The 115343-nt window shown below is 58.6% G+C and carries 109 protein-coding genes (1 of these 109 running past the window's edge); 48 read left to right on the top strand and 61 right to left on the bottom strand.

The window, feature by feature from the left end; translation table 11 throughout:
- Positions 1–855 carry the 3' portion of a tetratricopeptide repeat protein gene (locus tag NLU14_RS15405; RefSeq protein WP_275708082.1) on the top strand. The gene continues 243 nt to the left of window position 1, outside the view, so 855 of the gene's 1098 nt are visible here — the last part of the coding sequence; the start codon falls outside the window, past its left edge; it ends in the stop codon at positions 853–855.
- On the top strand, positions 852–1973 hold the full coding sequence (locus tag NLU14_RS15400) for a HupE/UreJ family protein (protein ID WP_275708080.1): 1122 nt from the start codon (positions 852–854) through the stop codon (positions 1971–1973). The genes NLU14_RS15405 and NLU14_RS15400 overlap by 4 nt, the downstream gene beginning before the upstream one ends.
- Positions 1974–2021: 48 nt before the next feature.
- On the opposite strand, the gene NLU14_RS15395 is transcribed toward NLU14_RS15400, so the two are convergent.
- Together NLU14_RS15395 and NLU14_RS15390 are read right to left on the bottom strand one after the other, a co-directional pair.
- Entirely contained in the window at positions 2022–2663 is a 642-nt protein-coding gene (locus NLU14_RS15395) for a hypothetical protein (RefSeq protein WP_275708077.1), read from the bottom strand.
- A 136-nt stretch (positions 2664–2799) separates the two neighbouring features.
- On the bottom strand, positions 2800–4287 hold the full coding sequence (locus NLU14_RS15390; RefSeq protein ID WP_275708074.1) for an amidase: 1488 nt from the start codon (positions 4285–4287) through the stop codon (positions 2800–2802).
- Between the two features lie 52 nt (positions 4288–4339).
- Here NLU14_RS15390 and NLU14_RS15385 point away from each other — a divergent pair, with 52 nt between their 5' ends.
- Both NLU14_RS15385 and NLU14_RS15380 read left to right on the top strand, forming a co-directional pair.
- Entirely contained in the window at positions 4340–5458 is a 1119-nt protein-coding gene (locus tag NLU14_RS15385) for a hypothetical protein (RefSeq protein WP_338040805.1), read from the top strand.
- A gap of 15 nt (positions 5459–5473) precedes the next feature.
- A complete protein-coding gene (locus tag NLU14_RS15380; protein WP_275708072.1) occupies positions 5474–6238 on the top strand; it encodes a sulfite exporter TauE/SafE family protein in 765 nt (254 codons plus the stop codon).
- A gap of 9 nt (positions 6239–6247) precedes the next feature.
- Here NLU14_RS15380 and NLU14_RS15375 read toward each other — a convergent pair whose 3' ends face one another.
- Positions 6248–8596, bottom strand: coding sequence for a sensor domain-containing diguanylate cyclase (locus NLU14_RS15375; RefSeq protein WP_338040804.1), 2349 nt, complete (start codon positions 8594–8596; stop codon positions 6248–6250).
- A 217-nt stretch (positions 8597–8813) separates the two neighbouring features.
- Between NLU14_RS15375 and NLU14_RS15370 the strand changes: the two genes are divergently transcribed.
- From NLU14_RS15370 to NLU14_RS15345, 6 genes are all read left to right on the top strand, one after another.
- Entirely contained in the window at positions 8814–9614 is an 801-nt protein-coding gene (locus tag NLU14_RS15370) for a MotA/TolQ/ExbB proton channel family protein (RefSeq protein WP_275708069.1), read from the top strand.
- The gene (locus NLU14_RS15365) at positions 9601–10002 is read left to right on the top strand and encodes an ExbD/TolR family protein (protein ID WP_275708067.1); all 402 of its coding nucleotides are present in this window, start codon (positions 9601–9603) and stop codon (positions 10000–10002) included. Before NLU14_RS15370 ends, NLU14_RS15365 begins: the two co-directional genes overlap by 14 nt.
- Positions 9999–10409, top strand: a complete 411-nt coding sequence (locus tag NLU14_RS15360) for an ExbD/TolR family protein (RefSeq protein ID WP_275708065.1) — start codon at positions 9999–10001, stop codon at positions 10407–10409. The genes NLU14_RS15365 and NLU14_RS15360 overlap by 4 nt, the downstream gene beginning before the upstream one ends.
- Positions 10409–11185, top strand: a complete 777-nt coding sequence (locus tag NLU14_RS15355; RefSeq protein WP_275708062.1) for an energy transducer TonB — start codon at positions 10409–10411, stop codon at positions 11183–11185. The genes NLU14_RS15360 and NLU14_RS15355 overlap by 1 nt, the downstream gene beginning before the upstream one ends.
- Before the next feature lie 197 nt (positions 11186–11382).
- Positions 11383–11901, top strand: coding sequence for an Hcp family type VI secretion system effector (locus NLU14_RS15350; protein ID WP_250086986.1), 519 nt, complete (start codon positions 11383–11385; stop codon positions 11899–11901).
- An 898-nt stretch (positions 11902–12799) separates the two neighbouring features.
- Positions 12800–13501, top strand: a complete 702-nt coding sequence (locus tag NLU14_RS15345) for a hypothetical protein (RefSeq protein ID WP_275708060.1) — start codon at positions 12800–12802, stop codon at positions 13499–13501.
- On the opposite strand, the gene NLU14_RS15340 is transcribed toward NLU14_RS15345, so the two are convergent.
- On the bottom strand, positions 13481–16150 hold the full coding sequence (locus NLU14_RS15340; RefSeq protein WP_275708058.1) for a nitrate reductase: 2670 nt from the start codon (positions 16148–16150) through the stop codon (positions 13481–13483). The genes NLU14_RS15345 and NLU14_RS15340 overlap by 21 nt on opposite strands.
- A 345-nt stretch (positions 16151–16495) precedes the next feature.
- Here NLU14_RS15340 and NLU14_RS15335 point away from each other — a divergent pair, with 345 nt between their 5' ends.
- The 8 genes from NLU14_RS15335 (at position 16496) to nirD (ending at position 26602) form a co-directional block, all read left to right on the top strand.
- Positions 16496–17122: an ANTAR domain-containing response regulator gene (locus NLU14_RS15335; protein ID WP_275708056.1), complete on the top strand. Its 627-nt coding sequence runs from the start codon at positions 16496–16498 to the stop codon at positions 17120–17122.
- Between the two features lie 30 nt (positions 17123–17152).
- Entirely contained in the window at positions 17153–18397 is a 1245-nt protein-coding gene (locus NLU14_RS15330) for a CmpA/NrtA family ABC transporter substrate-binding protein (RefSeq protein WP_275708054.1), read from the top strand.
- 216 nt (positions 18398–18613) lie between these two features.
- Positions 18614–19969 carry a CmpA/NrtA family ABC transporter substrate-binding protein gene (locus NLU14_RS15325; RefSeq protein WP_275708052.1) on the top strand — a complete coding sequence of 452 codons (1356 nt, stop codon included), beginning with the start codon at positions 18614–18616 and terminating at the stop codon, positions 19967–19969.
- 24 nt (positions 19970–19993) lie between these two features.
- Entirely contained in the window at positions 19994–20989 is a 996-nt protein-coding gene (locus tag NLU14_RS15320; RefSeq protein WP_275708050.1) for an ABC transporter permease, read from the top strand.
- Positions 20990–21178: 189 nt separating this feature from the next.
- Positions 21179–22048, top strand: a complete 870-nt coding sequence (locus NLU14_RS15315; RefSeq protein ID WP_275708225.1) for an ABC transporter ATP-binding protein — start codon at positions 21179–21181, stop codon at positions 22046–22048.
- A gap of 292 nt (positions 22049–22340) precedes the next feature.
- Entirely contained in the window at positions 22341–23570 is a 1230-nt protein-coding gene (locus NLU14_RS15310) for an NAD(P)/FAD-dependent oxidoreductase (protein ID WP_275708048.1), read from the top strand.
- Positions 23571–23599: 29 nt separating this feature from the next.
- Positions 23600–26113, top strand: coding sequence for a nitrite reductase large subunit NirB (nirB, locus tag NLU14_RS15305; RefSeq protein ID WP_275708046.1), 2514 nt, complete (start codon positions 23600–23602; stop codon positions 26111–26113).
- A gap of 120 nt (positions 26114–26233) precedes the next feature.
- Positions 26234–26602 (top strand): nitrite reductase small subunit NirD, encoded by a 369-nt coding sequence (gene nirD, locus NLU14_RS15300; RefSeq protein WP_275708043.1) that lies wholly within the window; start codon positions 26234–26236, stop codon positions 26600–26602.
- A 242-nt stretch (positions 26603–26844) separates the two neighbouring features.
- Here the strand turns inward: nirD and NLU14_RS15295 are convergent, their stop codons facing one another.
- The 8 genes from NLU14_RS15295 to NLU14_RS15260 form a co-directional block, all read right to left on the bottom strand.
- Entirely contained in the window at positions 26845–27252 is a 408-nt protein-coding gene (locus NLU14_RS15295) for an NINE protein (RefSeq protein ID WP_275708041.1), read from the bottom strand.
- A gap of 48 nt (positions 27253–27300) precedes the next feature.
- The gene (locus tag NLU14_RS15290; RefSeq protein ID WP_275708039.1) at positions 27301–28446 is read right to left on the bottom strand and encodes an iron-containing alcohol dehydrogenase; all 1146 of its coding nucleotides are present in this window, start codon (positions 28444–28446) and stop codon (positions 27301–27303) included.
- A 45-nt stretch (positions 28447–28491) separates the two neighbouring features.
- Positions 28492–29877: an aldehyde dehydrogenase family protein gene (locus tag NLU14_RS15285; protein ID WP_275708037.1), complete on the bottom strand. Its 1386-nt coding sequence runs from the start codon at positions 29875–29877 to the stop codon at positions 28492–28494.
- A gap of 9 nt (positions 29878–29886) precedes the next feature.
- Positions 29887–31254 carry a glutamine synthetase family protein gene (locus NLU14_RS15280; protein WP_275708035.1) on the bottom strand — a complete coding sequence of 456 codons (1368 nt, stop codon included), beginning with the start codon at positions 31252–31254 and terminating at the stop codon, positions 29887–29889.
- Positions 31255–31362: 108 nt separating this feature from the next.
- Complete coding sequence (locus NLU14_RS15275; protein ID WP_275708032.1) at positions 31363–32409, bottom strand: TRAP transporter substrate-binding protein; 1047 nt, start codon at positions 32407–32409, stop codon at positions 31363–31365.
- A gap of 90 nt (positions 32410–32499) precedes the next feature.
- Positions 32500–33822, bottom strand: coding sequence for a TRAP transporter large permease (locus tag NLU14_RS15270; RefSeq protein WP_275708029.1), 1323 nt, complete (start codon positions 33820–33822; stop codon positions 32500–32502).
- Positions 33822–34328 carry a TRAP transporter small permease subunit gene (locus tag NLU14_RS15265; RefSeq protein ID WP_275708027.1) on the bottom strand — a complete coding sequence of 169 codons (507 nt, stop codon included), beginning with the start codon at positions 34326–34328 and terminating at the stop codon, positions 33822–33824. The genes NLU14_RS15270 and NLU14_RS15265 overlap by 1 nt, the downstream gene beginning before the upstream one ends.
- Positions 34329–34513: 185 nt before the next feature.
- Complete coding sequence (locus NLU14_RS15260) at positions 34514–35620, bottom strand: helix-turn-helix transcriptional regulator (RefSeq protein WP_275708025.1); 1107 nt, start codon at positions 35618–35620, stop codon at positions 34514–34516.
- Positions 35621–35863: 243 nt separating this feature from the next.
- Here NLU14_RS15260 and NLU14_RS15255 point away from each other — a divergent pair, with 243 nt between their 5' ends.
- A complete protein-coding gene (locus NLU14_RS15255) occupies positions 35864–36754 on the top strand; it encodes a metal-dependent hydrolase (RefSeq protein WP_275708023.1) in 891 nt (296 codons plus the stop codon).
- A 185-nt stretch (positions 36755–36939) separates the two neighbouring features.
- Here NLU14_RS15255 and NLU14_RS15250 read toward each other — a convergent pair whose 3' ends face one another.
- Both NLU14_RS15250 and NLU14_RS15245 read right to left on the bottom strand, forming a co-directional pair.
- A complete protein-coding gene (locus NLU14_RS15250; RefSeq protein ID WP_275708020.1) occupies positions 36940–38040 on the bottom strand; it encodes a GGDEF domain-containing protein in 1101 nt (366 codons plus the stop codon).
- 136 nt (positions 38041–38176) lie between these two features.
- Positions 38177–38992 carry an SDR family NAD(P)-dependent oxidoreductase gene (locus NLU14_RS15245; RefSeq protein WP_275708017.1) on the bottom strand — a complete coding sequence of 272 codons (816 nt, stop codon included), beginning with the start codon at positions 38990–38992 and terminating at the stop codon, positions 38177–38179.
- Positions 38993–39240: 248 nt separating this feature from the next.
- Between NLU14_RS15245 and NLU14_RS15240 the strand changes: the two genes are divergently transcribed.
- Positions 39241–39699: an NfeD family protein gene (locus NLU14_RS15240; RefSeq protein WP_275708015.1), complete on the top strand. Its 459-nt coding sequence runs from the start codon at positions 39241–39243 to the stop codon at positions 39697–39699.
- Between the two features lie 2 nt (positions 39700–39701).
- Positions 39702–40736, top strand: coding sequence for an SPFH domain-containing protein (locus NLU14_RS15235; RefSeq protein WP_275708013.1), 1035 nt, complete (start codon positions 39702–39704; stop codon positions 40734–40736).
- Positions 40737–40771: 35 nt separating this feature from the next.
- Here NLU14_RS15235 and yfbR read toward each other — a convergent pair whose 3' ends face one another.
- Positions 40772–41365: a 5'-deoxynucleotidase gene (yfbR, locus tag NLU14_RS15230; protein ID WP_275708011.1), complete on the bottom strand. Its 594-nt coding sequence runs from the start codon at positions 41363–41365 to the stop codon at positions 40772–40774.
- A 242-nt stretch (positions 41366–41607) separates the two neighbouring features.
- On the opposite strand from yfbR, the gene NLU14_RS15225 reads away from it, so the two are divergent.
- Entirely contained in the window at positions 41608–42297 is a 690-nt protein-coding gene (locus NLU14_RS15225) for an amino acid ABC transporter substrate-binding protein (protein WP_275708008.1), read from the top strand.
- A 12-nt stretch (positions 42298–42309) separates the two neighbouring features.
- Here the strand turns inward: NLU14_RS15225 and NLU14_RS15220 are convergent, their stop codons facing one another.
- A complete protein-coding gene (locus tag NLU14_RS15220) occupies positions 42310–45225 on the bottom strand; it encodes a DUF748 domain-containing protein (RefSeq protein ID WP_275708006.1) in 2916 nt (971 codons plus the stop codon).
- 207 nt (positions 45226–45432) lie between these two features.
- On the opposite strand from NLU14_RS15220, the gene pdxH reads away from it, so the two are divergent.
- The 3 genes from pdxH (at position 45433) to NLU14_RS15205 (ending at position 47311) form a co-directional block, all read left to right on the top strand.
- Positions 45433–46068, top strand: a complete 636-nt coding sequence (pdxH, locus tag NLU14_RS15215; protein WP_275708002.1) for a pyridoxamine 5'-phosphate oxidase — start codon at positions 45433–45435, stop codon at positions 46066–46068.
- A 38-nt stretch (positions 46069–46106) separates the two neighbouring features.
- Complete coding sequence (locus NLU14_RS15210; RefSeq protein ID WP_275708000.1) at positions 46107–46694, top strand: DNA-3-methyladenine glycosylase I; 588 nt, start codon at positions 46107–46109, stop codon at positions 46692–46694.
- Positions 46695–46858: 164 nt separating this feature from the next.
- Entirely contained in the window at positions 46859–47311 is a 453-nt protein-coding gene (locus NLU14_RS15205) for a DUF3429 domain-containing protein (protein WP_275707998.1), read from the top strand.
- Between the two features lie 63 nt (positions 47312–47374).
- Here NLU14_RS15205 and NLU14_RS15200 read toward each other — a convergent pair whose 3' ends face one another.
- From NLU14_RS15200 to NLU14_RS15170, 7 genes are all read right to left on the bottom strand, one after another.
- Complete coding sequence (locus NLU14_RS15200) at positions 47375–48817, bottom strand: aspartate kinase (RefSeq protein ID WP_275707996.1); 1443 nt, start codon at positions 48815–48817, stop codon at positions 47375–47377.
- Between the two features lie 51 nt (positions 48818–48868).
- The gene (gene ectB / locus NLU14_RS15195; RefSeq protein WP_275707994.1) at positions 48869–50137 is read right to left on the bottom strand and encodes a diaminobutyrate--2-oxoglutarate transaminase; all 1269 of its coding nucleotides are present in this window, start codon (positions 50135–50137) and stop codon (positions 48869–48871) included.
- Between the two features lie 131 nt (positions 50138–50268).
- Positions 50269–50784, bottom strand: coding sequence for a diaminobutyrate acetyltransferase (ectA, locus tag NLU14_RS15190; protein ID WP_275707993.1), 516 nt, complete (start codon positions 50782–50784; stop codon positions 50269–50271).
- Positions 50785–50934: 150 nt separating this feature from the next.
- The gene (locus NLU14_RS15185) at positions 50935–51870 is read right to left on the bottom strand and encodes a metallophosphoesterase family protein (RefSeq protein ID WP_275707990.1); all 936 of its coding nucleotides are present in this window, start codon (positions 51868–51870) and stop codon (positions 50935–50937) included.
- Positions 51871–51879: 9 nt separating this feature from the next.
- A complete protein-coding gene (locus tag NLU14_RS15180; RefSeq protein ID WP_275707987.1) occupies positions 51880–53283 on the bottom strand; it encodes a sodium:solute symporter family transporter in 1404 nt (467 codons plus the stop codon).
- Between the two features lie 423 nt (positions 53284–53706).
- Complete coding sequence (locus NLU14_RS15175) at positions 53707–54669, bottom strand: radical SAM protein (RefSeq protein ID WP_275707984.1); 963 nt, start codon at positions 54667–54669, stop codon at positions 53707–53709.
- Between the two features lie 85 nt (positions 54670–54754).
- Positions 54755–56944: an FAD-dependent oxidoreductase gene (locus NLU14_RS15170; protein ID WP_275707981.1), complete on the bottom strand. Its 2190-nt coding sequence runs from the start codon at positions 56942–56944 to the stop codon at positions 54755–54757.
- 220 nt (positions 56945–57164) lie between these two features.
- Between NLU14_RS15170 and NLU14_RS15165 the strand changes: the two genes are divergently transcribed.
- Together NLU14_RS15165 and NLU14_RS15160 are read left to right on the top strand one after the other, a co-directional pair.
- The gene (locus tag NLU14_RS15165; RefSeq protein ID WP_275707978.1) at positions 57165–57785 is read left to right on the top strand and encodes an RNA polymerase sigma factor; all 621 of its coding nucleotides are present in this window, start codon (positions 57165–57167) and stop codon (positions 57783–57785) included.
- The gene (locus tag NLU14_RS15160) at positions 57779–58021 is read left to right on the top strand and encodes a zf-HC2 domain-containing protein (protein ID WP_275707976.1); all 243 of its coding nucleotides are present in this window, start codon (positions 57779–57781) and stop codon (positions 58019–58021) included. Before NLU14_RS15165 ends, NLU14_RS15160 begins: the two co-directional genes overlap by 7 nt.
- 26 nt (positions 58022–58047) lie before the next feature.
- Here the strand turns inward: NLU14_RS15160 and NLU14_RS15155 are convergent, their stop codons facing one another.
- The 3 genes from NLU14_RS15155 to nrtS all read right to left on the bottom strand — a co-directional run bounded on the left by NLU14_RS15155 (position 58048) and on the right by nrtS (position 59748).
- Positions 58048–58992, bottom strand: coding sequence for a DUF3179 domain-containing protein (locus NLU14_RS15155; RefSeq protein ID WP_275707974.1), 945 nt, complete (start codon positions 58990–58992; stop codon positions 58048–58050).
- The gene (locus tag NLU14_RS15150; protein ID WP_275707972.1) at positions 58992–59354 is read right to left on the bottom strand and encodes a glutaredoxin domain-containing protein; all 363 of its coding nucleotides are present in this window, start codon (positions 59352–59354) and stop codon (positions 58992–58994) included. The genes NLU14_RS15155 and NLU14_RS15150 overlap by 1 nt, the downstream gene beginning before the upstream one ends.
- Positions 59355–59424: 70 nt before the next feature.
- On the bottom strand, positions 59425–59748 hold the full coding sequence (gene nrtS, locus NLU14_RS15145; protein WP_275707970.1) for a nitrate/nitrite transporter NrtS: 324 nt from the start codon (positions 59746–59748) through the stop codon (positions 59425–59427).
- 143 nt (positions 59749–59891) lie between these two features.
- On the opposite strand from nrtS, the gene NLU14_RS15140 reads away from it, so the two are divergent.
- Positions 59892–60644: a YiiX/YebB-like N1pC/P60 family cysteine hydrolase gene (locus tag NLU14_RS15140; protein WP_275707968.1), complete on the top strand. Its 753-nt coding sequence runs from the start codon at positions 59892–59894 to the stop codon at positions 60642–60644.
- A 9-nt stretch (positions 60645–60653) separates the two neighbouring features.
- Here the strand turns inward: NLU14_RS15140 and NLU14_RS15135 are convergent, their stop codons facing one another.
- The 5 genes from NLU14_RS15135 to NLU14_RS15115 form a co-directional block, all read right to left on the bottom strand.
- Positions 60654–62798 (bottom strand): putative bifunctional diguanylate cyclase/phosphodiesterase, encoded by a 2145-nt coding sequence (locus tag NLU14_RS15135; protein WP_275707966.1) that lies wholly within the window; start codon positions 62796–62798, stop codon positions 60654–60656.
- Positions 62799–62921: 123 nt separating this feature from the next.
- A complete protein-coding gene (locus NLU14_RS15130; protein ID WP_275707963.1) occupies positions 62922–63605 on the bottom strand; it encodes a cytochrome c peroxidase in 684 nt (227 codons plus the stop codon).
- Positions 63606–63706: 101 nt separating this feature from the next.
- Positions 63707–64270 (bottom strand): DinB family protein, encoded by a 564-nt coding sequence (locus NLU14_RS15125; RefSeq protein WP_275707961.1) that lies wholly within the window; start codon positions 64268–64270, stop codon positions 63707–63709.
- Positions 64271–64358: 88 nt separating this feature from the next.
- A complete protein-coding gene (locus tag NLU14_RS15120; RefSeq protein WP_275707958.1) occupies positions 64359–64658 on the bottom strand; it encodes a hypothetical protein in 300 nt (99 codons plus the stop codon).
- An 80-nt stretch (positions 64659–64738) separates the two neighbouring features.
- Entirely contained in the window at positions 64739–67144 is a 2406-nt protein-coding gene (locus NLU14_RS15115; RefSeq protein ID WP_275707955.1) for an amylase, read from the bottom strand.
- Between the two features lie 197 nt (positions 67145–67341).
- Here NLU14_RS15115 and NLU14_RS15110 point away from each other — a divergent pair, with 197 nt between their 5' ends.
- A complete protein-coding gene (locus NLU14_RS15110; RefSeq protein ID WP_275707953.1) occupies positions 67342–68010 on the top strand; it encodes a TVP38/TMEM64 family protein in 669 nt (222 codons plus the stop codon).
- 177 nt (positions 68011–68187) lie between these two features.
- On the opposite strand, the gene NLU14_RS15105 is transcribed toward NLU14_RS15110, so the two are convergent.
- Both NLU14_RS15105 and NLU14_RS15100 read right to left on the bottom strand, forming a co-directional pair.
- Positions 68188–68484, bottom strand: coding sequence for a hypothetical protein (locus NLU14_RS15105; protein ID WP_275707951.1), 297 nt, complete (start codon positions 68482–68484; stop codon positions 68188–68190).
- A gap of 101 nt (positions 68485–68585) precedes the next feature.
- Positions 68586–69500, bottom strand: a complete 915-nt coding sequence (locus NLU14_RS15100) for a YeeE/YedE thiosulfate transporter family protein (protein WP_275707950.1) — start codon at positions 69498–69500, stop codon at positions 68586–68588.
- A gap of 155 nt (positions 69501–69655) precedes the next feature.
- Between NLU14_RS15100 and NLU14_RS15095 the strand changes: the two genes are divergently transcribed.
- The 5 genes from NLU14_RS15095 to NLU14_RS15075 all read left to right on the top strand — a co-directional run bounded on the left by NLU14_RS15095 (position 69656) and on the right by NLU14_RS15075 (position 75629).
- Positions 69656–71764, top strand: coding sequence for a TonB-dependent receptor family protein (locus tag NLU14_RS15095; RefSeq protein WP_275707948.1), 2109 nt, complete (start codon positions 69656–69658; stop codon positions 71762–71764).
- A 119-nt stretch (positions 71765–71883) separates the two neighbouring features.
- Positions 71884–72696 (top strand): ABC transporter substrate-binding protein, encoded by an 813-nt coding sequence (locus NLU14_RS15090; protein WP_275707946.1) that lies wholly within the window; start codon positions 71884–71886, stop codon positions 72694–72696.
- Positions 72693–73697, top strand: coding sequence for a FecCD family ABC transporter permease (locus NLU14_RS15085; protein ID WP_275707943.1), 1005 nt, complete (start codon positions 72693–72695; stop codon positions 73695–73697). Before NLU14_RS15090 ends, NLU14_RS15085 begins: the two co-directional genes overlap by 4 nt.
- A gap of 1 nt (position 73698) precedes the next feature.
- Positions 73699–74775 carry a FecCD family ABC transporter permease gene (locus NLU14_RS15080; RefSeq protein ID WP_275707940.1) on the top strand — a complete coding sequence of 359 codons (1077 nt, stop codon included), beginning with the start codon at positions 73699–73701 and terminating at the stop codon, positions 74773–74775.
- A 14-nt stretch (positions 74776–74789) separates the two neighbouring features.
- The gene (locus tag NLU14_RS15075; RefSeq protein WP_275707938.1) at positions 74790–75629 is read left to right on the top strand and encodes an ABC transporter ATP-binding protein; all 840 of its coding nucleotides are present in this window, start codon (positions 74790–74792) and stop codon (positions 75627–75629) included.
- On the opposite strand, the gene NLU14_RS15070 is transcribed toward NLU14_RS15075, so the two are convergent.
- From NLU14_RS15070 to merT, 6 genes are all read right to left on the bottom strand, one after another.
- Positions 75626–76597, bottom strand: coding sequence for an NHL repeat-containing protein (locus tag NLU14_RS15070; RefSeq protein WP_275707936.1), 972 nt, complete (start codon positions 76595–76597; stop codon positions 75626–75628). The genes NLU14_RS15075 and NLU14_RS15070 overlap by 4 nt on opposite strands.
- Before the next feature lie 14 nt (positions 76598–76611).
- Positions 76612–77523 carry a transporter gene (locus tag NLU14_RS15065; protein ID WP_275707935.1) on the bottom strand — a complete coding sequence of 304 codons (912 nt, stop codon included), beginning with the start codon at positions 77521–77523 and terminating at the stop codon, positions 76612–76614.
- The gene (locus NLU14_RS15060) at positions 77513–77830 is read right to left on the bottom strand and encodes a heavy-metal-associated domain-containing protein (protein WP_275707932.1); all 318 of its coding nucleotides are present in this window, start codon (positions 77828–77830) and stop codon (positions 77513–77515) included. The genes NLU14_RS15065 and NLU14_RS15060 overlap by 11 nt, the downstream gene beginning before the upstream one ends.
- A gap of 31 nt (positions 77831–77861) precedes the next feature.
- The gene (merA, locus tag NLU14_RS15055; RefSeq protein ID WP_275707930.1) at positions 77862–79265 is read right to left on the bottom strand and encodes a mercury(II) reductase; all 1404 of its coding nucleotides are present in this window, start codon (positions 79263–79265) and stop codon (positions 77862–77864) included.
- Complete coding sequence (merF, locus tag NLU14_RS15050) at positions 79262–79525, bottom strand: mercury resistance system transport protein MerF (protein ID WP_476738650.1); 264 nt, start codon at positions 79523–79525, stop codon at positions 79262–79264. The genes merA and merF overlap by 4 nt, the downstream gene beginning before the upstream one ends.
- 72 nt (positions 79526–79597) lie before the next feature.
- Positions 79598–79948, bottom strand: a complete 351-nt coding sequence (gene merT / locus NLU14_RS15045; RefSeq protein ID WP_275707928.1) for a mercuric ion transporter MerT — start codon at positions 79946–79948, stop codon at positions 79598–79600.
- A 71-nt stretch (positions 79949–80019) separates the two neighbouring features.
- Here merT and merR point away from each other — a divergent pair, with 71 nt between their 5' ends.
- Positions 80020–80493: an Hg(II)-responsive transcriptional regulator gene (merR, locus tag NLU14_RS15040; protein WP_275707926.1), complete on the top strand. Its 474-nt coding sequence runs from the start codon at positions 80020–80022 to the stop codon at positions 80491–80493.
- On the opposite strand, the gene NLU14_RS15035 is transcribed toward merR, so the two are convergent.
- Positions 80471–81493 (bottom strand): lipid A deacylase LpxR family protein, encoded by a 1023-nt coding sequence (locus tag NLU14_RS15035; RefSeq protein ID WP_275707924.1) that lies wholly within the window; start codon positions 81491–81493, stop codon positions 80471–80473. The two genes, merR and NLU14_RS15035, sit on opposite strands and share 23 nt — an antisense overlap.
- Positions 81494–81537: 44 nt before the next feature.
- Positions 81538–81837 (bottom strand): class I SAM-dependent methyltransferase, encoded by a 300-nt coding sequence (locus NLU14_RS15030; protein ID WP_275707921.1) that lies wholly within the window; start codon positions 81835–81837, stop codon positions 81538–81540.
- Positions 81838–82302: 465 nt separating this feature from the next.
- On the opposite strand from NLU14_RS15030, the gene NLU14_RS15025 reads away from it, so the two are divergent.
- The 4 genes from NLU14_RS15025 to NLU14_RS15010 are packed head-to-tail and all read left to right on the top strand — an operon-like array spanning position 82303 to position 85766.
- On the top strand, positions 82303–83058 hold the full coding sequence (locus NLU14_RS15025) for an amino acid ABC transporter substrate-binding protein (protein ID WP_275707919.1): 756 nt from the start codon (positions 82303–82305) through the stop codon (positions 83056–83058).
- 26 nt (positions 83059–83084) lie between these two features.
- Positions 83085–83759 (top strand): amino acid ABC transporter permease, encoded by a 675-nt coding sequence (locus tag NLU14_RS15020; protein ID WP_275707916.1) that lies wholly within the window; start codon positions 83085–83087, stop codon positions 83757–83759.
- A complete protein-coding gene (locus NLU14_RS15015; RefSeq protein WP_275707914.1) occupies positions 83756–84502 on the top strand; it encodes an amino acid ABC transporter ATP-binding protein in 747 nt (248 codons plus the stop codon). The genes NLU14_RS15020 and NLU14_RS15015 overlap by 4 nt, the downstream gene beginning before the upstream one ends.
- A 31-nt stretch (positions 84503–84533) precedes the next feature.
- Positions 84534–85766, top strand: coding sequence for an ADP-ribosylglycohydrolase family protein (locus NLU14_RS15010; protein ID WP_275707912.1), 1233 nt, complete (start codon positions 84534–84536; stop codon positions 85764–85766).
- Here the strand turns inward: NLU14_RS15010 and NLU14_RS15005 are convergent.
- On the bottom strand, positions 85763–86473 hold the full coding sequence (locus NLU14_RS15005) for a PEP-CTERM sorting domain-containing protein (RefSeq protein WP_275707911.1): 711 nt from the start codon (positions 86471–86473) through the stop codon (positions 85763–85765). The genes NLU14_RS15010 and NLU14_RS15005 overlap by 4 nt on opposite strands.
- A gap of 360 nt (positions 86474–86833) precedes the next feature.
- Here NLU14_RS15005 and NLU14_RS15000 point away from each other — a divergent pair, with 360 nt between their 5' ends.
- Positions 86834–87823, top strand: a complete 990-nt coding sequence (locus tag NLU14_RS15000) for a hypothetical protein (RefSeq protein WP_275707909.1) — start codon at positions 86834–86836, stop codon at positions 87821–87823.
- Between the two features lie 84 nt (positions 87824–87907).
- A complete protein-coding gene (locus tag NLU14_RS14995) occupies positions 87908–88285 on the top strand; it encodes a cupredoxin domain-containing protein (protein ID WP_275707907.1) in 378 nt (125 codons plus the stop codon).
- 33 nt (positions 88286–88318) lie between these two features.
- Here NLU14_RS14995 and NLU14_RS14990 read toward each other — a convergent pair whose 3' ends face one another.
- The 5 genes from NLU14_RS14990 to NLU14_RS14970 all read right to left on the bottom strand — a co-directional run bounded on the left by NLU14_RS14990 (position 88319) and on the right by NLU14_RS14970 (position 92410).
- Complete coding sequence (locus tag NLU14_RS14990) at positions 88319–89017, bottom strand: SDR family NAD(P)-dependent oxidoreductase (RefSeq protein ID WP_275707905.1); 699 nt, start codon at positions 89015–89017, stop codon at positions 88319–88321.
- Positions 89018–89070: 53 nt separating this feature from the next.
- Positions 89071–89265, bottom strand: coding sequence for a hypothetical protein (locus NLU14_RS14985; protein WP_275707903.1), 195 nt, complete (start codon positions 89263–89265; stop codon positions 89071–89073).
- Between the two features lie 14 nt (positions 89266–89279).
- Positions 89280–90494 (bottom strand): YeeE/YedE family protein, encoded by a 1215-nt coding sequence (locus tag NLU14_RS14980; protein WP_275707901.1) that lies wholly within the window; start codon positions 90492–90494, stop codon positions 89280–89282.
- A gap of 25 nt (positions 90495–90519) precedes the next feature.
- Positions 90520–91476, bottom strand: a complete 957-nt coding sequence (locus NLU14_RS14975) for a sulfurtransferase (RefSeq protein WP_275707897.1) — start codon at positions 91474–91476, stop codon at positions 90520–90522.
- An 88-nt stretch (positions 91477–91564) separates the two neighbouring features.
- Complete coding sequence (locus NLU14_RS14970) at positions 91565–92410, bottom strand: DUF547 domain-containing protein (protein ID WP_275707894.1); 846 nt, start codon at positions 92408–92410, stop codon at positions 91565–91567.
- 156 nt (positions 92411–92566) lie between these two features.
- Between NLU14_RS14970 and NLU14_RS14965 the strand changes: the two genes are divergently transcribed.
- Positions 92567–94654 (top strand): TonB-dependent receptor, encoded by a 2088-nt coding sequence (locus NLU14_RS14965; RefSeq protein ID WP_275707892.1) that lies wholly within the window; start codon positions 92567–92569, stop codon positions 94652–94654.
- Between the two features lie 140 nt (positions 94655–94794).
- On the opposite strand, the gene NLU14_RS14960 is transcribed toward NLU14_RS14965, so the two are convergent.
- Positions 94795–95349, bottom strand: a complete 555-nt coding sequence (locus tag NLU14_RS14960; protein WP_275707890.1) for a carboxymuconolactone decarboxylase family protein — start codon at positions 95347–95349, stop codon at positions 94795–94797.
- A gap of 114 nt (positions 95350–95463) precedes the next feature.
- Between NLU14_RS14960 and NLU14_RS14955 the strand changes: the two genes are divergently transcribed.
- Entirely contained in the window at positions 95464–96105 is a 642-nt protein-coding gene (locus NLU14_RS14955) for a TetR/AcrR family transcriptional regulator (RefSeq protein WP_275707888.1), read from the top strand.
- Here the strand turns inward: NLU14_RS14955 and NLU14_RS14950 are convergent.
- From NLU14_RS14950 to NLU14_RS14940, 3 genes are all read right to left on the bottom strand, one after another.
- Positions 96092–96541, bottom strand: a complete 450-nt coding sequence (locus NLU14_RS14950; RefSeq protein ID WP_275707886.1) for a DUF302 domain-containing protein — start codon at positions 96539–96541, stop codon at positions 96092–96094. The genes NLU14_RS14955 and NLU14_RS14950 overlap by 14 nt on opposite strands.
- Before the next feature lie 122 nt (positions 96542–96663).
- Positions 96664–97590 carry a sucrase ferredoxin gene (locus NLU14_RS14945; RefSeq protein ID WP_275707884.1) on the bottom strand — a complete coding sequence of 309 codons (927 nt, stop codon included), beginning with the start codon at positions 97588–97590 and terminating at the stop codon, positions 96664–96666.
- Positions 97587–98450, bottom strand: a complete 864-nt coding sequence (locus NLU14_RS14940; protein WP_275707882.1) for an ABC transporter ATP-binding protein — start codon at positions 98448–98450, stop codon at positions 97587–97589. The genes NLU14_RS14945 and NLU14_RS14940 overlap by 4 nt, the downstream gene beginning before the upstream one ends.
- 97 nt (positions 98451–98547) lie before the next feature.
- Between NLU14_RS14940 and NLU14_RS14935 the strand changes: the two genes are divergently transcribed.
- From NLU14_RS14935 to NLU14_RS14925, 3 genes are read left to right on the top strand one after another with little or no spacing between them, the layout of a single operon-like run.
- Complete coding sequence (locus NLU14_RS14935) at positions 98548–99495, top strand: ABC transporter substrate-binding protein (RefSeq protein WP_275707880.1); 948 nt, start codon at positions 98548–98550, stop codon at positions 99493–99495.
- Entirely contained in the window at positions 99489–100493 is a 1005-nt protein-coding gene (locus NLU14_RS14930) for a FecCD family ABC transporter permease (RefSeq protein WP_275707878.1), read from the top strand. The genes NLU14_RS14935 and NLU14_RS14930 overlap by 7 nt, the downstream gene beginning before the upstream one ends.
- Complete coding sequence (locus NLU14_RS14925; protein ID WP_275707876.1) at positions 100490–101536, top strand: FecCD family ABC transporter permease; 1047 nt, start codon at positions 100490–100492, stop codon at positions 101534–101536. Before NLU14_RS14930 ends, NLU14_RS14925 begins: the two co-directional genes overlap by 4 nt.
- A 49-nt stretch (positions 101537–101585) precedes the next feature.
- On the opposite strand, the gene NLU14_RS14920 is transcribed toward NLU14_RS14925, so the two are convergent.
- From NLU14_RS14920 to NLU14_RS14895, 6 genes are all read right to left on the bottom strand, one after another.
- The gene (locus NLU14_RS14920) at positions 101586–103715 is read right to left on the bottom strand and encodes a TonB-dependent receptor (protein WP_275707874.1); all 2130 of its coding nucleotides are present in this window, start codon (positions 103713–103715) and stop codon (positions 101586–101588) included.
- A gap of 119 nt (positions 103716–103834) precedes the next feature.
- Positions 103835–104056 carry a formate dehydrogenase subunit delta gene (locus tag NLU14_RS14915; protein ID WP_275707872.1) on the bottom strand — a complete coding sequence of 74 codons (222 nt, stop codon included), beginning with the start codon at positions 104054–104056 and terminating at the stop codon, positions 103835–103837.
- Positions 104049–104936 carry a formate dehydrogenase accessory sulfurtransferase FdhD gene (gene fdhD / locus NLU14_RS14910; protein WP_275707870.1) on the bottom strand — a complete coding sequence of 296 codons (888 nt, stop codon included), beginning with the start codon at positions 104934–104936 and terminating at the stop codon, positions 104049–104051. The genes NLU14_RS14915 and fdhD overlap by 8 nt, the downstream gene beginning before the upstream one ends.
- Positions 104917–107832, bottom strand: coding sequence for a formate dehydrogenase subunit alpha (gene fdhF, locus NLU14_RS14905; RefSeq protein ID WP_275707868.1), 2916 nt, complete (start codon positions 107830–107832; stop codon positions 104917–104919). Before fdhF ends, fdhD begins: the two co-directional genes overlap by 20 nt.
- Positions 107833–107856: 24 nt before the next feature.
- Positions 107857–109395, bottom strand: coding sequence for a formate dehydrogenase beta subunit (locus tag NLU14_RS14900; protein WP_275707865.1), 1539 nt, complete (start codon positions 109393–109395; stop codon positions 107857–107859).
- A gap of 17 nt (positions 109396–109412) precedes the next feature.
- Positions 109413–109949 carry a formate dehydrogenase subunit gamma gene (locus NLU14_RS14895; RefSeq protein ID WP_275707863.1) on the bottom strand — a complete coding sequence of 179 codons (537 nt, stop codon included), beginning with the start codon at positions 109947–109949 and terminating at the stop codon, positions 109413–109415.
- Between the two features lie 91 nt (positions 109950–110040).
- Here NLU14_RS14895 and NLU14_RS14890 point away from each other — a divergent pair, with 91 nt between their 5' ends.
- Positions 110041–111117 carry a substrate-binding domain-containing protein gene (locus NLU14_RS14890; RefSeq protein ID WP_275707861.1) on the top strand — a complete coding sequence of 359 codons (1077 nt, stop codon included), beginning with the start codon at positions 110041–110043 and terminating at the stop codon, positions 111115–111117.
- Between the two features lie 100 nt (positions 111118–111217).
- Here NLU14_RS14890 and NLU14_RS14885 read toward each other — a convergent pair whose 3' ends face one another.
- The gene (locus tag NLU14_RS14885) at positions 111218–111847 is read right to left on the bottom strand and encodes a YbhB/YbcL family Raf kinase inhibitor-like protein (protein ID WP_275707859.1); all 630 of its coding nucleotides are present in this window, start codon (positions 111845–111847) and stop codon (positions 111218–111220) included.
- Between the two features lie 165 nt (positions 111848–112012).
- On the opposite strand from NLU14_RS14885, the gene NLU14_RS14880 reads away from it, so the two are divergent.
- The gene (locus NLU14_RS14880; protein ID WP_275707857.1) at positions 112013–112540 is read left to right on the top strand and encodes an ankyrin repeat domain-containing protein; all 528 of its coding nucleotides are present in this window, start codon (positions 112013–112015) and stop codon (positions 112538–112540) included.
- Between the two features lie 133 nt (positions 112541–112673).
- On the opposite strand, the gene NLU14_RS14875 is transcribed toward NLU14_RS14880, so the two are convergent.
- The 3 genes from NLU14_RS14875 to NLU14_RS14865 form a co-directional block, all read right to left on the bottom strand.
- On the bottom strand, positions 112674–114113 hold the full coding sequence (locus NLU14_RS14875) for a DUF4124 domain-containing protein (RefSeq protein ID WP_476738651.1): 1440 nt from the start codon (positions 114111–114113) through the stop codon (positions 112674–112676).
- Positions 114114–114369: 256 nt separating this feature from the next.
- Complete coding sequence (locus NLU14_RS14870) at positions 114370–114867, bottom strand: hypothetical protein (protein WP_275707853.1); 498 nt, start codon at positions 114865–114867, stop codon at positions 114370–114372.
- Positions 114851–115180: a hypothetical protein gene (locus NLU14_RS14865; protein WP_275707851.1), complete on the bottom strand. Its 330-nt coding sequence runs from the start codon at positions 115178–115180 to the stop codon at positions 114851–114853. The genes NLU14_RS14870 and NLU14_RS14865 overlap by 17 nt, the downstream gene beginning before the upstream one ends.
- Positions 115181–115343: the final 163 nt, after the last annotated feature.

Below are 115343 nucleotides of genomic sequence, written 5' to 3'. Positions count from 1 at the left end.
CGACTGCTCACACTCAGGGCAACGCTGGACCAGAGCCTCCACCGGTTTGACAGTGCCCGCAAGGACCTCGAAACCGTGATTGCCCGCTCCATCAGCGCACTCCAGAAAAATCAGGCGTTGTTGCTACTGGCCAATCTGGAAACCGTTCAGGGCCATTACGAAGACGCACGAAAGCGCTGCAGCCAGTTGCAACAATCCTATCCCGGACTGATTGCCGACAGTTGCGCGGCCCAGGTTGACGCCCGCACTGGTCGCCCCGCGGCAGCCTATCAGGCCCTTCAGAAAAAATCAGAGAGCACCAGCACCAATACCACCAGTCAGCTTTGGGCAGAAGGAACCCTGGGGGATATCGCCGCGCAGATGGGCAACCCCGCCGCAGCCGATCACTGGCAGACGATACTCCGCATCAGTCCCGACGATCTCTATACCCGCGCCCAGTTAGCGGACTGGTATCTCAGCCGGAACCAGGCCGACCGTACACTGGCATTAACCGAAGGCTACGAGCAGGTGGATTCGCTGGCTGTGCTGCGCGCCATCGCCATGGCTCGCTCAGGGCATCCGGAGGCAGAAGCGCTGGCGGAAAGACTCAGGGAACGGTTCGCGGAAGCACGTTGGCGCGGCAACCTGCTGCACCAGCGAGACATGGCGCGCTTCCAGCTTGATATAGAAGGCGACGCCGATACGGCACTGACCTTTGCCGCTGATAACTGGCGCAGCCAGCGCGAGCCACTCGATACCCGGCTTCTTCTGCGGGCTGCCCGTGCAGCGGGTGATGAGCAGCCAGCCCAAAAAGTGAGAACCTGGCTGGACAAACACGGGCAATCAGATGCCCGTTATCCGGAGGCTGGCTCATGAAGCGCTTCAAACAACGGGTTAGCCTGACCGTATCGCTTATTATGCTGGCACTCGTCTCCGGCACAGCACTGGCCCACAAAGCCAGCGACAGCTTTATCTACCTGAATCAGGACCGAGGCGAAATACGCATAGACGTGGCGCTCAGAGACCTTGCAGTGGCTTTTCCGCTGGATCGAAACGGGGATCACCAACTCAGCGGCGACGAATTCCGGGCAAGCAGAGGTCAGATTACACGATGGCTGGAGCAGGGCATTACCCTCTCCAATTCCCTCGGTGATTGCCGCCTGACAGGCCAGCAGTGGGGTCTTTCCAGCCATAGCGACGGACCGTATGCGGCCGGGCGGTACAGCATCAGCTGTCCAGAGAACACTGCGCCCACGAGCCTCCATTACAACCTGTTGTTCTCACAAGACCCTCTGCATCGTGGTCTGATCAGCCTGGAGACTGATGGCGCCAGCACTCTGGGCGTGGTAGGGCCCGACAGCCGACGTTTTTCACTCTCTGTCGAAGACTCCCCCGGAGGTCTGCAGCTGTTCGGAACCTTCCTGTACGAAGGCGTCGTCCATCTACTCATCGGCCTTGACCACATCCTGTTCCTGCTGGTGCTGATGCTACCGGCAACGATGAGAAACACGAAAGGAGAGCCCCCGGCCGGGCTGAAACAGCGCCTGTGGGAGCTGACCGGCATTGTCACCGCGTTCACGGTCGCTCACTCAGTAACGCTGGCGCTGGCGGCCCTCGGCGTGGTGCGTCTGCCCATTGCTTGGGTGGAGACCATCATTGCCCTGTCCATAGCGATCGCAGCCGTGAACGTGGCCTGGTCGATACTGGGCAGGAAAACCTGGAAGCTGGCCTTCGGATTCGGGCTGGTGCACGGGTTCGGTTTTGCCAGCGTGCTGGGGGACCTCACCAGCGGCGTTTCGCAGACTGTCCTTGCCCTCGCCGGTTTCAATATTGGTGTGGAGCTCGGGCAACTGGGGCTACTGCTTATTGCCTTCCCGCTGCTCTACCTCTGCGGTAGAACACACCTTTACGGCAGGGCGGTCGTTCCGATCGTGCTGGTCGCGGTGGGTGCGATCAGCCTGTACTGGGTTGCCGAGAGGGCGATGGCCATCTGAGCCGGGCCCCGGTGCCTTTCGACTCCGGGGCTATCAAGGGCAGATTAATCAGTGCAGGGCACGGAGTTGGCGTGGATACAGGGCTGCGCTGACCTCCGGTTCATCCAGCAGATCCGCAAGCTCCATGTCCACCTCGGTTTCCTCGCCTTCATCGGGCAGCGGCTCAAACAGGGTGTTCAGCCAGGAGGTTACTGACGGTGCTTCGTCACGACCGTATTCCGTGGACAGGGCCTTGATGCGGCGGAATCCGATGATCCGTTGGTGCTTGGGATCGCGAATCTGCTCAAAGCCGCGCCAGTAAATCCGGTCGCGAGTATGCAACTGGACAAACAGAGTGTCGATGGGCTCTGCCGGGTCCTCACCGCGCAGGGGGTCATCGTCGCTGTCATCAGCCGCATCAGCCGCGCGTACTTCCTCTGCCACGGCATCGGCCTTCGCCGGTTTTTTATTGCGGATGGTGGTCCACGCCGGGTAAAGCACAGCCACCGCATCGGCTTCCACATGCTCACGGGCAGCGCGGAGGATCAGTCCCCAGCGGGCCTTGTCGGCATCGGTTTCAAGAGAGTTAATGGGCAAGTCGTAGCTTTGTTCACTGGACAGAACGATAGCCATCATCGGGGCATCAAGCTCCCCCATGGCCTCAGCCTGTGCTACAGACACCAGTTCGTCGATTGCCATCGGTTGGTTCATAATACGCTCGCCTCCTCGATGCCATCAGGGTCTTTCAGAGAGAATGGGTTCTCCCTGACTCACAGCATAGCCTGTTCCTGCCATAAAGATAAACGTGGATGCCGTGTTCGCGGATCACAATACGTCATTTATTGTTTCAGAGCGTAGCCTCCAGCAGCTCATAGCGGCCAAACCATGGGTTGGCTTCTTCCAGTTGGGCTGCCAGTTGCAACAGGGTGCCCTCATCGCCATGAGGAGCGCCGAACTGAACACCAACCGGCAAACCTGTCGCTGTCCAATACAGCGGCACCGACATGGCAGGCGTGCCGGTCAGGTTGGCCAGTTGGGTGAATGGCGTGCGGGCCAGGCTCTCCAGCGCCATCTGGTCCACTTGCCCGCTGCGGTGCACCATTTTTCCCGCCTTCAGCATCAACATCAGTCTGGCCGCTACCTGCAGATGGGCCGGCGTGTCCAGCTCGCCAATTCTTGCCGGCAACTGGCCGGCGGTCGGGCACAGGTACATATCATAACCCTGGAAGAACGCACCCAGGGCACGGGTAAAATCGTTCCACTGCTGGCGGCGTCGCACGTAATCCGGTAGCGGCATGGACTGCCCCAGCATGCCGATCAACCGGGTATCCAGCTCAAAATCGTCGTCGCGGGCGCCGAACTGGGTTTTAGCCCGGCCCATAAGGGTGGATACTTCGCCGAAATACAGGCCCAGGTAACAGCGGGCTAGTGCCATGCCGTCAAACTCCGGGCGGGCGTACTCCACCTGGTGTCCAAGGTTCTCCAGCGTGCGCGCCGTGTCCTCGACGGCATCCACGCATTCCCGAGCCACGTCGGTTTCATAGGGCGATGACGTGAAGACGCCAATCTTGAGCCGCCGGGGGGCCTGCTGCATCAGCTCGGCGTATGGAGCGACTGGCGGCGCGATAATGAACGGATCTCCCACTGCCGGGCCGGCCAGCACATCCAGCATGGCCGCGCTGTCACGAACAGTACGGGTGACCACGTGATCGGTCGAGGCCCCGGTCCATGCCTCTCCGGTAAACGGCCCGGAGGATATCCGGCCGCGGGAAGGCTTCAGGCCGAACAGACCGTTGTAGCCAGCCGGAATACGAATAGATCCGCCACCGTCGTTGGCGCCGGCCATGGGCACAATCCCCGCTGCCACGGCAGCACCAGAACCGCCACTGGACCCGCCCGGCGTCAGCTCTGTGTTCCAGGGGTTACGGGATGGCCCCCAAAGTTTTGACTCGGTGACGGCCTTGAGCCCGAACTCCGGCGTCGCCGTTCGGCCAAGGAACACCAGGCCACCAGCCCGTGCCCGACGGACAAATTCCGAATCACGGGGCGCAATGTTGTGTTTCAGGCCCCGACTGCCATAGGTACAGGGCTGGCCTTGCTGTTCCTGGGCCAGATCTTTAAGCAGCATGGGAACGCCGGAGAAGGTACTATCCGGTGTATAGGCCTGACCCAATGCATCGGAAAACTGGGGGTGACAGATGGCGTTGAGCTTGGCATTCACGCTCGCTGCTCGTTCAATGGCCGCCTCGCAGACTTCGCTGGCTGAGACTTCTCCACGGCGGATCAGGTCGGCAAGCGCCACCGCGTCGTACCGGAGGTATTCGGATTGCTTCATGATGGATTCCGTTTGTTATTCTGTTGTCAGGAGATTCAGGGAACTGGTGTTTATGAACAAGAGCCTCAGACGTTGCTCACTTGCTGTCGTTATAATAGTCACACCTATTATCGCATCTATTTCCAAGGCCAGTGAACAGACGCCCGAGCCTGCCGATAAATGGACCAGCGTTGTCCGCAGCTCCCCATACTGGACCAGCCAGGGGGTCTACCGGAACATTACCACCATCCGGCGCTGGGTGTTGAAGGAGACCGGGTACTGCGCAGAGGCTGACCGGCATATCCTCTTCGATATGCGCGGCCAGTTCCTTGGCTATATTGACGATGGCGACAACCGCGAGGCCACCCAGAACCGCCTGAACAACACAAGGCGCTCCCTCGCGGACAGTGGCCGCGCCGACACCTGGGCACCGGGCGGGCCGGAGACAACCGGCTACCCATTCGCCTTGTCCTGCCGCCAACCCCATGTGAACCTGGACGAAGCCGTTGCCCGCTACCTGGGCACATTGCCTTCCGAGTTGATCTGGGGCGCCTGGGACGACCTGTCTTTTGCCACGCAGGACGCCCCAAAGCCGCTGCATGATGCGTTGATGTACGTTTATAACCTTCGGGAACAGCAACAACGGCTCGACCTGCCGACAACGCTGCCAAAATACCTGGGTGGGCAGGTGCTGATCGAGAGCAGCGGTCAGCAACGGGCACACTCGGTTGCCAACGCCAAGGGCATACTTCAGTTATCACCCCCCGCCCTCAATGACTGCCGCATCAAACCCGCCAACCACTGGCACCGGCTTGCCCAGATTGATTGCGCCCTCAGACTGATGAATCAGAACGCCCGTAATCTTAGGTCGCCGTTCGAAGCACGCTTCGGTCACCTGCCCGACGAAAAACGCGACCAGCTTTTCACATTGCTGTTGGTCCAGGCCTACCATGGCGGCGCCAGCCGGGTGCAGGCATTGCTGGAAGGGGAAACCCTCTCAAAGCCTGCCGCTTACTTTGCCCGGGAGCATGACAAATTCAGCGCCGGTGATATCGCCTTTGGCATGGTATTCCACAACCTCGGGCGGGATCGCTTCGGGCTGGCATCCCTGTATTATGTGGCGGACGTTCAACTGGCCACGGAGGCATTGTGCGAAACCGCACGCCTCGATAACACTCGTTTCTGCCGGTAATTCCCGGAGCAAGTATTGGAACTCACCCTGATCCCCGAAGGTCTGAGCACGGCAACAGCGGCTTTTCTGCTGCTGAGCTCTGTCGTAACGTCAATGATTACAGCCAGCCTGGGCGCCGGAGGAGGCGTTCTGCTGTTGGTGCTGATGGCGTTCTGGATACCACCAACAGCGATCATACCCGTCCACGGCATGATCCAGCTCGGCTCCAACGCCGGGCGGGCAACCCTGACCTGGCGCCATACCGACTGGAAAGCGATTGCGGCTTTTGCTCCGGGGGTGCTGGTAGGGGCAGGGCTGGGTGCCTGGTTGCTGGTCGACCTGCCCCCCCACCTCTGGCAACTGACCATTGGCCTTTTCGTGCTTTATCTTTGCTGGGGGCCGGCCCTACCGCGAGGCGTCTTCGGCAGCGTGGGGATATTCCTCGCCTCCGGGCTGACCAGCTTCATCACCCTGTTTGTGGGGGCAACAGGGCCCCTGGTGGCTTCCTTTATCAAACAAATGCACACCGACCGCTTCACCACCGTCGCCACATTCGCCACGGCCATGACTCTCCAGCATGCACCCAAGGCACTGGTGTTCGGATTGGCCGGCTTTGTTTTCCGGGACTGGCTGCCATTCATTCTGGCCATGATCGGGTTCGGCTTTGCCGGCACCTGGTTGGGACTTCATGTGCTCAAATCCCTGAGCAACCAACATTTCAGCCGCATTTTCAACCTGCTGCTGACCCTTCTTGCCTTGCGACTTCTATGGCAGGCCGGAGGTTCCGCGGGCTGGTGGTGATCAGTTCGGTCAATGCCGCGGAGGCAGAGGGACCGTAACCACCTGATTGCGCCCCTGAGCCTTGGCAGCATAGGTGCCCTCGTCGGCACGAGCAACAACCTCACGGGGCCCGGAGTCGGCGTCACACATTTCCGTAAGGCCGATACTGGCAGTCACCCCAAATGACTTACCGTCCTGCTCAAGGCGCAGGGACTCGATCCCGGTTCGGATTGTCTCGGCAAGTTGCGCTGCTCGCTCCATGCCACAGGCGGGCAGAATGATTCCGAATTCATCGCCCCCAAGCCGCGCCACAGTGTCCGACTGGCGCACTGATGTTCTGAGCAGGTCCGACAGCCTTCCAAGCAAGTCATCCCCCAACAAGTGCCCGCCTTCATCGTTGACCGGTTTGAAGTAGTCCAGGTCAATCAGCATCAGGATGCTGGCAACCGTGGCTTTATTGGCCTCGGTCAGGCACTTGACCAGTGACGAATTGAAGGCCCGGCGGTTGAGCAAGCCGGTCAGACTGTCATGGGTTGCTTCCCAGGACAGCCGCTCCTCTTCACGACGGCGCTCACTGTCATCCCGGATCACAAACACCAACCGGTGATTGTGACGGCCCCGGCGCAGGTGCAGCATGGTCAGGTCCACATCAAAGGTTCGCCCGGCACTGTTTCTGAGCGTGGCATACAGGCTGTCCACGTCGGCACTGCGCAGGAACTCATCAGCTTCCCAACGGCGGTTTTCATTCTCGATGGAGACCAATTGGAAGAAATTCTGCTGTTCGCAACCACCAGCCTGACCCAGGAAACCACAGGCGGCATCATTGGCATAACGAATAATGCCATCGACATCCACCATCAGTACGCCTTCCTGCAACACACCCAGAATGCTGTCCGCCCGCTGCTGTTCTTCAGCCAGTTCGGCTTCGATTTCCAGTTCATGGGTGATGTCCCTAACAACGGTGATGGTGCCCAGTGATCGCTCTTCCGTCTCGATGACCGCCGTCATCACATCCGCCCACACCAATTGCCGGTCGCTACGGCTTTTCAGGCGGAAGCGGCCCCGGAACACGGTTTTACTGCGAAGCGCCTCCTTCCTGGCCTCCACCGTGCCGGCCCGGTCTTCCTCGTAGACACCCTCAATAAGGGGGGCATGCTGAAGGTCACTGGAGTCAACACCAATAATCCGCTCAAAGGCCGGGTTTACAAATTCAATCCTGCCCAGCACATCAGTCTGGATAATTCCGATCGGGGCACTCTGGGTAAGCGAGCGGAAAAACGCCTCTCGTTCAGCCAGCGATGCCAGCACTTCATCCCGCTCTTCCATTACGGTATTGAAGGTTTCTGCCACCTGGCGGATTTCCGTTCCACCGGCAATATCCACCGGTTCAGTGCGAATCCCCAAATGGCGCTCACTGATCTGGAAGCCGAGCTTTCTTAAGGGCGCCATCAGTCGCCGGAACACCAACAGTGCCAGCGGCGCCATTACCAGAATCACAATCAGCAACACCTGAACAAAGCTGTCCGTCAGCCGGCTTATCGGCGCATAGGCTTCCCTTGCCGGCCACACAGCGGTGACAAACCAGGGAACCTGGGACATCTGACGCACAGACATAATCGCGTTTGTGTCTTCCTTAATTGTCGTATGTACCGTCCCCTCGAACCCCGCCATGGCACTCTTGAGCCCCTGATTTTCAAGCCTCACGGGCACCATTGATTCCCCGGTGCGGCCATGGGCAAGTGTAATGCCGCTACGGGTGGCAATACTCACGTACCCTGTCTTGCCGATACGCACGTTGCTCATATCTTCCATGAAGTTATCCCCGGCAAGAAAAACCGTGCCTCCCAGCACGCCTATAAACCGTTGGTTATGATCAAAAATTGGTGCCGTCATCATGATGGCGGGGCGGTCCCGATAATTGGAGACATAGGGTTCACTGATGACCGACGTGAGCTGGCTTGATGTCTGACGAAAATAGTCACGGCCACTGATATCCAGTCCTGTCTGACGATAGCTTTCCGGATATTCAGCAATAACCTTGCCGCTGGCGTCGAACAGGTAAACACCATCGAACATGTGCTGAAGGGCAATCTCGCGCTTGACGAGGAGACGGGCACGGTCGCGGAACACCTGCTCATCCATGGTAAACCCTTCCGCAACATGCGTCAGAGTATCCCGACGCTGCTGCAGACGGACATCCAGGTCGCCGGCAACCAGTTCCGCGATGGTTTCCACCTGCTCCCTTGTCTGTGCTTCCAGTTCAGAGCGACTGACCACGGAACTGACCACTGCCACGATAATAGCCGCCAGCACAATGGCAAGGACCACAAAAGCAACAGCACGATTCACCAGGCTGGCAAGCCAGCGTTTTATCAACACGGCGGCATGGCTCCTGATTCGAGGCTGCTGCTGAATGGGGCCAGGTTCAATTTCCCCAGGATTAAATGCCTGTTACTCACTGGACAAGGTATCTGCAATTGAAAACTTTCATAGACATAAGCTTAACAGAGACTTAGCTCTTTACAGGTTACAGGACTTGCAATTTCAATGATAATCGTTATTATTTAGACCTGTTTTCCCAACCGAGGTTTTCCCGATGTCCGAGTCCCTGCTCGCCGACACCACCGGAATCAGTGCCGGCCCGGTCAGTCAGCTGCTGGAAATGGGCGGCCCCGTCATGATTGTCTTGCTGGCAATCGCCCTGGCAGGTGTTGTTACCTTTATCTACCTCATGTTATTTGGCACTTTTTTTGCCCCCAGGTTTACCGCAAAACTTAAAAACGCCATTAAAGAATGGCAACAAAAGCCCGGCAGCAGTACACCTGAACAGCTGCAAAAACGTGCTGGCCGTTATGCAAAGCTGAACCCGCTGCACCACTTGATCGTCAACACCATGAACGCTCGCCTGGACGATACCGATTCCCAGCAAATAAGGGAATCCGTGGCCAGGGACGCCCATGACGCCCTGGAACCTTTCGAGGCACCACTGAAAATCATTGAGGTCATTGCCGCACTGGCACCGCTACTGGGTCTACTGGGCACTGTCCTGGGCATGATGGAAGCCTTTGGCGCCATGGCGGCCACCGAAGGCCGCGCCAATGCCTCCCAATTGAGTGGCGGTATCTACGAAGCGCTTACCACCACGGCAGCCGGCCTTGTGATCGCCATTCCCTTTGCCGCCCTGGCGGCATGGATCGAGTTCCGCCTGCGTCGCATCCAGAAAACCATTAACAGCGCACTGGTTACTGTCATCTCGGTACCGGTCACATCGCAGGAAAGCCCCGCAGCGGTCGAAACGCGCGACGAATCCGTATCCGATACCGGCGCCAGATCCCGACGCATGGCGGACTATTCCGAAGACGGGCACCAGGGTCGTCTGGCCAATGCAACTGGTTGAACCGCGCCCGGGGCGCCCTGTCCCGATCCGTATAACACCTCTCATTGATGTGGTCTTCATCCTGCTGGTGTTCTTCATGCTCACCAGCAGGCTGCTGCCGGTCAGTTTTATGGAACTGAGTAACAGCACGGGCGATACCAGTTCCGTGACCGGTGAACCCATTCCGGAAGTGGTTATCCAGCGTGACGGGCAGGCCCTATGGCAGGGAGAAGCCTACGCGATTGAGGCCCTGGTCGACAGACTCAGGGCCGGGGGCGTGGGCGAAATCAACCTGGCAACGGAATCCGCCACGCAACTGACCGATTTCACCCAGGCCTACAGCCAGCTATCCGACAGTGGCATCACCACTCACTGGAAGCGCTCTCCAGCGGCTGCGGAGCAACCATGACGGACCTGGTTCCACCGCCGGTTACCTCGGGCAAGTCCCTGATGGAACGGCTGGAGGATGCCCTCCTGCCGCTCATCAACCTGGTCTTCCTGCTGCTGATGTTCTTCATCGTGGCCGGACAGTTATCAGACACGCCCTTACCGGACCTTCCCGGGAGCGGGCAACAGATCGGAAATGAGCAGCCCCACGCCGACCTCACCGTCACCGCGGATGGAGAGTGGAAGGTGGATGGCCGCCCTGTGGCGACACAAGGCCTGCCAGACGTGCTGCCTGCCCCCGACGATGAATCCCCGCTGAAAATTGCCGCGGAGCGGGACATTGCCATGTCTGACCTGGAGTCACTTCTTCGTGTGTTGGAAGAAAACGGCTACCGGGAAGTGATCCTGCTGACGGAGCCCGCCAGTTGATGGGAGCCAGTAAGACCGTCCGCAGCCTGCTTCTGATCGTTTCCATTATTATCACTGCTATCGTGGTGGTCATTGCTGCGCCCGAGCGAATCCCGGAACTGAAACCACTGGGGGACTCAGCCGTCAATTCCGCCCCCGCCATCAGGATTTCGCTGGCTGGCACACCGGAACCCCAACCACCCGAACCCCAAGTACAGGAACAACCCCCGGAGCCCACACCTGAGCCAGAGCCAGAGCCAGAGCCAGAGCCAGAGCCAGAGCCAGAGCCAGAGCCAGAGCCAGAGCCAGAAATCGTGCCGGAACCCGAGCCCGAACCGCAACCTGAGCCCGAACCAAAGCCTGAACCGGAACCTGAAGTGACAGAGCCGGAACAGGTCGCTCAGGTCGAAGCACCCCAGACCGACGACGTCTCCGAGGAGGTCACGGAAAACACCGCCGAGGAAGAGAGCCTCAACCAGCAGGTGGAGCTCAGTGCCGGCGAGTCCTCCGACGTCGACCGCTACCTCACGGAGCTGAGCAGGCATCTGAGCCGTTTTTATGAATATCCGCGCCGTGCCCGCCGCCTGGGGCAGGAAGGGGCACCAGTGGTGGTGTTCGAATTCAGCCGTGACGGCACCCTGGTCCAGCACTCACTGCGCACATCTTCAGACCATGCGCTGTTGGACGATGCCGCACTGGATATGCTCAAGGATGCCGAACCTTTGCCGGAAGTGCCGGAATCCATGAAAGGCAAAACCTTCACCTATGCGCTGCCGGTTCGCTTCAGCTTGCGCTGAGCAATTTTTTGCCTGCCCAGCAAGATCTCGCCTCACAGCCAGCAACCGATTGCCCGCCCAGCCTTCCAGCACTGACCGAAAATTCGCTACTCGTTGTTATTAAAGAGGTTTTAGTTTCTGGCACGACGTTTGTTACCTGATAAGTGTCCAGGGAAAACCCGAGGACATTTACTCATTCACACGTCATGGAGCAGACTATGCCAACTCCTTGTTATATCAGCATCGAAGGCCAGACTCAGGGCAACATCACCGCCGGCGCATTCACTTCCGATTCCGTAGGCAACATCTACGTTGAAGGCCACGAAGACGAAGTGCTGGTCCAGGAATTCAGCCACGTTGTCACCGTTCCGACGGATCCCCAGTCCGGTCAGCCTTCCGGTCAGCGCGTTCACAAGCCTTTCAAGTTCACCTCTGCGCTGAACAAAGCAACCCCGCTTATGTACAACGCCCTGGCTTCCGGTGAAATGCTGCCGAAGGTTGAGCTGAAGTGGTACCGCACCTCTGTTGAGGGCAAGCAGGAGCACTTCTTCTCCACCATCCTGGAAGATGCCACCATCATCGACATCAACTGCAACATGCCGCACTGCCAGGACGCCGCCAGCGCTGACTTCACCCAGCTGGTAACTGCGTCCCTGTCCTACCGTAAAGTGACCTGGGAACACGCTGTTGCCGGTACTTCCGGTGCGGACGACTGGCGTTCGCCGATCGAGGGGTAATCACCTAACAAGGGCCCCTGCGGGGGCCCTTTATTTTCAAGGATGAAAATATGAATAGTCAACTATCAGCCGAAGACATTGATAAAATCAGAGCCATCATGAAGGCGTTCTTCGGCCAACGCACAGGATCACGAAATGGGCTTTACGCCTGATTCGCGAGGCAGGGAAACCTTTTCTGCAGAACGAAGTGAGGGTAAGCTGGCTGTGTCGGAATGTGCGTTCTGGCCAATTCAGATCCTCTATCGAAACGACTTTGAGATGAGACTCCCACCATGCCAAGGATAGGTCTAGCTTTAGCATTTGTACTTTTGCTCACGGGCTGCGCATCCCATTCTTCACTGATCATCCAACCATATAGCGAATTGTCTATAGAAGTGCCAAATGAGATGTTCTCCTCTGTTAGGGTAAGGAGTGGTGAACTTCTTTTTCTGAGAAACAATCGGATCATAGGTTTCGTCAAATCAGATGAGATTCCTAGTACCGTAAGCTCGGGTTCAGCAATCGACACATCAATGACTCTCTTTGAAAGCGCCGATCAGGGCTCTAGCAAACCAGTTTGGATAGAGAAAATTCCTGAAGCACAGGTATTTGGAGTAGTTCAGGGAGATTTTCGGACCGTATTTATCGTACCCGACAACCAAGCTCAGTCTCTCATTACCTTCCAGGGGCCAACTGAAAGCTCAGCGTCGATACGCATTAATGGCGCAAAGATTTCAAATTAGTCGACCTGACATATTCTATGCGTAGTCCATCAGCTTGCCGGCTCGAATTACCAGCTCGCCGTTTCTTGGTTTCAAATACATAGCATCTGAGCCATAGCAAACTGGCAAATCGAAAGGTACCCTTGGCGTGTTCAAATCGATTCACGGCAGAAGACTCACATCCAGGCTCGCCCAGAATGACCATTTCCACAAATAATGCCATTCAGCTTGGCAATCTGATGTGTGCCGTAACCGAAGAGGTTCTCTGGTCACCTGCCAAACAGTGGGTTCGCGATCAACTGCCTGCCACAACCCTGCTATGCCGGGTTGGCTCTGGCCAGGCCACCTATCACCGATTTGACCCGCGCCTGAAACAGCACCAGATTACCTACGGCAAACGCATGATCATGGCCAAGCACCAGCCCGATGCGGTGGCCGGCTGGCTTTCCGGGCGGGAAATCCGCCAGCGACTGTATTTCGGCGGCACGGTCACCACCCTGAACCTGCTGGCTCATACCTGCTGTCACGAGTTTGCACACCTGCTGCAGCACGTATCCGGTCAGCGCTATCGTGGCTCCGTTCACAATCGACACTTTTACCGAATACTGGACGAACTCCACACGAGCGGTGGCGCTGACGCCGCCAGGCATCACCTCGCCACTCAGGCCAAAGGTGCAGGGCTTGCGGTCCCCGATGAGCCTATTCCGGCGCCGGACACCCGCGAGCTCATCGCCAACTGGGCGATAGGGGATGCCGTGGGATTTGGCGCCGGTAAACGGCAGCTGGAAGGCAGGATCATTCGGGTGAACCGGAAAACCTGTACCGTGGAAGGCACCGGGCCTTGTCGCGGCTTACGGTACCGGGTACCCCTGGTGCTGCTACGCGCTCTCGCGGGCTGATACCTCGATTAACTCGCGCAGTTCCGGAATACAGGAACCACAGTTGGTTCCGCACTTGAGTCGGCCGCCAAGGGCCTCGACGGATTCCGCCCCTTCGGCGATTGCATCGGCTATCTGGTTTTCACCCACCTGGAAGCAGCTGCAAATAATGGCGCCCGGATCTGCCACATCCACGTCTCGTGCGGCCAGCAGGGCGCGACGGCTGGATTTAGAGAGCTGTGCTTCGGCAAAGCAGCTATCCAGCCAACCGGCCTCCGGTATCAACGCTGGTTCACGGTCTACCATCAGCACCGCTTCCAATTGTCCATTCACCACCCGGGCAGCCCGAAACCGGCCCTGGGACGCATCCGCCATCATCAGGTGTGCGGGACCACCCAGCCAGTCTGTCATTACCAGAGGCCAGTCAATGGGTTGCAGGCCGGCCAGCCACCAGCTGTCACAGTGATTCAGCGGCACATGGCACCAGTAATCCGATTGCCAGCGCCTGGGCCGGTCACGGCGAACCAGTAGCCGCCCCTGCCAACTGACACGGAAGGGTGTTATCGCTGCGCGACCGTGCTTTGCTTCCGGCTGGCCGGAGACCGGATCGGTCACCGATTCGGTCAGCAGCGTAGCCACGCCATCGGAGGCAAACCGGCGGTTCCAGTGGATGGGAATAAACACCTCACCTCGCCGCTGTTCGGGGCTCTTGCGCACACGGCCCACAAAATGGCCGCCATTGAGGCTCAGCTTCGCCAGGTGGCCCTCTGCCAGGCCCGCCGCCGTCATATCGTCGGGGTGCATCTCCACAAACGGCTCTGAGCGATGGGTCAGTAGTCGTGGCGTGTTGGCCGTTCGGGTCATGGTGTGCCACTGGTCCCGTATGCGGCCGGTATTGACCACCATGGGGTAGTCCTCACTGGCTTTCTGTGCCGGCAGGACAGTGTTTATGGCAACGAACCGGGCACGATGGTTATCGGTGACAAATCCACCGTCCGCAAAGAGCCTTTTAGAATCGCTTGTGTCAGGCCCGGTGGACTTCAGAACCGGCCACTGCACCGGTACGAGGGTGTCATAGCCGCTGTCGGACAACCCGGCCAGCCCGGACAGATTAAAGGCCCGTTCTCCATTGTTTTCATGGGCCGACAGGGCCGCATGTTCACGAAATATGTCCGCAGGCTGGGCGTAGTCAAACGCCTCTGCAAAACCCAGCTTTTTCGCCACCGAACTCATGATCCACCAGTCCGGCTTTACCTCGGCCGGCAAGGGCAGGAAGCAACGTTGCCTGGAAATACACCGTTCCGAGTTGGTGACCGTGCCGTCCTTTTCACCCCAGCCCGCGGCGGGAAGCAGGATATCCGCATGGGCAGTAGTGTCGGTATGGGCCACGCAATCGGACACAATCACCGTCGGGCAACGCGCCAGTGCCTGCCGCACCCGGTCCGAATCCGGCAGGCTGACCGCCGGGTTGGTGCCCATAATCCAGATGACCTTGATATCACCCCGGTAAACGGCTTCAAACATGTCCACCGCCTTAAGGCCGGGGCCGGCGGCCACCGCGCCGGTTCCCCAGAAGCCTGCCACCCGTGATCTGGCGCCGGGGCTGTCATAATCCATGTGGGCGGCCAGTGTATTGGCCAGGCCACCGACTTCCCGCCCCCCCATGGCATTGGGCTGGCCGGTCAGGGAAAAGGGCCCGGCACCAGGTTTGCCAACGCGGCCGGTGGCCAGGTGGCAATTGATGATGGCGTTGCCCTTGTCGGTGCCGGCCACGGACTGGTTAATCCCCTGGGAGAAGCCGGTGACGGTCCTCGGCGTGTCGGTAAACCAGCGATAGAAGGTTTCCACATCTTCGGCGGGGAGATCACACTGCCGGGCCACCGACGCGACACTCGGGGCAGCCGCCCGCGCACTTTTCAGGGCTTCTTCAAAACCCTGGCAATGTGCCTGAATGTAGGTCTCATCCAGCCCGCCCTTATCCGCCAGCCAGGTCAGCAAGCCGTTGAACAACACCGTATCGGTGCCCGGGCAGAGGGCCAGGTGCAGGTCCGCCAGTTCGCTGGTGGCGGTTCGGCGTGGGTCTATCACCACCACACGGCGCCCCTCGCGGGCGGCTGCTTTCATGCACTGATAGAGCACCGGATGTGCCCAGGCGGCGTTGCTGCCTGCCAGCACCAACAGGTCCGCCAGTTCAAGATCTTCATAACAGCCCGGCACCACATCGGCGCCAAAAGCCCGCTTATGGGCAGCCACCGCCGACGACATGCAGAGCCGGGAGTTGGTATCCACATTGGGTGTGCGTATAAAGCCCTTGGCGAGCTTGTTGGCCACGTAATAGTCTTCCGTCAGCAACTGGCCTGACAGGTAGAAAGCCACTGACTGCGGCCCATGGGTTTTAACACTGTCCCATATGGTTCCGGCCACCTCATCCAGCGCCTCCGCCCAGTCACTGCGGCGCCCCCGGACCATTGGAAACAACAACCGCCCGTCCTGACCGGTGGTTTCATGGAGGCTGGTGCCCTTGACACACAGTCGCCCCTTGTTCGCAGGGTGGGCCACATCCCCGGCAACCGGTTTATCGGTGTCAGGATAAGCCAATACGCCACAACCAACGCCACAGTAGGGGCAGGTGGTTTGGACCGGGTCCTGGCCAACTTTCAATGAATCCACGGTATCTCCTGAGTGTTACACGCACAAAAAAGCCCGCCGTGCTCCTGCAAATCCAGGGCCACTCCCCGTAAAGACCAGCCCGAGGCTGTTTAGAGGGAGGCCGAGCGAGGCCTGATTACCCGCCATCCGGATTCATAACAGTGCAAAAGCCAGGAAAACGCCCAACAAGGGCGCACATTCAATGGGTGTAAAACACCGTGGCCAGGGCGAAGAAACTGGCTACCTTGCTGACCGCAGGGCAATTCCCGGCACCCTGGCAGAGTTATTGCTGCACTAGCCGCTATACAGGTTCGCTGACAGATGTAAGTGAAAGGCGTCCAACGCCTTTAAATTGAGGAAATCATCATGAATTCGCCAGATCCCCTTCGCATCCTTCTGATCGACAAGGACCCCGAACGGGCAAGCCAGGTCTGCCAGGCACTCAGGCACGAAGGCCATGAAGTGATCCGTCAACGCCCGGATGCCACTGGCTTGACCGCTGCGGTCGCCCGTGACCAGCCTGACATGGTGATCATAGATATGGACTCACCGGACCGGGACACCCTGGAAAACATGAGCACCCTCAATACCCATGCACCGCGGCCCATCGTCTTTTTCGCCGACGAGCCCGGCGATCGCGCCACTATCCATGCCGCTGTGAAGGCCGGCGTCAGCGCTTACGTTGTCGATGGCATTCAGCCGGAGCGGGTCCGCTCGATTATTGATTCGGCGGTGGCGCAGTTCGAATCCTTTCAGGCGTTGCGCACCGAGCTGGAGGAAACCCGGTCGGCGCTGGAGGACCGCAAGACCATCGAGAAAGCCAAGGGCCTGATCATGCGGCATGAAAGCTGTGACGAGGAAACCGCCTATCGCATGCTGCGTAGTTCAGCCATGGAACACAGTGAACGTCTGGCAGTGATGGCGGAGCGGGTTATTACGCTGGTTGAACGCCGCGGTCAAGGCTCAGGCGGCTCCATTCAAAAGGCGTCGTGATATCTGTACCCACGATCCAACGGAGCATCCATGGTTAATCCAACCCCACTTCACAAACACCCTGGATTTCATGTCCGGCTTGGCTTTGTACCACTGCTGGACAGTGCGCCGCTGATCGTTGCACGTGAGCTGGGATTGTTTGATGCTGAAGGGCTGGATGTGGAGCTGGTACGTGAAGGCTCCTGGGCTTCGCTGCGGGACAAGGTCAGCTTCGGCCTGCTGGACGGTGGCCAGATGCTGGCGCCGATGCCACTGAGTATGTCCCTTGCGCGCGACCGGCCCAAGGTGCCTATTGTCGTGGGCATGGTGCTGAGTCGAAATGGCAATGGCATTACCCTCAGCAACCGGTTGCATCACGAACTGGTACGTTCATCGACGGATCTGGACAACCCGATCGCCACCGCCCGCGAGTTGATACGGGTAGCCAAGGACCGGGGAGAGCCAATCCGACTGGCGTCCGTTGCGCCCTGGTCCAGCCACGATCTTCAGCTTCGGGACTGGCTGGCATCCGCCGGGCCGGATGCGGAGCAGCATGTACAGATCATCCCGGTATCACCGATACAGATGGTGGACGCTTTCCGCTCCGATGCGATCGAGGGCTGTTGTGTTGGCGAGCCCTGGAACAGTCTGTTGGAGTATGAAAAGCTGGGGCGCATTCTTCATTCCGGCCACCAGATCTGGCAGAACGCGCCGGAAAAAGTACTTGGCATGCGCGCCGACTGGACCGAGCAGCATGATGTCATGCACAGGCACGTGTTGCGGGCCTTGCTCGCCGCGTGTCAGTGGCTGGACAACCCTCACAACCATGGTCTGTTGAGAAATATCCTTGCGAGGCCGGAATACCTGGGCGAACAGATCAATGTGCTGGACAACCATCCATACAGCCTCTTCCACCCCCTCCTGCATCAGCATTTCTTCCGCCATTCTGCCAGCTTCCCCTGGCTTTCACAGGCCCACTGGCTGGCCACGAGGTTAACGTTGCGTGGGCAACTTGGCCCGGTTACCGGCCCTATGCTTCGACGGGTTGTGCGGCCGGACCTGTTCCGGGGCGCAGCGGCGTCAATGGGCATTGATTCGCCGGTGATCGACAGCAAAACCGAGGGCAGGCACCAGCTTCCCTTCACCCTTTGTGGCCGTTACGGCCCCGTCGATGTTGCCAGTGACCGCTTGCTGGGAGAACACCTGCACGACTGGCTGGCCGATAACCGCGATGACAGCATACCGCCCAATAATGAAGCGGCACGCACTAAAACAGCCACTAAAAACGGGGCATAGGGACGCCGAACTTCCGAAGTTCTCTCGACATTCCTTTAATTTCAAATAGTTATAAATATGGCACGTAGACTGCTTTAGTTAATAGAGACGATCTTGCATTCACTGTTCCGTCAAACGGCAGTGATGAAAACTTAAAGAACATCAGGCATTGACGCCTGCGTCCCGGAAACGGGGGGCAGGCATTTTTTTGTCTGGGACAAACTCCGGGAGAGCACCATGCAACTGAAAACACTGGCGGCCACGCTTCTCATACTGGCAGGGACTGGCACGGCACAGGCCGAGATCGGCCCGGCCGAAAAGCCGGACCTGCGGCTGGGTTTCATCAAGCTGACGGACATGGCGCCACTGGCGATTGCCTGGGAGCAGGGCTTTTTTATGGACGAAGGTCTGTTTGTGGAGCTTGAAGCCCAGGCTAACTGGAAAGTACTGCTGGACGGTGTGGTCACCGGCACCCTGGACGGTGCACACATGCTGGCAGGCCAGCCACTGGGGGCCACCATCGGCTATGGCACCCAGGCAGACATCATCACTGCGTTCAGTATGGACCTGAACGGTAATGGCATTACCGTTTCCAACGATGTCTGGGAAGAAATGACCCCGCATATCGACAAGAACGAAGAAGGTAAGCCCGCACACCCCATCAGTGCCGCAGCTTTAAAACCCGTTATTGAACAGTACCGTGACGAGGGCGAACGCTTTCGCATGGGCATGGTGTTCCCGGTATCCACCCACAACTACGAACTTCGCTACTGGCTGGCGGCCGGCGGCCTGAACCCCGGCCTCTACGCCCCACAGCGGGGAGATACCAGTGGCACTATTAATGCCGATGTTCACCTGTCGGTGACTCCCCCACCGCAAATGCCTTCCACCATGGAAGCCGGCACAATCCAGGGCTACTGCGTAGGCGAACCCTGGAACCAGCAGGCTGTTTTCAAAGGTATCGGTGTGCCGGTAATCACTGATTATGAAATATGGCCCAACAACCCGGAGAAAGTCTTTGGTGTTACCGAGGAATGGGCGGAAGAAAACCCGAACACCCACCTGCGCCTGCTACGCGCCCTGATTCGTGCGGCCCACTGGCTGGATGAGAACGACAACGCCAATCGCGAGGAGGCAGTGAAGATCCTTTCCCGCTCAAGCTACGTGGGCGCTGATGAAGAGGTGATCGCCAACTCCATGACCGGCACCTTCGAATACGAGAAAGGCGATGTGCGGGACGTACCGGACTTCAACGTGTTCTTCCGCTACTACGCCACCTACCCGTATCCCTCCGATGCCATCTGGTATCTGAGCCAGATGCGCCGCTGGGGCCAGATCCCGGAGCCGAAATCCGACGACTGGTACATGGAAACCGCAGCCAAGGTCTACCGCGCCGACATCTACAAGGAGGCCGCCCGGTCGCTGATTGAAGATGGCACCCTTAGTGCAGAGGATTTCCCGGACCTGGACGCGGAAAACTTCACCCGCCCGCACCAAGGTGAGCTGATCGACGGCGTGGTATTCACTCCAAGGGAGCCGAACGCCTACATCGACAGTTTCGAGATTGGCCTGAAAGGCTCGCAAACCCCGTAAGCATTGAGTGTCAGGAGACATCACATGACAACGCTCAGCCACACCGACTCGTTATCACAAGGCCAACGATGGCTCCGTGCACTGACTGACAAGCTGTCCGGGGTCAATCTGGCCGAAACCGGCCGCCAGCTGCTGCTACCGGCTATTGGTATCATCCTTTTCCTGGGCTTCTGGCATATCGCCGCGCCCCAGGTACAAACCTCCCTGGGCGCCTTCCCGGGCCCGGCCCAGGTGCTGGAACAGACCGGCCGGCTCTGGCAGGAACACGACAACCAGCGGGACCGTGCGGCACAGTTTGTGACCATGCAGGAAGAGCGCAACGAACGCATCCTGGCCGAGAACCCGGACGCGGAAGTAAAGATCCGCGACTACCCCGGTGCGCCCACGTTTATTGACCAGATCTTCACCAGCCTGGGCACGGTGCTGGCGGGTTTTGTACTGGCCACCATTATTGCCGTGCCGTTGGGTATCATCATCGGCCTGAACCGGCATTTCTCGGCGGCGGTCAATCCGCTGATCCAGATCTTCAAGCCGGTATCCCCACTGGCCTGGCTGCCACTGGTCACCATGGTGGTCTCCGCAACTTACGTCAGTGATGACCCGATGTTCGAGAAGTCGTTCCTGACTTCGATGATCACCGTCACCTTGTGCAGCCTCTGGCCGACGCTGATTAATACCAGTGTGGGGGTTTCCGCAGTCAATCCCGATCTGCTGAACGTTTCAAAAGTTTTGCGTTTATCCTTCTGGACCCATGTTCGGAAGGTGGTACTGCCATCTTCGGTACCCATGATTTTCACCGGTCTTAGGGTGTCCCTTGGTATTGCCTGGATGGTCCTCATCGCCGCCGAAATGCTGGCTCAGAGCCCGGGACTCGGCAAATTCGTCTGGGACGAATTCCAGAACGGCGGCAGCGAATCCCTGAGTCGAATCATGGTTGCCGTACTGGCCATCGGCTTTATCGGCTTTCTGCTGGACCGAATCATGCTGCTGATCCAGAAAAAAGTGGCGTGGAACGAATAGCTTTTGACCTTGGAGCATGCCGCCCGGGATGACGATGGCCTCCCGGGACACGCGGTGAATACGTCCATGTACGCTCGACAAAAACATCCATGTTTTTGACGGTCCCGGGAGGCCATCGTCACCCCGGGCTCCGCAAGTTTTGAGGAGTTCGCTATGAGTAAGTCGCATCTTGAATTGACTAATGTACAAATGGCCTTTGATACCAAGGAAGGGCCGTTTATTGCTCTGGAAAATATTGACCTGAAAATCCGTAAAGGCGAATTCGTTTCACTGATTGGCCATTCGGGCTGCGGAAAATCCACTGTGCTCAATATCGTAGCCGGTCTATTGCAGGCCACCCGTGGTGGCTGTGTGTTGGACGGGCACGAAGTAAACACTCCGGGGCCAGAACGAGCTGTGGTGTTCCAGAATCATTCGTTGATGCCCTGGCTGACCGTGTACGAGAACGTGGAACTGGCCGTACAGCAGGTGTTCCGCAAATCCATGAGCAAAGCGGAACGCAAGGAGTGGATTCTTCACAATCTCAAGCTGGTCAACATGGACCATGCGCTCGACAAGCGCCCCGGCGAGATATCTGGCGGTATGGCGCAGCGCGTCGGCATTGCCCGGGCACTGGCGATGAAGCCCAGCGTGCTGTTGATGGACGAGCCGTTCGGGGCGCTGGATGCGTTGACGCGGGCTCATCTCCAGGATTCGCTGATGAAAATTCAGCAGGACCTGAACAGCACGGTGATCATGATCACCCACGATGTGGACGAGGCGGTGTTGCTGTCGGACCGGATTGTGATGATGACCAACGGCCCCGCCGCCACCATTGGCGAGGAGCTGTACATTGAGCTGCCACGGCCCCGCAACCGGGTCACCCTGGCCGATCACCCCGAGTACGTACGTTACCGCCAGGCGGTGTTGTCTTTCCTTTACGAGAAGCAACGTTTCCCCGGCAAGGGCGAGGATGAGCAAGAGGAGCCAACCGCCGAGGCTGAAGCGCCAGCGCAGGGTGACAATTTGCCGGATGTGGGTAACGAAAGCGAGGAAAGCCCGGTTCGCCGCATCGCCTGAGATCAAACGGAGAAGCTCGTGCCAATCAGAAGCACTCATCCGGTGCATGTCGCCCTGTCAGAGCGCACGGTTTTCGGGCCGGCCTCAAAGCGACATCGCTCAACTTACTGTAAATAAAGGATTAACGGTGTTGGCACGGCGTTCGCTACTATAGAGACAGGGAAGAACGTCCCGGCCACGGATCGGCCGGACCATCAGATCATTGTTGTTGGCATTGGCGCCGGACCATCGAGCCCCTTCGGGGATCAGATGCTCCGGCTTTTTTTGTTTGGGCAGTAAGGGGATAGCGATCATGAGCGCAGGGGAAGAACAGACTCTCGTTATCTGCGGGCACGGTATGGTAGCCCAGCGTTTGCTCGAAAATCTCGTCGCGCAGCCGCAGAACCCGTTCGAGTGGATTGTGGTGTTTAACGGTGAAGCAACGCCGGCCTACAACCGTATCCAGCTTTCGGCGGTTCTGGCGGGAGATGCCAGCGAAGACAGCCTGCAACTGCAGCAACCCGACTGGTACCGGCAGCACAATATTGAGGTGCACCAGGGGGATCCGGTCATTGCCATCGACCGCGCGGAGAAAACTGTCAGCACCGAGAGCGGGTTGGTTCAACCCTATTCCCGCCTGGTTATCGCAACCGGTTCCCGCTCCGCCAGTCTCGGCCTGGACGGTGAACACCTGGACGGCGTGATGGGTTTCCGCGACCTGCAGGACACCCGCAGGCTCATCAACATCAGCCAGCGCCATCGCCGGGCAGTTGTAATTGGCGGTGGCTTCCTGGGCCTGGAGGCGGCCGAGGGGCTTCGTAGCCGTGGTATGGCTGTGACCGTTCTGCACCGCAGCAACCACCTGCTCAACCGGCAACTGGACCGCGCCAGTGGCGCGCTCCTGGAAGACGCCCTGACTGAACGCGGGCTATCGGTTCGCACCAATACTTCTCCCGTTGCCCTGCTCGGCCGCAACCTGGTGCGCGCGGTGCAACTGGATGACGAAACCCTGATCAGCACCGACCTGGTGGTGATTGCCGCGGGCATTACTCCCAATACGGAACTGGCCCGGGCGGCTGGCCTGGATTGCGAAAGGGCCATCCGGGTGAACCCGCAACTGCAGACCAGCGACCCACACATCTACGCGCTCGGCGAATGCTGTCAGGTTGAGAGCCAAACCTTCGGGCTGGTGGAGCCGGGTTATCAACAGGCGGAGGTGCTGGCACAGGTGTTATGCGACGACGACAGCCCGGCTGTCTTCGAGCCGTCCATGATCCCGACACGCCTGAAAATCAGCGGCATTCCCATTTTTTCCTGCGGCCAGACCGAAGCGGATGCTGATACCGAGTCCGTGGTCTGGCAGGACTACGACACCAACCGCTACTGCCGGCTGCTGATCCGCGACCAGAAACTCACGGGCGCCGTGCTGTTCGGCGAAACCAGCGACGGCCCCTGGTACAGCGAACGCATTCAACAGGCCGATGACATCAGCCCTTATCGGGCCCATCTGGCCTTTGGCAAGCACTACTGCGAAGCCGCGTAAAGCGGCCGGGAACAGAGAGAGGAATTACCATGAGCAAGAAAACCCTGATCGTTATTGGCAATGGCATGGTCGGTCACCATTTCCTGGAACAGCTGGTGGCGACCCCCGCTGCGGCGGACTTCGACATCAAGGTATTTGGCGAAGAGAAGCTGCTGGCGTATGACCGGGTTCACCTGTCCGATTATTTCGGCGGCTCCACCCACGCCGACCTGGCGATGGGAACGGCCGACTGGTACGCGGAGAACCACATCGACCTGCGCCTGGGCGAGCAGGTAACCGGCATCGACCGTGACAAACGGACCATCACCACGCTCATGGGCGACTACAGCTATGACGAACTGGTACTGGCCACCGGCTCCTACCCGTTCGTGCCGCCCATCAAGGGCAACGAACATCCCCACTGTCTCGTTTACCGTACCCTGGAGGACCTGGACAGCATCCGCGCCAGTGCCGACGGCGTCAAAACCGGCGTGGTGGTCGGTGGCGGCCTGCTGGGCCTGGAAGCAGCCAACGCCCTCAAGAGCCTGGGCCTTGAGGCCCACGTGGTGGAATTCGCGCCTCGGCTGATGCCGGTACAACTCGACAGTGATGGCGGCGCCCTACTCAAACGCAAGATCGAGGAACTGGGCGTGCAGGTGCACACCGAAAAGGCCACCACCGAGATCGTTGAAGGTGAGGACGCCCGCCTGCGGATGAACTTCAGCGACGACACCCACCTGGAAACCGACCTGATCGTGTTCTCCGCCGGCATCCGTCCCCAGGACGCCCTGGCGCGCTCCAGTGACCTGGCCATGGGTGAGCGCGGTGGTATTGTCATCAACGACCAGTGCACCACTTCGGACCCACACATCCATGCCATTGGCGAGTGTGCCCTGTGGAGCGAGAAGATTTTCGGACTGGTGGCGCCTGGGTACACCATGGCCCGCACCCTGGCGTCCGTTTTGAACGGTGACACCGAAGCGGCCTTCACCGGTGCCGATATGAGCACCAAACTCAAACTGCTGGGTGTGGACGTGGGCTCCATCGGCGATGCCCATGCCACCACACCGGGCGCCCGCAACATCCGTTTCAACGACGAACAGGCCGGCCACTACCGACGCATGGTGATCAGCGAAGACGGCAAGAAACTGCTAGGCGCCATCCTGGTGGGCGACAACAGCCACTACGACACCCTGCTGCAATACGCGCTGAACGGCATTGAGCTGCCTGAGAACCCGGAAACCCTGATCCTGCCGGAAAGCCAGGGCGGCGCCCCGACCCTGGGCCCGGATGCCCTGCCGGAAACCGCTTCCATCTGCTCCTGCCACAACGTGTCCAAGGGCGATATCTGCGGCGTGATCGACGCGGGCTGTACCGACCTTGCCGGCGTGAAAGCCGAAACCAAGGCCAGCACCGGTTGCGGTGGCTGCGCTGCCCTGCTGAAGAACGTGGTGGACAGAGAGCTGGAAAAACGCGGCGTGGAAGTCAGCAAGGACCTCTGCGAGCACTTCCCGTACAGCCGCCAGGACCTGTTCAACATCGTCAAGGTCAACGGCATCCGCACCTTCCGCACGCTGATCCGCGAGCACGGCAAGGGCCATGGCTGCGACATCTGCAAGCCCGCGGTGGCTTCGATCCTGGCGACCTGCTGGAACGAACACATCCTGGCCACCGACCATGTGCCGCTGCAGGACACCAACGACACCTTCATGGCCAACATGCAGAAGAACGGCACCTATTCCATCGTGCCGCGCATTCCGGGTGGTGAAATCACCCCGGACAAACTGATCGTGCTGGGTGAAGTGGCCAAGGAATACAACCTCTACACCAAGATCACCGGCGGCCAGCGGGTGGACCTGTTCGGCGCCACATTGAGCGAGCTGCCGGAAATCTGGGAGAAACTCATCGCCGCCGGCTTCGAAACCGGCCACGCCTACGGCAAGTCCCTGCGCACGGTGAAATCCTGTGTGGGCAGCACCTGGTGCCGCTACGGCGTCCAGGACAGCGTGGGCATGGCGATCACCCTGGAGAACCGCTACAAGGGCCTGCGCGCGCCTCACAAGGTAAAAATGGCCGTGTCCGGCTGTACCCGTGAATGCGCGGAAGCCCAGAGCAAGGACTTCGGTGTGATCGCCACGGAGAACGGCTGGAACCTGTACGTCTGCGGCAACGGCGGAATGCGCCCGCGCCATGGCGACCTGTTCGCCACTGACCTGTCCGATGAGGAGCTGATCCGCACCATTGACCGGGTGGTGATGTTCTACGTACGCACGGCAGATCGTCTGCAGCGTACCAGCGTTTGGATGGAGAACCTGGAAGGTGGTCTGGACTATCTGAAGCAGGTTGTTCTGGAGGACAGCCTGGGCATTGGTGAGGAACTGGAGCAGCACATGGCGGATCTGGTGGATACCTATCAGTGTGAGTGGAAGACGGCCGTTGAGGATCCTGAGAAGCGGAAGCGGTTCCGGGAGTTTGTTAATGCGCCGTCCAAGAAGGATCCGGTTCAGGAGTGGACTACTGAGCGGTATCAGCGGCGGCCTTTGCTTGAGGGGGAGCCTGCTTAAGACTGGTGGCTCGGGGGTGGAGCGCGGGGGTCGGGTCACGAGTTTTCGCTGTTTACGGCCCCACTGGGTGATGAATTAACGCCTTGGGTGAGATGAACTGGAATCAAATTGGAGAACGTTATGAGAGCACGCACTTCCTGGGAGGTTGTTTGTACCGTTGAGGACCTTGTGCCGGAGTCCGGGGTTGCAGTCTGGACTGAAGATGGGCCGGTGGCGGTGTTTTATTTGCCTCATCGTTTGCCGGCATTGTTTGCCATCAGCCATACCGATCCGTTTACCGGCAAGAACGTGCTGGCGCGGGGTATTACCGGTGATTTGAAAGGGCAGCCGATCGTTGCTTCACCGCTGTACAAGCAGCACTTCAACCTGCAGACCGGCCAGTGCCTTGAAGATGAGGAGGTGACCGTGAAAACCTACCCGGTCCTGCTGGATGGCAACAACGTCCGAGTAGAAATCCCGGCAGTCAACAAGGAATCAGCCGCCGCGTAACCGGAGAGTTACCCCCGGTAGGCCTTTGCCAAGGTCAAAAAAGCCGATTTGGGGGGTAGGGGTATTTTTTCTGCCAGGAAAAAGGTGTCTGAGCGAAGCGAGTTCTTTTTCCCAAAGAAAAAATACCCCTACCCCCTGAAGCGGCGACTCCCCCAAAACCAAAAAAGCAGGCCCGTTCAACCATCACCCCAATGTTCCGCCAAGCCCGAAATACTGCAACACTGGCAGCCAGACTTTGAGGCTTAGCTGAACTTCATTTCCTGGTTGCGTTCCGAGATCTGGCTGTTCAGCGTCCAGAAATCATAGAGTACGCCCACCAGGAACAGGCCACCGGTGAGCAAGTAGATAACCCCGGTAATCCACTTGCCCATGTACATCCGGTGAATTCCGAACACTCCCAGGAACGTCAGCAGTATCCAACTGATGTTGTAACTGACTTCACCCTCCCGGAATCGCTGATCCGCCTCCCGGTCCATGGCCGGTATCAGAAACAGGTCAATAATCCAGCCGATAAACAGTAATCCGAGGGTGAAGAACCATATGGTGCCGGTGATCGGCTTGCCGTAGTAGAACCGGTGCGAGCCCAGGAATCCGAAGATCCAGAGCAGGTAGCCGATGAGTTTGCTGTGGGTGTCCTGATTGGTTGCCATTTGCGTTCCTTTTGGCGTGAGTTTTAGCCAGAACTGACAATAGATCAATCAGATGCACGCTTCAAACAAAGCTCGCGTGTTCTCCGTTGTCATCCGCACCGGGTTGCCACCAGCGCTGGGGTCTTCAAGCGCCATTCTGGTCATTTCCTCAATGCGATCCGTCCCCACACCCATGTCCCTCAAGCGTTCGGGCACGCCAAGCGATTCCCGCAACGTCATGATGAACCGGGTGAATCCGTCAAAGCCATTGGCAATGCCCAGGTAGCGGGTAATATCGTCGACCCGGCTTTCGATCGCTGGCCGGTTCATGGTAATGACCGAAGGCAATACCACGGCGTTGGTCATGCCATGGTGGGTGTTGTAGATCGCGCCGACCGAATGGGAAACCGCATGGGTCGCCCCCAGGCCTTTCTGGAAAGCCACAGCTCCCATGGCGGCGGCGACCAGCATCTGCCCGCGAGCCTCGATATCACCTGCGTCCGCATACACCCGGGGAAGGTTTTCCTTTACCAACCGCATGCCCTCCAGCGCAATGCCCTGGCTCATGGGGTGGAAGTTGGGCGAACAGAAGGCTTCAAAACAGTGGATAAACGCATCCATGCCCGTTCCCGCCGTAATGAACGGCGGCATACCGACTGTCAGTTCCGGATCGGAGATAACAATCGACGGCAGTATTCGGGGGTGAAAGATGATCTTTTTGACGTGGGTCTGGCTGTTGACGATGACGCTGGCTCGCCCCACCTCCGACCCCGTGCCGGCAGTCGTCGGCACAGCGATGATGGGCGCAATCACGTCGGCATTCGCGCGTTTCCACCAGTCACCGATATCCTCGAAATCCCACACCGGCCGGGTCTGACCGGCCATGAAGGCCAGCAGTTTCCCAAGGTCCAGCCCGGAGCCTCCGCCGAAGGCGATCACACCGTCGTGGTTACCATCAAGGTAGACCTTTCTGCCCGCTTCCATATTGATTTCCGTGGGGTTGGGATCAACGTCTGAAAACATGGCTCGTCCAAGGCCGGCCTGCTCCATCAAATCGAGTGTGTTCCGGGTAATGGGAAGGCTTGCCAACCCTCTGTCGGTCACCAGTAACGGTCGGGTTATACCTGCCTCCTTACAGCATTCGCCGAGTTCGGCAATACGGCCGGCGCCAAAACGAATATCCGTGGGATAGGACCAGTTTGCGGAAAGTGTCATTGTCAGCCCCTCGTCATAAAATCGGGTGGTCTGTTGATCCGGTGTTCAGATCGCCGGTTTTTTCAGGTAGTACGATTTGGGACGCGTCAGGTTGTGGTAGCCGATGATCGAAAGCCCCCCACCGCGACCGGTGTTCTTGCAGCCGGTCCAGCAAAGCGCCGGGTCCAGGTAATCACAACGGTTCATGAACACCGTACCGGTTTCGATCTGATCGGCCACCCGCGTGGCCCGCTCAATGTCTTTGGTCCACAGAGACGCAGTCAGGCCGAATTCGCTGTCGTTCATCAATGCGACCGCTTCGGCGTCATCGTTGACTTTCATGATGCCGACCACCGGGCCAAAGGATTCCTCCCGCATGACCCGCATGGAATGGTCTACATCAATAAGGATCTGCGGCATCAGATAGGCCCCGCCCTGTTCAGGAAACAGCTCGGGGTCAATCAGTGCCCGGGCGCCGCCGGCGACGGCTTCTGCCGTCTGCTCCCGGACATGGTCGGCAAAACGGACATGCGCCATCGGGCCGAGCGTTGTGTCCCTGTCCAGTGGATTACCAAGCCGGTAGGCGCTGACGATGGCAACGGCTTTCTCAACAAACGCATCAAACAGGTTCTCTGCGACGTAAATGCGCTCAATGCCGCAGCAACACTGGCCGGCATTGAACATGGCGCCGTCGATCAGTGTCTCCACTGCGGTTTCCAGATCCGCATCGTCCATCACATAACCGGGGTCCTTACCACCAAGTTCCAACCCTACGCCGGTAAAGGTGCCGGCAGCGGCGCGTTCGATGGCCTGCCCCCCGTTCACCGAACCGGTGAAATTCACAAAACCGAAGGCTTTTTCCGCGATCAGCGCGGACGTGGTCTCGTGGGACAGGAACACGTTCTGGAAGATCTCTTCAGGGACGCCAGCGGCGTGGAACGCCTCAGCCATGTGCTCACCGACCAGGGGCGTTTGTGACGCGTGCTTGAGAAACACGGCGTTACCGGCAATCAGGGCTGGAACGACCGTGTTAACCGCCGTCATGTACGGATAGTTCCAGGGCGCGACAACCAGCACGGTGCCATGGGGTTCGCGCCGGATATAGCGATGAAACGACGAGCTGTTTTCAATCTCGATGGACGCAAGCCCTTCTTCCGCAAGATCCGCCATCATCCCGGCCCGCTCGTCCACGCCCCCGAACTCGCCGCCGTAGCGCACGGGCCGCCCCATCTGCCAGGCCAGTTTTTCGACGATGTCGTCATTCATGTCACCCAGGCGGGCAATGCCGTCGCGGACCCGTTGAACCCGGTCTGACAGTGGCAGGGCGGCCCAGGCCGGCTGTGCGTTTTTTGCCCTGGCGACGGCCTCACGCGCGGCTTCCAGGGAAAGCGTTGTCCGCTCCACATACACGGAACCATCGATGGGCGATATGCATTGAATGGTAGTGCTCATAGCTGTGTCCTACGCCTGCTCAAATCCACGTTTGACTTCGTAATCGGTGACAACACGATCAAAATCTTCCTGCTCCCACTCCGCACAGCGCACGTAGTGATCAATAACGTCGTTGCCCATGGCTTCCCGCAGCATGGTCGAGCCGCGTAAGGACTCAGTGGCTGCTCTCAATGTGGATGGAATGCTGCGCGCAGACTCGGCGCCATACGCATTGCCGGAGAATTCCGGTTCCAGCTCGAGCTTGCCTTCGATGCCAGCGATGGTGGCAGCAATCTGCGATGCCAGCGCCAGATACGGATTGAGGTCCGAACCGCCAATGCGGCACTCTACCCGCACGGCGTCGGTGTTCGGTGCAACAACGCGATAGCCAGCGGTGCGGTTGTCGATGGACCAGACGGTGCTGGTCGGAGCAAAGGTGCCGGCGGCAAATCGTTTGTACGAGTTAACATAAGGGGCGAGGAAGAAGGTGGTGTCGTTCGCGTATTCCAGTAGCCCGGCCAGCGCATGTTCCATGGTTTTGGACATGCCATGGGCGCCACTGGGATCGTAGAACACCGATTTTCCCGTGCTGTCCGAGAGGGCCTGGTGGATATGACTGGATGACCCGGCGGCGTTGTGGTTCCACTTGGCCATGAAGCTCACACTGCGTCCATGCTGCCACGCGATTTCCTTGACGGCATTCTTCACCAGAACGTGGGTGTCGGCCATGGTGAGCGGGTCGGAGTAATGGATGTTGAGTTCGGCCTGCCCTGCGTCAGCCTCACCTTTGCTGCTCTCAACCGTGATGCCCGCCTGGTAGAGCCCGTTGCGAATCGGGCGCATCACATCTTCCTCGCGGGTCGTCTGGAAGATGTGGTAATCCTCGTTATAAGGGCTGATGGGCGTCATATGGTGGTACTGACGCTTTTGCATCTCCTCGAAAGTCTCCCGGAAGATGAAAAATTCCAGTTCAGTGGCCGTGGTCATCTGTAGCCCCATGGCCGAGAGCCGTTCCAGTTGTTTTTTCAGGACTGCCCGTGGCGAGTGTGGAACAGGCTCGTGCGTGACGTGGTCAATCAGATCACACAGGATGAAGGCGGTACCCTCGAGCCACGGCAGGCGGCGCAGGGTGGTCAGATCCGGCTTCATTACATAGTCGCCATAACCGGCCGCCCAACTGGTCGAGGCGTAGTTCTCCACCGTTGTCATTTCGAGATCGGTGGCCACAAGGTACTTGCAACAGTGGCTCTCCTCCCACGCAGTATCGACAAAGTACTGGGCCTGGAAGCGCTTGCCCATCAGGCGCCCCTGCATATCCGGAATCGCCGCCACGACCGTATCAATGGTGCCGTCTTCGACACACTTTTTCAGTTCTTTAAAAGACAGTTGAGCTGCCATCTCACGGCTCCACAATAACAATATCAATTAAGCTGAAAGACGCCGCGTTCAGTGACGACTTGATTCGGGAGTGATCGCCACTGAACGCAGTGTTTCTCCGCGATCCCATCAGGTGTATCGATAGGGCCGCCCGGCCTTCTCCATTTTTTCGTTGTATTCCTTGAGTATCTTGACGACCCGGGCCTTGGTTTCGGACTCCTGGGCGACCTCGTCCCAGAACACACGCGCCGCCTTTTCGACTTCTGCCCACTCCTTGTCCGGAATGGTGGTCAACTCCATTTTCGTGCCGTCTGTACGCAGTTTGGCCTCGCCTCCCCAATACCACCACTGACGGTAATAGTGGGAACTGTCCATGGTCAGTTTAAGCAGTTCCTTGAGATGATCCGGAAGCTCGTTGTAGCGATCCATGTTGGCGAAGAAGGATCCCGCCCAGGCACCGGAGATATTGTTGGTCAGGAAGTAATTGGTCACGTCTGCCCAGCCCACCGTGTAGTCCTCGGTAATACCAGACCAGGCGATACCGTCCAGCTCACCCGTCTGCACCGCAACCTCGATGTCTTCCCAGGGAAGCTGAACCGGCACCACCCCGAACTGGCTCATGAAACGGCCCGCGGTTGGGAAGGTAAAGACACGCTTGCCTTTGAGGTCGGCGAGACTGTGAATCGGCTCTTTGGTCGCAAAATGGCAGGGATCCCAGGCACCGGCAGACAGGTGCTTCACGCCCACTTTGGAATATTCCTCGTCCCAGATTTCGTTGAGCCCGTACTGATTGAACAGCACGGGCACATCCAGCGAATAGCGGCTGGCGAACGGGAAGTAGCCACCGAAGACGGTGACTTCGGTGGGCGATGCCATGGAGTCATCGTCGGATTGAACCGCGTCGATCGTGCCTTTCTGCATGGCGCGGAACAGTTCCCCCGTGGGAACAAGCTGATCGGCAAAATAGAGCTCGATCTGCATCTCTTTACCGGCAATACGGTTGAAGCTGTCGATCGCGGGTTTGACCACATGTTCTGCCAGCGCAGGCCCGGCGTAGGTTTGCAGCCGCCATCGTATTTTCGGCTCCTGCGCGTATAGTCTGGGCGGCGTGAAGGCGGCGGCCCCCGCCAGTGCTGCTACGGATGCTGATGCGAGAAAATTACGTCTTGTGGTCATGGCGACCTCCTTGACTGACGCTTGTTATGGAAGCCGGCCGGCCTCCGGTGTGTTACCCGACATTCGTGTTCATCCAAAAACGTTGACGGTTCACTTGTTGTAAACGTACTCCGGCAGCCAGAGCGCAATCTGTGGAAACGCCATGATCAGCGACAGTGCCACCAGCATCACGCAGACAAACGGGAGAATCGAACTGTAGATATCGCGCAGGGAAATTTCAGGCGGCGCCATGGCCCGCATAAGGAACAGGTTGTAACCGAAAGGGGGCGTCATGTAGGCAATCTGGGTGGTAATCGTATAGAGGACGCCATACCAGATCAGATCAAAACCAAGGGCCGCCACAAGCGGTACGTATAGGGGCGCAACAATCACCAGCATTGCGGTATCGTCCAGGAACGTCCCCATCAGCAGAAACGACAACTGCATCATGATCAGGATCATCCAGGGGTTGAGACCCAGTTGCTCGGTAAACAGGTTGTCGATGGCCTTTACGGCACCCAGCCCGTCAAACACCGCACCGAAACCGAGGGCGGCGAGGATGATCCACATGAACATGCAGGAAATGGCCAGCGTCTGTCGCACGGAAGCTTCAAACACTGTCCGGGTCATCCGACGTTTGAGGATCGCCGCGACGAATGCCGCCATGGCGCCGATGGCCGAACTTTCCACCAGGCTGGTCCAACCTTTGACGAACGGCACCATCATAGAGGCAAAAATAACCACCGGGAGAACCCCGGCACGCAACAGGCGTAACTTCTCGCCCAGGCTGACCTGGCGCTCCTCTTTTGGCAGCACAGGCCCGAGTTCCGGCTGAAGGCGACAACGCACGGCGATGTAGACGATAAACATCACGGCCATGATCAGCCCGGGCACAACGCCCGCAAGCCAAAGCTGCCCCACCGGCTGGCGGGCGATCATGGCGTATAGCACCAGCACTACCGAGGGCGGCACCAGGATGCCCAGGGAAGAACCCGCCTGAACCACGCCAGTCACCATCCGCTTGTCATAGCCCCGCCGTAGCAGTTCGGGCAGGGCGATGGTTGCACCGATGGCCATACCGGCAACCGACAAACCATTCATGGCCGACACAAGCACCATCAGGCCAATGGTGCCAATGGCAAGCCCGCCATGAATCGGCCCCATCCAGACATGAAACATTCGGTACAGGTCATCGGCGATTTTCGATTCCGAGAGCACGTAGCCCATGAAGATAAACATTGGCAACGTCAGCAGCGGGTACCAGTTCATCAGTTTCATGGCGGATGAGAAGGGAATATCGGAACCACCCGTTCCCCACAGCGCCAGTGCTGACGCTGCCGCAACGGCACCGATTGCCCCGAACACGCGCTGGCCGGTCATCAGCATCAACATCATCGAGGCGAACATGAAAATCGCTATGAAATCGTAAGACATCAGACGTCTTCTCCCCGAATACGAGCGATGTCTTTGAAAAGCTCCGATACCGCCTGCAACAACATGAGTGAGAAGCCGATGCACATAACCACCTTGATCGGCCACATGTAGGGTCGCCACGCGGAGGAGCTGCGTTCGCCGTATTGAATCGCATAGCTGGTGCTGTCATAGGCGCCGTAAAGGAGCATGCCCAGAAAGAAAATCAGGAAGAAAATGGTGAAGACATCAAACCAGGCTTTTTTACGGGCCGGCCAGTTGCCGTAAAACAAGTCCATGCGCACATGGGCATCCAGCTGGATCGAATAGGGGCCACCCAGGATGTAATACGCCACCATGGCAAACTGCGCGGCTTCGAGCGTCCATAAAGAGGGGAGGAAGAACGCTTTGGAAATGGACGACCACAGCAGAATCGCGACCATGACAAAGATGCCGTACATCACCGCTCTGCCAATACGGTAATTTACAGCATCCACGAATCGGATGTATCCGTTGACGAAAGGTGGCATCTACAGACCCCACTCAATGCGTTAGCGAGCCAGTCAGATAGCCACACGGCCATGGACTGCTGTTGTTCCCTAGTCGCAATCAGGTCATTGCGACACTCAATCGCAACAATGTCCTGTTTTTTCTATAACCGAACTTTCAAGCTAGCACAGCATTTTTGAGCTGTCGCCTTACCAGAAGGTTTTTGTCACGGCCCCACCTCAGGCGCTGGATCCGGACCACCCTCGCGGAATTCGCTGGCAGACTTGCCGGTCCATTTGCGGAAGGCACGGCTGAAGTTGGACAGGTCCGCGTAGCCCAGCTCGTAGGCGATCTCGCTGACTGACTGGTTGGTGTAGCGCAGGAGCTGGATGGCGCGGTCTTTCAGCACCGCCTCCACAATTTCACGGTAGGTGGTGTCCTTTTCAGCCAGCCGCCGCTTCAAGGTGCGGGAGGACACGCAGAAACGCTCCGCCATCGCTTCCAGGGACGGCAGTGGCCCGGGCATCACGTGGAGCATGTTGCGGATGGCGTAGGTGATATCACCCTGGTCTTTCAGGGCTTTCTGCAGCTCGAACTCGCACTGGTCCCGTGCCATGCGGGATGCCTCCGCATCCGCCAGGCGCATGCGAGTGTCCAGAAGGCCCTTGGGGAACACCATGGTTTCCTCCGGCTGACCGTATTCGAAGGGCACCGGTAGCTGGGTAGCAAATTTACGATAGTAAGACGGTTCCGGTGATGTCAGTTGTACTTTTACGCCCGGGAGCTTGCCATCCACCAGTGGAAAGCCCCGTTTCTCAGCATCCTCGCGGTCAAGTAGTTGTTCCGCCAGCATCATCAGAGTGGCACTTACGGTTTCCGCCAGGAAGCGGTATTGGGTCGGCACGTCAAATTCCGTGCGCAGCCGCACCAACACATGGTCGCCGGTGTCTGTCAGGGTCATGGTGAGGAAAGGCACCCGTAACTGCAGGTAACGCCGCACCGAATCCAGGGCACCGGCCAGGGTGGGACTGGTCAGGGCGGCAAAACCGAGGGTGCCATGGATGGTAACCCGCAGTTCCCGGGCCAGCATGAAGCTCAGGCCGTCTTTTCCGGCGAGGTTCAGCGCACGCTCCACCATCACAATGGCATCGGTGACGAACACCCGGCTGTCGTTGGATTTCAGGTCCTGGGGCGAGAAATCCATACCGTCATACAGGCTGCGGTCGTTGTGGCCCAATTGCCGTACTACGTCCGCCAGCACCCGGAGATACACACCGGGAACCAGAAACAGTCCCAGCATCTGCCGTTCTTTTTCCGGGCCCGGGTTCGCCATGGAGGTTCCTTGTATTGTGTGAGAGTTGTTGTGGGAGGACTCACTGCTACCGATGCTATCAGAAGCCTGGCACAGCGGCACTGTGACTGGAGGCACCGGCAACCACGTCAGCACAGTCAATTGAGGCCAGCTCTGGCCCCTACTCCACGATGGCCGTCCCCTTTTCGCATTCAAAGCCTGCCTTGACTCACCCACACTGGAGCCATCACATCAGCCATAGCGCCGAAGCGCGGGAGTAATGACATGCTGAGAACGAAAACCACTGAAACCAGGCCGGTTGCACGCACACCGGACAACGTTGCCATCAAGCCACAACGCATGGGCTTCGAGTTCGGGGAGAAGGTCCCCCGCTACTGGCTTAACAACAGTTACACCTTGAGCCACACGATGAATGCACTGTCGGTGCTGTTCCCGCAGGGTGAGCAGTTTTTCGTGGATTCGGTCCGCCACTATCAGGACCAGATCAAGGATCCCAAGCTGAAAAAGGAAGTAAGGGGCTTTATAGGCCAGGAGGCCATGCATTCCCTGGAACACAAGTCCATGAACCAGCATGTGCGGGATCAGGGCATGCCGGTGGAAGAGCTGGAAGAACACCTGGAAGTGGTCCTGGGTATCGCCAAGAAGCTACCCAAACGCCACCAGTTGGCCATCACCTGCGCCCTGGAACACATGACGGCGATGATGGCGGACATGCTGCTGGAGCGGAACGACGTTCGCGAGGATATGCACGAGACCATGCGCCCGCTGTGGGTGTGGCATGCCATTGAGGAAACCGAGCACAAGGCGGTGACCTATGATGTGTTCAACCAGGTTGGCGGTACCTACGCTGAGCGCACCTTCTACCTGGCCTTCAGTACCGCGGCGCTGGGCGTAATGGCCAGCTACTTCACCACACGGATGATGCTGAACGACCGCAAGAACTTTTCGTTGAAGGACAGTGCCCTTGGTCTGTGGCGGATGTGGGGCAAGAACGGCACCTTCTCCAGCCTGGCGCCAACCTGGCTGGAATACTTCAAGCCCGGATTCCACCCCTGGGACCATGACAACAGCAAGTTGATTGCCCGTTTCAAGGAACAGATCAACGAGTACATTGCCCCGCAGTACCAGAAGGGGAATCGGCGGACTATTCAGTAGCCCAGTAGCCTGCGGTTATCGCTAAGTCCGTGCTGTCGCAAGCGGGCACCTTCTGCCAAAACACGCCTCAAGACGTCCCTGTGCGGCTCGGGCTCCGCCATCCATGGCTCCGCACGGTTTTGGCAGAAGGTGCCCGCTTACGACCCGAACCTGGGAGTTATCCGAACCGGTAAGACGACATTTGGTTATAACGGGCCACCGGCAGCGCGCTGGTCTTTGACCGCCGACAGACCAGCTCTGGCAACAATATTGCGGCCGGCACGCTTGCCGCTGAACAGGCAGCGGTCTGCAATCCGGAACAGGCTCTCTACTTCAGTGGCATGGTCGGGATAGTGGGCGATACCGAATGACGCCGTTACCCGGATCGTGGCCTCACCATAGGGCAACTCGCTGGCGGCGATACGCTGACGCAACTCATCCATTAGCTCAAAAGAATCCTCCGGTTTCACATCCCGCAGGATCAACCCGAATTCCTCTCCCCCCAGCCGGCCAACGGCATCCGTGGTGCGCAGGCGCTCGGTCAGGCGCTGGCCGATGTCCTGTAGCACCTTGTCTCCCGCATCATGGCCCATGGTGTCATTCACCACCTTGAAGTGGTCGATGTCCATGATCACCAACGCAAAACCGGCGCCACTGCGGGCGCTTTCCGCGAGAGTGCGGGCCAGGGTGCTCTGGAAGTTGGCGCGGTTGGCCAGGCCGGTCAGCGCGTCGGTCTGCGCGAGGGTGAACAGTTTATGCTCGGCTTCCTCGCGACGGGTTTCATAAAGATGGATAAATCCCAGCATCAGGATGGCGCAGAGCACCATGTTCAGTAGATCAATCATGCCGCCAGCATCAGCGACGAACTCCAGGTGAAAGTAGTAGGTCACGCAGCCGGCCGCCACGAATGGCGCGCTAAGCAGGAACCCTTCTTTCTTGCCCAGCAGCAGGTAGGCCAGAACCGGCATCATCAGCACCCACACGAAGGCCGACACCGAGGCCTCGGGCACCAGCATGATCAGCAGAGCAAAGGAAAACCCCGTTATCAGGTAACTGTAAATCCAGACCTGGAGACGAGGCGTTCGGTTGATCCTGGTTCCCCCGAAAAACAGCAGCAGGCTGGCAATGAACTCGCCGGTCGCCAGCCAGATATAGCCGTTCAGAATCTGCAGGCAGCCGAACACCACCAGCGCGGAACCGGTAACCAGAAAGAGCGCCCGCATCAGTGAGCGGCGATGGGTATCCCGGAGCCCTGAGCGGCTTTGTTCAAGCGACGCACCAAGGTCCGGGTGCTGGGGTGTTTTCATGCTGCCTCTTTCCCTGAAATACAGCGTGGGTCGGGTGAGTGACTGTATGTAAAATATACAGCGGCCGTTACCTGGCTTCAATCACCCCGGCAGTCCGCCTTGCGACCACGGAGATACGGCAAGCATGAAAAAGGGATCAGACGTATAGGCTTTTCCGTGAAAACCGCTCGACCAGGGGCTGGTATGCGGAACCCAACACCCGGTTCAGGGCATCAATGCCCCAGGCGTCCGGGCCCACCAGAATGCGGGACTCGTTCTTCAGAATGCCCCTGACAATCGTATCGGCCGCTTTCTCCGGTGTGGTCATGGCAAGCTTGTCGAAGCCTTTGCGCTGGGCCTCGGCGTTTTCCGATTTGCCCATGCGCGCTGCATTGGCAATGTTGGTACGGATACCACCGGGATGGACGCAGCTGACAGCTACCGGCTGCTTTTCCAGCTTCATCTCCTGGCGCAGGGATTCAGTGAAGCCGCGAACCGCGAACTTGGCCGCGTTATAGGCGCTCTGTTTAGGCACGCCAATCAGCCCGAATACACTGGAAATATTGACCACGTGACCGTCCCCGGAGGCGATCAGGTGCGGCAGGAACGCGCGAGTACCATGAGCCACACCCCAGAAATCGATATCCATGATCCACTTGAAGTCGTCGTCGGTCATTTCCCGTACCGATGCGGAAAGGGCGACACCGGCGTTGTTGATCACCAGGTTCACCTGGCCGAAGTCCGCCATTACCTGTTCCGCATGGGCATAAATCGCATCCCGGTCTGAAACATCCAGGGTATAGGTGCGAACCTCCACACCGCTGCAATCCGCTGCGGTTTCGGCAAGACCCGCCTCATTGACGTCCGAAAGTGCCAGGCGACAGCCCTTTGCCGCCAGTGCACTGGCCAGTGCCCGGCCAATACCGGAACCCGCACCGGTGACTACCGCAACCCTGTTGTTCAGCTTCTTCATGGTCGACGACCTCTTGTTGTGCAATGTGTTGCTTACTCTATCAGGTGTCGGGCCGCTGGATATGGCAAAAGCGCACCCGCAGCAGGGGCAATACGGCCACCCCTGGCGGTGAACCGTCTGATGACATTGAAATCGTGACTCCCTTCGTGACTCCCACCCCGTGAATGTGCACAATTCGCGACGGCGGCGGCCTGATTTGGGTACAATCACCGGTCCACCCCTTTTCTGTCACTAACGGATGCTTCTGTATGGAATGGAGCCTTACGCATTTCTGGCTGATTCTTGCCCTTGTGCTGAGTCTCGCGGAGCTGACGTCCGGTGTGCTGGTGTTACTGGCACTGGGTATCGCGGCTGCGCTGACGGCAGTACTGACCTTCCTGGGCGCGCCCTTTGAATGGCAACTGGTGGGCATGGGTGTGTTTTCAGGCATCCTGGTACCCGTTGCCATTCGCTGGATCAAGCCCCGGTTTTCGCCCAAAGGCGTGGCCTACGGCACCACCGGCACCGGTGTGGAACAGGGCAACCGGTACCGGACGCTGAAACGGGATTTTGACGACGCCAGCGGCATCAAGGTCAATGGCGATTTCTATCGCCTGCGTACCAGCGATACCGGCACGACCGACTTGCCGGACGGCACCGAGGTTATTTTCGAGCGTTTTGACGGCACCACCGCCGTTGTTCACACGATCAATCACAAGGAGCAGTAAACATGGAATCGGTTATTTCCCCCGGGCTGGTTATCAGCCTCATTTTTGTTGTTATTGGTATTTTCATCATCGCCAAGGGCCTGGTAATCGTTCGCCAGTCCGAGGTCATGGTGATCGAGCGGCTGGGGTCGTTTCACCGCATCCTGGAAAGTGGCGTGAACATCATCATCCCGTTCATTGAGCGCCCGCGCGCCATTACCATGACCCGCTACATGCGCATCGGTGACGAGTATCATCCCAGCAGCAGCTTTGAGACTCGAATTGACCGCCGCGAGACCGTGATGGACTTTCCCGGCCAGCCTGTGGTCACCACCGACAACGTCACCGTGACCATCAATGGCGCACTGTATTACCAGATCATCGACCCACGCCGCGCGGTTTACGAAGTGGCCAATATGAGCCAGGCGGTGGAAGTGCTGGCGAAAACCACCCTGCGTTCGGTGGTGGGCAAGATGGAACTGGACAAGCTGTTCGAATCCCGCAGCGAAGTGAACAACGCTATCCAGGCGGAAATGGAAGAAGCCGCTTCCAAATGGGGTGTGAAGCTGACCCGTGTTGAAGTGCAGGACATCAGTATGCCGGAGGAAGTGGAAGAGGCGATGCGCCTGCAGATGGCCGCAGAGCGTAAACGCCGTGCCACGGTAACCGAGGCGGAAGGTGAGAAGTCCGCAGCCATTGCCATGGCCCAGGGCCAGCGCGAATCGTCCATTCTCAACGCCCAGGGTGACAAGGAGTCCGCCATCCTGCGGGCCCAGGGTGAGCAGGAATCCATCCGCCTGGTTCTGAGCGCCATGGGGGACACCGAACAGAACAAGCAGACGGTTATCGGCTATCTGCTGGGACAAAGCTATATCAAGGTGTTGCCGAACATGGCCAAAGACGGCGAACGGGTCTTCGTGCCTTACGAATCCTCGGCGCTTCTGGGCTCCATGGGGATGTTCCGGGAACTGGCCGGCAGCCCCGAGGACATCGTGCGCCAGAGCGTAAAGCAGGATGGGCTGCGCGGTGGCATGGTGGCCTCAGCCGGTAACAGCTGAGCCACCACCGGTGAATTCCATGGCCGCCGACAGCCTCATCCAAGAAGGTTGTCGAGCGGCCGCTGATAACCCGGTGCAAATACTTCCAGGAAATACATCACCTCAGGCAGGCCATCTTGCTCCAGCTTTCTGCGGATATGGCCTGCCGCTGGCTCGAATTCCTTGTTACCGGCCTGCATTTCCGCCTGACATTTCAACAGGGCAGACAGGCGGTCCGCCGCCTTGATCAGTTCCTTCTCTTCCGGCGCCAGTTGCGATTCGCGAATATAGGGCGCAAAGTCCTCCCGCAAATCAGGGGGCAGAAGTGCCAGCAGTTCCGCCTCAGCCTTGTGTTCAATATCCCCGAAAGCCTCACGCATGACCCGGGAATGGTATTTGACCGGTGTTGGCAAATCCCCGGTGATCACTTCCGTGGCGTCGTGGTAAAGGGCGGCGGCGGCAATCCGGTCGACATTCACCTGCCCACCGAAGTGCCGGTTACGAATAATCGCAAGGGCATGGGCCAGGGTAGCCACCTCCCACGAATGGGTGGCAACGTTTTCCTCAATGGCATTGCGCATCAGCCCCCAGCGTTTGATCCACCGCAAGCGGGAGACATAGGCAAAGAAATGACTGAGAGGGCGGTTCATACCGTATTTTCCCCGTTTTGCATAAGTTTATAATTGGCCTCTTCTGACTAAGATTAAACGATGGTAATGTGAATGAACGTTCAAATTTTACCATCTGGAAGCGCCAGACCTTGAGACTCCGACACTTACCGAAATCCGCCTTAATGATATTGTGCCTGTCCGTGGCATGCAGTTTCTCGACAGGTGTTTCTGCCCAGACTGAAATTTCAGTTGGTGTCTACGATTTCCCGCCAGTCGCCGCCGTGAGCAATCACAGCGAGGCAGAGGGCCTGCTCGGTGACTTGCTGCAAGAGCTGAACACATCCAATAACAACGTCATCTTCAGGATTGTCCACACCTCCCCCAAGCGCCGGCACCTCGATTTCCAGGCCGGATTGTTCGACGTCATCTTCTTCGAGAACCCGAACTGGGGCTGGGAACGCCTGCCAGTCCAGGCCACCTATCCAGTGCTGATGGACGAGGATGTCTATGTAGCTCTGAACAAGCCTGGGCGAGGCCAGAGTTTCTTCGACAACATCGCAGAACGACACATCGTTGCCATCTCCGGCTATCACTATGGCTTCGCCGGACTGTCCACCGACAATGCCGAACTCGAAGAACGGTTCAATATCGAGTTCTCCCACAGTCATAGCCGCAACCTGGACCTGATCAAGGCGGACCGCCCGTCCCTTGCGGAGGTTGCCGTGGTCAGCCGTTCCTATCTCCGGAAACATCTGGCGGACAATCCCGGCGACAGGGACCGATTCCTGGTGTCCGATACCGCCGACCAGACCTATCAGCTCCACATCATGGCCCGGGAAAACGGACCGATAAGTCCAGGCGCCCTTGAGCAAATGCTGTCACCACTGATCCGGGATGGCCGCTACCAGAAGCTGGTTGACAACCACGGACTGCAGTTGCCGCCAGGCATCCCCGATCCCGAAACGCCCTGACCAAGGCCAGGGTCAGCGGGCATCCAGCTCGAAGCTGATGGTAACCTTGCCTTCGTCATTGGCGCTGGCATCGCGCACAGGGTCCAGCAGGTATATCTGGTTGGCCGGCACGTCATACTCTTCCAGCATCTGCTCTCGCAGCCACACGCCCCGTGAAGTCGCCAGGTTACCCAATGCCTCCGGTGGCAGTTCGATAGTCGCGATCAACCGTTCCACCAACGCCTGCTCCCATTCCTGCTCACCTGGCTCGCCGTTATTGCCGGCAACGTCGTTGCGGAACTCGTTTATCGACGCGACGTAGTCGGAGTTTTCGTACGCCCGCTCCAGTCGCGTAATGCGCTCGGATGCTGAATCCGCGTCGGCAATGCCCAGATCCTCAAACAGTTTCTGGCGCCTCAGCGCATTGCCGTCGGCTTGTGGTGCAACGGCACCGCGTACATTGAGGGCCAGACCGGGACGATCATTCAGTGCTTTGCCGAGGGTCTCCAGCTTGACGTCTTCGCCTTCGGCGAGCTCGGTGCGGCCGGCCTCAAAGCTGACCCTGCCCAGCTCCTCTCCCGACAGGCCCGCCAGGTCGGCAATGGAGCCCAACATACTGAACGGTGACGTCGCGGCCTTGGCGACAAGGTTTACGAACGCGCGCATGACCACCTGGCCCACACTGAAATCCGGGTTATCCAGGTCACCACTGATGGGCAGGTTGATGTCGATGACCCCCTGCCGGTCCCGCAGCAACGCCAGGCCCAGCTTCACCGGCGCGCTCACAGCCTCATCACTGGGTACCGGCGCTCCAAGCTCAAGTTGCTTCAGGACCACGCTGTTGGCCGCATCCAGACGGCTACCGGAAAACTCATAATCCAGGTCAAGATTGAGTTTGCCACTGTCCACACTGTAACCGAGATAGCGGCCGAAGTAGGGCGACAACATGGGCAGTGACACCCCCTCCATGGCCAGCTTCAGGTCACTGGTTTCCTCTGTTCCCAGGGTGCCCACGGAGCCATTCAGAGTCATGCTGGCAACATCCCCTACACGCCCCTGCATCGAAAGCTGGCCCTGTTGCGGCGCCACATTACTGAGCCCAGTCACTGAGCCACGCAACTGGTCGATCCGCGTTGCAAAGGCCGGGTCCAGCGTTCGATCGGTGTAGGAAACGGCGCCCTCTTCCAGCATCAACTGGCCAATGCGAAAGATAAACTCAGGTTCGCCCCCATTGGTATTTTCATCCCCGGCTGACGCTTCCCCTTCCGACGACGAGTCCCTGACAATTCTCTCGATATTGTGAACGCCGCTGCCTTGGCGAACCACGTTCACGGAAGGGCCGGCCAGGGTGATGGTTCCGATCTCTAGCCGCGCCGGTGCCACATTATATTCCACTGGCTGCAGGCGCATGCTCTCCCACTGGATCAGGGGCGCGTCATTGTCGCCCAGGCGCAGATCAAGGGCCGACACCTCGCCGGTACCGCTGAATGTGCCCGTCAGTGGCTCCTTCTGCTGATCCAGGTCCAGGTTGCCGTCGACAGTCAGCAGACCGTCCCTGACATCCAGATTGACGGCTTCGCTGACGTAGGTGCCGAACTGTGCCAAGGCGATTTCCGTTCCGGAGATACCGGCTTCAAGGGTGAAAGGCGTGAGCGTAGCCTGGCCGTTAATCGACAATTTTCCGCCACCGTTCAGGGAAGCGTTGGCACTGTAGTTAACCGGGTCTTCCAGGCGGTGGGAAATCTGGTCAATACTGACCGACAGATCCTCGAGCGCCAGTTCGGCACTGGTTTGGGGCTGATCATCGCGCCAGGTCACCTGACTGTTGCCCAACTCCACTCCGGCCACCGACCAGCGGAAGGGGGCACCCGAGCCGCCTTCGTCGTCCTGAGGCCCGTCGGTACCCTCCTGGAAGGGGGCCAGAAGATTAATCTGCCCGTTCTGATCGCGATGCAGCGCCAGATTCATGCCGTCGATATTGACGGTACCGGTTGAAGCTTCGCGGTTGTTGAGCCCAAAACTTATATCGCCAACGCTGAGACTGTCGGCGGAAAACAGACTTTCTTCGCTGTTCGCCTCAAGACCGAGGTCAACGTTTTCGATGGTAACCTGGCCGTCTGACGTAGTGAGGAAAAACTCGCCGGGAGATTGCAGTTCGTACTGGGAACTCAGGGTCACACTACCACTGCGGAGGTGATAGGGAAGGTAGGGTTTGAGGAAGTGCTGGAGCGTTTCATGGGAGACATCGCCCAGTTTGATAAACCCTTGCGAATACAGGGGGGAAATACTCAGGTCCCCCTCCCATTCTATGGTCTGGCTGCCGACCGCCGCCAGCAGGTAATAGTTACTCTCGGCGTCATCACGGGGCCAGGTTGCCAGGTCGTTCAGCGCCAGATCCAGGGGTGTTACCCGGAATGCCTCCTGGCCTTGCTGACTGAAGTCCCGGAACAGCAGTTCGCCACCAGACACCCTGACCCGGTCAAAATAGAGCCGGACCGGCTCCCCGGAATCCGGCTCGTCGGCGGCCGGTTGCTCTTCTCCCGCGGGATTGTTGGCCTGCCAGTCACGGGCATAATTGACACTGTAGTCCTCCAGCAGGTCCAGGCGGATGTAGGGTTCTTCGAGCTCAATATTCTGCAGCGCCACAACCCCGGTGATCAGGCGCCAGACGCCGAGATTGGCGTACAGGCTGTCAAAGGCGACCACCGGCTCACCCTCGCTGTCCGATGCCTTCAGGTTCAGGGCTTCAACGCTCATGACAAAGGGGTTCACGCGGATGTCTTCAATCTCCGCCTGCCAACCCATGTGTTGCTCCAGCCGTTCCGGTAGTGCCCGCTCCAGCCACCAGGGCAACACCACAAACCCGGCAAGGGCATAGATCACCACCAGAACCAGTACAGCCACCGAAATATTTCTGGCGGACAATTTTCTTGTGCGGCTCTCAACCACCGGGCTCTCCTTGTTTATCATTGATGACGGGCGCGGTCCGGCCCCAACCTGTCCACCAAGGATAGCCCGCCTGTGTCGGTTTTGTCAGCCGGAGTCCTCCGTGGGCTGGCATCATCCATTGACTGACAGGGCGCAACGAACCCGATATTCTGTTTTCATCGTATCGGACAACGAAATTTCTTACACAGATTTACGCAGGCACCCCATATGGACATTAGCGATATGCGCCGCGACTTCGAGAGCGAAGGTCTCGACCGTGACGCTCTTGATGACAACCCGGTCAGGCAATTCCAGGGCTGGTTCAAGGATGCCCGGGAAGCCGGCATCCTTGAGCCCAATGCCATGTCCCTGGCTACAGCCGGCCAGGATGGCATGCCTGACATACGCACGGTATTGCTGAAATATTTCGATGACTCCGGCTTCGTGTTCTACACCAATTACGGCAGCCGCAAGGCACGGGAAATAGCGGAGAATCCCAAAGCGGCGCTGTTGTTTCCCTGGGTAGGCCTTAATCGACAGGTGCGGATTCAGGGCCCTGTGGAAAAGGTCAGCAAGTCCGAGTCACTGAGGTACTTCGCATCACGCCCACGGGGCAGCCAGATCGGCGCATGGGTGTCGGAACAGAGCAGGGCCATTACCTCCCGCGGACTGCTTGAGCAGAAAGTGGCGGAGATGAAACGCCGCTTCAGCGATGGTGAAATCCCGCTGCCGGACTTCTGGGGTGGTTACCGGGTGGTGCCGGAGCGGATCGAGTTCTGGCAGGGACGGCCAAGCCGCCTGCATGACCGTTTTGAATATGTAAAACAGGGCGACGAGTGGCGCATCGACCGCCTCCAGCCCTGACGCCAGCCAATCCATCACTCTTCGCTCAAAGGTAAACTATGACCGATCAACAACGCTGTCCATGGTGTGGCGACGACCCACTCTACGTCGATTACCACGATACCGTCTGGGGCCGGCCGGAATATAACGATCTGGCACTGTTCGAAAAACTGTGCCTGGACGGCCAACAGGCCGGCCTGAGCTGGATTACCATCCTGAAAAAGCAGGAAAACTATCGCGTTGCCTACGACCACTTCGATCCGGAGAAAATCGTCCGTTACGACGATGCCAAGGTGGAGTCGCTGATGCAGGACAAGGGCATCGTCCGTAACCGACTGAAGGTGGAATCCGTCATTCGCAACGCCCGGGGTTATCTGGATTTACAGGAACAGGGCCAATCGTTTGGTGATTTCCTGTGGTCGTTCGTGGGTGGCGAACCCATTCAGAATCGCTGGCAGCGCTTCGCTGACGTGCCGGTACATACACCCGAGGCCGAAGCCATGTCCAAGGCGCTCAAGAAGCGTGGGTTTAATTTTGTCGGCCCCACGATTGTTTACGCCTTTATGCAGGCCACTGGAATGGTAAACGACCATCTGGTGGATTGCCCGCAGCACTCAGTATGTCGGGAACTGGCTGCAAGAACCTGAACCTGTAGTTTTCCGGGGAGATTGCGCGGTCCCAATGATCCCAAACGATCCGTTGCTCGTAAGTCCGTGGGTAGCACATTATCCCCCGAGTCCTACTGCGAGAGTATTACGGTGAGAGTATCCCTGGAAAACTTGATGAGAAAACGGGTGCAAGGGCGAGACTCGTGATTGCCGTCGCCCGGCTGGCAATTGTTGTCGGTATTGCCGGCCTGCTACCGTTCCTGGCTGCCATTCTCGGGCTGTTCACAATGCCTGCCCAGAGCATGCTGATCATCAGCTACTTTTACCTCTACAGTGCCGGCATACTGGCCTTCATGGCCGGCATTTACTGGCCATTGGCCATGCAGCTTGAAAACCGCTGCTACCCCATCTCTCCCCTGGTAACCATGCTATTGAGCCAGGTGTTTTTCATCACCGCCGGAATCGGCCTGCTACTCCCCATCGCTGCCCAGATAGTGGTCTATACCGTCGCTTATATGGCTCTCTACGTCGTGGATGCACGCTGGATGAAAGACTACTGGCCTGACTGGTACCTGCAACTAAGGCTGGTACTGACAGCCGTTGTACTGGTGTGCCAGGTGGCTGCCGGTGTCTGGTTCTTTACAGTTCAGGGATAGTCCAAGGAACGGCCCAGGCTCCCCACCACCGCGCGGGACTGCGCCGTGGATTCCCTGACCGGACTATGCAGCGACGATGGCGTACTCGTGGTTGTAGGGCTCAATCAGCACACCGTGAAGGGCCACAATGGTCTTCTTGTAGGCGTCTTCATCCACCACAAACTGTATGTCCACCTGGCGCATGCACTGGTGCAGGGCCAAAATGCTGATTTCCTCATCCGCCAGGGCCTTGACCGACCGCGCCAGGATGCCAGGAATCTTGATATCGCTGCCAATGGCCGACACGATTGCCACTTTGCGGGTACTGATTTCCGCGTTAGGGAACTCGTCTTTGAGCGCCCTGACCACACGCTTGACGTGCTTGAGGGTACTGTCGACGTAATGGGTGATGGTGTTGGCGTTGGTGTCCTTCGACACGAAGCGCACCTTGAAGCGGCCAAGCACCTCCAGAATGCGGCGGTCGGAGCCGGGTTCACCCTGCATGTCCTGGTCAAACACCTCAATGGCGAACACGCCCTTGTTGCCTGCAATGATCTCAACCTGCGGCTTTTCACTGACGTAATCGCCAGTGATCAGGGTACCGGTGTGTTCCGGCTCAAAGGTATTCATCACCCGCAGCGGAATCTCATTCTGGCGCATGCCCTTGCCAGCACGGGGATGGATGGCTTCCATTCCCAGGTTCGCCAGCTGGTCGGCCACGTCATAGTTGGTACGGCCCAGGGGCACTACCTTGTCCGCACCCACGATGTTGGGGTCGGCAGAGCTGAGGTGGTATTCCTTGTGGATAATCGCCTCGCGGGCGTTGGTGATCACCGCCACCCGGCTGAAGGTCATTTCGCTGTAGCCTCGGTCGAAGGTACGCATCAGGCCTTCCTTGCACTGGGCATAGCCGGTGACGATGGGCAGCTCACGGGTCAGGTCAACCGCATCGAAGGCCTGCTTGAGCTTTTCGTCCAGCGGCAGCAACTCGTTATCGCGCCAACCGGTCAGGTCCACAAATCGCGCGTTGATGCCTTCCTGCTGGAGCTTCAGGGCCGTGTTGAACGCACTGTGGGCCTCGCCGATACCGGCCAGCATCTCCCGTACTGTCAGCAGGTGCTCTTCGAGCTGGAACTGGCCATAGGAACACAGGCGCTGCAGGTCGATCAGGCAACCGCGAACACCTTCGATCCGGTCGGTAATGAACTGGTCCGCCTGCTGTTTGAGCATGGGGTCCGGGAACAGGTCGCCGTTGATGTCGGTCAGGAACTGGATCAGCTTGGTGAGGTCGTCACCCCAGGCCCAGTCCGATTCCGCATCGGCGAACAGGGCGTAAACGCCCGGCTCTCCGGTTTTCTTGTGCTCCAGCAATTCATCGGTGACACCACCATAGGCGGAGACCACGAATATACGCTGGTAGAGGTCGTCCTTTGTGCGCCCGCCGAGAATGATATTATCGCGCACCGCCTCGTAGTTGCTCATTGAGGTGCCGCCAATCTTCTCTACGGTATGTTGTTCGCTAGTCATAGTGTTACCGTCGTTATCCTGCAGAATGAATTTGGGGAGATGGCAGGCGTCTCAGGACGCCTTGCTCATTCCTTCCTGCATGATTTCATCCACGCTTTCTGCTAGAAGTTTAGCACCTTTGCGCAGATCATCTTCGCTGGTGGTCAGCGGCATCAGGCACTTGATCACTTCGTCATTGGGGCCACTGGTTTCAATAATCAGCCCCTTCTCAAAGGCACGGCTGGTAATCCTGTCGGTCAGCTCGGCGTGAGTGGCTTCGATACCACGCATCATGCCCCGACCCTTCATTTTGAACTCGCCCGGGTACTTGTCACAGATAGCCTGCAGCCCGTCGCCCAGCACCTGGGTCTTGGTTTTCACCTCATTGGCGAAGGCATCGTCTTTCCAGTAGGTCTCAACAGCCGCCCGTGCGGTAACAAAGGCCATGTTGTTGCCCCGGAAAGTGCCGTTATGCTCGCCCGGCCCCCAGACATCCAGCTCCGGCTTGAACAGCACCAGCGCCATGGGCAGGCCGTAACCACTCAGTGACTTGGACACGGTCACGATATCCGGCTTGATGCCGGCAAACTCGAAGCTGAAGAACTCGCCGGTACGGCCATTACCGGCCTGGATATCATCAACGATCAGCAGTATGTCGTGCTTTTTGCACAGCTTCTCGAGCCCCTGCAGCCATTCGGCACGAGCCGCGTTCAGGCCACCTTCGCCCTGGACCGCCTCGACAATTACCGCAGCCGGAAGTTCGAAGCCGGACGAGCCGTCAGACAGCACCTTGTCCATGATCTCCAGGGTGTCCACGTTCTCACCCAGATAACCGTCATAGAACATGAAGTCCACGTTGCCGAGTGGGGTGCCGACACCGCCCCGGTGATGCTTGTTACCAGTGGCAGCAACCGCACCCATGGTGACGCCATGGAAGCCGTTGGTGAAGGAAACAATGCCGTTACGGCCTTTCACCTTGCGGGCCAGTTTCAGGGCCGCTTCCACACAGTTGGTACCGGTGGGGCCGGTAAACTGCATTTTGTAGTTCAGGCCGCGGGGGTCCAGAATGTGCTTCTTGTAGGACTCAATAAAATCGTGCTTGGCGGTGGTAAACATGTCCAGGCCCTGACTGACACCATCGCTTTCAATGTACTCGAGCAGCGCTTTCTTGAGAATGTCGTTGTTGTGGCCATAGTTCAGTGATCCGGCGCCGGCGAGAAAATCCAGGTATTCCTTGCCATCTTCGGTGTACAGGTGCGCGTTCTTGGCACGGTTAAAAATCACCGGAAAGGCACGGGAATAAACACGTACTTCGGATTCGGTCGACTTGAAAAGTTCCATGGTCTTGCCTCTTAGCATGTCAGGTTCGAGGTAGCTGTGCGGTGGCACGTTGGTTGAAGCCGTTGTGACAGATTCACCTCAGCAATCTGCCGGCCAGTCCAAACAGGGGTATCGGTCGTTCGGGAAGGCGGTTACGCCGGCTTTGTGAAAGGCCCGATGCGGAGCAGGAACTCGGAGTCGTGCTTGCCGCCAAAGTGGGTGTCTTTCTCAAAGTGCTCGTGATAGGTGAGCTCGGCACCCATGTCACGGGCAAAGGACCGGAACAGCGCCCAGGAAGCCTCATTGTCTTCGGTAATGGTGGTTTCCATATGGGTCACGTTCTTGCACGCGTCCCGGGCCACAATCGCCTTCAGCATCCGTTTGGCCAGACCCTGCCCACGACCTTTCTCGTGAACGGCAACCTGCCAGACAAATACGGTTTCGGGCTGTTGAGGGGGAATATATCCGGAAATAAAGCCGACCAGATCGCCGTCTATCTCCGCCGCCACGCCGGTTTCGGCAAAGTGGCTGCACTGCAGGAGGTTGCAGTAGATCGAGTTGGGGTCCAGCGGCGGGCACTCCGCGACCAGTTGGTGGAGCCTGAAGCCATCATCCTTGACCGGTGTCCGGAGGCTGATGGCGGTGGTATTCGAGCCTTCTGATGTCATAACGTGATCGGTTCGTCTCAAAAAGTTAGTGTTAAATTATATAGACCACAAAATATATTTCAAGTCGGCCTTCCGGGACACGCCAGGCACAAGTTCTGCCTTACACCTTCAGAATAGACCCTATTGCACCATCTGCCAGTGACAATTCCGTTAAACCAGAACGGGGAAAGTGATGTCCCTGGCGGCCAAAGACGTCCCTCCAACGATCCGTTTCCGGTAAGACACGGCCGCTGCCGAACCGGCCGGCCAGAGCCTGTCAAACTGCGGCAACCAGGCGCCAAGATCATAGGCAACCGGCACCAGGGAAACGCTAAGCCCCTGGCGCTCAAGACCGGCAACCGGCTCAGCCACGGGGCTGGTCAACCCTATGCGGGTAATCAGGCCCCGTGAGTCCCGCAACAGGTTACCCATCCCCGCCGAGCCGTTGTTGGCAACAACGCAACTGCGCCCCTCCACCAGGCCGGACCAGAGCACCGGCAGGCAGGTATGGGTGGAGACAATCACATCAGCGCCGGACACCCCAAACCATTCCGCAAGCTTCGATTCGTTGCCGGCCACAAAGGATTCATGGGCCAGCCCCCAACCAGCCAGGGATTCGGGATCTCCGTGAATCACCAAAACCTTTAGGCCTCCAAACAACAGGCAACGATACCGGGGCAGAAGGAGCAGACGTTTGCGGATGTCCGGGTGCTCCCCGGCCACACCCTGCAGTCGCTCCATGATGTCGTTGGAACGCTCAACCACACCCTCATCCACGAAATCCGGATAGGCACACCCGCAGCCGGCGCCCGCACTGGGGTTGGCCAGTTCGTACTCCACATTACCCAGGCTGACGGTGTGGTCCAGCACCCGATTGTTGATCTCGCGGAACAGGCTGTCGCTGGCATTGAACCAATTGAAATCCCCGTTGAACACCAGCGTTACCCGATGCCCCTGGCGCTCCTCCGCCAGCGCCATTTGCTCAATTTCGTCCAGGGCATAGGGGTTCCCATAAAGACCACCGACCACATACAGCACGTCCCCATTGACCTGCAGCGAAGCGGGATTGTAGCGATACGCCAGCGGACAGCTGCGACCTTCACTCATAGTATCCCCCTATGCTTCACCCGCCGCCAGCGATCGCCCGGCAAGCCGTCGAAGGACCAGGGGCACAAAGAAACCAGCCGTGCAGACCAGGAAACCGTAAGCGTTGACACCCAAAAGCATGGCGTATTTGCCATCGCCAATTGCCCAACTGGACGGAACCAATCCCACCGCCAGCAACACCCCCAGGCCAAGCCCGGTCCAGAAGCTGAGGTGGAAACTCCAGGGCGACCAGCGGGTAAATCCATAAAACAGGAACACCGGCGCCAGCCCCATGACCATGGTGCCGGAGATGGTCGTGGCCTTGAGGATATCGGTGCCCGCAAACATCGGCAGGTTCCCAAGGAATGCAAAGACAATCATGATCACCGCACCCACACGCACACTCGGCAACCGGTCTTTCGCCCGTTTCGCCAGCCGCGGCAGATCCATCGCCAAGGACTTGGCCAGTGAGCTGAAAGTGGAATCCAGCGTTGAGCCCGCGGATGTCATCATCACCACACTCATGAAGAACAGCGCCGCCAGCCCCAGCGATTGCCCCACCGCCGCCGGCGCGTTGCCCATCGCCTCAATACCGTTCAAGCGGGCATGCACACCCACCAGACTGAAGATAAACACCGCCACAAAGCCCAGCAGCCCAGCCACCACAAAGCTCTTCAGCATGGTTTTCTCCTTGTTCACAAAACCCCGGTCAGTCAGCACGGGATCATGGAAGGGATAGCTGAACATCTGCAGAAGCGCCACCAGCAAAAGGTCAAAACCGGCGTTGAGCCTGAATTCGCCGTTAGTGAGCAGGGCACTGGTGTCATTGGCCGGCACAATCAGAAACAGCACTGCCCCGACAAAAAACACAAACACAAAGGCCTGGATCACATCAGTAAAAATCGACGAGCGCAGACCGCCCTTGAGGCTGTAGGCCAGGGTAAACACGGTAAACAGCATGGCAGCGCTGTAATACTCCCACTCACCCGGAAGCCCGAAGTAACCGCCAACCACGGCGGTATTGCTCCAGACCTCGTTATACAGCCGAATCAGGATGGCAGCCGCAAACGCCAGACTTGCGAACCGGCCAAACCGGGAGGTCAGAAAATCCTGCAGACTGCGGGCACCGGTCTGGGTACGAATCAGGTAAATAATGTAACCAGCCACGGGAATCGACAGCCAGTAACTGGCATACGCCAGCCCGCCGGTCACACCATAGGCAGCACCCAGGTTGGCAGCATTGGTGACCGACTTGGCAAAGATCCAGCTGATAAAAATACTCGCCGTCAGCGACCACTGCCCCACGGGATTTCCCTGGTCATCCGCCCCCTTGTAGAAAGAATTGGCGTTCTTACTCTTCGGCGACAACACATACATCACCACCCCGTAAACCACCAAAAATCCCCAAAACAGGGAAGCTTCCGTAAAGTTCATTGTCTGTTCTATCCTCGTTCTTTATTTACTATCCGGGGCTGGTTCGGTTACTTCGGGCTTTGGGTGCCTGAGTCAGTGGTGGAGGGGGTTCAAAAAAACGCCCGTGAACCCATCCATGGGGGGCTTGGTCGCGCCATCCCTGGCGCTCCACATTTTTTGAACCCCCTCCACCACTGCCTCTGTCATCAATGTCGCCATGCCGTCCCCGATCTCCCGGGCCCAGCAGCCATGGTCAAAGCAGTTAGTCTTTTAACCAACGAATTGCAGTAGTCCAACCGCGGTCTGGGGGTGGTGTTTTATTTCCGCCAGGAAAAAGGTGTCTGAGCGCAGCGAGTTCTTTTTCCCAAGGAAATAAAACACCACCCCCAGGCCGCCAACCCCCAGCAACCAGTCCTAAAAAGCCACCACCCAAAGCCCAAAAAATCAAACGGGCGCCGAACAACTAGCCCCATACCGATAACAGGAAAAACACCGGTGATGCCGCAACATAATGCGCTCATCCATACTCTCAGCCAGCGTCCCCCCAAGGTCATACTGCGGATCGTCGTCCACCAACGTACAGGCATACACCCGCACCCGGTCTCCCCGCTTCACCAACATCCGCGTGTACGAACACATGAAGTGAGAACGGGCCTCCCTGGTAGGGTATTTCTCCATACAGGTTTCAGTAATCTCAGGACTACCGTCCTCAGAACCCGGCGTACCCAGATCCGGGAAGGCCGTAAAGGCCAGGTTTTCCGGAATGCTCCATTCACGGAATATGCCACGGAAAGCCGCTTCCACATCGGCCGGAATCTCATCCGGGTCGGTCTGGCGAGCGATGGATACCTTGAAGCCCTGGTGCACCAGCCAGCGGATGCCTTCCAGGGCCTTGTCGAAACTGCCTTCGCCCCGGTCCACGTCGTGGCGGGCGCGGTCCGGGAAGTCCAGGCTGACGCGGAAGTGGATCGGGTAGGGGTTGTCCAGCAACGGCAACACCTGGTGACGACGTTTCAGCAGAGGATCGGTGGCGTTGGTGAGCACGAAGCAGGGCCGGTGGTGGCTGGCGTAGTTCAGAATGTTCACGAAATCACGGATCACAAACGGCTCACCGCCGGTGAAGGAGAACTGCTCAACCCCCATCTCCAGCGCTTCGTGGATAAACGGTTTCACGTCGCTCAGTCTCATGCCGGGAATACGGCCATCGCCGGGGTGTGAACCTTCAAGGCAGAAAGGGCAGGCCAGGTTGCAGGCGGTGCCGGTGTGAATCCACAGCTCCTTGAGCTTGTCCGAGTCAATGTAGCCGCGCGGCTCGCCGTTGCGGGTGTGGGTCCAGCTGTCGCGGGTCCTGGGTTCCAGCACTTCCACGGCGGGAATACGTCTTTCGGCGGTTTCAGTCAGGGGCATAGCTGCTCCGTGTTAATACAGTGAATCTCTTTGTACAGACAAACCTGACGCACCGGCGTTACACCGCCGGTGCGCTTTCTTTGTTTTACGTTGTCGCTTCGTTTACGGCCTTGTCGTGGCGCTGTTTGCCACGGCTCCAGCCATGAAGCTTTTCAAGCAGGTTGAGAATACCCTGCGGCGCGTGTTCGCGTTTCCATTCGCCGGCAGCGTATTTGGCCGATTCGTTCCAGGTCGGGTAGGGATGAATGGTACCCAGAATCTTGTTCAGGCCCAGGCCGTGCTTCATAGCCAGGGTGAATTCCGCCAGGATTTCACCAGCGTGCATGCCTACCACCACAGCGCCCAGTATCTTGTCCTTGCCCGGCGGCGTGAGCACCTTGATGAAGCCATAGTCCTCGCTCTCGGCGATGGCGCGGTCCAGGTCGTCGAGGCCGTAACGGGTCACCTCATAGGCCACGCCCCTCTCTTTCGCTTCCGCCTCACTCAGGCCAACCCTGGCGACTTCCGGCGAGGTGAAGGTTACCCAGGGCATGACCCGGTAATCCACCCGGAAGCGTTTGAACTGGCCAAACAGGCCGTTCACTGCGGCATACCAGGCCTGGTGGGCGGCAGCATGGGTAAACTGGTAGGGGCCGGCCACATCGCCACAGGCGAACACGTTGGGAAAGCGCATGCTCATGTCTTCTTCCACCGGCACGGTGCCGTTGGGCAGGGTCTCCACTCCGATTTTGTCCAGCCCCAGGCCGGTGGTATTGGCGGCACGGCCAACAGCCACCAGAACCTGATCGAACGGGATCCTGACGCGTTCGCCGTTGTGCTCGCAGTACGCCACTTTCTCTCCGTCCTCGACGGCGAACTCTCTGGCAGCATGGCTCAGTCTCACGTCGATGCCGTCCTGTTCAAACTGCTTTCGGATTACCTCGGACACATCGCTGTCTTCCTTCGCCAGCAGCCGCTCACCCATTTCCACCTGGGTCACCTTGCTGCCAAGCCGCGCAAAGGCGTGGGTCAACTCGGAACCGATGGGGCCGCCGCCAAGCACCAGCAACCGTTCCGGCTGGGTGTCCAGCGACCACAGGTTGTCGGAGGTCAGCGGCTCCATTTCGGCCAGCCCCGGAATCGGCGGGACCGCCGGTTTTCCACCGGTGGCAACCACAATACTGCGGGCGGTCAGGCGCTCGGTGCGGCCATCGTTATGGACCACTTCCAGCTCCCAGGGGGATACGAAACTGGCGCTGCCGGAGATGCAGTCAACACCCAATTTACGATAGCGCTCAGGTGAATCGTGGGGCTCCACCTTGGCGATCACGTCTTGCACCCGGTTCATGATGTTCCGGAACGAGCCTTTCACCGGCACCGACTCCAGGCCGTAGCGACTGGCATGGCGCAGGGTGTCCGCAGCCTTGGCGCTGCGAATCAGTGCCTTGGACGGCACACAGCCGGTATTCAGGCAGTCACCGCCCATCTTGTCTTTCTCGATCAGCGCCACTTTGGCCTTCACCGCAGCGGCAATATAGGCCGATACCAGGCCCGCGGAGCCACCACCGATCACCAGCAGGTTGTAGTCGAACGACTCCGGTTTCTGCCAGCCGGCATACACCCGGCGCTTGCGAATGAAGCCAACAATAAACTTGGCAATCAGAGGAAACAGGCCCAGGAGCGCGAAAGACAGCAGCAATTCAGCGGAAACAATGTCGCCGGTGGACTCGATCTGTGAGAGCTGGGTTCCCGCGTTCACATAAACAAAGGTACCCGGCAACATTGCAGCCCAGCTCACCAGTGCGTAGGTTTTGAGCTTCATGGCCGTCAGGCCCATGGTCAGGTTGATCAGGAAGAAAGGGAACACCGGCACCAGCCGCAGGGTCGCCAGATAGAACGCGCCGTCCTTTTCGATGCCACGGTCCATTTTTGCGACGGTTTCCGCGTATTTTTCCCGCAGGGTGTCGCGCACCAGGAACCTTGCCACCAGGAAGGCGAGAGAGGCACCAATGGTCGACGCCACGGACACGGCCATCAAACCATACAGGTTGCCAAAGAAAGCGCCGCCAGCCAGGGTCATGATGGCGGCACCTGGAAGCGACAGCGCGGTGACAACCACATAGATGGCGGCAAAGCCAAGGACGGCCACCAGAAGGTTTCGGCTGATCCACTGCTCAATGGACGACTGATGCTTCTGCAGGTTTTCCAGGGTCAGTATCTCGTGGCCGCCGAAGCCGATAAACAGTACAACCAGGGCAGCGATGACCAGGAGCAGAATGAGCTTTTTGGAGTTCATGGCTAAATCCATTGGTTAAGAATAAAAGTGGGCTGCCCTGAAAGACACTGCGAGGCGCTGGATGTTACAGCGACCTCCGTCTAAACTTTTTGAACAGTTACTCATCAATGCCGGAACTAATGGCCTTACGAATGGACATACCATTGTCCAGCCGGTTCTGGATGTCCAATAACATCTTTATAACAACGCTCTAACGCAGGTGTACCCGGGGGTATACGGAATGGAAACCGCAACGCATCAGTCCGATGAAAGTATCCTGATTCAGGGCCTGAGGTCCGGAAGCGAAGCTGATTTTCAAAAGGCGGTGCGGCTCTATACGCCCGGCATGATGGCGGTGGCCAGGTACTACCTCGATAGTGCTTCCGCCGAGGAAACCGTACAGGATTGCTGGGTGACCGTCATAGACGCCATCCAGAAATTTGAAGGCCGGTCTGGCCTGAAAACCTGGCTGCACCGGATTGTGGCCAACCGGGCAAAGAATCATCTCAGGAAAAACAAACGGGAAGTCAGCGCTGACTTTTCCGAATCCCTGGATCCGGAACTGGCAAATCGCTTTGCCCCCAACGGCCGCTGGGCAACGCCACCGAGCCTTAGGTTCGAGGAGGATGCCGAGTCGCTCATGGAAAACGGAGCCCTGAGCGACTGTCTGGACCAACATCTTGCCCGGCTCCCGGAAACACAACGATCCGCCCTGATGCTTTACGAAGCCCACCAGCATAAATCCGACGATGTGTGTAACATTCTGGATGTCAGCGCCTCTAACCTTCGTGTACTTTTACACCGTGCAAGGCAAAAGATATTCCTTATGGTGGAAACCTTTCAGGAGACGGGCGAATGCTGATGTGTCGAGATCTGGCCAGGATTGCCAGTGACTACATTGATAACGAGTTGGGCACGGCACAGAAGCTGTCGGTAAAAATGCATCTTATGATGTGCAGGGACTGCCGCTCATTTATCGGTAACCTGCGCGCCAGCACCGACCTTATACAGGCCCACTCCTCCTACAAACCGGACCCTGAGCTGGTCCGCCGCATTGATGAACAGGTGGCTCAAGCCCTGAACGCGAAAAAGAACTGATGAGCCGGCAGCCACTTCCTGAAGAATCAATCGGCTTCAAATATCCGGGTTTCGGGATGGAAGGTATACCAGGCAAACCAGAAGGCCCTGGTAGCGGGGAGTAATTTACCCGATTCGTCCCTTAGCTCGGCGGAAGGTACGTCTGCGTCAAAATGAACGCTGACCTTCTTGCCTCCTATCTGGTCCTCCAGTATCCGGTCACCATGATTGGCAAGCTCCGGAAAAGGCCAGGCCTTGCTTTCGCCATTATGGGTCCAGCCCAGAACCCAGGTCTTCGGGTGATATTTCCGGCTGGTGCTGGACACCGGAAAATACAGCCGTTCGGAGTGGTCGTAGTCACCATAGGGTGACTGGCGGTAATTCCGGCGATGGCCGGTATCGGTGGAAAGCACTCGCCCGTTATCACCAACCCGCCCCCGCCACTTCCGCCACTGCTCATGGCGAATGGCAACCGGCTCCAGCTCGGTGCCAGCCAGGGGGCCGGAAATGGCGCGGCCCTCAATCTGTGACCAGAGCGATTCGGTCTGGTGATCGTACATCAGAAGGTCGCTGTTATAGAGCAGCCCGGAAACGCCAAAGGTTAAATGACGACCATCAACCATCGGGTCAAAGGCCATACCAGTGCCGCACAATGGGCAAAAGGTAATGAGCACGGGCTCCCCACCGGATTCATGATTGACGATCTCGTGCCAGTTCAGAATACCGATGGGAAACGCATACCGTTCCTGCCCCTGGTCGTAGGTCATGACCAGGTCATCGTCCCGCCAGGGCAACGCCCCATCCGCGGGCTCAAACTTCGGATTATCAATCGAAGGGATGCCGTCCCGGGGCGGCCCACCACTGTGGATGTCATCCACCGGTATCAACGCATTGCTTAAATCAAACCCATTTTTCTCCTGGGCCAGGCCCGGGCGAGCGGCCACCAGAAGTAACACAGACAGCATGAAAAAGACCCGGTTTTGCATCGTCATCAGTTTTCCTCCAGGAGACCTGCCGCCTGTAAACGCTGCTCAACCACGGGTATCGAAAAACCATGCACTCGATGACCATCAATCAATAACAGCGGCGTCCCCCGACCGCCAAGACGCTCAAACGTCGTTCTGGCTTGGGTAGAAGCCACTATGTCGAACTCAACATAGGGAATGTCATTGGTGTGGAAATAATCTTTCGCCGCCTCGCATCCGGGGCAGAACGGCTGTGAAAACAGCGCCACCGGTGGAACAGCCCGATCTGGTGGCTTCTCGTAAACCTCGGCTGCGCCGCAAACGGCCGGTAACATGGCCATCAGAAACGCGCCTAAGGCAACAGGTAACCTGATCTGCACTGAAAACATGGTTGCTACCCCTCTGGCCGGCCTGCAACAGCCTTGCTCTGGGGTTACTGACACCCAATGGCTACGAGTGTTACAGCGGTGGGTTCTGGAACCTTGTTTTTTCTGCCTCCCGATGCACCTCCTGTTCCGCGACACGGGATTGACGCAGCAGATGGAGATCCTTACTCACGCTGGTATAGGTGGATACCAGGTAGGGAACACAGTACGTCAGCAACACCTTGAGCCAGTCCATATCTGATTTCCCCGCGACGGCCTCCCACTGATTGATCAAGACAAGCAGGGTGCCAACCACCAGAGCCAGCTTGGCGGCACGAACCGGAGTACCGTGGCTGACCGCCAGCTCACAAGCTTCCTTGCAGTGGCGAAGGGGGTGTGCAAATCGGGAAAGTGACATGAATGCCTCACGGATGAAAAGATTGAACTATTGCAAATGGTCATCGCCCGCAACAGCATAGAAAGACAACCAAGCGTTGTAACAGTATCTCCGATTGTTTGTCTCTGCCATCGAAGGTACCCCAATAACAACCGGAACAAACGATGTTGCTAAACTGGCTATCGCGGCGGCTGGCCGCTTACCTCTCGAAACAGGTCACCCGGCATTCGGTGCGCACATCCACCTGGGAAGCCATGCAAGCCTCCATCAGGCCAGGCGACGTACTTCTGGTGGAGGGCAATACGAGAATCAGTACCGCCATCATGTATCTGACACAGTCCACCTGGTCCCATGCGGCCCTGTATCTGGGCCCGAATGCAGGCCTGAAAGCGGGTGATGATGACGAGCCGCATGTACTGGTCGAAGCGGATCTTGAGGAGGGTATTCGTTCGCTGCCGCTGTCGTTTTATCGGCACACCCACACCCGCATCTGCCGGCCAATCGGACTCAGTGATGAGGATATCGAAAAGCTGGTTGACTACTCGAAAAGTCGGCTCGGGCACCAGTACGATATGAAAAACGTCTGGGACCTGGCACGCTACCTCTGCCCGACACCGCCGGTGCCCACCCGCTATCGCCGATCAATGCTGGCGCTGGGTAGTGGCGATCCTACCCGGGCGATCTGTTCCACGTTTATTGCCCAAGGGTTCCAGGCCATCCGTTACCCGATACTGCCGGTAAGCCTGTCGGAATCAGAGGACGACCCGGATTGCGACGCCCAAAGGCGGGAGTATTTTCGGGTTCGCCATCATTCCCTGTTCGCGCCCCGGGATTTCGACGCCTCTCCCTATTTCGACATCATCAAACCCACTTTGGAACAGGGGTTTGACTACCGGGAGTTTGAGTGGGCGGAGTGAGCCGCCAACTCACCCATTATCGGAATCAGCCTTGTCCCGGAAACCATGCGGGCCGGGTTTACCCAATAAAAACCCCTGCAGTTCGTCGCAGCCGGCCAACGCCAGCCAGCCTGCCTGCGCTTCGGTTTCAACGCCTTCGGCAATGACCTCACAACCCAAGGCGTGAGCCATGGTAATGATGGTTTTGCACAAGGCCTCGTCCTGCTCGTTGTCAGGCAAGCCCGTCACGAAGGTGCGGTCGATCTTGATACGGGAAACAGGCAACGCTTTGAGATACGCCAACGATGAATAGCCAGTACCAAAATCGTCCACCGCCAGCGCCAGGTCCAATTCGCGAAATCGGCTCAGGGTAGCCATGGCGCGCTCGACATCGTCCATCAACGCGGTTTCGGTAATTTCCAGTTCCAGCTGGAGGGCCGTGACACCATAGCGCCGGAGCAAATCCGAAATCCGGTCGGCAAAGCCCTCGTCGTGCAGCTGCATGGCGGACACATTTACCGCAATACGCCCCATGAACCCCTGATCAACCCAGCGTTTCAGGGTGATAACCGCCTGCTCCAGGACCCAGTCACCGATTCTTACGATAAGCCCGGTTTCCTCAGCCAGCTGAATGAACTCCGCCGGCGATACCGCCCCAAGTACGGGATGATGCCAGCGAAGGAGGGCCTCATAGCCAGTGCACCGTCTCAGCCGATCAAACTGGGGCTGGTAATACAGTTGGAACTGCTGGTTCTGGATGGCCACTTTCAGGCTGCGAATCATTTCCTGGCGGTGGAGGACCTGCTCTCCGAATTCCGATGCAAAGAACTGCACCCGCTGGCTCGGTGACTTCTTCGCCCGATGCATCGCAATTTCCGCGTGACTGAGCAGGGTTCTGGCGTCCTGGCCGTCCAGCTGGGTGACGGCCACCCCCGCACTGACCTCGCATTCATAGCTTTTCCCGCCAACCTGAACCGGCCTTTCACAGGCTTCTATGATCGCGGATATCCGCGCTTCGATACTTTCTGCCGGGATTCGGCCAACCTCTCCCACCAGTAATCCGAATACGTCCCCGCCCAGGCGGGCAACATGGCCGTGGTCGATGCTGAAGCCGGCTATCCGCCGGGCAATTTCCTGCAACACCCGGTCGCCGGTTTCATGGCCAGCCAGGCCGTTCAGGGTCTGGAAGTCATTGACACCAAGAACCAGAACAGCTTCTTTGTCGGCATGACCCTGACCGAAGTGACGGTCCAGTTGCTCCTCGAACAGGCTCCGGTTTGCAAGCCCGGTCAACTGGTCGTACAGGGTGCGGATTTCCAGCTCCTGCTCGGTTCTCCGAAGGGTCTGGGTTCGCTGGTCCAGCAATTGGTCGAGCTCCCGGTTCAGCAACTTGAGTTTTGCAAGGTAGGAGGCATTCTGCTTCAGCATGCTATTGAAGACACCTTCCACCTCGCCGAATTCATCGCGGCGTCCGGTGGGCATGAGATACTTCAATGGATGCTCGGCGTCATCCCCGGCCCGGGAAATCCGCTCTCTAAGCCTCAACAACGGAGACAGCATCATACGGTCGACAACGAACATGGCAACGGCGGTCACAAACACCGCGATAAGCAGGGAAAGACCAAGGATCCGAAAGACAAACGCAACCAGTTCCGAGGGCACATCGCTGACATCCACCCGCCCCAGAACCTCATAATCCGACAGGGCCGGATCGGAACTCCAGGACAGGTCAATCATTCCCTGTGCCGTTCTTGATGCGTCTCGCAGCACTCCGTCAGCGGGATGCGGTGACTCGATGGTTTCGCCGGCCTCATACCTGGTACCGTCCCGTTGCAGCGAAACCCCGACCAGCGGGCTGCTGGCAATCAGGGCTTCAAGCGCGGCAGGGTTTATTTCCCGGCTTCGGGTATGTTTGAGGAAGGTGATGAGCGCCTGACTGGCAACATCCACCCGCACACTCAACAGGTCTTCCTCGTAATTGCGGTAGGACGGGATAAGAATCGCCACTTCAATGGCGAGGATGGCGACAAAAGCGGCCATCGTCAGATTACGGCACAATCGGCAGTCGGAGAGCTGTCTTGCCCACTCGTGGAAAGAGCGCCTTGAAAGCGGTTGATTCTCCGCGGCCATGTCTTCGCTGATCATTTCCGCTTCTAGCCCAACGACCGGTTTCATACTTCCCTCGCCATTTCGCTGCCCTTTCCAGAGAGACACCCGGCACGGAGGTAAATTACAAAAAAGGGTGGGGTTTTTGGCCCCACCCAGGATCGACAGCAGACTCACCGATGCAAAGCGACGTTATTGCTTGTCGATAAACTTTTTCTGTTCCACCCGGGAGTACTCGGTCAACGCAGCCAGCTCTTCAGAGCCCCAACCAAGAGGCTCGGCGGCCATCGGTGCCACCATGCAGATCTGAACCATTTCATCCAGGTGCACCATGTCCATGCCGAAATCACGTTGGCCCATGGCCACTGTGTGAGGATACTCATTCTTGAAGGTAGCGTTGTAGCCCGCGCCGTTTGCATGGCACGTGGCACACGAGAGGCCATTTGAAGACAAGCTGGTATCGTTGAACAGTTTCTCCCCCTGGGCCCTCAGATCGGCCACATTGCCCTGATAGGGTGTGTAGCCCTCAGGCCGGCGAACCGCTTTCTTGAGACTGGCGGATACTCCTTCCCCCTCAGCCTCGCCTTCAGCTTCCCCCTCGGCCTCTCCTTCTGCTTCACCTTCAGCCTTGCCCTCGGCTTCACCTTCCCCTTTGGCGGAACCTTCCGCTTCACCTTTTGCCTCTCCTTCCGCTTCACCCTTGGCTTCGCCTTCCGCCTCGCCTTGTGCGGCCTCGGCGGAAGGGATCAGCCCGAGAGGAGAACCTGAGCCAGCGTTGAAGCCGGCAACTGCCACCACTGTCATCATGGGAACAGACACCATGAGATTTCGGGACAACTTGCGTAAGAGTTCTTTTCGGTTCTTGTCTGTGGACATATTAGCCACCTCCGGTCGTGTTTTTCGTTATTCAGGGTGCGGGCCTCTCAAGCAGGCCTTTGAAGCACGGACACCCCGGCCGCGCTTTGCTTTTGTTACGATCAGGCGCTTATCGCCAAGCCCGACGTCTGCCTTTGCAGGTACCGCAGGGTCGAGGGATGGACTCCAAACTCGGCATCGACCTCCACTCCAGCCTGCTCGGCCAGCATGCCGATAATGGCCATGTGGTGAATGGTGTGGCTGGCCAGGAAAACCAGTTCACGTTCCACACTGGTTGTTACCACCTGCCGTTGGCCATCGCTGTTGTGCAGCATGGCAAGTTCGCTGGCATACTCCGCCCCAAATCGGTCACGCAATTCCCGCAGGATGTCCGACAGACGGCTCCCTCCGGCCCGCCGATCCGTCTCCAGCGACAGATCCCTGTTCCTGTTCTCATAGTCGAGCAATGCTCCGGGAGAGGCCGTTGCTGACAACAGGGCGCTGTAGTGATCGATGATGTGACGGACATGCTTACCAATCACGTGTTGCTTCCTGTGACCAAAGCATTGCCGGTAGAGGTTCCCGGGCAAGGCTTCCAGCAGGCCGACAAGTTGCCCTATGGCCCGGGCATTTTCTTCAACAATGTCGTTCGCGACCTGGCGTTCGTCTGAAACTGGCTGTGTCATGGTATTGATCCGTTCTCTATTGGTCCGTTAAGTGCTGAAAGCGACCGTGTGGACACAAGCGTTACCCGTGCCCACACCGATCTGTTGCTCAGCCCTCGACTTCTCCTTCGGCCTCGCCTTCTCCTTCAGCCTCACCTTCTGCTTCGCCTTCTGCTTCTCCTTCAGCCTCACCTTCGGCTTTACCTTCCGCTTCGCCTTTACCCTTGGCTTCGCCCTCGGCTTCCGCCTCTCCGGCGGCAAGCATCAGGTAACCCGGTTCGGCTGTGACTTCAGCGGCCGAGACGTTGAACGCCGAGGCACCCATAACGACTGCAAACACGGGGCCGGTGTACGCCATCCCTCGGGCAAGCTTACCGAGCAATCTCTGTTTCTGTGCTTCTCTGGACATAATGTGTCCTCCTTGGTTTTAACGTGACGGCCAGGTTTCTTAACCGGCCTCCCTATACCCGGAGCAAAGAACTCAAGCGTTCAAAGACTCCCGGATTCCTTTTGCGGTGCTTTCTCGAAACACCGCCCGGACAGTGCCGCAGCGGCAGCCTCCAGATTGTTCATATCCACCAGGTAGCGGTCGCGGCCTTCCAGCCAGCCCGCCAGCCTGGTGAAGCCATCGGTATCCAGCGGCCGCCCGTCTTCGCCGCAACAGCTGGAAATCAAATGCCTGAGGGTCTCGTTCACAGCCATGGCCTGCACGCCGCTTTTGTTCTGGAGCGGATTTTCCGTAGGAACAAGCACCGCGGGTACCCGGCCGAGGTTGCCCGTCAGGCCTGCCCGCGCAGGCACAAACAGGCCCTCCCGGGCGGTGTCCTGCAGGGGTAACCCCAGCCCTGCCACGCGGTACTCATCCGCCGCCTGCAGCAGTGCCCCACGGTCGTACTCGACGCGCCATTGAGCAGCTAGAGCAAGTGTCAGCGCGTCACGCAGGGACGGCTCGGTATGGCTGACCATGAACATCGGGGAATCCTGATCGGAACCGGCGAGCAGACCGGCATCAATGGCAATGTCATCGTGTCCGGCGGCATGGGTTGCCAGGCAACTGGCAAGCGCCGGGGCGACAGCCGAAAGCGGTAACCGGGAACGGATCACCTGGCCATCGAGAATCAGCGTAAAGCCCGGCGTATCCCGGACCACTTCGAGCCTGGGAAGCGAGTCCATTCCGGACTCGTCAGCAACCGCCATGGGTTCAAGCAGGTTCTCAATCCGACTGACCAGCGGTGCGCTGTCGGTGAAAAACCGTGCACGAAAGCGACCACAGGACAGCACCATTGATATCGTGGCGGACGCTTCCGAAGACGACGCCCGGCTTGATTCCGGAGCAGCCCGCTCAGCCGTTTCCCCCTCGGACTGGACCAGGAAACGGTTATTGATCCAATCCGCCAGCGTATTCCAGACATCATTGCGGATAGTCCAGGCATCGGGCGCCGTCGGGGTACTCTTCAGTGCGGCATCCACCAGTGCCGCCGCAATGTCGTCCGGCCCTGCGCCTTCGGTGGCCATCAACCAGATCAGGGAGGCGGTCTCGTTCAGGCTACTCAGGTGGCCAAGACGGGTGTCATAGAGGTAAACCAGGTCTTCGCTGAAGGTCTCCTCGGCCACCCACCGTTCGAAGCGGGGCTGTTTCAGGGGGCGGTCCGACAGGGCCTGGGCGACCACCCAGTCAGACAGTCTCGGCAGGGCCATGAAGGGCAGGTAAGCCGATGGATCCTTCCCCGGTATCAGATTCCTGAAGCCGCCGCTGCTGGCCGTTTCGGCCTGGGTTTCCCGGACCAACCGTTCCACCATGGAGCCGTCGGCCTCGTTACCGACAGGACGGTTGAGGCCAAGCATTTCAACCATGTCCGCAACCAGCGCTCCCTTGATGCCTTCCTCAATGTCGCCACCACTGTCGGGGCCGGCACAGACTTCCAGGGAGGGGCTGAGGTTACATTCCAGGATCCAGGGCTTCAGGCTCTCATCGATCAGACAGTCGATACCCATGAGTTCGTAGCAGCCGCGAGTGTCGGCGCCGACGACCCGGGAACGCTCGCGCATGGGTTCAAGGGCTGCCAGGCAGGTCAGGGCAACCATGTCTTCAATTCTGGCAAACAGCGCCTCATCGTCATGCCCCTGTTCGCGAAGCCAGACCCGGTAGCGGTCGAAATCCACGAACTCCACCGGTATCTCGGCGTCAAGGTTCAGGGCATTGACGTCAGGATTGGTCAGGTAGCTGTAGGGGTTATTGGCGTTATCCTCGTCATAGGGTGCCGAAGCCAGCTTGGCAAACCCCTGGTGATAGAGATACACGCGGAACGGTGAAACCGAAGACACCAGCACATAAAGACGCAGGACGTATTTCCGGCCGTGCATGGTGTGGGGATTCTCAAGATATTCCTGAACCATCCAGGAGGAATCCATGGGCACATCGGCTGGATCATCAACCAGGCGAATGCCCTTGCCACGGGCGGCGTTCTTGGGTTTGAGAATCCAGCGCTTGCCAGGATTCTCCAGCGCCGCTTCCTGGAAATCGTGGTAATCCTCGGGCATGGAGAAAATCCGGGGCACGAATGCCAGGCGATCTGTGAGATGCCCGCTGCCTTTGTCCTGCCGTTGCACCCTTTCCCGCAGCTCCATCAGGCTGCGGTACAGCCGACTTTTGACGGTGAGCGCCGCGTTGCCGGGTATGTGATTGATTTTCCGGCCCGGCCCAACCTGGCTGAAATACTCGGGGTCCGGCATGCCGGTGTACCAGCAGGCGTCCCACTGTTCGGGGCCATCCGCCTTTTGCCACAGGGATTTATCAAGGTGTTGCTCAAAAAACCGGTCCTGTTCGTAAGACCGGTTTCCACCCATCCAGTAGTGTCGAGTCATCTTGTCGCGCTCTCCGTTCCGGTTATCCACTGCCCAATCGTTCCTGGGGCATTGATTATTGGCGTTTCACGGATACCGACACATGAGAAGTGCAACTGTTACAGCGCAAGAGACATTATCTGGTCAGTTTTTTCCGGGGCAGCGTGATCTTTGTGACAGGCCCTGTAACAATGAGCTGGCGGGTCTGTCCCTGAGACATCATTTCCGGCGATAAACGGGAACACTGAATGACACTGAGAATCGCCATCGTGCTTGTGGTCGCCGCTGCCCTGGCGGGCGCCTGGTGGCTGCTGCAGATATTGGGAATACCCTCGGACCTCTCACCGGACATCCTTGCAAAATGGCTGCAAAGCCAGGGCGCTGCCGGGCCTCTGCTGCTGATACTGTTGATGATCGTTGCGGTTGTGGTGGGCCCGATCCCCACTCTGCCTGTAAGTGCCACCGCGGGGCTCGCTTTCGGGATCCTCGCGGGAACGGCCATTGCGGCAACCGGTGCCATGATCGGTGCCATGGCGGCGTTCTGGATTGCCAGGTGCCTGGGGCGCGAGGCGATCTACCGCAAGTTTCCCGACAACCCGGTCCTCGCCCGGAATGGCTCCCAGCGCTTTCTCACTATCGCCATCCTGCTGACCCGGCTGATCCCCATTTTCTCTTTTGCCCTCATCAGTTACGCCGCCGGCGTCACCGCGATACATGCCTGGCGCTTTGCCGTGGCGACTTTCGCCGGCATGCTGCCAATGACACTGGTGTTTGCAGGGCTGGGGAACACCTTCAAACTGAATCCGGTGCTTGCGGTGATCGCGGGCCTGGCGATACTGGCCGTCATGGTATGGCTGCCCTGGTCAATCAGCCGGCACCCGGACTCCCGGCTGGCCCGCTGGCTGCACCTCCACTAATAACGACAGGGACTTCCCATTCGCCGGCCTGACAAGGCAGGTCCCGTGTGACCAGTTTCGGCTGTGGTCTTTTCAGCTGCCGGGGCCAGGACCGGCCCTGGGTTGTCGGGGAAGCAATAAAAAAGGGTGGAGACAAGTCCACCCAAGGGGTCAGTGACCCGACCAACAATGCAGCGGTCACACAGAGTCAATGCAGTAGTTAAGATAAGTTGGTTCGAACACGCCGGATGCCAGCCATTTGCCCGTGTGGGCGGACTTCAGCTCTTTGTCCGATGAGGAATGACGGTAGTTCACATAGCCCGGTTCATAGATGCCTGATTGCACCACCGAACCTGTTCGCAGGAGATTGAACGGCTCGCCAGCATGGGCCGGGGGATAGTCATAATTCAGGTAACCGGGCTCAGCGCCCGCCACCAGGGCGAGAGCGGAACCGGACCAGAGCAGGGAAAACACAACCAGTAACGCAGCTTTCATAACATGCCTCCAACGGCAGCGCCGTTTTGTGTCTCACGGAGTACTGACGCGTGAGGCGGCAAAGTGTTACAAGACCAGCCCATTTCGGGATGAATGAACCGCTACAATGTTTGATGGCTAGTATCCCGTCTGGTTAACCGAACACCAACCCAGATCCCCGCCAGCATGCCGGCAAGGGCGGAGAGGCTGGCCGGGGACAGCGCGGGCAGGGCCAGCAACAGCTGGAAATCATTGCCCCCCAGCGCGAGCGCCGATCCGATTCCCATCAAGAGCCCACTGCTGAGGTGTTTTCCGGTTTCGCCGGCGGCGGGCAACACCCACCGGAAGCGCCCGAAACGCCAGGCGCCTGCCGTCATACCCAGCAACATGGCAACCAGAATCAGTGCTCGGGAAAACGAGGGGGGTGACGAGATGCCGGTCATCAGGTTCAGCCCCGCGTCCCGCACAAAATCGCTGGGCGACCAGGCCGGCTCATACAGGAAGAGGGCGCCGGCAAAAATACCGACCAGCATGATGCCGCTCCACAGTCGCCAGCGATTGCGGAACTTCCAGTAAACCAGTATCGAAGCCAGCACCAAGGCGCCCACGGCAAACCAGGGCAGCAGCCCGAGCTGGTAGGTCGTTCTGCGCAGGTCCGGCTCCACGTCTGCCACGATCAGCAACACCCATCCAGCCAACCAGCCCAGCATGGTCAACACCATGCGCAGGTCTCCACTGGAAAGACGCGTCGCCGTGGAAATCGAACAGGCACCATTGATGGCCGCCCCAACCCCGAACACAAATCCGCCCAGGGGGATAGACCAGTGAAAGGGGTAGACCGCCAGAAAGAAATAGTCGTGATACTCGATCAGGGGGGTGAAGAGGTAAATCCAGAATCCAGCCATGAGAATGGCCGTCAGGCGCAAACGCCGCCCCTGGAGCCAGTCGTGGACGCCACGAACCATACAAAGGCCCGTTACCTGGGCGGTGTAGCCAATCACTGCGGCAATGGTCAATGCGATCACAACTGCAAACATGGGAACCCTGCGTCCTTAGCCTGAAGGTCAGGACACGCGAACAGGGTAAATGTTACCCAGGGGCTCGCGAATCAGTATGCTTTTCTATTTCAATTGTAATACGAATTATTATCAGTATCATGTGCGCAAAATTATAGCGGATGCTGGAGAACCCGATGTCGAAATCCGAATATTCAAAGCCGCTGAGTCGGCACCCACTGTCTGTTGCCATAGCCCTGCTCCCCGTGTCACTTCTGGCGATTGGTACGACGTCTGTCCTCGCACAGGGGCAGGATGACGCGCCGACCCAATTGCCCGGCCTTCAGGTCACCGCTGACTGGCTGGGGCCGCCCACCGAAGAGTCCGAAAAGACCTACACCGGAGCTCGAACCGTGGTTGAGGAGGAAGACCTCCAGGATCGCGGTGCGCTTAATCTGGAGGACGCGCTGCGCCGGGTTCCCGGCCTTCAGGTACTGGATGAAACCGGCACCGGGGTTCTTCCCAACATCGGCGTGCGTGGCCTGAACCCGCTGCGCAGCGAGCGGCTGCAAATGCTGGTGGATGGTTACCCGATTGCCATCGGGCCATACAGCAACGTTGGCGTCTCCCTCTTCCCGGTCACCCTGCCGAGCCTGGAAGCCGTGGATATTGTCCGCGGTGGTGCCTCCGTTCACTACGGCCCCAACAACGTGGGCGGTGTTGTTAATTTCGTGACCAAACCGATTCCAGCGGAAACCTCCCAAACCCTTCGTGAGCGGGTCACTATCGCGGAGGAAACCGGTAACGTCTTCACCGACACCTACTATCGTGTCGGCGGCCGGGCTACCGACAAGCTCGACCTGCAGCTCCAGGCCAACGTCCAGCGCGGTGACGGGTTTCGCGATCACTCCGATACCGAAGTGGACAACCTGATCCTGGACGCCCGCTACTACCTGAACGACCGGCACGAACTGGCCTCGCAGCTGCAATATTACCGTGTGGATGCCGAACTTCCCGGCGCCCTGACCCCTGACGCCTACGAGCAGGACCGCACCCAGAGCCAGCGCCCCCACGACAAATACGAAGCGGACATGACCCGCGCCACCTTTACCTGGACCTACACGCCGGCCGACAACGTGGAATTCCAGTGGCGCAATTTCGTGCACGATGCCGACCGCACCTTCTTCTTCGGCCAGGACCTCATCAGTGGCGGCCATTGGGCGGATCCGGGGGCGGACTCCACCCATGTGGCGGATTCACCGCGTTTGTTCACCGTCTACGGCACTGAGCCACGAATCGCCATCAACTACGGCCGTCACGACATTATGCTGGGTGCCCGCTTTGTCAGCGAGGATGTGGAGTTCGACGTCAATCGCCTGGAATTTGCCTCCGGTACCCGTTCCGTGGCCCGCGACTGGCACCTGGACACTCGGGCCAAGGCGTTTTACGTCAGTGACACCATGTCCTTCCTGGACAACCGCCTGACGGTGATGCCGGGCCTGCGCTACGAAGACGTCGATATGGAATTCCGCGACAACCTCAATGGCAACAGCGAGGAAAATCATGCGGAGAAGTTGTTGCCAGGCCTGACGGTGGGCTATCAGGCTTCCAATGACCTGTTTGTCTTTGCCAACAGCCAGCGCTCACTTGTGCCGGTCCAGATCGCCCAGACCACCCGCGAGGGCACCGTCGCCAATGAAACGGCCTGGAACTACGAGCTTGGCGCACGCCTGCAGGTCACACCCGCCCTACAGTCTTCCGCAACCCTGTTCCGCATCGATTATGAGGATCAGATTCAGTTTAACCGCACGACCAGCCGTTTCGAGAACCTGGGCGAAACCCGGCACCAGGGTGTCGAGCTTTCGAACCGTTGGGACGTGAATAGCCAGTGGGAACTGGGCCTGGGCTATACCTACCTTGACACCGAGCAACGGACCGGTGACAACGAAAGCAATGAGCTGCCCAACGCGCCGACCCATAAAGTCAGCGCCGATGCGGTGTACAGCTACCAGGCGTGGGATGCCAGCCTTAACTGGGTGTACGTCAGCTCCAGCTTCAGCGATGCGGACAATACGGAAGAGGAAACCAGTAATGGCAGCGCCGGCGAGCTGCCGGACTACCACCTGGTCACAGCCAGGGTCGGCCGCGATTTCCCGGTTGGCGGTGATCGTGTGCTGAACCTGGGCCTGGCCGTCAACAACCTGCTGGACGAGGATTATTACTTCCGGGGCGTGGACGTCAGCCCGGTTGGTCGTGTGCCCCAGCCCGGCCGCAGCTTTATCCTTGAGGCACAGCTCGACTTCTGATGGCCTGTTTACGGAACCGGATCGCAAGGATCCTGCTCGTTGTCCTGCTATCACCAGCTTCGGGATTGGCTGGTGACAGTGGCATCCGGCTGACGGATGACCGCGGGGAGACCCTGCGGTTGTCCGAACCGGCAACCCGCCCCGCTGCGATATCAACCTTCGGCGCCGATGTCGCACTGGCGTTGGATACCGCACCGGTTGCGGTTACCGACTATGGACTCCAGGGGGTGCCGGATTACCTGGCGTCGCGGTTAGCCGGTGTTCCGGGCCTCGGCCCGCGACATCAGCCAAACCTGGAAGTACTGTCGTCGGTCCAGCCGGACCTGGTCATCGCCATTCGCCGTTATACCGAGAAAGACGGTGACCAGATCGAAGCCATTGCCCCGCTGCTGGCCCTGGACCTGATCACGGTTGAGGACAGCTTGCGGGGCGTGGAATCCGTTGGGCAGGCGTTGGGGACACCGGCAAAAGCCACGGAACTCAACGTCCGCTTTATGGACCGCCTGCAAGCGCTCGCCAAGGGCAATACAGGGAAGGACACCGAGACGGTGGCGCTCCTGACCAGCGGCAGTGAAACCCCCTTTGTCTATTACGACCATTTTCTGCCGACGGCGCTGCTGGAACGCCTGGGCTTTGATAATGTCGGGGGGGCGCCGCCCAATCCCGACAGTGGCATCCCGCTGGGCTACAGGATCAGCCTTGAAGCACTGCTGGAGCTTAACCCGGACACCATTCTGCTGTTGCCCACCAGCCGTCAGCGCGCATTCACGATGAACCCGATCTGGCCTTACCTCAAGGCAGTGCGCAATAACGACGTCCATGAGGTTCCGCAGTACTGGAAAGAAGGCGCGGGCCCCATCGCCAGGGAGCGGATCCTTGACGACATCCAGCGGCTGTTGCTGACCACAACGCCGACAGACGCCGACAAATGATGGGTGACGGATCCGCCACTCGCCCATTCACCCTTTACGGAGCAACCGGGTTGCTCCTGGCACTGCTGTTTTTCGTTGGCTTGATGGCCGGATCCCGCTGGGTGTCCCCGACAATGTTACTGGCTGTCCTGAACGGCAACAGTGATCTGCTGACACGCATCAGTGTCCTGGAGCTGCGTTTACCACGCAATCTGCTCGGCCTTCTCGGCGGTGCGGCCCTCGGGGCTGCCGGTGCGGTCATGCAGGGCGTCACCCGCAACCCCCTGGCATCCCCCGGTCTGACAGGCGTGATCGCATCCGCCGCCCTGGCGGTGGTTTCGCTTCGCACCCTGAGCACACCCGGCGCCCTCTGGCTTCCGCTGATGGGCCTTGCCGGTGGCCTGTTGGGCGGTGCGCTCACCTTTGCCATCGCCGGTCGGCGACAACTTCAGCCCGAACGCGTGGTGCTCGCCGGAATAGCGGTCACCTCGCTGGCCACCGCACTGACCACGGGCCTGCTGCTGGTTTCCGGGGCAGAGGCGGCGGAGCTCTACTATTGGCTGGCTGGCAGCCTGATGGGGCGGGGGTGGCTGCAGCTCCAAATGGTGCTGCCATGGCTGCTGATTCCACTCGGCGCCCTGTTTGTCATGCAGCGGCCATTCCGCCTGCTGCAACTTGATGATGACCTGGCGCTGGCCATGGGGCTGGCCGTCGGGCGGTGGCGCCTGATTTTTCTGCTGCTGTCCCTGCTGCTGGCCGCCTCCCTGGTTGCCTTCACCGGCCCCATCGTCTTTATTGGCCTGGTGGCACCGCACATCGCCCGGAGGATGATCGGCAACCAGATCCAGCACTGGCTGCCCCTGAGCGCCCTGTTTGGAGGGCTGTTGCTGCTGGCAGCCGATATCCTGGCACGACAGCTGGCCTTCCCCCAGGAGTTGCCCGTGGGTATGCTGACGGCCCTTGTCGGGGCACCCTGGCTGATCTATCTGCTCAACTCCCGAACTTCACCCCGGAGCGCATAAGGTGACCCATCCGGCAACAACACCTCCGCGATCGGGCCGCCGCTGGAGCCACCTGCCAGGCACCGGTCCTGTCGCCAGATTGCTGCTGACTGGCGGGCTTTGCCTGGTTCTGGTCGCCGTGGCCGGCGTCCAGTTGGGGGCGGTGGACCTGACATGGTCCCAGGTATGGGCCGGACTGACCGGTGACAGTTCCGAACACGTGCAGCGAGTGGTGTTCGAACTGAGGCTACCCCGCACGCTGACCGGTGCCCTGATCGGTATTCACTTTGCCCTGTCAGGGTGGCTGTTGCAGCTGCTGAGCCGCAACCCGTTGGCAGAGGCCGGCATTCTCGGCATCTCCGCGGGCGCCAGCCTGGTTGCCGTTATCGCCTTTATCATCGGGGACTGGATGGTTTCCAGCGCCGACCCTTACAACAATACCTCGTTTGCGCTTCAGTACCTGCCCCTGTTTGCCATGGTGGGAGGGCTTGTGACGGCCCTGGCGGTGTACTTCCTTGGCATGCGCCACGGCAACCTGTCGCCGGTCAAGATGACCCTGACCGGCGCGGTGATTGCCGGCATGCTGCACGCACTGACCACGGGCGCCCTGGCATTCTGGGGCCATGCCCACACCGAGCTGGTTGCCCAATGGCTGGCCGGCTCATTGTATGGTGCCCAATGGCAACATCTCCGTACGCTGTTGCCCTGGACACTCATTGGACTGGTCGGGGTAGCGTTACTCATACGCCCACTGGATGTGATGCAACTCGACGACCAACACGCACGCACCCTGGGCCTGGGCCTGAACCGCTGGCGCGCCTTCGCCCTGCTGATTGCCACCCTGCTGGCTGCCAGTGCCGTCGGGGTTGTAGGGCCCGTGGGCTTCGTTGGCCTGCTGATCCCCCACATCAGCCGCCGACTGGCAGGCGCCAACCTTCCGGTCCAGTTGGTGTTATGTGTATTGTTGGGGGCGGTACTGGCCGTGCTGGCGGATTTGCTCGGCCGAACACTGTTTACACCTTACGAAGTGCCCGTGGGTGTGGTTTCCGCCATCCTTGGCGTACCGTTTTTTCTTTACCTGTTATCGCGTCAACCCTGAGGTCGGGATCCGCCATGTTACGAACGGAGCAGCTCTCACTTGCCTACGGCGACAAGCCCGTTGTGGATAACATCTCGCTGGCCATTCCCGAAGGCGGGATCACCTGCCTGCTGGGCCCCAATGGTTCCGGTAAGAGTACGTTGCTGAAAAGCTTCGCGGGCCTGCTGCCCGCCCGGGCGGGGAAGGTCTACCTGGACAACCGGCCGGTGGAACAATGGGACCGGCGCCGGCTGGCCCTCAGGCTCGCCATGCTGCCCCAGAAACCGATAGTGCCCGACGGCATCAAGGTTCGGGACCTGGTCGCGCTGGGTCGCTTCCCACACCGTAAATGGTGGCAGAGGAATCTCACCACCGACGACAACGCCACCCTCAATGCCATGGCAATGACGGGCGTTTCCGACCTTGCGGAACGACCGGTTGAGTCCCTCTCCGGAGGGCAGCAGCAGCGGGTATGGATCGCCATGGCCCTGGCCCAGGAAACCGACATTCTTCTGCTGGATGAACCCACCACGTTTCTGGACTGGGGCTACCAGCTGGAAGTGCTGGAATTGTTGTCCACGCTGAATCGCGAGCACGGCTTGACGGTGGTGATGTCACTACACGATCTCAACCAGGCCGCGCAATTTGCTGACCGGATTGCCGTCCTGGCCGACGGCCAGCTCGATACCATCGGCAGCCCCGGAGAAGTCATTACCGAAACCCTGATCAACCGGGTGTTTCGAGTGCATGCAACCGTTAACCTGGGACGGGACGGTCGCCCGTTTTGTTCCGGGTTTGCCGAATCCGCCAAGGACAACCCGCCAGCGAATGACCATGACCGGGTCCACGTGACGGTTCAGAGCGAAATAAGCTAGTCCGGCTGCCACTTCTCGACCCGGTTGTCGGCAAAGTTCACGCTCCAGACAGTACCATCACTCTCGATGGCGACAGCCATTCCGGTATGGCCGGGGTTATCCGGCTCGCTGCCGAAGGCGGTCAGATAATCCCCTTCCGCCGTGAACTTCTGGATGCGGTCGTTATAAAAGTCGGCCACAAAGACATTACCTTCAGGGCCGATGGCAATTGACGTCGCGGTGGTGAACCAGCCTTTGAACGGCCCGTAGATGCCCAGGGCAAACGGCCCACCCCACTTGTGCAGGAAATCACCCCCCGTATCAAACACCTGGACACGATTTCCATAACCATCCGCCACATAGAGAGTTCCGTCACCGGCAAGCGCCACGTCGGTGGGGTAGGTGAATTCGCCGGCACCCTTTCCCGTCTTCCCGGTGGTTCCCCACTGCCTGACGAAGGAACCATCTCGCCGCAAGTGCTGCACGCGCTGATTATAGAAGTCGGTGACGAGCAGGTCGCCATTGTCGGCAACGGCCACACCTCCAGGGGCATTGAACTGGCCGGGCCCGTCTCCGGGGCCGCCGATGATCTCAAGGGGCTCGCCAGCCAGGCTGAACACCTGAATCCGGTCGTTCATGTATTCGGGTACGTAGAGCTTTTCGTCGTGGATGGTCAGATTCATCGGTCGCCCCAGCTCGCCAGGGCCGTCGCCGGCGGTACCGAATGCCCGCTTGAACCGCCCTTGGTGATCAAAGACCTGGATTCGCCCGTTACGTGCATCGGATACGAAGACTTCGGTTTCCGTTACGGCAATGCCGGTGGGGTCATTGAACTGCCCCGGACCGCTGCCTTTTTCACCCCAGGCAAGAACCAGCGAGTAAGGCGGCTCCTGGTTCCAGTTGATGGCTCCGCCCGCACAGCCAAGCAGGGTGAGTGCGATCACGAGCCCGAGCGTACTGTAGGCCAACCATTTACCAACGTTTCTCATGATGCCCTCAAACCCTAGAAATTGCGGCGAAAGCCGACGCGCACAATGTAATCGTCCTGAATGGCATCACCATTGGAGTCTTCGGCCACAGGCAGTTGTAACGTGCCCTCGACGACCCAACGCCGTGTTATATATTGCAAACCCGGCGCCAGCAGCCACTGGGTGCCACCGGAATTGGCATCGGCACCACCGCCAATCTCGTTACGCTCGCGGTGAACGAGATTGGATTCGAGCAGAGCGTAGGTAAAGCCTGGTGTGCCGGAGACGCCTTCAAGGCTACGCGGCCAGATCCGGTATTGAAGCGAGGCGTCGAAGCGCGTCTCGTCGCCCTGCGCGAAGCCGTCGTGACGCCCGTTTTCACGATAAAGCAGCTGCGCGTCCATTTGATACTGCAGTGTCTGATAGGAGGTTATCACGCCACCGAACCCCTCCCAGGCGCCATCACCGACCTGCAGCGGGCGTGGCAGTTCCCCAAAGCGATCACTGTCGTTATCGTCACCGGTGGGCGCAGTGAGGCCAAACACCGGTGCTATGCGAAAGGTACTGCCGGTGAAATCCTTCTTGTAGAGCGTGTAGCGACCAAACAGCGAAATGTCGCCAAAGCCGTTGGTACCACGCTCCACCCGGCCCGTGGGTGTGGTAACGTCCAGCTCTTTATTGAAAAAGTAGGGGACCACGCCAAACACGGCGAACTTCGAAGTGACGCCATAACCCAGAACGCTGCCCAGGGCCTGTACCGAAACGTCGCGATCCATAGGCCCCTTGTCCGAGCGTTCACGCAGCACAAGCTGCTCACGCCAGAGGTATTGCCCTTCGGCCACCGGCAGGGCGGTGTTGAAGGTGTTGGGGGCGGCTTGTACTGCAGACACACCGGTCAGTAACAGGGTGCCGACCAGCACGGGTACGCCAAGGTTGTTATTTCGCATCGCTACTTCCTGCCTCGTCTCCGGCCTCTGCGTAGGATCGCAGCGTGAAGCCAGCCTCATCGACTGCCTGACGGGCCCGCTCCTCGGTGAGTGTCTTACCCTCTTGCAGGGTTACGCGTACCAGGCTTTCACCGACGTCGACCTGCACATCAGTGACACCGTCAACCTTGTGCAGACGTTTTTCGATGCCGTAGGCACAAAAGGGGCAAGCCAGGCCGTCCACGCCCAGCACGTATTGATTATCGGCGGCCAGCACGGCCATGCTGAACATCAGAGCCGATAGCATCAGGATAAATTTTCCAGTCATGGCAATGGCCTCATCAGAGTATGATCTAGTGTCAGGCCGCACAGCAGGACAACTGCCTAACATCCTTGGTAAACGTCTGGGCACAGAGCTTCAGCCCCTCCACCATGGTGAGGTAGGTGAACAGTTCGTCGCCGATCTCCTGAACGGTCATGCGCGCACGCAATGCCATCACCGCCGTCTGGATCAGCTCACCCGCCTCGCCGGATACCGCCTGCACGCCCAGTAATCGCCCCGAACCCTGTTCCGCCACCATCCTGATAAAACCACCGGTTTCGAAGTTCACCAGCGCCCGTGGCACGTTTTCCAGGGTGAGGGTACGGGTATCCACGTTGAAGCCCTGCCGGACGGCCTCGGCTTCTGTCAGACCAACCGTGGCCACCTGGGGGTCGGTAAAGACCACCGCCGGCATGGCGCTGAGGTCCAGAGTAGCGTCGCCTCCTGTCATATTCACGGCAGCCCGGCTGCCTCCAGCCGCAGCAACGTAGACAAATTGGGGTTGATCGGTGCAGTCGCCTGCGGCATAGATGCCCGGCACGGTGGTCTGCATGTGATTGTCCGTGACAATGCTTCCGCCCCGGGTTTTCACACCGATAGCTTCCAGGTTCAGGCTGTCGGTATTCGGCGCGCGCCCGGTGGCGACCAGCAACTGATCCGCCTGCAAGGTGTCGGCGCCGGTGGCCACCAGAAATTCATTGTCGAGGTAGTCAACGCGGCGTGCCTCAGCCTGTTTGATCACCTCGATGCCCTCGCGGCGGAACGCCGCTTCCACGGCGACCCCGACCGCCGGATCTTCCCGCGATAGCAAGCAGCTTCGAGCCAGAATAGTGACTTGACTGCCCAGCCGGGCAAAGGCCTGGGCCAGTTCTACCGCCACTACTGAGGCACCAATAACGATCATCCTTTGAGGAATCGTGTCCAGAACCAGCGCACTGGTCGATGTCAGGTAGGGCGTATTCGCAAGGCCGGGCACTGGTGGTATCGCAGGTTTTGCACCGGTGCCGATCAGGGCCCGGTCAAAGTGAACGGTTTGCTCGCCGCCGTCATTCAGTCTGACCAACAGACTGTGGGCATCGTTAAACCGGGCTTCGCCCTGCAATACCGTGATGCCCGGATGGTCACGCAGGATGCTCTCGTACTTGGCGTCCCGCAGTTCCTCAACACGGGCCTGCTGTTGCGCGAGCAGGGCCGGGCGATTCACCTCTGGCGCCTGTGCGGTCAGGCCGGCATCAAAAGGACTTTCGCTGCGCAGGTGCGCGATGTGGGCGGCACGAATCAGGATCTTCGAGGGTACGCAGCCAGTATTCACACAGGTGCCACCGATGGTTCCCCGCTCAATCAGGGTGATGCTGGCACCACGCTCAGCGGCTTTCAGGGCCGCCGCCATGGCGGCGCCACCGCTTCCGATAACGGCAATATGTGGGCTTTTGTCACTCATGAACGCGGCTCCTTGAAAGAGGGTGTGTTGCTACTGACGCCAGAAAGGGCGTCGTATTGCTTTTTGCGCCAGAGTGCATAGACGGTCAGGCCGAGAAAAATTGCCAGGGCGGGCAACAGTACAAAGTCCAGATAGCCCGTTATGGCGCTCAGGCCAACTACGCCTAGCAGGATTACAAGAATTGGCGTGAAGCAGCACAGGGCAACAATCACTGTGCCAATGAGGCTGAAACGCAGCAGGGTTTTCGGGTTCTTCATCATCACTCCAGGGGCATGTTTGATTTGAGCGTTGCCAACGGCGCAAAACGCAAACTCATGGGCTCTAAACTCCTATCAGTAGAACAGAGGCAAGAGGTAGGGGGATGCAAGGGCAAGCACGACGAATACCAGCACAACAGCAAAAATTGATTTGGAGGCTGTGCGAATCCGAGGCATAGCGCACACTTCACCTGGCTGGCAGTCCTCTGGGGGACGAAAGATCCGGCGCCACGCGAAAAACATGGCTATCAAGGCCACTATAATGAACACGGGACGATAAGGTTCCAGCGCCGTCAGGTTGCCGATCCAGACGCCGGAAACACCCAGCGTTACCAGAACCAGCGGACCAAGACAGCAGGCGGACGCCAATATCGCCGCCAGCCCGCCTGCGAATAAGGGCACTTTGCCATTTGCCGGTTTTTCCATGGGAACTCCGCATCTTTATGTCGGTCGATACGGTAAGCTTACTTCCGTACCTGACTACAGACTCAACTACTATGACTACAAACTTTATGACTATTGGCACCCTCGCAAAAATGGCCGGCATGCACGTGGAAACCATCCGTTATTACCAAAGGCGGGGGCTGGTGGCACTTCCGGAGAAGCCCTACGGTGGCATCCGGCGTTATGATGAAAACGCACTGGCGCGGCTGCACTTCATCCGCTCGGCCCAGTGGCTGGGCTTCAGCCTGGAGGAGGTTGGTGAACTGCTGAAGCTGGAGGATGGCACCCATTGCGATGAAACACGGGCCCTGGCTGAGCACAAACTGGAGGATGTGCGCCGCAAGATCGTCGGTTTAAAACAGATGGAATCCACCCTGGATGATCTTGTGGAACGTTGCCGTTGCAGTACCGACCCCCAGAACTGTCCAATTATTCACTCGCTGCATACCGACTTGCACCAGGACAGGCGTTCTTGCGCAAATAACAACCGTGACCAATTGGACGCTAGAACCGATACTCAGCCATAAACGACCCAAAACTGTTCCTCGGGTCCTCACTCGTTGGCAGGTTGAAGTCGTCAACCGTCTCCGTTGACAGCCAGAGGCTGAGGTGAGCGCCAAAGCGTTGCCCCTCCCAGTGCAACCCGATAATCGCCTGGCCGACGGTGCGATTCATCCTTATTGAATTCGTGTCTGTCCACTCATTATCAACCAGCAGGTTGCCCTCTCTTGCCATCACCCAGGCAAAATACGTGGCCCTCAGGGTAACCGAGGCGTAAAGATGTGAGCCACCTGCCACCAGACTTTTCGCGTCGTAATCCATCCCCCGGCCAATGGGATCAGGGACGATATGAAACCCGGTGGGGCGATCACCAAACCGGAATTCCAGCCCCGGCTGCACGAATGTGAAGAAATTGCCCACCGCAAGGTCCCCGGCCAGCGCGACATCAAACCAGGGATGCCAATATATACGGCGCTTGGCACCGAGGTACCCATTCAGGACAGGCTCAAAATCCAGTTGGTTATCCCAGCCAGCAGGGTCGTTCCCTCCCAGCACTGCGTGGACAGCCTTCTGGGATTGTTCCGCCAGCGCCTGCTCGCCAACCCAGCCAATCAGCCATTGGGCACCGAAGAAGCGCTTGTCGTCGAAGCCATAGAAACTGTTGCCCCAACCCAGAAAGCCCCCGTAGGGCACATCGTTGGTAATCAGCTCCCGCTTCTCGATCTCCGCCGGTGTCTGCATGTTCTGCCCGAATACCCAGCTTTCACGATAAGTCAGGCCTGGCTTGTCGGGAATGCCCCAGGACACAAGCCGCTTACCGAAAGCGGGTGTGCCTTTGGTATCTTCCAGAGAATTGGCGTCCCCGGAGGTAACGATCAGGGAGGTACCGTTTGTGAACTGGTTGTCGGAGCTCAGAATCACATCATTCGATAACTCCAGCCTGATCGCTGCGGCTGCCAGGGAAGTAGCAGGCAGATTCCCCGCTGCCAGCAGTAAAACGACGATCATCCACCGAACGTTGCGCAAATCCGCTCACTCCGGCCCATTTAATGGGCCCCCGATAACGATGGTCAATGACTTATCGGCCATGTCCACGCCGACACTTCCCCGGACTCTCCGACCAGGGCCGCCAGCGCATAGACATCCCGGCCTGAGCCGCTTCCAAGGTCAAGAATCCGCATTCCTTCCAGCTGTTCCGGCGCTACCAGGCCACAGCCATAGTACTTTGTAAGCACTTCATCATGAATCTTGCCAACAATGCGCTTCAGATGATTGGGCATGGCCTCGTCGGTACAGCAGGCGTTGGTCCGCAGGTCCTCAGACTTCCCGAGTACCTTGCCGTAATAATCTTTTACCTGATCGTGAATCATATTGTTCCCCAGCACTTGACCGTTTGGCGATGGGCTGCCTCGCACGACCCACAACTACGGGTTTTGTTACAGTGGCAAATAATAAGTCTCCCATATTCAACTTTGTAACAACACGGCGCCATGGATGTCAGTAAAAAGCGTAACATTTCCATTCTGAATGCTAAGCCCAACAACAGAGATCCCGATGGTCAACAACATGCCCTCCAACAGAAAAGCCGCGATAATTGGCGCCCTTCCAGGGCAATCCCATGTCGGCGGCCCTGGAAGCTGCATGAGGCCATGGCGGCCATATACGGCGTGGGTGGTGAACGCGGCATTCCTCTAAGCTGATTGGCGCGGGTAACTGATGCTTCGGATCTCCTCGTGGATATTGAAAGGCTCATTTACAGCCAATGATATGCATCATTGCCCAATTTTCACCCACGACTATGCTTCAAGTATGATGCACGCTGGAAGGAGGTTGTTATGAAAACGCTATTGATCAACACACTATTGACGATTTCCCTGCTCGCAAGCGCACCTTTGCTTGCGCAGGAAGGCCCACTGAGAGTCGGGATGTCCGGCCAGTATTTTCCGTTTACCTTTGTTGAGCAGGATGAGCTCAAAGGTTTCGATGTCGATGTCATGAATGCCATTGGTGAGGAGATGGGGCGTGAGATCCAATACGAAACCGCCAACTTCTCCGGCCTGTTTGGCATGCTGGAATCCGGGCGCATCGACACCGTCGCCAACCAGATCACCATTACCGAAGAGCGCCAGAAGGCGTATATTTTCAGCGACCCCTACGTCTATGACGGCGCCCAGGTGGTGACCAAGAAAGGCAACACCGAGGTCGAAAGTGTGGAAGATCTCAAAGGGAAAACCGTTGCCGTGAACCTTGGCTCCAACTTCGAAGCACTCTTGCGTGAGCTTCCCTACGCGGACCAGATCGACATCAAGACCTACGAAAGCAACCTGGAACGGGATACCGCCCTGGGCCGTGTGGACGCCTTCGTGATGGACCGTGTCAGCGCCAGCCAGATTATCAAGGAGAAACCCCTCCCCCTGGAGCTGGCCGGCCCGACTTTCTCACAGATCACCAATGCCTATCCGTTCCGCGACACCGAAGCCGGCCGGGCCCTGCGGGACGAGGTTAACCAGGCCCTGGCGACCCTGCGGGACAATGGCACCCTGGCGTCCATTTCAGAGAAGTGGTTCGGCACGGATATCACCCAGCCCTGAGGGGCACCACCGAGGCCTGATTCCCTATGGACGTGTTGAACGTCGACTACATGCTTGGGTTGGTACCTGTTCTGCTCACGTACCTGCCCCTCACCCTGCAACTGGCAGGCGTCGGGATGGTGCTGGCGCTGATCCTCGCCTGCCTGTTTGCGGTTGTCCGGGTGCTTCGCATCCCGGTGCTCAACCAGTTGACCATCGTATTCATTTCCTTCTTCCGTGGCACGCCGCTTCTGGTTCAGCTGTTTCTGTTCTACTACGGGCTACCCCAACTGGTCAGCGCATTGACGGTCATAGATGGCATTACCGCAACCATCATGGGCCTGACCATGCACTTTTCCGCCTACATGGCCGAATCGATCCGCGCCGCCATCGTGGGTGTTGACCGTAGCCAGACCGAAGCGGCCCTGTCGATCGGCATGACCAACGGCCAGCTGATGCGCAGGATCGTCCTGCCACAGGCCACCCGAGTGGCACTACCCACGCTGATGAACTACTTCATCGACATGATCAAGGCCACCTCCCTGGCCTTTACCCTGGGGGTAACCGAGCTGATGGGCGCCACCCAGAAAGAGGCTGCCGGCAGCTTCCTGTACTTTGAAGCCTTCATTGTCGCCGCCATTATGTACTGGATAGTGGTCGAGATGCTTTCCAAGCTTCAGCACTACCTGGAAATCCGTCTGAACAAGGCTTACAGCCGATGATCAAACTGGAGTCACTGAGCAAGCATTTCGGCAAGGCGGTGGTCCTCGACGGCATCGACCTCACCATTGAGAAAGGCGAAATCGTCGTGATCATTGGTCCCTCGGGCACCGGCAAATCCACCCTGCTGCGTTGCGTCAACTTCCTGGAACAACCTACCGCCGGCACCATGACCGTGGGCGACCTGACGGTGGACGTGAACCGCGCCAGCCGGGCGGAAATCCTTTCTATGCGGCGGCGAACCGCCTTTGTGTTCCAGAACTACGCCTTGTTTGCCAACAAGACTGCGTTGCAGAACATTGCCGAACGCCTTCTGGTGGTGGATCGGTGGCCAAAGGAAAAAGCCTATCAACGGGCCCGGGAAATACTCGAACAGATTGGCCTCGCCGACAAAGCGGATGCCTATCCCGCTGCCATGTCTGGCGGCCAGCAACAGCGTGTAGGTATCGGCCGCGCCATGGCCACGGGTGCCGAGGTAATCCTGTTCGATGAGCCCACATCGTCACTGGACCCGGAATGGGTGGAAGAGGTGTTGGGGCTGATGAAACAGCTGGCCTCGGAACGCCAGACCATGATGGTGGTCACCCATGAAATGTCCTTCGCCCGGGACGTGGCCGACCGGGTGATCTTTATCGACGGCGGCCGGATTGTGGAGCAGGGTCCGCCCAGCGAGATCTTCTACAATCCAAAGGATCCCCGTACCAAGGATTTCCTGAAGAAGATCCTCGCCACCAATCCTGTGTAAAGGCGCACACATCGACAAGGGAGATACCCAAATGAGCCACTCCATTGTCCGGCGTATTGAAAATGCCCTCTGGGGCGCTTTCATCGGTGATGCACTGGCGATGCCGGTGCACTGGTTCTATTCCCCGGAGAATATCCGTAAACAGTTCCCCGAAGGCATAAACCGGTACTATCCGGCCCCCCATCCCCATCCTGACGCTTTCATGCTAGGTATGAGCTATCAGCCGAACGTTGAGAAGGCGAGGGCCGCCGGTCGAAACTACGACATCCTCCATCAGCATGCCCGCTATTACCGCACCACCTATAACGACTTCGGCTTCTCGCTTGAAGACCGTGACGGGGAGCATGGCAACGCAACTGCCGCTCTGGACAATCGCATGCATTATCACCACAGCCTTGAGGCGGGGGAATCCACCCTGGGTGCGGGTCTGGTACGGGTGCTGATGCGTTCCGTCATCAACCGCAACGGTTACAGCCAGGACGGGTTCCTGGAGGATTTTATACGCTATATGACCCTGCTACGGGATAACAAGGATCCTTACACCGAAATCTACCTGCGGCGCTGGTTCGAGCATTACAGCCTTGGGGAAGCACCGGAAAACTGTGCCGAACACCAGCGCCGGGTATGGTCCATTGGCAGCGTGGGTGGGCTGGTAAGGCCGCTGGTGCTGGCATTGCTGAACCCGGACAATCCCTATCTGGCCACTGGCATGGCACTGGGCCACCAGCAACTGACCCACCGCTCGGAGATGGTCAGTAGTGGCCTTAGCCTGCTGGCACCTGCGTTACTTCGATTGGTGAACGGTGAATCCCCGCAAGCCATCTTCAGCGAGTTGCTCCAGCAGCTTCCGGCGCCAGCGGTTTCCGGCCGGGCATTGTTCCAAGCGTATCGTGACCATGATGGCCCGGGCAATATTCCGGCGGATGAAACTTGGCGCCTGCACATGAGTTTTCTGAATGACAGTGTCGCCGCGAAAAACCCGGATTACTTCGCCACCGCCTGCTATATCGAACAGGCGCTGCCACTGATGGCGGCATTGGGCGAGGAACAAAACGGTGATTTTATCGGCACGCTCAGAGCCAACGCCGAGGCCGGTGGCGACAGTGTTCACCGGGGCATGGTGCTGGGGCTGTTACTGGCAGCGGGTAGCAAAGACGTGCCGGAAGAATGGAAAACCGGGCTGAAAGACCACGACGAACTGGCGGGGGAAATCCACCAGTTTGCCGCCATTGCAGCCCGGGGCGACGGCCACCTGGCACTCTAGTTCATTGCTGCCAGCTTGCGCCGATACCCAATCCACGCAAGCCCCGTAACCAGTAAAAGCGCCGTCGCCGACTCCGGCACTTCCTTCGCCGCTGGAACAGGGCCATTGCCAGTGCCATCGCCAGTCGCATTCGAGATTGAGTAAACCCCACCAGGCCCCGCCGGTGGTCGCGTTGTTTGCCAGAAGAAGGTGATCGGCTCGCCAGTATCCCAATCCCAGCCCTCTGAATCTGTCATCCATACCAATTCGCCTGAATCGGCCAGCTCAATGGTAAAGCCCACCCCCGCCGCATCAGCTTCACCAAAGTCGTATCCCGCAACACCGTTAAAGCCCTCGGCGGCAAAACCAAGACTAAACGTGCCCACATCATCAAAACCCAATACTGTAGAGGGTTTCGGGAATGGTGCGTCGTTTGGTTGATCCACCCCGGGAATCACCGTGTGTGAGTATGTATAGATGGTGCCGGGCGAATTACTCGATGGCGTACACTTGGTAAACCCCGACGGGCAACTCACACTGCTGCGCAGATCCCCTACGCTGTCCCCATCGGCGTTAATCAGCGAAACTTCCACATCCGGCCCCACCGGGCCCACTATTTTTGCGCCCACATCCAGCGCACCAAGATCGACGCCAGTAATAGAGCTGGCGGAAGCCGAGGCGCTGACAAAAAAGCTCAAGAGAATAATATTGGGAACAAATCTCTGCATGGCTTTTCTCCAATGGCTATTTCTGTGAATCAGGTAGAGAGGAAAGCATAAGCACCGGATACCGATTGCTCAAGCGGCGTCAGGCAGTCTTCCCTACGGGCAAGGCATCGCCACCTGAAGGCTCTCCTCGCGAACCGCCGCTCAAAGGCCTTGCCCGATTCAGGAGGGGGAACTGCGAAATATCCTCGAAGAAACCATACGTAATCAAGAGCTGGTGGTAAAACGGCTGGAATGACTTGTAACACTGGCCAGATGTAAGTGTCACCAAGATAAGGCCTGCCCCCGGCAGACAATATTATGAGCCGTAGAACGCGCATTGCGGCTGCTCATCCCAAGGCAACAAAGGGAGGAAAGACAACCATGTTTTTCACGAGCAAATCCAGCAGCAAACCCAATTTTGTCACCCTGCCACTGGCTGCGGTGACGGCATCGGCGTTTCTTACAGGTTGCGCCTACTCCGGGAGCTCCGGAGAAAAAACACTGCAACCGCTTGCCGAAAAGCGAGTTGTGCAGGAAGAAGGCAAAGTGACCTACTGGGTTTTACCAGGGCCCCGAAAACTGGACCGCGAAACCTTTGGCACGCCGGATAATCCGAAGATGCTGCTTGAACCCAAGATTAAGGCAGCAATACAGGCCAAGGGGCCGGCAACCGTTCCAGAGCTTTTAAAACAGGTTCCGATTATGGTGGCTGCCCCGGAAAAGGCCCGTAAGGTAATACCCAATGGTGACTATGTATTCGCCCAGCCAACCCCGTTCTCCAACGACGCGCGGATTATTCAGGGCAGCTTCGAAGCCACTTTCACCGACATGGTGAAAACCGACCCTTCGGGCAAGCCCGGCCAGACGCCGGACACGGCAGAGTTTACGGCGGAATTTTCGGATCCCCAGGGTAACGAATACCGGGTGGTACTGGACCATGTGGTCAAACCGCCATTTCCCGGTTATCAAACCGAGGGAGGCGTGATGCTGGACTCGGTTCACCACGGTACCACCGGCACCGGTAGCCCGCTGATGCCAGAAGTCGATACCGTCGCTGCCCTGTGGGGCGTGGGGGAACTGTACATCAACGGCGAGCTGGTGGACGATCATCGCGTAATGCATCTGATGACCTCCGAAGTGGTGCGGAACAAGGACTACGAACTGGTACATACCAGCGATCTGCCGTTGGCGCCAGAGGAGCGTCATATCAGTGGGCAAGAGCACCACACTCACCTGATGATGCCGCCCATCAAGGGCACCAAGAAGGGGCCGGTATTTTCGCCTGTTCCCAGTGCCTTCGAGCTGCCCAACGGTAAGAATCAGCCATTTCTGCACATCATGTTCGAACAGGATGAGGTAGAGAGACTTTGATTCCACACCCATCGGTTCTCAAATGACGGTCCGGGCACTTGCCCGGCTCCGTCTGCAAAAAAACCCATTACCGAGGTGAGTCCCATGAAACTCTTTGGCATGTTTCCGTGTTCAGCCCTATTGATGGCTTGTGTACTGGCAGCAAGCCCAGGAGCAGTTTCTGCTCATCAGCATAAGGATGGCGATACCAGGACCGTAGAAGTGGTGGCGAAAGAATTCACCTTTGAGCCATCGAGAATTGAGGTAGCACCCGGCTCCAGGGTGGAAATAAAGCTTGTCAATGAAGGCAACCTCAGCCACAACCTGCACATTGCGGGCGAGGGAATGAAAACCGAAACGATCCAGACCGGACATACGGATACGGTGACCGTAACCGCCCCTGAAAATGGGAAGCTGGAATTTTTCTGCAATGTTCCCGGGCATAAGCAGGCCGGGATGAGGGGCAAGATTGTCGCCCACTAACAGAAACCGAAAAACATTGGCGCTGTAGCACCGCTACCAGTTTTCCCCGAACGGCCGGATATCCAGCTCAAAAGTCCAGGCAGACGGGTCCTGCTGGCATAGCGTCCAGACCGCATCAGCGACGGTCGAGGGCTGCACAAAAAAGTCGTCCGGTTTGTCTGGAAGCATCGTCCGCGTGCGCGGCAAATCCACCACACCATCAATCACTACATTGGCTACGTGAATCTTCTCGGGCCCCAACTGGCGTGCCAGTGACTGGGCCAGGCTGCGCTGGGCGGCCTTGGCAGAAGCAAAGGGCGCGGTGTTGGCCCGGCCCCGTGTCGCAGCCGAAGCACTGGTGATGATAATGCTGGCGGTGCCGTGCTGGCGCAATTGCGGTAATGCGGCTTTGGTGGCCGCCACAAGGCCCTGAACGTTGAGGCGCCAGTTGGCCTCGAATTCTTCCAGGCTGGCCTCTTCCACGCTCTTGAAAGCACCGCCACCAGCGTTATACATCATCACCGAAACCGGTCCCAGCTTGCTCTCGATGGCAGCAAACACCGTGGAGATCTGTTCCGGCTCCATCATGTCACAGGGGAAGGCATGGGCACCTGTCACCGACGCTTCCAGGTCCAGAAGGTAGTCTTTGCTGCGAGCCACCATCGCCACCTGAAAACCTTCGTCGCTGAATCGCCGAACAAAGGCCTCGCCATTGCCCGTCCCAACACCCATCACAACACATACCTTATTCATCAGATGTCTCTCCCGCCGGTTATACCGGCTTGTCTGTCAGTATCAGAAACCGGTCAATCCCGTGTTGAGGGACAAGGCGCTCCGCAGGGCGCACAGGCGGTTTCATCACGCTGGCTCAACGCCGTCTCCACATTCCCCTGCCCGGAATTGAACGCAAAAGTCGGGCTCCGCAGATGATCCGCCATAATCAGCGCCAGGATGATTCCCAGCATCACCAGGATGCGGGCACGGCTATAGGGTCGCTCCATCGTTTCCTCCCGCATCAGTTGGGTAACCGGAACCAGGGCCGTAGGCGAATACCGATCAGCGAGCCGGCAAAGGCGCTGGCAAACCATACCCAGGCGTGCAGGCTGGCGGAAGCAATGCCGGAAAACAGCGCCCCGATGTTGCAGCCAAAGCCGAGCCGGGCGCCATAACCCAACAGCAGGCCGCCCACCACGGCAGCCAGGAACTGGCGACCTTCCGGGCGGATGCGACTGGCCTGGTTAAAGCGGTTGGCCAGGCCCGCCGCCAGCATGGCGCCAAGCAGCAGCCCGAAGTTCATCACCGAGGGGATATTGGTAAGCACCGAATCCTTCAGCGCCATGGCCGGATACTCCCAGGTCCAGAACTCGAACTGGGACATGTTCACGCCGACCACCTCCAGGGCTTTGGCTCCCCAGACGTTGAACGCGAAGGTAATGCTCCAGGGCGCCCCGCCGATGGCCAGGGTGAGCGCGTTACCGGCCGCCAGAATCAGGATCGCCCAGGTGAACGGCCAGCGGCCACTGAGTATGGTTCGGAAAACCCCATGCCCCTGGCTTTTCCACAGCAGTTCATCCCGTTCGACGGAGCCATGAGCCTTGCGCTCAATGCGGTTAACCCACCAGGCAATCAGCCCGAGCCCGACAAACTGTACGAGAATGGCACCGCTGATACCGAAACTGTTGACCAGCGGCACCGGGTCAAACCCGGGCTGGTCCAGCCACCAGGGCAGGTGGATGGAGCCAAGAACCGCACCGGCAATAAAGAACACCAGCGTCACAACCATACGGATATTGCCGGCCCCCACGGTGAACAGCGTGCCGGAACCGCAACCACCGCCCAGCTGCATACCAATACCAAACAGAAAGGAGCCCACCACCAGGGACGTACCCACGGGTGCAACCGCACCCACCAGGCCGGCCTGCCCACTGTGGAGCATGGGCACCATGATCAGCGAGGTTACCCCGAACAGCAGCAACTGGGCGCGCATACCAGCACCACGTTTCTTCACCACCAGATTTCGCCAGCCGGCAGTAAAGCCAAAGGCACCGTGGTACAGAGCCATACCCAGCACGGTGCCAACGACAAACAGCGCTACCATGAATGGGGCGGTTTCCAGCCAGATCAACCCACCCAGCAGGGCAAGGCCCACCAGCGCGGTTGATACGATAAAACGGTCCACCTGCCAGCCGGGCTGCTGAAGCCCGGGCTGGAGAACTGCGGAATCAGCCATCACACATCCACTTGTCTAAAACAGATCAGTTAAACACATCCAGAAGCCTGCTCAGGCCTTTCTTGGCGACCTGCAGCGGGCGATCACTGTCCTGGGACCACTCGGCCATGGAACCGTCATACAGCGCAACTTCTTCAAATCCCGCCAACTCACTCAGCACAAACCAGTCCGTGGCAGCCCAGTGGCCAGTATTGCAGAAGGCAATGGTACGGGTGCCGGGATCCAGTTCAGCCTCGTTTACCTGCGCGGTAATGCTGTCTTCATTGAGGTACCAGGCCTGGTCACGTTCACCCAGGAAACCCACGTGGGGCAGGCTGCGTGAGTCGGGAATCGTGCCTGGCGCCCGGGCGGCCGGCGACTGGTTTTCACCCCGGAAATAGTCCGACGGGCGGGCATCCACCAGCTGGGCCTGAGTGCCCCGGGCCTCCTCGACTTCCTCCAGTGAGGCAATCAGATCCTGCTGGAGCGTACCCTCGAATTCTGTAACAGCGGGCTGGTCACCTTCGCCACTGGCGATCTCGTGCCCTTCGGCCTTCCAACCGGCGAAACCGCCATTAAGGATGGTCACATCATCATGGCCCAATACACGGAAGGTCCAGTACACCCGGGCTGCACTGCCAAAGTCTGTCGCACCAGTGCCTGCGGGCACAATGACTACGGTGTCGTCATTCCCGATTCCGAGACCACCAATCAGGCGTTCCAGGCTAGCAACCGGGGGCAGAAGCCCAGCGACACCGTCCCGGCTTTCCCGCCAGCCATCGCCGGTGTAGCTGCTGTAGATGGAGCCGGGAATGTGAGCTTCCTGAAAGCTGCTGCGGTCACCCCCATTATCGATGCCGGAACGAACATCCAGGATCACAAGGTTTTCCCGGTCAAGATTTCCGTTTAGCCAATCGGCATCCACCAGAGGCGATGTTTCGCCACCTTTGGCCATTGCCAGCGAACTGGCAAAGACCAGAACAATCGCTAATAAACGGCTCATGGCATTTCTCCTGTGACTGTCATTTTTGAACATTCATTATGAAATCAATAGAAAGGAATGCATAGCCGTGTTTTTATTGTATTTGCTTCTAACGGAATTCCGGAAAGTTGTCTGGCTTGTTCAGCGCCCAGTCGTAATCAATGAACTTCATGGTCGAGGTATCGGCAACACGGTCTGCTACCGAGGTATCCGCCGATTGTTCAATGAATGCCTTTCCCGAGCCTGCAGCTTCCACGAAGTCCTCTTCATACCACTTGAACAACTCGGTCACGTAGAGCGAATCGCCCTCAACCTTCAGGTGACGATCGGTATTGAACGCCCGCCGGGTATTCTCGGCCAGCAGGTCCTCAAGGTTGTCAGCGGTATAGATCGTGTTCCGCAATGGCGGGCAACCAACGGATGCACAGTTCACCGCAAAGTGAACCCGGACATCCTTCCAGCCCCTGTCAGCATAGTTGTCGCCGAGCAGAATGCCTTTTTCCATCCGGTTCAGGCTGTACTCCTCGCCACCAATGACAAATTTCTCCCGCTCAAAGACATTGTCCACGAACGGATTCACCCGTCCGCCGTAATCCCATACCGAAGACACCAGTTTTCCGCCAGGCTGTTCTGACAGGATCTGATCCAGCATGAAAAAGTTGTAGGTGTTGATCCAGAAGGCAACGGATTCCTCCCTGCCCTCCAGGGAAGCGATGTCGAACCCGGCCAGCCTCTCACGCTGGTCCGCCAACAGCTTCTCTGTTTCCGGCTCGCTCAGTGCGGCCTCGTAATCAAAGGCTGAAACCAGCCCTCCATCCGGTGTTTCAGCCTCTGTCAGGTGGTCTGTCAGTAACGCCTGATACGGCTCAAACAATGCGTTGTCCGCGCTGGCATTGGTGGAAAGGATCAGGCCGAACAGGAAAAGGCATGGTATAAACAGTCTGGGCTTGGTCACTCCATACTCCTCATTGCTGATGGTTCACTCGGTGGATTTAACTACCCACCCTGACACGGTAAAGAGCAACCTGTTACACCTTTATCGGTATTGATAATCAATTACATTTAGTTTAGATTCCGCACCTGTGTGCAAACAACCATCAGGTGTCTGATAATGCCCCAACAAATCAACAAGCTACGTTTTTCACTGATTGTCGCGCTGGGATGCGCTACCACTGCAACCGCACAGGAAGGCACCGGAAAATCCCCACAATCCCTGGATACACTTGAAGTCACCGCCACTCGCGGCCTGGACTCACTGAACGTCAACCCTGGCGCAGTGACAGTCGTTGATCGCGACCAGATCGACAAGCAATCCGCCCTGGGCGGCAACATTGGCGACATCCTAGCCAAAACGGTGCCCGGCCTGGCGCCCTCTACCCACGGCTTAACCACTGTTGCCCAGACCTTGCGGGGCCGCAACCTTTTCGTGCTGATTGACGGCATTCCCCAGACCATCAGCCTGCGGGACGGCCTGCACTCCCTGAACTCCATCGATCCGTCATCGATCGAGCGCATCGAAGTTATCCGGGGTTCCAACGGCGTTTACGGGTTCGGTGGCACCGGCGGTATCATCAACATTATCACCCGCAAGAATGAGAAGGGTGCGCCCCTTTTCCGTACCGAGCTGAACGGCGGATTTTCCACCGAACACATCAAGGACAGCGAGCAATTCGGACTGTCCCAGAGCGTGATCGGCGGCTCCGGCGACTTTGACTACCAGTTCCGTGGTTCCTATGAGCAGCGGGCCAATTTCTTCGATGCCGATGGTGACCGCATTCCACCGGACCCGAACGGCCAGGGCGGTATCGCCGACTCCCGCGAGTTCGACCTTCTGGCCAAACTCGGCTTTGACCTGGATGCTGACAAACGGCTGGAACTGACCACCAGCTACTACGACATCAAACAGGACACCAACTATGTCCTGGAGCCCGGTGTGTACGGCGAACAGAAAACCCGGGCTGTTAAAGGCGACCCGGGCGGCAAGGATCAGGGCACTGAAAACCTGAACGTGAACCTGACCTACAGCGACCGTCAGTTGTTCGGCGATACCTCACTGGGCGCGCAACTCTACTATCGCGACTACATGACCCGTTTCGGCTACTTCGCCACTTTCTATCCCGGTGGCGGCCAGTCACTAACCGAATCCGAACGCATTGGCTCACGCCTCGACTTCGAGACACCGTTCGACGTCATGTCCGGTGCCAAACTGCTCTGGGGGCTGGATACCCTGATGGAAACCACCTCCCAACCACTGGAAGACGGGCGTACCTTCGTGCCGGAGATGGACCAGAACAGCGTGGCGCCTTTCCTGCAGGCGGAGCTCCAGCTGAATCCAAAATGGACCGTCAATGCCGGTGTGCGGTACGAGAAATTCTGGTTTGAAGTGGACGACTACACCACGGTCTTCGGTGCGGATGTCGAGGGCGGAGAACTGGAATACAGCGAAACCGTGTTCAATACCGGCGCCCGATACCAGGTGAACGATGTCTGGGCGGCTACCGCCAGCTTCTCCCAGGGCTTCACCGTGCCCGAGATCGGCCGCACCCTGCGCCAGCCCCAGCAGGGCACCTCGCTTGACCAGATCCGCCCGGAGCCGCAGGTCGTCGACAACTATGAGCTTGGTACCGAGGCAGTATGGGATCGCGCCGATCTTGCCCTGGCACTGTTCTATAGTGAATCCGAGCTGGGCACCAGCCTGGCAGCGGCCAACGCCAACGAACCCATCCCGGTGCTCCGGAGCCCTGAGCGCATCTACGGTTTCGAAGCGGAATTCAATGTCTATCCCACGAGCGGCCTGAGCACCGGTGGCACCTTCACCTGGCTGGAAGGCAAGGTGGACTCGGACGATAACGGCAGTTATGACACCTACCTGGCCGGCAACCGCATTCCGCCGCTCAAGGTAACCGGCTACGTGGAACACGACACCACGGCACGCTGGACCAACCGCCTGCAAGCCATGGTGGTGGGTGACCGGGACCGCTTCAGTGGCAGCGGATTCGGGGTAGGTGAAGTGGAGTCCTTCACCGTGCTGGACCTGACCAGCAAATGGCGGACCGGTAACGGCGACATCACCCTGGCGATCAGCAACCTGCTGAACGAAGACTACTTCCCGGTGATCTCACAGATCTACAATTTCGACACCCAATACACCACCGCACCGGGCCGCACGGTGATGCTGACCTATGGGGTGGATTGGTAAGCGGATTGGTAAACAGGGGATTGGCAGAAACCAGACATCAGGCCGCTATCAACGCGGCCTGATGTTTTTACCGATCCAGAAAATCGCCGGGGCCCCGCGCCTCAAGCCATTCCGGAGCCGATATCCCGGCGTGGTCAGAATTATGGCGTCTTGCTCCAGGCAAATTTCTTGAATGGCTCATCAACCGGCGTTTCGGCGATGTGGTTGATGTAGTTACTCATCACCTTCTGTGACAATACCAGAATCACTTCAAGCACCTGACGGTTGTTGTACCCGGCACCGAGGAACGCATCCAGATCTTCCCGGTCGACGTTACCGTGCTTTCTCATAACGGCCAGGGTGAATGTACGCAACGCCTCAAGCTTGTCACTGGGCAGCGGTGTTTCATCCCGAAGTGCGTTAATGATGTTGTCGGGAACTTCCATCATTTTAGCGATACCGGTATGCGCCGGAACGCAGTAATGGCAAGAGTTCTCAACGCTAATGGTCTGCCAGACCACGGTTTTCTCTTCGTTATCGAAGCTGCTCTCCAGAACCAGTGCATGTAGCTTCTGGTAGCCTTCCAAAACTTGTGGAGACTCCGCCATCACGGCATGCAGGCTGGGGATCATGCCAAAACCCTTCTGGGACTTTTCCAGCAGGTGTCTGGAACCTTCCGGTGCGGAATGCGCATCGTGTAGCGTAAACCGTTTCATGTTCACCTCCTAGTTTATGAGTGATCGCTCAATTACAACTTAACGGTAACTGTTTTTGATCGATCACTCAAGATATAATTGAACATAAGCTCAACAACCTATGCAAGGTGATCCATGGCCCGACCTCCCAGCTTTGACCGCGACGTGGCTTTGGCAAATGCCGTAAATCTGTTCTGGGCAAAGGGGTATCATGGGAGCTCCATGAAACAGATTGAGGAAACGCTGGACATGCGTCCGGGTAGTATTTACGCGGCGTTCGGTAGCAAAGATGCGCTTTATTCCGAAGCGCTGGCCCACTATGCCGAAGCCGGCGGCCGCGAACTTGCCACCCACATGGCCGGTCATACCACCATCATTGAGGGCCTGAAAGCCTACCTGCAAACCATCGCCAGAGGCTGCGCCAGGCCCGGCGCGGCACCCTCCCGCGCTTGTATGATTGTCAAAACCCTGCTGGAAGCGAGCCACACCCATCCGGGCCTGTCGAAACAGGCCCAGGCCTTTCTGGAACAGATTGAACACGCGTTCCGGACATTGCTGGAGGACGCCAAACAGCGGGGGGAGCTTAAGGCGTCCACGGATTGCGGACGTCTGGCGCGACTGCTTCAGGGACAGATCATGGGGATACGGTCCATCGCGGAGCGAAAGCTTCCACCACAGGCGCTGACCGAACTGGGCGAAGATATGGCCTCAATCCTTGACGCATACAGGGTCGATCAAGACCGCCGTTTAACCCATCCGGGCGCTACGGTGTCGTAGCATCCGCTGCCATACCCGATAGTGCGCCTGCCAGATTGCTGGCGACCGGGCATTCGGGAACACCGTGTCTTTGCGCCAACCACTCCGGGTCGTTGTAACCCAGCCATACCTGACCGTCGGCGTCCTCCCACACGAGGGCTTTGAGGGGAAGATCAATACCCGCTGACTGGGCGCACTGCATGAGTGGAGTACCGCCTTTCGGGTTCCCGAATATCAGTAGCTCGGTCGGTCGCAGTGACGAACCGAGGCGTTCCGCACCAGCGGAGTGGTCAATTCGGGCAAACACTTTCAGGCCTCGATCCTTAACGATGGTTTCCAACCGGTCCATGGTCGCCAGCGCAGTATGGGGACTGGCGACTGTAATTAGCCCATCGGCGGCGCTGGCTGCGAGGGTGGTGATCGAAAGCGCGAGAAGAACAAGGACTCGAATACTCATATTTGAATTCTCCGACAGGAAACCTGTACCTGGTAGAGCCTAGACTATACAGGCCGTCCACTCCACTTTCCCCAACCGGCCGACAACTTGGCCATTAGCTTTATATCCCCCTCAAGCGTTGATCAAAGCGGCCTGATGTCTTTTACGATCCAGCAGGTGGACGCCGTTGGGCCCTCGTCCAGGTCTGCACAGGTATCCACGCGCATAACCTCGGTGGTGCCGCATCGGGCCACCAAGGCACCAGAAGCGTCTTCCGAGGTCCAGTTGACCTGAACGGTGACCTCCTTACCGTCCTTATCATCACTACAGGCGGCTTCAGGCATTACCGCAAGGCTGGCGGAGATTTCATGTGCCTCCAGCCACTCCAGGGCTGAGATCTCGGCACACTGTTGGGCCGGAGTGAGCAGGGACTGGCCCCGATAACAGGGCAGGTAGGGAATACCGTCAGCCTCGTGTTGCAGCAGGGGCAACACCTGCTCCGATGCCACCCGGCCATATTTGCGCATCGCGGGAAACACCATCACGCTGGCGGCAAGCCGGCATCCTCCCAGGTGAGAGCTTTCCCAGACTTCAAACGGCAGCTTCCGGTCCTCTACCGTCCCGGCCAACTCCTGGTAGGCTGCGTAGCCAAACTTGGCACAGCACTTATCCTTGCGGCCATGGGTACAGCAGAGCACAAGGGACTGCGTTATAGCCACGCCGCGCCAACCAGCCAGATCGCTGCCGGATTCCAGCGCCGCCAGAAAAGCATGCAGGTCACTGCGGGCAAGATCGAAACAGCGACCTTCAGGCAGCAGGTAAATACGGTGGCTGAAGGCCGGGCGACTACGCTGATCGATCAGGTTTACCCGACGCCCGTTGGCGGCAAGGCGATTTATCCGTTCGGCCAGGTCGTCGTCCATATCCCGTGCAATTCGCAGACTGCGGGACCATTTTGGCCGCGGCCAACTGATCAGGAGGTTTCTGGCGGCATGGGTGGCAGTGCCGGCTAGAGGATCGCCGGCCTGCACACTTTCGACGGTGCAGAACCGGTGTGCGGCCGTGCTCATACCGTTGCCACCGAGGGCCTGGCTGCGCCGCCCGCCAGCGACCGCTTGACCGGTACACAAACCGGCCGGCCCGCCAGGGGCTCACGGATAACCTGGGCGTCGAGGTCAAACACCTGCTTGAGGTTGGCAGCGGTAAAAACCGTCTCGGGCGGGCCGTCGTGCAGAATCCTGCCCGCCTTCATCATCACCAGCCGGTCGGCATAGGCGGCGGCCAGGTTCAGGTCATGGAGCACCACCAGCAATGTCCGCCCCTTCTGATGAGCCAGGGACACCAACAGTTCCAGTAGATCCACCTGTACCTTCAGATCAAGGAAGGTGGTGGGCTCGTCCAGCAGTAACAGCTCCGTCTCCTGGGCCAGCACCATGGCAATCCAGCAACGCTGGCGTTGCCCGCCGCTCAGGGCATCCACCGGCCGGTCCGCGAAGGTGGCCACATCAGCCACGGCCATGGCCTCCTCAACAGCGGCGTCATCGTGCCTGGACCACTGGCGCATCAGGCTCTGGTAGGGAAAGCGACCGAGCCCTACCAACTCCCTCACCGTCAGGCCATCCGGCGCCGAGGGACTCTGTGGCAGTATCCCCAGCCGCTGCGCCACGGCCCTGGTGGATTGCCGATGGATATCGGTACCGTCCAGAAGCACCTTGCCGGCGCTGGGCGCCAGTGTCCGCGCCAGGGTTTTGAGCAGGGTGGACTTACCAGAACCGTTTGGCCCAAGCAGAACGGTGACGCTGCTGTCCCGCACCGTGAAATCCACATCCGCCAGCACTTGCCGGCCATTGTATCCGGCGCACAGGGCTTCGCCGCGCAGTCGTGGCAAGCCAGCGGAATCCGGTGTTGAAGAATGTCGATTGAGGGGCATGTTGACGTCGCTTTTGAATGAGCTCAGATGATATTATCTCCCATTCTCATTATCAAATCGGTCCGTTGTCACCGACCGTCCATCAATCGGATTCACCATGCTCCGCAATGCCGGCTTCCTGCTGATCGCCACCAGTTTTGTCCTGTCACCTGCTGCCACTGCCACCAACTCCGTCACCGTCGTGGAGCACGCGCTAGGCAGCGCCACCATCCAGGGCAGCCCGGATCGCGTTGTGTCGCTCTATCAGGGGGCAACCGACACCGCCGTGGCACTGGGCATTGAACCGGTGGGCGTGGTGGAGTCCTGGACCGAAAAGCCCATGTACCACTACCTGAGGTCTGAGCTTCAGGACGTCACCTATCTCGGGCTCGAAACCCAGCCGGACCTGGAGCGTATTGCCTGGCTGTCGCCGGACCTGATTGTCGGGGCCCGGAACCGCCACCGAACCATCTACCCCCTGCTGACCCGTATCGCTCCCACCGTCATTCCGGGCAACGTCTATGATTTCAAGGCACTGCTGGCACTGATGGCGGAAGCCACCGGCCGCATGGCAAGCGGTGAGGCATTGCTGGCGCAATGGCAGGCACGGGTGGAGGATTTCAGGACCCGGATCCGGCGCAAACTGGGTGAGCATTGGCCCCAGGAAGTGGCAATCCTCAGCTTTCGCGCCGACCATGCCCGCATCTACTACGATGGTTTCGCCCGTTCCGTTCTGGACGAATTGGGGTTTGTCGCTCCGGTTGACCATCGCAAGGAGGGCTGGGGCATAAAGCTCACCAGCCAGGAAAGCATCCCGGCGATGGATGCCGAGGCAGTCTTTATCTTCATGGAGGACGACCCCGCGGTGCAGCGCACCTACGATGCCTGGTCCAGCCACCCACTCTGGAACAGCCTGCGGGCGGTGCGACAGAACGATGTCTATCAGGTGGACCCGGTGACCTGGAACATGGGGGCCGGCATTATCGCCGCCAACCGTATGCTTGATGAACTATACCGGCACTACGACCTGGAGCAGCCAGATCAACGGGAGTGCGCCCTGTGCTGACGTCCCTGCTGGCAAGAGTGTCGGGCGCCCTGTTCTGCCTGGGCCTGCTGCTGGCGGCCATGGTATCCAGCCTGGTCTTCGGGCACATACCGGTCTCGCTGGATATGCTGGCGGCAAGCCTGGTGGATTACGACCCCGGCTCCCTGGAACACCTGGTTATCCGCACCGAGCGCTTTTCCCGCACCATGACCGCGCTGATCGTGGGTGCTGGCCTGGCCATTGCTGGTGCGCTGATGCAGACACTTACCCGCAATCCACTCGCCTCGCCCGGCATCCTGGGCATCAATGCCGGAGCCATGTTCTTCGTGGTCGTCGGTGCCACGCTGTTCTCACTGACCTCACCCTCCGAACTGGTGTGGGCAGCCTTTACCGGGGCGGCCACAGCCGCATTTCTGGTCTATTTCCTGGGCCAGGAAGCCGGGCGCGGGATATCCCCCGTGCGTACGGTTCTTGCCGGTGTCGCGGTCACTGCCCTGTTTGTGTCCTTTGCCCAGGGCCTGCTGATCCTCAACCAGGACCGTTTCGAGAGCATCCTGTTCTGGCTGGCGGGATCCGTCTCCGGACGCGACCTGGAGGCGATACTGCCGCTGCTGCCGCTGTTCTGCCTGGCATTGCTCGTTGCCCTGCTGTTATGCCGACAACTGAACCTGCTGGGGCTGGACGATGAGGTGGTCCGCGGCCTGGGCCTGAAAGTGGGACATGTGAGGCTGCTGATCGGCCTTGTGGTCATCGTGCTGGCGGGCACATCCGTGGCCATGGCGGGGCTGATCGGTTTTGTCGGCCTGATTGTGCCGCATATGGCCCGGGGAATTTTCGGCACCGATCACCGCTGGTTTCTGCCCCTGTCTGCCATTCTCGGCGCTACTCTTCTGCTGGCCGCCGATACCGTCGCCCGGTTGGTCATACCTCCCCAGGAGGTCCCCGTGGGTGTAATGACGGCATTAATGGGCACGCCGTTGTTCCTCCACCTTGCCCGGCACCTGAGGAAAGTGTCATGACCCGCTCCCTCGTCCTTCGATCGCCCAAAGACCGCTGGTCGGTCAAGCTGAATGTCAGGGTACTGGTGGTCACGCTGGCCCTGGCGGTGTTGTTGGCCGTTAGCAGTCTTCTGGCGCTGGCCTCGGGCAGCCATCCAACATCGTTTATGGAGGTACTCGGCACACTGGTTGCCCCGGGCCAGTCGGAGCTGTCGCTGATCATCCTGGAAATCCGTTTACCCAGGATAATCATGGCCATACTGGTGGGTGGCGCACTGGGTTCTGCGGGCCTTATCCTGCAGGGCCTGGTAAGAAACCCGCTGGCCTCTCCGGACGTTATTGGCATCACCAGTGGGGCGTCTGCAGCAGCGGTGCTGTTTCTCTGGCTGGGCGGTGTCGCCGGCACCTCCCTGTTGCTGGCGCCGGTCGCCATGGGCGGCGCTTTCGCTGTCGCTCTTTGCATTACGGCCCTGGCCTGGCACCGGGGTATCAGCCCCGCCAGACTGGTTCTTGTTGGTGTCGGCCTCGCCGCTGCACTGACGGCAGTGACCACCCTTCTGCTGGTACTGAGCCCGGACTCCACCGCCATGAATGCCTATATCTGGCTGACGGGAAGCCTCTACGCCTCGCAATGGCACGACGTAACCGCCCTGGCACCCTGGCTGGTGGTTTGCTGGCCCCTGGCGCTGATCAAACTGCGACACCTGGACGCCCAGTCCATGGGGGAGGACATGGCTCAGGGCCTGGGTAGCGCCCTGCAGAGTCATCGACTGTTGTTTCTGGTATTGGCTGTGGGACTAGCCGGTTCCGCCGTGGCCTATGCAGGGGCAGTCGGTTTCGTCGGCCTGATCGCACCGCACATGGCAAGGCGTCTGGTTACCAGCGGACATACGGGCTTGCTACCCATCGCGGCACTCATAGGCGCGTTGATTCTTCTTTATGCGGACTGGATCGGGCGGGTTGCCTTCATACCCAGGGACCTGCCGGCGGGTATCTTTGTGGCCGGTATCGGCGCGCCGTTTTTTGTGTACCTGCTGTACCGGCTCAGGCGCGAACTGGGGTGATGAAGGCACAGCCCGGAGCAAAGGCCCCGGACTGTGGAATGGCGGCTGATCAGAAGTCGAGCTGATACCCCAGGGTAATAGTGCGGCCACGGCCCTGGAAGTAATACTCGTCACTGACCCGGGCAGACTGGGAGTAGTAGGTGAAGTAGTCCTTATCCAGCAGGTTCTCGATACCGAGGGAAACCTTCCCGGCACGGGTCTGGTAGATCACGGAGCCATCCAGCAATCCGTAACCGTCGAAATCCAGGTCGTCGCCCTCAATGTCCCGATCCAGGAACTGGCTGAACTGCAGGTGGCTGGACAACGCTGGTGTCCAGGCCGCTGACCAGCTCAACCTGAAGGTTTCCGGCGCAATGTTGATGCCGCTCAGCTTGGTGTCCACATCGCCATCACCGTCGGTATCGGATTTGCCCGCGGCATAGGTGTAGGAGAACGCCAGGTTATGTGCTTCGTTCAGGTCCGCATCGGCCGTCACTTCCACACCCTGGATCTCGGTTTTTTCCCGGCTGCCAACCCAGGTGCCATTCACTTCGGTCAGGCGCTCACCAAAGTCCGAATCCGACTCGTAGTAACTCACCTCCAGATGGTAGCGGTCCCAGTCGAACCGGGTACCAATTTCGCGGTTGTCCGTCACAATGGGTTGTAGTTGCAGCAGGTTATCGACGTCCTGACCGGGGTCACCGATACCTCGCAGCACACGGCCCACATCCGGCATGCCAAAACCCTCGGAATAGTTGGCAAACAGCTGTATATGGTCGGTGGCCTGGTAGACCACACCCGCGTTGAACAGGGTCTCGTTGAAGTCCGGGTTGCCACCCTGGACGGTGACGTTGTCCTGGGTGACATTGCTGCGGTCGATGGTGTTGTAGGTGTCCACCTTGAGATCCGCCTGTTCGTGGCGAACGCCGGTATGCAGAGTCAGACTATCAGTAACCGCAATATCGCCCTGCAGGAAGGCCGCGTAATTGCGAAACTGCGACTTGGGTACGTAAGTCCGCCCTGTTTCGACCAACATCTGCCGGGTTTCATCCTCGAGGACATCCAGCCCGGTTGTCAGGGTGAGGTGATCGTTCAGCAAACCGTCCCGGGTAAGGGTGAATTTGGCGCCCAGTTTGTCGGATTCGTTACGGGTCTGGTCCAACTGGGAATTGCCGTTGCTATCCACATACGGAAAGTAGGGGGTGGTGGCAAACCGGGCCCGGAAGGTCTGGCTGTAGAACTGGGTATCCACCTGGTTGCCCAGCCAGTCGCCATGGGAATACGAGAGACGGGCGGTGGTAACTTCATTGTATCCGGGCTCACCATCGGGAATACCCGGGCGCGCCATGGTGGGTACGCCATTATCGCGGTCACCGGGCACCGGCACGTAACCACCCATGCCTTCAAGCTCAAAGCGGTTGATGAAAAACCCCACGTTCTGGTCGTCGTCCAGCCAGTAGCCCAGCTTGGCGAGAACGTCGTAACTTTCCGAGTTCTGGAGTTCGCCGGGGTAGGCAACGCCCACCAGACGGTCCTTGCCGTCGTAGAAGATGCCCCGTTCCTGGATATTTCCGCCCAGCAGATAATCCCAGCGGCCCTGCTGTCCACTGACCCGGTAACCCACCTTGTAGCCCTGGCCGTCGGAATCCACATCGTCGTCACTGGTAACGCTGGCGGAGACGGACTGGGACATCCGGCCGCTTTCGGGCCTACGGGTCACAAAATTGATGATGCCGCCGGTGGCGCCCAGGCCATGCTCGGCACTGGCGCCGTGGATCACCTCAATGCGCTCGACCATGTCCAGGTCGATGGTGTAACTGTCCCGCGCACTGTCCCGTAGCGGGTTGCTCTGGGGCACACCGTCCACCAGGAACAGGGGCGACCGGCCCCGGAAGGTTTCACCGGCATTGGACAGTTTCTGGCGGCCCGGGGAATAGGAGGGGATCAGGTTGCTCAGCACCTGGCCGGGGTCATTGGTAATTGCCTGCTGCTGCTCGATCTGCTCACGGGTAATGATGGTCGTTTTCTGCGGAGTCTCTCCGGCCGTACTTTTGTTGCGCGTGGCAGTAATAACCAGATCAGGCAGGGCTTCGGCGTTACCGCCAGATGGGTTGTTCGAGGAGGATTGCGCCAGCACAGCGCCGGGAACGGCCGCCATGGCCAGGGCCAACAGCAGGGGACGTGACTCCGGAGTTTTCATAGACAGTTCTCGAATTGTTAATGCATTTGGCCCACATCTTCTGGATGACAGGCATTACCTCATGTTAATGAGGTGCAAATGCTAACAATTATCATTGTCTAAATCAAAGCCACGATAACTCACTTCATGAGACATTTGACTGCCAGCCGGGAAACGGAATTCAACTCTACCCCGTCCGACGTTGCGTAATCGGTGATTTGCTGTTTCATACTCCGGGCCCAGAACTTCTTGATATGGTTAGCAACTACCTCGGTCGCCTCGCTCTCATCGCCATGGTGGAGGTTATTGTCGCTGATCTGGTTGATCATCTTGATCAGGTTCTGGAGCTGTTGGTCACTCATCCTCGCATTCCTCAGAAGGTTGGTCATCACCACGGTTGTAGATCACGTGCCGTCCGGGACGAGCAAAACCAATCAGCGTCATGCCGGCCTTTCCCGCCTCCCGGACAGCCAGGGCCGTGGCCGCAGAGACCGCGACCAGGCAACGGATACCAACGCTGGCGCTTTTGTGCACCATCTCGAAACTGGCGCGGCTGGAAATCAGCGCAAAGCCGTCATCAAAGGCTGTGTCGCCGAATTCCCGTGTACGCGCACCGATCAGTTTGTCCAGTGCGTTGTGGCGACCGACATCTTCCCGGGCCAGCTCAATGCGACCCTGGTTGTCGCACCAGGCGGCGCCGTGAGTGGCCCCGGTCTGTTTCTGCAGGGGCTGGTGGTTCCGAAGATTGCGCAGGGCCTGCTGTACCAGCTCGTCACCCGGCACCGTGTGGATCGGCACCCGGGGTATCGCCCGGACGGCGTGGGCCAGGGATTCGGTGCCACACAGCCCGCACCCGGTCCGTCCTGTCATGTTCCGTCTCTGTTTCCGCAACCGTGCAAAACACTCACCCGCTATGTGCATCTCGATGGAAATGCCGTCTTCCACCATCACCACATCCAGTTGGAACAGTTGGTCCGGGCGGTCCAGAACGCCTTCAGTGAGGCTGAAGCCCAGCGCAAAGTCCTCCAGATCGCAGGGGGAGGCCATCATTACCGCATGGGAGACGCCGTTGTACACCATCGCCACGGGCACTTCTTCGGCCACCAGGTCCTGCCCTGGCGCGCCCTCAATTCCACCACAAACCTCCACGGCGGTCTGACGGACCGCCGGGAAATCTTTGGGCGAATCGGGGCCAGTGGCTGCCACGGCAGCTGATTCCGGACTACTTGAGCGCCGGCGCATCAGACGGCTCCGTGTGACCAGCCTCAGATTTCAGTAACTTGAGCTGACGCTGGTCGAACTGCTCGAAATGGCGCTGCCATTCCGACGGCTGGGACACCTTCTCCACCTGAACCGCCGTCACCTTGTATTCCGGGCAGTTGGTGGCCCAGTCGGAGCTGTCGGTGGTGATCACATTGGCGCCACTGCCCGGGTGATGGAAGGTGGTCCAGACCACCCCCGGCAGCATGCGGTCACTGATCCTCGCCCGCAGAACCGTCTGTCCCACGCGGCTGGTGATGCCAAGCCAGTCGCCCTCACGAATACCGCGCAGTTCGGCGTCGCTGGGGTGAATCTCCAGTACATCCTCGTTATGCCACTGGCTGTTCTCGGTGCGACGGGTTTGCGCGCCTACGTTGTACTGGCTCAGGATGCGCCCGGTGGTCAGCAGCAGCGGGAACTTGCGGTTGGCTTTCTCCTCGCTGGCGACATACTCAGTAACCGCGAACTTGCCCTTGCCGATCGGGAAATCCAGGGTGTGCATGGTCGGCGTGCCGCCCGGATGTTCCTCGTTGCAGGGCCACTGGATACTGCCCAACTCGTCCAGTTTGTCGTAACTGACACCGGTGAACGTTGGCGTCAGCCGGGCGATCTCGTCCATGATTTCGGAGGGGTGATTGTAGTGCATGGGGTAGCCCAGGGCGTTAGACAGGGCCATAGTCACTTCCCAGTCCTCCAGGCCCGCCACCGGTGCCATTACCTTACGCACCCGGTTGATGCGGCGCTCGGCGTTGGTAAAGGTGCCATTCTTCTCCAGGAAGGTGGAGCCCGGCAGCAGCACGTGGGCGTACTTGGCGGTTTCGTTCAGGAAGATGTCCTGCACGATCAGGCAATCCAGCGAGCTGAGCGCTGCCTCCACATGTTGGGTATTGGGATCGGACTGGGCAATGTCCTCGCCCTGCACATACATGGCCTTGAAGCTGCCGGCAATGGCAGCATCAAACATATTGGGAATCCGCAGCCCCGGTTCGTCGTCAATGGCCACGCCCCAGGAGTCCTGAAACTTGGCCCGCACGGCCGGGTCGCCCACATGCTGGTACCCTGGCAGTTCGTGGGGGAAGGAGCCCATGTCGCAGGAACCCTGAACGTTGTTCTGGCCCCGCAATGGGTTCACACCCACCCCTTCACGGCCGATGTTGCCGGTGGCCATGGCCAGGTTGGCGATGCCCATGACCATGGTGGAACCCTGGCTGTGCTCGGTGACACCCAGGCCGTAGTAAATGGCACCGTTGCCCGCTTCGCCGTATGCGCGGGCGGCTTCCCTTACCCGTTCGGCGGGGACGCCGGTCACCGCTTCCAGGGTTTCCGGCGAATTGCGTTCCTCGCAGATGAACTCACGCCACTGTTTGTACTGCCTGGATTCGCAGCGGCTCTCGATAAAGGCCTTGTCCTCCAGACCCTCGGTCACAATCACGTGGGCCAGGGAATTCACCATGGCCACGTTGGTGCCCGGGCGTAGCGGCAGGTGAATGCCCTCGGTGCCGTGGGGCGTTTTCAGCAGGTCGATGCGGCGCGGATCAATCACAATCAGTTTTGCACCCTGGCGCAGGCGACGGCGCATCAGCGAAGCAAACACCGGGTGGGCATCGGTAGGGTTGGCGCCGATCACAACGATGGTGTCCGCTTTCATCACCGAATCGAAGGTCTGGGTACCGGCGGATTCGCCCATAGTGGTCTTCAGACCAAAGCCGGTGGGGGAATGACACACCCGCGCACAGGTATCGGTGTTGTTGTTACCGAACGCCGTCCGGATCAGTTTCTGAACCAGGTAGGTTTCCTCGTTGGTGCAGCGGGAGGAAGTGATGCCACCAATGCTTTCCCGGCCATATTTCGCCTGGGTGTCCCTGAGTTTCTTCGCCGAAAACTCGATGGCCTCGTCCCAGGACACCACTTTCCAGGGGTCGTTGATGGAGTCCCGGATCATCGGTTCCTTGATGCGGTCCTTGTGGGTGGCGTAGCCGAAGGCAAAGCGCCCCTTCACGCAGGAGTGGCCGTGGTTGGCGTCGCCACCCTTGTAGGGCACCATGCGCACCAGCTGGTCGCCTTTCATTTCCGCCTTGAACGAGCAGCCCACGCCGCAGTAGGCGCAGGTGGTCACCACACTGTGCTCGGGCTGGCCGGCGTCGATCACGCTCTTTTCCATCAACGTGGAGGTGGGGCAGGCCTGCACGCAGGCGCCGCAGGACACACACTCGGAATCCATGAACGGGTCGTTCTGGCCGGCGGAGACCTTGGAATCAAAACCACGGCCGTCGATGGTCAGGGCGAAGGTGCCCTGCACTTCCTCACAGGCACGCACACAGCGGGAGCAAACGATGCACTTGCTGGGGTCGAAGCTGAAGTAGGGGTTGGAGTCGTCCACTTCCGCATCCAGGTGGTTCTCGCCCTCGAAGCCATAGCGCACTTCCCGCAGACCCACGGCACCGGCCACGTCCTGCAGTTCGCAGTTGCCATTGGCCGGACATGTGAGGCAGTCCAGCGGGTGATCGGAAATGTACAGCTCCATGATGTTACGCCGGAGCTTCGCCAGTTTGCCGTTCTGGGTGGTGACCGCCATGCCTTCGGAAACCGGCGTGGTACAGGACGCGGGATAACCCCGTCGACCTTCGATTTCCACCGCGCACATGCGGCAGGAGCCAAAGGCTTCCAGGTTGTCCGACGCGCACAGTTTGGGGATATTGATGCCCGCCAGGGTTGCTGCCCGCAGCACCGAAGTGCCTTCAGGCACAGCGATGTCGGTGCCGTCGATGGACAGGCTGACCAGGGTTTCGGATGTACTCGGCGGCGTTCCATAGTCGATGTTCGGGTTCGGGCCGCTCTTGCCGGGATCGGTCTTACTCGGGTCGTAATAGTGCAACATTGTTATTGCCTCCACTCGCGTCGGTCAGGCCGTCAGGTCGTCCGGAAAATGTTTCATCACACTCTGTACCGGGAACGGTGTCATACCGCCCATCGCACAAAGGGAGCCGTCAACCATGGTCTCGCACAGCTCTTCCAGCAGGACCAGGTTGGCCTCGCGGTTCTCGCCGGCGCGGATACGGTCGATCACTTCAACACCACGCACCGAACCGATCCGACAGGGTGTGCACTTGCCGCAGGACTCCACGGTGCAGAACTCCATGGCGAACCGGGCCTGTTCGCCCATGTCCACGGTGTCGTCAAACACCACGACACCTCCATGGCCGATACCCGCGCCGAGTTGGCCAAAAGCCTCATAATCCATGGGTGTTTCCCACTTACTCTCGGGCATGTAAGCCATCAGCGGCCCGCCCACCTGGACGGCTTTCATGGGACGGCCCGAGAAGGTGCCGCCGCCAAAGTCCTCCAGGATTTCCTTCAGGCTGACGCCGAACGCCAGTTCCACGAGACCGCCCTGGCGAATGTTGCCGGCCAACTGGACAGGCAAGGTGCCCCGGGACCTGCCCATGCCGTAATCCGCATAGGCCTGGCCGCCCTGACTGAGAATGAAAGGCACGGCTGCAAAGGACAGCACGTTGTTCACCACGGTTGGCTGGCCGAACAGGCCTTTGATGGCCGGCAGGGGTGGTTTGGCCCTCACCAGGCCGCGCTTGCCTTCCAGGCTTTCCAGCAGGGAGGTTTCCTCGCCGCAAATATAGGCGCCGGCCGCCAGGCGGACTTCCAGGTGGAACGCCCGGCCGCTGCCCCGGACATCGTTGCCCAGATAGCCTTCTGTTTCAGCACGATGGAGGGCTTCCTCAAGGATGCGGTGTGCCACCGGGTATTCCGAGCGCAGATAAATAAATCCGTGGGTGGCGCCCACCGCCAGTCCGGCAATGGCCATACCCTCGATCAGCATGTAGGGATCGCACTCCATCGCCAACCGGTCGGCGAAGGTGCCGGAATCGCCCTCGTCGGCGTTGCAGACAATGTACTTCTGCTGTTGCCAGGGCTCATCGTGCACCGTCTGCCACTTGATGCCGGTGGGGAAGGCCGCACCACCGCGGCCACGCAGGCCAGAGGCTTTTACTTCATCCACAATCGCCTGGGGAGACAGCAACACGGCCTTGTCGAGCCCGTCGAAGCCGCCATGGGCACGATAGTCGGCGATGGACAGCGGATCGGTGATGCCAATGCGGGAAAACGTCAGCCTTTGCTGGCGTTTGAGGTAGGGGATGTCCGCCACCGGGCCGAGAAACAGTGGGTGATCGGATTGGCCCTCGAACAGGCCGGCCTCGACCAGCCCCGGCACATCGTCCGGTTCAACCGGACCATAACCGATACGCCCTGTGGCCGTCTCGACTTCCACCAGGGGTTCCAGCCAGAACAGGCCACGGGAGCCGTTGCGCACGAGTTCGATATCCACGCCCCGGATACCCGCGTAGTGCTCGATCAGCCCTGCCACCTCGTCCGCCCCCATGGACAGCGCGGTGGTGTCGCAGGGCACATAAATTCTTGTCGCCATGATCAATGCTCCTGTCACTACCGGATAGCCAGCGTGGCCGTGGTGAGCTTGTCCGCCAGGCGATCAAACTTCTGCGGAGTAATCCGGCCGTGAATGTCATCGTTCACACGGATAGACGGCGCACAGGCGCAGTTACCCAGGCAGTACACCGGCTCCAGGGTGAATTCGTTATCGGCGGTGGTGCCGTGATAATCCACACCCAGGCGGGCCTTGATATGCGCTTCCAGGGCGCGACCGCCCATGGACTGGCAGGCCTCCGCGCGGCAGACGTGAATCACTTTGCTACCCACCGGGTGCGTACGGAAATGGTGGTAGAAGCTGATCACCCCGTGCACTTCGGCACGGGTCTGTTGCAGCGCTTCAGCAATGATGGCCACCGCACCCTCGGGAATGTAACCAATGCGGTTCTGGACAGCATGAAGGATGGGAAGGAGGGCGCCGGGCTTGTGTTTCAGGGCGTCCGCTTCGTCCCGGACCATGTCGGGTGTCCAGTCACCAGCGGTAGGCATTGCGGAGCCACCCCTTTGTTGGTTAACCTGCTCTGACATATGCATAACTGTTCCTACCTTTTTGTTCTGATGTAGCACTGGAACGCTAATGCGGCTAAGCTACCACCCAAGGACGGCGAACGGAATATGAACAATCATGCATAAAAAGAAACTTTCCATCTCGCCCGCCTGGATCTTCCAGACCGACGAGGGCGATCTGTTCGAGCCGGTGCTCTTCCACCTGCTGGAAAGTATCCGCGATAGTGGAAAACTCACCGCAGCCGCCGCTGCGGCCGGAATCTCCTACCGGCACGCCTGGAATCTGCTTAACCGGAGCGCCGACACCTTCGGTTTACCTCTGGTGCGAATGCGAAAAGGCCACGGCACCGAGCTATCTGCGCTGGGTGAAAAACTGCTTTGGGCCGACCAGCGGGTCAAGGCACGGCTGGGCCCTCAGATCGACAGCATGGCCTCCGAGTTCAACGACCAGATCCAGCAACTGCTGGCGGGCCAGCACCCGGTGCTCCGCCTGCACGCCAGCCACGGTTATGCCGTCGCCGTGCTGCCGGAATTTTCCGATCGGGTTGAAATCAACCTGCAATACCGCAACCCGGAGGAAGCACTGACCGCCCTCAACCGGGGCGAATGCGACCTGGCCAGCTTTCACTTTCCCACCTGCCCGGAGCGCGCCCGGGAAATCATGGCCCACTACCAACACCAACTGGCCGGCAACCGGTTCCGCCTGATTCGTTTTGTCACCCGTCGCGAAGGCCTGATGATGCGCAAAGACGCCCCGGTAAAAGTCCGGACCCTGGCTGAACTTGCCGAATCGGGGCTCCGCTTTATCGGCCGCGACCGACACTCCGGCACTCGCATCCTGTTCAACCTGCTACTGCGCCAGGCCGGGCTTGCAGAGGACAGCATCAACCGCTCGCCCCAGCATGAGTTCACCCACACCGCCGTCGCCGCTTTCGTGGCTTCCGGAATGGCGGACGTGGGCTTCGGCGTGGAAGCGGCCGCCAGCCAGTTCAACCTCGATTTCGTCGAGATGGCGAGCGAACATTACCTGCTGCTCTGCCACGAGGAGCGCCTGGCACAGGGCAACCTGTCGCACCTGATTGAGCTGATGCGTTCACAACCCTTCATCGACCGCATCCACCACCTTCCCGGATACGAGCCGGACAACCCCGGAACCATCACCACCTTTGAGCAGTTGCTCGCAGGCACCGGCTGAACCAGGGAGAGGATGTCGGTCAATGGTCAGGCATCAAAAAAGCCGGAAGTCGGTCACCCGACATTCCGGCTTTTCTTGGATGGGAACTGCCCGTGATTGCTCAGTCTTGGCGTAAATCCGGATTGAGCGTGTAGGTGCCAGTGACCCGCGCGCTGGCCAGAACATGGCCAGCCATGGCCTCACGAACCGCTGCGCCATCAAACTCTCCATCCAGGCCCAGGGTTTCAACATCCAGGGCATGCACTTCGTAGTGGTAATGATGGAGAATTTCATCGTTCCAGGGCGGACACGGGCCGTCGTAGCCGGCATAGGTGCCAGCCATGTCGGGATTACCGGCCAGGAACTGGGTGTAATTGTTCACGCCACGAATGCCGATCGGGCCGGGGCCGGGCTCCTTGCCCTTGGGAATAACGCCGTCACTGTCCTCGCCTTCGGGAATACGGGAAACGGATGCCGCCACATCCACCAGCAACCAGTGGAAGAAATCCACCCGGGGTATATCCTTCGACACCGTTTTGCCTTCCTGGTTAACATCATCCGCAACACTGGGCACGTCGGGATCGAACATCATCACCACGAAGCTCCTGGTGCCCTCGGGCGCGTCTTCCCATACCACTTCCGGATTGCGGTTGGGACCAAAGCTCATGTGGTCCTGTTCGCTGTAGACGCCAAATGCAAACTTCTCCGGCACCGGCTGACCTTCCTCAATACCTCGAACCTTGATTTTCACAGTCCTGTTCTCCTGTACCTTTGATGGTTTTGCTTGCCTGTTATCATGGTTTTAACAGTGGTGTCGTGGGTCTGTCCAGATCCATACCGTACCCAAGTCCAATTCGCAGACCGATTCCGGCGTGATACGGTTTGCTTTAATCCGCCGGAAAACCAGAGGAACACCATGAGTGACGACAAGCCAGGCAGCCCCCAGAGCCCTGACAGCCAGCAGGACGAAGACGCCATCGCCTTTGCCCAGGGACTGTTCGAATTGGCCCGCAATGGCGGTGCCGGCCCGCTCAGCGTGATGCTCAATGCCGGCGTGCCCGTGGACATACGCACCAATACCGGCGACAGCCTGCTGATGCTGGCCTGCAGCAACGGCCACAAGGACACCGCCCGCCTGCTGCTGGAACAGGGCGCGGACCCCAACCTGCCCAACGATCAGTTACAGACACCACTGACCAGCGCCGTCTATCAGGGCGATATGGACATTGTAGACCTGCTGCTGGCATCCGGTGCTGTCGTCGACCATCGTCCGACCGGCGCCAAAACACCGCTGATGGTCGCTGCCATGTTCAATCGTGTGGATATGATTGAGCGCTTGCTGGATGCAGGAGCGGACAAGTCGCTGGAGGACGGGGACGGTCAATCGGCCCTGGATCTGGCCAGGACCATGGGGGCGGACGAGGCTGTCGATCGCCTGGAGTAAGTGCACTGCAGGGCGAGCTTGAAGTCCGCCCTAAGCGGACTAACCCTTGGTCAGCTGCTGCAGCCGCATGTAAAACCGCTTGGCTTCCGCGTTCCCAAGCTCCATGGCTCGCTTCGCATCGATCTTGGCGGCGTCAAAATCCTGCAGGTGGCCGCCCGCCCTTATCAATGGCGATGGAAAGATACCCACTCGCCTGTGCGTACTCTTTGTTGATATACGCCATACGCCCGGCTTCGTAGTAAGCGTACGAAACCAACTGGCGAAGCCTGGGGTTAGTCCCCACATGGTGCTGCGCACTGTTAGCAAAGCTGATCATGGAAAGTGGCGACCCTCCCCATTTTGGGTCCAGCATTTCGATGTAGTATTTCCTTGCCAGATAAGTCGCCGGATAACGCTTAGTCGCCTGCTCCAATGTGCGGAGGGCGTCCGGGTACTGACCACCCGATTTGGCAATATTGATTCGCAGACAGTAGGCCCACAGTGCGCCAGCTTCCAGGCTCAACGCCCGGCTCAGATCGCTCTGCGCCCGATTCATGAACGCCACCATCCGATCAATATTTTTTTGAGGGGTTTCATCAATATACGCTCCACCACGGGCTTCCCAGCCACGGTGAACCAGATAGGTCGCACGGGCGAGATAACCCTGGTACTGCTGCGGGTACCGAGATATCCACCGATCAAAGAGAGCCTCCCAGGCCGGTTCGTCCTGCTGGAATACCTGATAGGCCTCGCGGAGTTGGGACTCGTGGTCGATCTCCGTCTTGACCGCCCGCAAGCTGTCGGCCAACACACTATTTAACTGGCCAAACTCTTCACCCTCGAAGAGCTTTCTTATCCGGAGGATCCTGCTTGCCGCAGGCTGTCGATAATCCGCCTGTGCTTTTGAACTGGAAGGGGGCGCCTTTGCTCGATCATTCAATACTTCCACGTTCCGTTTTTGTTGATTGGGCGGTGGCTTATCGCTGAAATGCGTGCGGCCATTCTCATCAACCCACTTGTAGACCCCCGCCTGAAGCCCAAACGATGCGCATAGGCAAAAGAGCGCTGCTATCTTGAATATTCTGGGCACAATACCTCCTTGGTTTAAACCAGTCAGGCGGAAGCAGGCATCGTGCTCATCGCGGTACTGGTTGACCGTGCCGTCCGGCAGGGTTTCGGTTTTGCCGACGATCTGCCCAACGCTGTTGTAGGTCAGGTCGTAGTCGAAGGCTGAGGTTTGGTTCAGCTCGGTGCTGACGTCAGTGACTTCCCCGTGGCCGTTGTAGCCAAATGTTTTGTTCAGGGTGCCATCATCCAGGCTTACCGGTAGACCATGGTCCGCGTGACGGCCGATGGTGAAGCCGTGGATGCCGGTTAACAGGCCGTCCCGATCGTATGTCAAATTAGTGCTGCCACCGGCATAGGTCACCTGGTTGACCTGGAAGTTAGTGTTGTGCTCGTACTGGATACCCTCGTTGAGTTCGCCCTGGTACCAGGTTTCCTTCAGCAGGCTGCCATCCCAGGTGTAGGAGAGGGTTTCACTGCCTTCACTGACCTGGCTGAGCTGGTCGCCATAGTGGTAGTCGTAGAGGATTGGCCCTTCCGGCGTCCGCAGTCATATTTGGGGTAGTGTGCACCCTTGGAGTATGCCTCGATCCTCCCACTAAGAATTAACGAATCAAAAGTAACAAGCATTACTACGGAGCAGTTGGATCAAATAGCCGGGACTAATCAGCACCGCCTGTGGTTTTCAATTGATCCAATGATATACCTCAGGTTTTCTAAGAAGGCCCCTCCCAAAGCGCCTCATTTTTACATACCCTAGTCGCGCACGCGATGGTTGGCCTATCTCAATGATCAGGAAGACGGCTCCCCTGATTAACATCAATAAAACCAACCTCGCCTCCAAATGGGAATCCCTTATAAAAAACCCAAAACACATTGTCGTTCCTAGAATCTCTGGCAATCTCCATCTCATAATAATTTCCATCCAAAAACAACCTAAATGAGTATGGCTGCGTTGGATGAGAGCCGGAAACGCCCTTAAAAGTACTGATGCTTTTCAGCGCTTCCAGGAGAGACTCTCGCTCAACGACCAAATCATCATGCCCTTGAATTTGATCGGCACTTACCAAGCTTGATTTAAGGAAATAAGTAAAAGCGAGATCTTTGCTCCCCATAAATGTCAAAAGGACAAGAGATATACTAGAAAAATATATTAATGCTCTTTTTAATCTCATATTAAATATAAAAAAGCAAAAAATAAAAATAGTTGCGATCAGAAATAAAATAGCGAAGACGCTAACAAAAGGAGAAACCATTGTTAAAAAATTAATCACATGACCCACCAATAAGTTTCCTCATAATAGCATCATAAACATCTGGTATATTTATAATGATCACATTTGATGTATAGGTCGCGTAGCCTGATCCTCCAATAGGTGCACCGACACCAATGCCGACTCCCCCGTATACACCCTCATAACCTTTTCCTCCAAATCCCCCGCCTTCAAATACGAGACCCTGGCCTCCATCGATACCAGTTTGAGCGCCGACACCAGCCAAATCGTAAATTGTGACGGCGTTACTAGATTCAGCATTTACTGTAATTGAAACACTTGGAGACTCTCCCCCGCCACCAACGATAGTCTGGACTCCCACGTTGCCACTACTGTCCCAAACTATATTGACTCCTGATGTACCCCCTACACCAAAGCCTCCGCTAGCATTAATAGAAATTCCAGCTGTTTCTAGTGTTCCGTCTGGGTAATCCGTTTATTTATTATCAATAACACTCAGCTTTGCTCGCGCCACTGAAGTCATA

It is taken from the genome of Marinobacter iranensis, from assembly GCF_029207565.1.
In the GTDB taxonomy this organism is placed as follows: domain Bacteria; phylum Pseudomonadota; class Gammaproteobacteria; order Pseudomonadales; family Oleiphilaceae; genus Marinobacter; species Marinobacter iranensis.
This window is presented reverse-complemented; position numbering and strand designations above follow the sequence as displayed.

Bases quoted from the DNA above. Each gene is read 5' to 3' on its own strand.
- NLU14_RS15400 (WP_275708080.1), top strand. From the start codon at position 852: ATGAAGCGCTTCAAACAACGGGTTAGCCTGACCGTATCGCTTATTATG.
- NLU14_RS15395 (WP_275708077.1), bottom strand. From the start codon at position 2,663: ATGAACCAACCGATGGCAATCGACGAACTGGTGTCTGTAGCACAGGCT.
- NLU14_RS15390 (WP_275708074.1), bottom strand. From the start codon at position 4,287: ATGAAGCAATCCGAATACCTCCGGTACGACGCGGTGGCGCTTGCCGAC.
- NLU14_RS15385 (WP_338040805.1), top strand. From the start codon at position 4,340: ATGAACAAGAGCCTCAGACGTTGCTCACTTGCTGTCGTTATAATAGTC.
- NLU14_RS15370 (WP_275708069.1), top strand. From the start codon at position 8,814: ATGTCCGAGTCCCTGCTCGCCGACACCACCGGAATCAGTGCCGGCCCG.
- NLU14_RS15365 (WP_275708067.1), top strand. From the start codon at position 9,601: ATGCAACTGGTTGAACCGCGCCCGGGGCGCCCTGTCCCGATCCGTATA.
- NLU14_RS15360 (WP_275708065.1), top strand. From the start codon at position 9,999: ATGACGGACCTGGTTCCACCGCCGGTTACCTCGGGCAAGTCCCTGATG.
- NLU14_RS15355 (WP_275708062.1), top strand. From the start codon at position 10,409: ATGGGAGCCAGTAAGACCGTCCGCAGCCTGCTTCTGATCGTTTCCATT.
- NLU14_RS15350 (WP_250086986.1), top strand. From the start codon at position 11,383: ATGCCAACTCCTTGTTATATCAGCATCGAAGGCCAGACTCAGGGCAAC.
- NLU14_RS15345 (WP_275708060.1), top strand. From the start codon at position 12,800: ATGACCATTTCCACAAATAATGCCATTCAGCTTGGCAATCTGATGTGT.
- NLU14_RS15335 (WP_275708056.1), top strand. From the start codon at position 16,496: ATGAATTCGCCAGATCCCCTTCGCATCCTTCTGATCGACAAGGACCCC.
- NLU14_RS15330 (WP_275708054.1), top strand. From the start codon at position 17,153: ATGGTTAATCCAACCCCACTTCACAAACACCCTGGATTTCATGTCCGG.
- NLU14_RS15325 (WP_275708052.1), top strand. From the start codon at position 18,614: ATGCAACTGAAAACACTGGCGGCCACGCTTCTCATACTGGCAGGGACT.
- NLU14_RS15320 (WP_275708050.1), top strand. From the start codon at position 19,994: ATGACAACGCTCAGCCACACCGACTCGTTATCACAAGGCCAACGATGG.
- NLU14_RS15315 (WP_275708225.1), top strand. From the start codon at position 21,179: ATGGCCTTTGATACCAAGGAAGGGCCGTTTATTGCTCTGGAAAATATT.
- NLU14_RS15310 (WP_275708048.1), top strand. From the start codon at position 22,341: ATGAGCGCAGGGGAAGAACAGACTCTCGTTATCTGCGGGCACGGTATG.
- nirB (WP_275708046.1), top strand. From the start codon at position 23,600: ATGAGCAAGAAAACCCTGATCGTTATTGGCAATGGCATGGTCGGTCAC.
- nirD (WP_275708043.1), top strand. From the start codon at position 26,234: ATGAGAGCACGCACTTCCTGGGAGGTTGTTTGTACCGTTGAGGACCTT.
- NLU14_RS15295 (WP_275708041.1), bottom strand. From the start codon at position 27,252: ATGGCAACCAATCAGGACACCCACAGCAAACTCATCGGCTACCTGCTC.
- NLU14_RS15290 (WP_275708039.1), bottom strand. From the start codon at position 28,446: ATGACACTTTCCGCAAACTGGTCCTATCCCACGGATATTCGTTTTGGC.
- NLU14_RS15285 (WP_275708037.1), bottom strand. From the start codon at position 29,877: ATGAGCACTACCATTCAATGCATATCGCCCATCGATGGTTCCGTGTAT.
- NLU14_RS15280 (WP_275708035.1), bottom strand. From the start codon at position 31,254: ATGGCAGCTCAACTGTCTTTTAAAGAACTGAAAAAGTGTGTCGAAGAC.
- NLU14_RS15275 (WP_275708032.1), bottom strand. From the start codon at position 32,409: ATGACCACAAGACGTAATTTTCTCGCATCAGCATCCGTAGCAGCACTG.
- NLU14_RS15270 (WP_275708029.1), bottom strand. From the start codon at position 33,822: ATGTCTTACGATTTCATAGCGATTTTCATGTTCGCCTCGATGATGTTG.
- NLU14_RS15265 (WP_275708027.1), bottom strand. From the start codon at position 34,328: ATGCCACCTTTCGTCAACGGATACATCCGATTCGTGGATGCTGTAAAT.
- NLU14_RS15260 (WP_275708025.1), bottom strand. From the start codon at position 35,620: ATGGCGAACCCGGGCCCGGAAAAAGAACGGCAGATGCTGGGACTGTTT.
- NLU14_RS15255 (WP_275708023.1), top strand. From the start codon at position 35,864: ATGCTGAGAACGAAAACCACTGAAACCAGGCCGGTTGCACGCACACCG.
- NLU14_RS15250 (WP_275708020.1), bottom strand. From the start codon at position 38,040: ATGAAAACACCCCAGCACCCGGACCTTGGTGCGTCGCTTGAACAAAGC.
- NLU14_RS15245 (WP_275708017.1), bottom strand. From the start codon at position 38,992: ATGAAGAAGCTGAACAACAGGGTTGCGGTAGTCACCGGTGCGGGTTCC.
- NLU14_RS15240 (WP_275708015.1), top strand. From the start codon at position 39,241: ATGGAATGGAGCCTTACGCATTTCTGGCTGATTCTTGCCCTTGTGCTG.
- NLU14_RS15235 (WP_275708013.1), top strand. From the start codon at position 39,702: ATGGAATCGGTTATTTCCCCCGGGCTGGTTATCAGCCTCATTTTTGTT.
- yfbR (WP_275708011.1), bottom strand. From the start codon at position 41,365: ATGAACCGCCCTCTCAGTCATTTCTTTGCCTATGTCTCCCGCTTGCGG.
- pdxH (WP_275708002.1), top strand. From the start codon at position 45,433: ATGGACATTAGCGATATGCGCCGCGACTTCGAGAGCGAAGGTCTCGAC.
- NLU14_RS15210 (WP_275708000.1), top strand. From the start codon at position 46,107: ATGACCGATCAACAACGCTGTCCATGGTGTGGCGACGACCCACTCTAC.
- NLU14_RS15200 (WP_275707996.1), bottom strand. From the start codon at position 48,817: ATGACTAGCGAACAACATACCGTAGAGAAGATTGGCGGCACCTCAATG.
- ectB (WP_275707994.1), bottom strand. From the start codon at position 50,137: ATGGAACTTTTCAAGTCGACCGAATCCGAAGTACGTGTTTATTCCCGT.
- ectA (WP_275707993.1), bottom strand. From the start codon at position 50,784: ATGACATCAGAAGGCTCGAATACCACCGCCATCAGCCTCCGGACACCG.
- NLU14_RS15185 (WP_275707990.1), bottom strand. From the start codon at position 51,870: ATGAGTGAAGGTCGCAGCTGTCCGCTGGCGTATCGCTACAATCCCGCT.
- NLU14_RS15180 (WP_275707987.1), bottom strand. From the start codon at position 53,283: ATGAACTTTACGGAAGCTTCCCTGTTTTGGGGATTTTTGGTGGTTTAC.
- NLU14_RS15175 (WP_275707984.1), bottom strand. From the start codon at position 54,669: ATGCCCCTGACTGAAACCGCCGAAAGACGTATTCCCGCCGTGGAAGTG.
- NLU14_RS15170 (WP_275707981.1), bottom strand. From the start codon at position 56,944: ATGAACTCCAAAAAGCTCATTCTGCTCCTGGTCATCGCTGCCCTGGTT.
- NLU14_RS15165 (WP_275707978.1), top strand. From the start codon at position 57,165: ATGGAAACCGCAACGCATCAGTCCGATGAAAGTATCCTGATTCAGGGC.
- NLU14_RS15160 (WP_275707976.1), top strand. From the start codon at position 57,779: ATGCTGATGTGTCGAGATCTGGCCAGGATTGCCAGTGACTACATTGAT.
- NLU14_RS15155 (WP_275707974.1), bottom strand. From the start codon at position 58,992: ATGACGATGCAAAACCGGGTCTTTTTCATGCTGTCTGTGTTACTTCTG.
- NLU14_RS15150 (WP_275707972.1), bottom strand. From the start codon at position 59,354: ATGTTTTCAGTGCAGATCAGGTTACCTGTTGCCTTAGGCGCGTTTCTG.
- nrtS (WP_275707970.1), bottom strand. From the start codon at position 59,748: ATGTCACTTTCCCGATTTGCACACCCCCTTCGCCACTGCAAGGAAGCT.
- NLU14_RS15140 (WP_275707968.1), top strand. From the start codon at position 59,892: ATGTTGCTAAACTGGCTATCGCGGCGGCTGGCCGCTTACCTCTCGAAA.
- NLU14_RS15135 (WP_275707966.1), bottom strand. From the start codon at position 62,798: ATGAAACCGGTCGTTGGGCTAGAAGCGGAAATGATCAGCGAAGACATG.
- NLU14_RS15130 (WP_275707963.1), bottom strand. From the start codon at position 63,605: ATGTCCACAGACAAGAACCGAAAAGAACTCTTACGCAAGTTGTCCCGA.
- NLU14_RS15125 (WP_275707961.1), bottom strand. From the start codon at position 64,270: ATGACACAGCCAGTTTCAGACGAACGCCAGGTCGCGAACGACATTGTT.
- NLU14_RS15120 (WP_275707958.1), bottom strand. From the start codon at position 64,658: ATGTCCAGAGAAGCACAGAAACAGAGATTGCTCGGTAAGCTTGCCCGA.
- NLU14_RS15110 (WP_275707953.1), top strand. From the start codon at position 67,342: ATGACACTGAGAATCGCCATCGTGCTTGTGGTCGCCGCTGCCCTGGCG.
- NLU14_RS15105 (WP_275707951.1), bottom strand. From the start codon at position 68,484: ATGAAAGCTGCGTTACTGGTTGTGTTTTCCCTGCTCTGGTCCGGTTCC.
- NLU14_RS15100 (WP_275707950.1), bottom strand. From the start codon at position 69,500: ATGTTTGCAGTTGTGATCGCATTGACCATTGCCGCAGTGATTGGCTAC.
- NLU14_RS15095 (WP_275707948.1), top strand. From the start codon at position 69,656: ATGTCGAAATCCGAATATTCAAAGCCGCTGAGTCGGCACCCACTGTCT.
- NLU14_RS15085 (WP_275707943.1), top strand. From the start codon at position 72,693: ATGATGGGTGACGGATCCGCCACTCGCCCATTCACCCTTTACGGAGCA.
- NLU14_RS15075 (WP_275707938.1), top strand. From the start codon at position 74,790: ATGTTACGAACGGAGCAGCTCTCACTTGCCTACGGCGACAAGCCCGTT.
- NLU14_RS15070 (WP_275707936.1), bottom strand. From the start codon at position 76,597: ATGAGAAACGTTGGTAAATGGTTGGCCTACAGTACGCTCGGGCTCGTG.
- NLU14_RS15065 (WP_275707935.1), bottom strand. From the start codon at position 77,523: ATGCGAAATAACAACCTTGGCGTACCCGTGCTGGTCGGCACCCTGTTA.
- NLU14_RS15060 (WP_275707932.1), bottom strand. From the start codon at position 77,830: ATGACTGGAAAATTTATCCTGATGCTATCGGCTCTGATGTTCAGCATG.
- merA (WP_275707930.1), bottom strand. From the start codon at position 79,265: ATGAGTGACAAAAGCCCACATATTGCCGTTATCGGAAGCGGTGGCGCC.
- merF (WP_476738650.1), bottom strand. From the start codon at position 79,525: ATGATGAAGAACCCGAAAACCCTGCTGCGTTTCAGCCTCATTGGCACA.
- merT (WP_275707928.1), bottom strand. From the start codon at position 79,948: ATGGAAAAACCGGCAAATGGCAAAGTGCCCTTATTCGCAGGCGGGCTG.
- merR (WP_275707926.1), top strand. From the start codon at position 80,020: ATGACTACAAACTTTATGACTATTGGCACCCTCGCAAAAATGGCCGGC.
- NLU14_RS15030 (WP_275707921.1), bottom strand. From the start codon at position 81,837: ATGATTCACGATCAGGTAAAAGATTATTACGGCAAGGTACTCGGGAAG.
- NLU14_RS15025 (WP_275707919.1), top strand. From the start codon at position 82,303: ATGAAAACGCTATTGATCAACACACTATTGACGATTTCCCTGCTCGCA.
- NLU14_RS15020 (WP_275707916.1), top strand. From the start codon at position 83,085: ATGGACGTGTTGAACGTCGACTACATGCTTGGGTTGGTACCTGTTCTG.
- NLU14_RS15015 (WP_275707914.1), top strand. From the start codon at position 83,756: ATGATCAAACTGGAGTCACTGAGCAAGCATTTCGGCAAGGCGGTGGTC.
- NLU14_RS15010 (WP_275707912.1), top strand. From the start codon at position 84,534: ATGAGCCACTCCATTGTCCGGCGTATTGAAAATGCCCTCTGGGGCGCT.
- NLU14_RS15005 (WP_275707911.1), bottom strand. From the start codon at position 86,473: ATGCAGAGATTTGTTCCCAATATTATTCTCTTGAGCTTTTTTGTCAGC.
- NLU14_RS15000 (WP_275707909.1), top strand. From the start codon at position 86,834: ATGTTTTTCACGAGCAAATCCAGCAGCAAACCCAATTTTGTCACCCTG.
- NLU14_RS14995 (WP_275707907.1), top strand. From the start codon at position 87,908: ATGAAACTCTTTGGCATGTTTCCGTGTTCAGCCCTATTGATGGCTTGT.
- NLU14_RS14990 (WP_275707905.1), bottom strand. From the start codon at position 89,017: ATGAATAAGGTATGTGTTGTGATGGGTGTTGGGACGGGCAATGGCGAG.
- NLU14_RS14985 (WP_275707903.1), bottom strand. From the start codon at position 89,265: ATGGAGCGACCCTATAGCCGTGCCCGCATCCTGGTGATGCTGGGAATC.
- NLU14_RS14980 (WP_275707901.1), bottom strand. From the start codon at position 90,494: ATGGCTGATTCCGCAGTTCTCCAGCCCGGGCTTCAGCAGCCCGGCTGG.
- NLU14_RS14975 (WP_275707897.1), bottom strand. From the start codon at position 91,476: ATGAGCCGTTTATTAGCGATTGTTCTGGTCTTTGCCAGTTCGCTGGCA.
- NLU14_RS14965 (WP_275707892.1), top strand. From the start codon at position 92,567: ATGCCCCAACAAATCAACAAGCTACGTTTTTCACTGATTGTCGCGCTG.
- NLU14_RS14960 (WP_275707890.1), bottom strand. From the start codon at position 95,349: ATGAAACGGTTTACGCTACACGATGCGCATTCCGCACCGGAAGGTTCC.
- NLU14_RS14955 (WP_275707888.1), top strand. From the start codon at position 95,464: ATGGCCCGACCTCCCAGCTTTGACCGCGACGTGGCTTTGGCAAATGCC.
- NLU14_RS14950 (WP_275707886.1), bottom strand. From the start codon at position 96,541: ATGAGTATTCGAGTCCTTGTTCTTCTCGCGCTTTCGATCACCACCCTC.
- NLU14_RS14945 (WP_275707884.1), bottom strand. From the start codon at position 97,590: ATGAGCACGGCCGCACACCGGTTCTGCACCGTCGAAAGTGTGCAGGCC.
- NLU14_RS14940 (WP_275707882.1), bottom strand. From the start codon at position 98,450: ATGCCCCTCAATCGACATTCTTCAACACCGGATTCCGCTGGCTTGCCA.
- NLU14_RS14935 (WP_275707880.1), top strand. From the start codon at position 98,548: ATGCTCCGCAATGCCGGCTTCCTGCTGATCGCCACCAGTTTTGTCCTG.
- NLU14_RS14925 (WP_275707876.1), top strand. From the start codon at position 100,490: ATGACCCGCTCCCTCGTCCTTCGATCGCCCAAAGACCGCTGGTCGGTC.
- NLU14_RS14920 (WP_275707874.1), bottom strand. From the start codon at position 103,715: ATGAAAACTCCGGAGTCACGTCCCCTGCTGTTGGCCCTGGCCATGGCG.
- NLU14_RS14915 (WP_275707872.1), bottom strand. From the start codon at position 104,056: ATGAGTGACCAACAGCTCCAGAACCTGATCAAGATGATCAACCAGATC.
- fdhD (WP_275707870.1), bottom strand. From the start codon at position 104,936: ATGCGCCGGCGCTCAAGTAGTCCGGAATCAGCTGCCGTGGCAGCCACT.
- fdhF (WP_275707868.1), bottom strand. From the start codon at position 107,832: ATGTTGCACTATTACGACCCGAGTAAGACCGATCCCGGCAAGAGCGGC.
- NLU14_RS14900 (WP_275707865.1), bottom strand. From the start codon at position 109,395: ATGGCGACAAGAATTTATGTGCCCTGCGACACCACCGCGCTGTCCATG.
- NLU14_RS14895 (WP_275707863.1), bottom strand. From the start codon at position 109,949: ATGCATATGTCAGAGCAGGTTAACCAACAAAGGGGTGGCTCCGCAATG.
- NLU14_RS14890 (WP_275707861.1), top strand. From the start codon at position 110,041: ATGCATAAAAAGAAACTTTCCATCTCGCCCGCCTGGATCTTCCAGACC.
- NLU14_RS14880 (WP_275707857.1), top strand. From the start codon at position 112,013: ATGAGTGACGACAAGCCAGGCAGCCCCCAGAGCCCTGACAGCCAGCAG.